This window comes from Hahella ganghwensis DSM 17046, assembly GCF_000376785.1.
Lineage (GTDB): Bacteria > Pseudomonadota > Gammaproteobacteria > Pseudomonadales > Oleiphilaceae > Hahella > Hahella ganghwensis.
This window is the reverse complement of the sequence record NZ_AQXX01000136.1, coordinates 1-115,343: the sequence shown is the minus strand read 5'-3', so window position 1 is coordinate 115,343 and position 115,343 is coordinate 1. Positions and strand designations below refer to the sequence as shown.

At 48.4% G+C, this 115,343-nt stretch carries 102 protein-coding genes and 1 pseudogene (1 of these 103 running past the window's edge); 52 read left to right on the top strand and 51 right to left on the bottom strand.

The features are described 5' to 3' along the window. Together F566_RS0124660 and F566_RS0124655 are read left to right on the top strand one after the other, a co-directional pair. A protein-coding gene (locus tag F566_RS0124660) for an NfeD family protein (protein ID WP_020409710.1) crosses the window boundary here: on the top strand, nt 1-908 show its 3' portion. 589 nt of this gene lie to the left of the window's left edge; the window shows 908 of its 1,497 coding nt (coding positions 590-1,497); the start codon falls outside the window, past its left edge; its stop codon occupies nt 906-908. Continuing rightward, the gene (locus F566_RS0124655) at nt 905-1,645 is read left to right on the top strand and encodes a slipin family protein (protein WP_020409709.1); all 741 of its coding nucleotides are present in this window, start codon (nt 905-907) and stop codon (nt 1,643-1,645) included. Before F566_RS0124660 ends, F566_RS0124655 begins: the two co-directional genes overlap by 4 nt. A 147-nt stretch (nt 1,646-1,792) precedes the next feature. Here the strand turns inward: F566_RS0124655 and F566_RS33945 are convergent, their stop codons facing one another. Beyond that, nucleotides 1,793-2,896 carry a DUF1565 domain-containing protein gene (locus tag F566_RS33945; RefSeq protein WP_020409708.1) on the bottom strand — a complete coding sequence of 368 codons (1,104 nt, stop codon included), beginning with the start codon at nt 2,894-2,896 and terminating at the stop codon, nt 1,793-1,795. A gap of 348 nt (nt 2,897-3,244) precedes the next feature. On the opposite strand from F566_RS33945, the gene F566_RS0124645 reads away from it, so the two are divergent. The 3 genes from F566_RS0124645 to F566_RS0124635 all read left to right on the top strand — a co-directional run bounded on the left by F566_RS0124645 (nt 3,245) and on the right by F566_RS0124635 (nt 6,985). Then, a complete protein-coding gene (locus tag F566_RS0124645) occupies nt 3,245-3,586 on the top strand; it encodes a hypothetical protein (RefSeq protein WP_020409707.1) in 342 nt (113 codons plus the stop codon). A 349-nt stretch (nt 3,587-3,935) separates the two neighbouring features. Continuing rightward, nucleotides 3,936-4,628, top strand: coding sequence for a PAQR family membrane homeostasis protein TrhA (gene trhA / locus F566_RS0124640; RefSeq protein ID WP_020409706.1), 693 nt, complete (start codon nt 3,936-3,938; stop codon nt 4,626-4,628). A 296-nt stretch (nt 4,629-4,924) separates the two neighbouring features. Beyond that, entirely contained in the window at nt 4,925-6,985 is a 2,061-nt protein-coding gene (locus F566_RS0124635; protein WP_020409705.1) for a methyl-accepting chemotaxis protein, read from the top strand. A gap of 28 nt (nt 6,986-7,013) precedes the next feature. Here the strand turns inward: F566_RS0124635 and F566_RS0124630 are convergent, their stop codons facing one another. Continuing rightward, nucleotides 7,014-8,231: an EAL domain-containing protein gene (locus F566_RS0124630; protein ID WP_245555298.1), complete on the bottom strand. Its 1,218-nt coding sequence runs from the start codon at nt 8,229-8,231 to the stop codon at nt 7,014-7,016. Between the two features lie 216 nt (nt 8,232-8,447). Here F566_RS0124630 and F566_RS0124625 point away from each other — a divergent pair, with 216 nt between their 5' ends. The 4 genes from F566_RS0124625 (at nt 8,448) to F566_RS0124610 (ending at nt 11,801) form a co-directional block, all read left to right on the top strand. Beyond that, nucleotides 8,448-8,939 (top strand): GNAT family N-acetyltransferase, encoded by a 492-nt coding sequence (locus F566_RS0124625; RefSeq protein WP_020409703.1) that lies wholly within the window; start codon nt 8,448-8,450, stop codon nt 8,937-8,939. Nucleotides 8,940-9,179: 240 nt separating this feature from the next. Next, the gene (locus F566_RS0124620; RefSeq protein ID WP_020409702.1) at nt 9,180-9,635 is read left to right on the top strand and encodes a chemotaxis protein CheW; all 456 of its coding nucleotides are present in this window, start codon (nt 9,180-9,182) and stop codon (nt 9,633-9,635) included. A gap of 238 nt (nt 9,636-9,873) precedes the next feature. Beyond that, complete coding sequence (locus F566_RS33940) at nt 9,874-10,386, top strand: MarR family transcriptional regulator (protein WP_157497066.1); 513 nt, start codon at nt 9,874-9,876, stop codon at nt 10,384-10,386. Further along, nucleotides 10,383-11,801, top strand: coding sequence for a DHA2 family efflux MFS transporter permease subunit (locus F566_RS0124610; protein ID WP_020409700.1), 1,419 nt, complete (start codon nt 10,383-10,385; stop codon nt 11,799-11,801). Before F566_RS33940 ends, F566_RS0124610 begins: the two co-directional genes overlap by 4 nt. A gap of 15 nt (nt 11,802-11,816) precedes the next feature. Here the strand turns inward: F566_RS0124610 and holA are convergent, their stop codons facing one another. From holA to leuS, 3 genes are all read right to left on the bottom strand, one after another. Next, nucleotides 11,817-12,833 carry a DNA polymerase III subunit delta gene (gene holA, locus F566_RS0124605; RefSeq protein ID WP_020409699.1) on the bottom strand — a complete coding sequence of 339 codons (1,017 nt, stop codon included), beginning with the start codon at nt 12,831-12,833 and terminating at the stop codon, nt 11,817-11,819. A 65-nt stretch (nt 12,834-12,898) separates the two neighbouring features. Then, nucleotides 12,899-13,414, bottom strand: coding sequence for an LPS-assembly lipoprotein LptE (locus F566_RS0124600; protein ID WP_157497061.1), 516 nt, complete (start codon nt 13,412-13,414; stop codon nt 12,899-12,901). 50 nt (nt 13,415-13,464) lie between these two features. Further along, nucleotides 13,465-16,050, bottom strand: coding sequence for a leucine--tRNA ligase (gene leuS, locus F566_RS0124595; protein ID WP_020409697.1), 2,586 nt, complete (start codon nt 16,048-16,050; stop codon nt 13,465-13,467). A gap of 353 nt (nt 16,051-16,403) precedes the next feature. On the opposite strand from leuS, the gene F566_RS0124585 reads away from it, so the two are divergent. Next, nucleotides 16,404-16,973: a zinc ribbon-containing protein gene (locus F566_RS0124585; protein ID WP_020409695.1), complete on the top strand. Its 570-nt coding sequence runs from the start codon at nt 16,404-16,406 to the stop codon at nt 16,971-16,973. Between the two features lie 15 nt (nt 16,974-16,988). Here F566_RS0124585 and lnt read toward each other — a convergent pair whose 3' ends face one another. The 5 genes from lnt to miaB are packed head-to-tail and all read right to left on the bottom strand — an operon-like array spanning nt 16,989 to nt 22,242. After that, nucleotides 16,989-18,533: an apolipoprotein N-acyltransferase gene (lnt, locus tag F566_RS33935; RefSeq protein WP_020409694.1), complete on the bottom strand. Its 1,545-nt coding sequence runs from the start codon at nt 18,531-18,533 to the stop codon at nt 16,989-16,991. Further along, the gene (locus tag F566_RS0124575) at nt 18,530-19,369 is read right to left on the bottom strand and encodes a CorC family transporter (protein ID WP_026180297.1); all 840 of its coding nucleotides are present in this window, start codon (nt 19,367-19,369) and stop codon (nt 18,530-18,532) included. Before F566_RS0124575 ends, lnt begins: the two co-directional genes overlap by 4 nt. 51 nt (nt 19,370-19,420) lie before the next feature. Next, nucleotides 19,421-19,879: an rRNA maturation RNase YbeY gene (gene ybeY, locus F566_RS0124570; RefSeq protein ID WP_020409692.1), complete on the bottom strand. Its 459-nt coding sequence runs from the start codon at nt 19,877-19,879 to the stop codon at nt 19,421-19,423. Nucleotides 19,880-19,891: 12 nt separating this feature from the next. After that, complete coding sequence (locus tag F566_RS0124565; RefSeq protein WP_020409691.1) at nt 19,892-20,857, bottom strand: PhoH family protein; 966 nt, start codon at nt 20,855-20,857, stop codon at nt 19,892-19,894. A gap of 44 nt (nt 20,858-20,901) precedes the next feature. Beyond that, nucleotides 20,902-22,242 carry a tRNA (N6-isopentenyl adenosine(37)-C2)-methylthiotransferase MiaB gene (gene miaB / locus F566_RS0124560; protein WP_020409690.1) on the bottom strand — a complete coding sequence of 447 codons (1,341 nt, stop codon included), beginning with the start codon at nt 22,240-22,242 and terminating at the stop codon, nt 20,902-20,904. A gap of 331 nt (nt 22,243-22,573) precedes the next feature. Between miaB and F566_RS0124555 the strand changes: the two genes are divergently transcribed. Both F566_RS0124555 and trmH read left to right on the top strand, forming a co-directional pair. Then, nucleotides 22,574-22,897, top strand: coding sequence for a DUF1820 family protein (locus F566_RS0124555; RefSeq protein WP_020409689.1), 324 nt, complete (start codon nt 22,574-22,576; stop codon nt 22,895-22,897). A 25-nt stretch (nt 22,898-22,922) separates the two neighbouring features. Continuing rightward, nucleotides 22,923-23,621 (top strand): tRNA (guanosine(18)-2'-O)-methyltransferase TrmH, encoded by a 699-nt coding sequence (gene trmH / locus F566_RS0124550; protein WP_020409688.1) that lies wholly within the window; start codon nt 22,923-22,925, stop codon nt 23,619-23,621. Here trmH and F566_RS0124545 read toward each other — a convergent pair. Together F566_RS0124545 and F566_RS33930 are read right to left on the bottom strand one after the other, a co-directional pair. Then, complete coding sequence (locus tag F566_RS0124545; RefSeq protein WP_020409687.1) at nt 23,613-23,939, bottom strand: hypothetical protein; 327 nt, start codon at nt 23,937-23,939, stop codon at nt 23,613-23,615. The two genes, trmH and F566_RS0124545, sit on opposite strands and share 9 nt — an antisense overlap. Then, a complete protein-coding gene (locus F566_RS33930; RefSeq protein WP_020409686.1) occupies nt 23,930-24,919 on the bottom strand; it encodes a MinD/ParA family protein in 990 nt (329 codons plus the stop codon). Before F566_RS33930 ends, F566_RS0124545 begins: the two co-directional genes overlap by 10 nt. A gap of 388 nt (nt 24,920-25,307) precedes the next feature. On the opposite strand from F566_RS33930, the gene F566_RS0124535 reads away from it, so the two are divergent. The 3 genes from F566_RS0124535 to F566_RS0124525 all read left to right on the top strand — a co-directional run bounded on the left by F566_RS0124535 (nt 25,308) and on the right by F566_RS0124525 (nt 31,146). Next, nucleotides 25,308-27,473, top strand: coding sequence for an HDOD domain-containing protein (locus tag F566_RS0124535; RefSeq protein WP_020409685.1), 2,166 nt, complete (start codon nt 25,308-25,310; stop codon nt 27,471-27,473). Continuing rightward, a complete protein-coding gene (locus tag F566_RS0124530) occupies nt 27,460-29,715 on the top strand; it encodes an EAL domain-containing protein (RefSeq protein WP_020409684.1) in 2,256 nt (751 codons plus the stop codon). Before F566_RS0124535 ends, F566_RS0124530 begins: the two co-directional genes overlap by 14 nt. A gap of 228 nt (nt 29,716-29,943) precedes the next feature. Further along, complete coding sequence (locus tag F566_RS0124525) at nt 29,944-31,146, top strand: EAL domain-containing response regulator (RefSeq protein WP_026180296.1); 1,203 nt, start codon at nt 29,944-29,946, stop codon at nt 31,144-31,146. Here F566_RS0124525 and F566_RS0124520 read toward each other — a convergent pair. From F566_RS0124520 to F566_RS0124505, 4 genes are all read right to left on the bottom strand, one after another. Continuing rightward, nucleotides 31,128-32,177: a nucleoid-associated protein gene (locus F566_RS0124520; protein WP_020409682.1), complete on the bottom strand. Its 1,050-nt coding sequence runs from the start codon at nt 32,175-32,177 to the stop codon at nt 31,128-31,130. The two genes, F566_RS0124525 and F566_RS0124520, sit on opposite strands and share 19 nt — an antisense overlap. A gap of 144 nt (nt 32,178-32,321) precedes the next feature. Beyond that, nucleotides 32,322-33,971: a sulfate adenylyltransferase subunit CysN gene (cysN, locus tag F566_RS0124515; protein ID WP_020409681.1), complete on the bottom strand. Its 1,650-nt coding sequence runs from the start codon at nt 33,969-33,971 to the stop codon at nt 32,322-32,324. 182 nt (nt 33,972-34,153) lie between these two features. Further along, nucleotides 34,154-35,062 carry a sulfate adenylyltransferase subunit CysD gene (gene cysD / locus F566_RS0124510; RefSeq protein ID WP_020409680.1) on the bottom strand — a complete coding sequence of 303 codons (909 nt, stop codon included), beginning with the start codon at nt 35,060-35,062 and terminating at the stop codon, nt 34,154-34,156. A 274-nt stretch (nt 35,063-35,336) separates the two neighbouring features. Then, nucleotides 35,337-35,720: a PilZ domain-containing protein gene (locus F566_RS0124505; RefSeq protein WP_020409679.1), complete on the bottom strand. Its 384-nt coding sequence runs from the start codon at nt 35,718-35,720 to the stop codon at nt 35,337-35,339. Nucleotides 35,721-36,152: 432 nt separating this feature from the next. Here F566_RS0124505 and rimO point away from each other — a divergent pair, with 432 nt between their 5' ends. Further along, nucleotides 36,153-37,472 carry a 30S ribosomal protein S12 methylthiotransferase RimO gene (gene rimO / locus F566_RS0124500; protein ID WP_020409678.1) on the top strand — a complete coding sequence of 440 codons (1,320 nt, stop codon included), beginning with the start codon at nt 36,153-36,155 and terminating at the stop codon, nt 37,470-37,472. Nucleotides 37,473-37,545: 73 nt separating this feature from the next. Here rimO and F566_RS35770 read toward each other — a convergent pair whose 3' ends face one another. The 4 genes from F566_RS35770 to gatC all read right to left on the bottom strand — a co-directional run bounded on the left by F566_RS35770 (nt 37,546) and on the right by gatC (nt 41,673). Next, nucleotides 37,546-38,028: a DUF4124 domain-containing protein gene (locus tag F566_RS35770; RefSeq protein WP_020409677.1), complete on the bottom strand. Its 483-nt coding sequence runs from the start codon at nt 38,026-38,028 to the stop codon at nt 37,546-37,548. Nucleotides 38,029-38,325: 297 nt separating this feature from the next. After that, nucleotides 38,326-39,771 carry an Asp-tRNA(Asn)/Glu-tRNA(Gln) amidotransferase subunit GatB gene (gene gatB, locus F566_RS0124490; protein ID WP_020409676.1) on the bottom strand — a complete coding sequence of 482 codons (1,446 nt, stop codon included), beginning with the start codon at nt 39,769-39,771 and terminating at the stop codon, nt 38,326-38,328. Nucleotides 39,772-39,832: 61 nt separating this feature from the next. Next, on the bottom strand, nt 39,833-41,281 hold the full coding sequence (gene gatA, locus F566_RS0124485) for an Asp-tRNA(Asn)/Glu-tRNA(Gln) amidotransferase subunit GatA (protein WP_020409675.1): 1,449 nt from the start codon (nt 41,279-41,281) through the stop codon (nt 39,833-39,835). A 104-nt stretch (nt 41,282-41,385) separates the two neighbouring features. Continuing rightward, the gene (gatC, locus tag F566_RS0124480; protein ID WP_026180295.1) at nt 41,386-41,673 is read right to left on the bottom strand and encodes an Asp-tRNA(Asn)/Glu-tRNA(Gln) amidotransferase subunit GatC; all 288 of its coding nucleotides are present in this window, start codon (nt 41,671-41,673) and stop codon (nt 41,386-41,388) included. Nucleotides 41,674-42,087: 414 nt separating this feature from the next. Here gatC and F566_RS0124470 point away from each other — a divergent pair, with 414 nt between their 5' ends. From F566_RS0124470 to F566_RS0124440, 7 genes are all read left to right on the top strand, one after another. After that, nucleotides 42,088-43,125 (top strand): rod shape-determining protein, encoded by a 1,038-nt coding sequence (locus tag F566_RS0124470; RefSeq protein WP_020409672.1) that lies wholly within the window; start codon nt 42,088-42,090, stop codon nt 43,123-43,125. 84 nt (nt 43,126-43,209) lie between these two features. Then, nucleotides 43,210-44,154, top strand: coding sequence for a rod shape-determining protein MreC (mreC, locus tag F566_RS0124465; RefSeq protein WP_342662574.1), 945 nt, complete (start codon nt 43,210-43,212; stop codon nt 44,152-44,154). A gap of 12 nt (nt 44,155-44,166) precedes the next feature. Then, nucleotides 44,167-44,637, top strand: a complete 471-nt coding sequence (gene mreD, locus F566_RS0124460; protein WP_020409670.1) for a rod shape-determining protein MreD — start codon at nt 44,167-44,169, stop codon at nt 44,635-44,637. 7 nt (nt 44,638-44,644) lie between these two features. Beyond that, a complete protein-coding gene (locus F566_RS0124455) occupies nt 44,645-45,250 on the top strand; it encodes a Maf family protein (protein WP_020409669.1) in 606 nt (201 codons plus the stop codon). Next, entirely contained in the window at nt 45,243-46,715 is a 1,473-nt protein-coding gene (gene rng, locus F566_RS0124450) for a ribonuclease G (protein WP_020409668.1), read from the top strand. Before F566_RS0124455 ends, rng begins: the two co-directional genes overlap by 8 nt. Nucleotides 46,716-46,936: 221 nt before the next feature. Next, nucleotides 46,937-50,830, top strand: coding sequence for a YhdP family protein (locus F566_RS0124445; RefSeq protein WP_026180294.1), 3,894 nt, complete (start codon nt 46,937-46,939; stop codon nt 50,828-50,830). 1 nt (nt 50,831) lies between these two features. Continuing rightward, nucleotides 50,832-51,698: a carbon-nitrogen hydrolase family protein gene (locus F566_RS0124440; RefSeq protein WP_020409666.1), complete on the top strand. Its 867-nt coding sequence runs from the start codon at nt 50,832-50,834 to the stop codon at nt 51,696-51,698. A 121-nt stretch (nt 51,699-51,819) separates the two neighbouring features. On the opposite strand, the gene yjgA is transcribed toward F566_RS0124440, so the two are convergent. From yjgA to F566_RS0124380, 12 genes are all read right to left on the bottom strand, one after another. Continuing rightward, nucleotides 51,820-52,356 carry a ribosome biogenesis factor YjgA gene (yjgA, locus tag F566_RS0124435; protein WP_020409665.1) on the bottom strand — a complete coding sequence of 179 codons (537 nt, stop codon included), beginning with the start codon at nt 52,354-52,356 and terminating at the stop codon, nt 51,820-51,822. A gap of 158 nt (nt 52,357-52,514) precedes the next feature. Then, on the bottom strand, nt 52,515-53,876 hold the full coding sequence (mgtE, locus tag F566_RS0124430) for a magnesium transporter (RefSeq protein WP_020409664.1): 1,362 nt from the start codon (nt 53,874-53,876) through the stop codon (nt 52,515-52,517). Nucleotides 53,877-54,277: 401 nt separating this feature from the next. Then, entirely contained in the window at nt 54,278-54,547 is a 270-nt protein-coding gene (locus F566_RS0124425; protein ID WP_020409663.1) for an HPr family phosphocarrier protein, read from the bottom strand. A gap of 200 nt (nt 54,548-54,747) precedes the next feature. Then, entirely contained in the window at nt 54,748-55,608 is an 861-nt protein-coding gene (gene rapZ / locus F566_RS0124420; protein ID WP_020409662.1) for an RNase adapter RapZ, read from the bottom strand. A gap of 160 nt (nt 55,609-55,768) precedes the next feature. Further along, nucleotides 55,769-56,233, bottom strand: a complete 465-nt coding sequence (gene ptsN, locus F566_RS0124415) for a PTS IIA-like nitrogen regulatory protein PtsN (protein WP_020409661.1) — start codon at nt 56,231-56,233, stop codon at nt 55,769-55,771. Between the two features lie 10 nt (nt 56,234-56,243). Beyond that, complete coding sequence (gene hpf, locus F566_RS0124410) at nt 56,244-56,552, bottom strand: ribosome hibernation-promoting factor, HPF/YfiA family (protein WP_020409660.1); 309 nt, start codon at nt 56,550-56,552, stop codon at nt 56,244-56,246. Between the two features lie 129 nt (nt 56,553-56,681). Continuing rightward, the gene (locus F566_RS0124405; RefSeq protein ID WP_033416856.1) at nt 56,682-58,175 is read right to left on the bottom strand and encodes an RNA polymerase factor sigma-54; all 1,494 of its coding nucleotides are present in this window, start codon (nt 58,173-58,175) and stop codon (nt 56,682-56,684) included. A gap of 228 nt (nt 58,176-58,403) precedes the next feature. Beyond that, on the bottom strand, nt 58,404-59,129 hold the full coding sequence (gene lptB / locus F566_RS0124400; RefSeq protein WP_020409658.1) for an LPS export ABC transporter ATP-binding protein: 726 nt from the start codon (nt 59,127-59,129) through the stop codon (nt 58,404-58,406). Further along, complete coding sequence (gene lptA, locus F566_RS0124395; RefSeq protein ID WP_020409657.1) at nt 59,126-59,662, bottom strand: lipopolysaccharide transport periplasmic protein LptA; 537 nt, start codon at nt 59,660-59,662, stop codon at nt 59,126-59,128. The genes lptB and lptA overlap by 4 nt, the downstream gene beginning before the upstream one ends. Next, nucleotides 59,646-60,224 (bottom strand): LPS export ABC transporter periplasmic protein LptC, encoded by a 579-nt coding sequence (lptC, locus tag F566_RS33920; RefSeq protein ID WP_020409656.1) that lies wholly within the window; start codon nt 60,222-60,224, stop codon nt 59,646-59,648. The genes lptA and lptC overlap by 17 nt, the downstream gene beginning before the upstream one ends. Before the next feature lie 34 nt (nt 60,225-60,258). Further along, nucleotides 60,259-60,813: a KdsC family phosphatase gene (locus F566_RS0124385; RefSeq protein WP_020409655.1), complete on the bottom strand. Its 555-nt coding sequence runs from the start codon at nt 60,811-60,813 to the stop codon at nt 60,259-60,261. A gap of 47 nt (nt 60,814-60,860) precedes the next feature. Then, complete coding sequence (locus F566_RS0124380; protein WP_020409654.1) at nt 60,861-61,838, bottom strand: KpsF/GutQ family sugar-phosphate isomerase; 978 nt, start codon at nt 61,836-61,838, stop codon at nt 60,861-60,863. 314 nt (nt 61,839-62,152) lie between these two features. Here F566_RS0124380 and F566_RS0124375 point away from each other — a divergent pair, with 314 nt between their 5' ends. The 10 genes from F566_RS0124375 (at nt 62,153) to hisC (ending at nt 70,210) form a co-directional block, all read left to right on the top strand. Continuing rightward, nucleotides 62,153-62,992 carry an ATP-binding cassette domain-containing protein gene (locus tag F566_RS0124375; RefSeq protein ID WP_033416838.1) on the top strand — a complete coding sequence of 280 codons (840 nt, stop codon included), beginning with the start codon at nt 62,153-62,155 and terminating at the stop codon, nt 62,990-62,992. Then, entirely contained in the window at nt 62,964-63,743 is a 780-nt protein-coding gene (gene mlaE / locus F566_RS0124370; protein WP_020409652.1) for a lipid asymmetry maintenance ABC transporter permease subunit MlaE, read from the top strand. Before F566_RS0124375 ends, mlaE begins: the two co-directional genes overlap by 29 nt. Nucleotides 63,744-63,745: 2 nt before the next feature. Beyond that, nucleotides 63,746-64,198: an outer membrane lipid asymmetry maintenance protein MlaD gene (gene mlaD, locus F566_RS0124365; RefSeq protein WP_020409651.1), complete on the top strand. Its 453-nt coding sequence runs from the start codon at nt 63,746-63,748 to the stop codon at nt 64,196-64,198. Nucleotides 64,199-64,276: 78 nt separating this feature from the next. Continuing rightward, a complete protein-coding gene (locus tag F566_RS0124360) occupies nt 64,277-64,939 on the top strand; it encodes an MlaC/ttg2D family ABC transporter substrate-binding protein (protein ID WP_020409650.1) in 663 nt (220 codons plus the stop codon). After that, a complete protein-coding gene (locus F566_RS0124355; RefSeq protein ID WP_020409649.1) occupies nt 64,940-65,296 on the top strand; it encodes an STAS domain-containing protein in 357 nt (118 codons plus the stop codon). A 111-nt stretch (nt 65,297-65,407) separates the two neighbouring features. Beyond that, entirely contained in the window at nt 65,408-65,650 is a 243-nt protein-coding gene (locus F566_RS0124350; protein WP_020409648.1) for a BolA family protein, read from the top strand. A gap of 38 nt (nt 65,651-65,688) precedes the next feature. Continuing rightward, a complete protein-coding gene (murA, locus tag F566_RS0124345) occupies nt 65,689-66,951 on the top strand; it encodes a UDP-N-acetylglucosamine 1-carboxyvinyltransferase (RefSeq protein WP_020409647.1) in 1,263 nt (420 codons plus the stop codon). Nucleotides 66,952-67,039: 88 nt separating this feature from the next. Continuing rightward, complete coding sequence (hisG, locus tag F566_RS0124340) at nt 67,040-67,669, top strand: ATP phosphoribosyltransferase (protein WP_020409646.1); 630 nt, start codon at nt 67,040-67,042, stop codon at nt 67,667-67,669. Nucleotides 67,670-67,770: 101 nt separating this feature from the next. Continuing rightward, nucleotides 67,771-69,066 carry a histidinol dehydrogenase gene (gene hisD / locus F566_RS0124335; protein WP_020409645.1) on the top strand — a complete coding sequence of 432 codons (1,296 nt, stop codon included), beginning with the start codon at nt 67,771-67,773 and terminating at the stop codon, nt 69,064-69,066. Between the two features lie 49 nt (nt 69,067-69,115). Continuing rightward, on the top strand, nt 69,116-70,210 hold the full coding sequence (gene hisC / locus F566_RS0124330; RefSeq protein WP_020409644.1) for a histidinol-phosphate transaminase: 1,095 nt from the start codon (nt 69,116-69,118) through the stop codon (nt 70,208-70,210). 32 nt (nt 70,211-70,242) lie between these two features. Here the strand turns inward: hisC and F566_RS0124325 are convergent, their stop codons facing one another. Then, a complete protein-coding gene (locus F566_RS0124325; protein ID WP_245555297.1) occupies nt 70,243-71,361 on the bottom strand; it encodes a S1C family serine protease in 1,119 nt (372 codons plus the stop codon). A gap of 283 nt (nt 71,362-71,644) precedes the next feature. On the opposite strand from F566_RS0124325, the gene F566_RS0124320 reads away from it, so the two are divergent. Then, on the top strand, nt 71,645-72,403 hold the full coding sequence (locus tag F566_RS0124320; protein WP_020409642.1) for a Nif3-like dinuclear metal center hexameric protein: 759 nt from the start codon (nt 71,645-71,647) through the stop codon (nt 72,401-72,403). Nucleotides 72,404-72,516: 113 nt separating this feature from the next. Here the strand turns inward: F566_RS0124320 and F566_RS0124315 are convergent, their stop codons facing one another. Next, nucleotides 72,517-73,011, bottom strand: coding sequence for a Z-ring associated ZapG family protein (locus F566_RS0124315; RefSeq protein WP_020409641.1), 495 nt, complete (start codon nt 73,009-73,011; stop codon nt 72,517-72,519). Nucleotides 73,012-73,302: 291 nt separating this feature from the next. On the opposite strand from F566_RS0124315, the gene zapE reads away from it, so the two are divergent. Beyond that, a complete protein-coding gene (gene zapE, locus F566_RS0124310) occupies nt 73,303-74,415 on the top strand; it encodes a cell division protein ZapE (RefSeq protein WP_020409640.1) in 1,113 nt (370 codons plus the stop codon). Between the two features lie 184 nt (nt 74,416-74,599). On the opposite strand, the gene F566_RS0124305 is transcribed toward zapE, so the two are convergent. Then, nucleotides 74,600-75,781 carry a thiolase family protein gene (locus F566_RS0124305; protein ID WP_020409639.1) on the bottom strand — a complete coding sequence of 394 codons (1,182 nt, stop codon included), beginning with the start codon at nt 75,779-75,781 and terminating at the stop codon, nt 74,600-74,602. A 377-nt stretch (nt 75,782-76,158) separates the two neighbouring features. Between F566_RS0124305 and F566_RS0124300 the strand changes: the two genes are divergently transcribed. Beyond that, a complete protein-coding gene (locus F566_RS0124300) occupies nt 76,159-77,925 on the top strand; it encodes a DUF1302 domain-containing protein (protein ID WP_020409638.1) in 1,767 nt (588 codons plus the stop codon). A gap of 40 nt (nt 77,926-77,965) precedes the next feature. Beyond that, nucleotides 77,966-79,339 carry a DUF1329 domain-containing protein gene (locus F566_RS0124295; RefSeq protein ID WP_020409637.1) on the top strand — a complete coding sequence of 458 codons (1,374 nt, stop codon included), beginning with the start codon at nt 77,966-77,968 and terminating at the stop codon, nt 79,337-79,339. Nucleotides 79,340-79,424: 85 nt separating this feature from the next. Here F566_RS0124295 and F566_RS0124290 read toward each other — a convergent pair whose 3' ends face one another. The 7 genes from F566_RS0124290 to F566_RS0124260 all read right to left on the bottom strand — a co-directional run bounded on the left by F566_RS0124290 (nt 79,425) and on the right by F566_RS0124260 (nt 88,193). Continuing rightward, a complete protein-coding gene (locus tag F566_RS0124290; protein ID WP_020409636.1) occupies nt 79,425-80,330 on the bottom strand; it encodes an acyltransferase in 906 nt (301 codons plus the stop codon). Between the two features lie 203 nt (nt 80,331-80,533). Next, nucleotides 80,534-80,923: a YkvA family protein gene (locus F566_RS0124285; RefSeq protein ID WP_020409635.1), complete on the bottom strand. Its 390-nt coding sequence runs from the start codon at nt 80,921-80,923 to the stop codon at nt 80,534-80,536. A gap of 39 nt (nt 80,924-80,962) precedes the next feature. Beyond that, nucleotides 80,963-81,757 (bottom strand): glucosaminidase domain-containing protein, encoded by a 795-nt coding sequence (locus tag F566_RS0124280; RefSeq protein WP_020409634.1) that lies wholly within the window; start codon nt 81,755-81,757, stop codon nt 80,963-80,965. 259 nt (nt 81,758-82,016) lie between these two features. After that, nucleotides 82,017-84,386 (bottom strand): hypothetical protein, encoded by a 2,370-nt coding sequence (locus F566_RS0124275; RefSeq protein ID WP_026180291.1) that lies wholly within the window; start codon nt 84,384-84,386, stop codon nt 82,017-82,019. Between the two features lie 192 nt (nt 84,387-84,578). Then, complete coding sequence (locus F566_RS0124270; RefSeq protein ID WP_020409632.1) at nt 84,579-85,142, bottom strand: YfaZ family outer membrane protein; 564 nt, start codon at nt 85,140-85,142, stop codon at nt 84,579-84,581. A gap of 157 nt (nt 85,143-85,299) precedes the next feature. Then, nucleotides 85,300-86,295, bottom strand: coding sequence for a DUF3187 family protein (locus tag F566_RS0124265; protein ID WP_281169126.1), 996 nt, complete (start codon nt 86,293-86,295; stop codon nt 85,300-85,302). A 107-nt stretch (nt 86,296-86,402) separates the two neighbouring features. Then, the gene (locus F566_RS0124260; protein WP_020409630.1) at nt 86,403-88,193 is read right to left on the bottom strand and encodes a cation:proton antiporter; all 1,791 of its coding nucleotides are present in this window, start codon (nt 88,191-88,193) and stop codon (nt 86,403-86,405) included. A gap of 486 nt (nt 88,194-88,679) precedes the next feature. Here F566_RS0124260 and F566_RS0124255 point away from each other — a divergent pair, with 486 nt between their 5' ends. Continuing rightward, nucleotides 88,680-90,896 carry a response regulator gene (locus F566_RS0124255; protein WP_157497057.1) on the top strand — a complete coding sequence of 739 codons (2,217 nt, stop codon included), beginning with the start codon at nt 88,680-88,682 and terminating at the stop codon, nt 90,894-90,896. Between the two features lie 124 nt (nt 90,897-91,020). Then, the gene (locus F566_RS33915; protein ID WP_020409628.1) at nt 91,021-91,479 is read left to right on the top strand and encodes a PilZ domain-containing protein; all 459 of its coding nucleotides are present in this window, start codon (nt 91,021-91,023) and stop codon (nt 91,477-91,479) included. Between the two features lie 32 nt (nt 91,480-91,511). On the opposite strand, the gene tsaA is transcribed toward F566_RS33915, so the two are convergent. From tsaA to pilB, 7 genes are all read right to left on the bottom strand, one after another. Then, complete coding sequence (gene tsaA / locus F566_RS0124245; RefSeq protein ID WP_020409627.1) at nt 91,512-92,213, bottom strand: tRNA (N6-threonylcarbamoyladenosine(37)-N6)-methyltransferase TrmO; 702 nt, start codon at nt 92,211-92,213, stop codon at nt 91,512-91,514. Between the two features lie 11 nt (nt 92,214-92,224). Continuing rightward, nucleotides 92,225-92,701: an HIT family protein gene (locus F566_RS33910; protein WP_020409626.1), complete on the bottom strand. Its 477-nt coding sequence runs from the start codon at nt 92,699-92,701 to the stop codon at nt 92,225-92,227. Between the two features lie 42 nt (nt 92,702-92,743). After that, nucleotides 92,744-92,941 carry a DNA gyrase inhibitor YacG gene (yacG, locus tag F566_RS0124235; RefSeq protein WP_020409625.1) on the bottom strand — a complete coding sequence of 66 codons (198 nt, stop codon included), beginning with the start codon at nt 92,939-92,941 and terminating at the stop codon, nt 92,744-92,746. After that, nucleotides 92,938-93,558 carry a dephospho-CoA kinase gene (gene coaE / locus F566_RS0124230; RefSeq protein ID WP_020409624.1) on the bottom strand — a complete coding sequence of 207 codons (621 nt, stop codon included), beginning with the start codon at nt 93,556-93,558 and terminating at the stop codon, nt 92,938-92,940. The genes yacG and coaE overlap by 4 nt, the downstream gene beginning before the upstream one ends. Nucleotides 93,559-93,607: 49 nt before the next feature. Further along, nucleotides 93,608-94,480: a prepilin peptidase gene (locus F566_RS0124225; protein ID WP_020409623.1), complete on the bottom strand. Its 873-nt coding sequence runs from the start codon at nt 94,478-94,480 to the stop codon at nt 93,608-93,610. Between the two features lie 63 nt (nt 94,481-94,543). Beyond that, nucleotides 94,544-95,764, bottom strand: a complete 1,221-nt coding sequence (locus tag F566_RS0124220) for a type II secretion system F family protein (protein WP_020409622.1) — start codon at nt 95,762-95,764, stop codon at nt 94,544-94,546. A 2-nt stretch (nt 95,765-95,766) separates the two neighbouring features. Further along, complete coding sequence (gene pilB / locus F566_RS0124215) at nt 95,767-97,479, bottom strand: type IV-A pilus assembly ATPase PilB (protein WP_020409621.1); 1,713 nt, start codon at nt 97,477-97,479, stop codon at nt 95,767-95,769. Nucleotides 97,480-97,852: 373 nt separating this feature from the next. Between pilB and F566_RS0124210 the strand changes: the two genes are divergently transcribed. From F566_RS0124210 to F566_RS0124165, 10 genes are all read left to right on the top strand, one after another. Continuing rightward, complete coding sequence (locus F566_RS0124210) at nt 97,853-98,284, top strand: pilin (protein WP_020409620.1); 432 nt, start codon at nt 97,853-97,855, stop codon at nt 98,282-98,284. A gap of 392 nt (nt 98,285-98,676) precedes the next feature. Beyond that, on the top strand, nt 98,677-100,530 hold the full coding sequence (locus tag F566_RS35765; RefSeq protein ID WP_157497055.1) for a tetratricopeptide repeat protein: 1,854 nt from the start codon (nt 98,677-98,679) through the stop codon (nt 100,528-100,530). Further along, entirely contained in the window at nt 100,502-101,356 is an 855-nt protein-coding gene (locus F566_RS0124200; protein WP_020409618.1) for a glycosyltransferase family 2 protein, read from the top strand. Before F566_RS35765 ends, F566_RS0124200 begins: the two co-directional genes overlap by 29 nt. Further along, nucleotides 101,349-102,581, top strand: coding sequence for a glycosyltransferase family 4 protein (locus tag F566_RS0124195; RefSeq protein ID WP_026180290.1), 1,233 nt, complete (start codon nt 101,349-101,351; stop codon nt 102,579-102,581). The genes F566_RS0124200 and F566_RS0124195 overlap by 8 nt, the downstream gene beginning before the upstream one ends. Before the next feature lies 1 nt (nt 102,582). After that, nucleotides 102,583-104,436 (top strand): asparagine synthase (glutamine-hydrolyzing), encoded by a 1,854-nt coding sequence (gene asnB, locus F566_RS33900; protein WP_033416836.1) that lies wholly within the window; start codon nt 102,583-102,585, stop codon nt 104,434-104,436. After that, nucleotides 104,426-105,520 carry a glycosyltransferase gene (locus F566_RS33895; RefSeq protein WP_169334462.1) on the top strand — a complete coding sequence of 365 codons (1,095 nt, stop codon included), beginning with the start codon at nt 104,426-104,428 and terminating at the stop codon, nt 105,518-105,520. The genes asnB (F566_RS33900) and F566_RS33895 overlap by 11 nt, the downstream gene beginning before the upstream one ends. A 1-nt stretch (nt 105,521) precedes the next feature. Further along, a complete protein-coding gene (locus tag F566_RS0124180; RefSeq protein ID WP_020409614.1) occupies nt 105,522-106,796 on the top strand; it encodes an oligosaccharide flippase family protein in 1,275 nt (424 codons plus the stop codon). Further along, the gene (asnB, locus tag F566_RS0124175; RefSeq protein WP_020409613.1) at nt 106,796-108,547 is read left to right on the top strand and encodes an asparagine synthase (glutamine-hydrolyzing); all 1,752 of its coding nucleotides are present in this window, start codon (nt 106,796-106,798) and stop codon (nt 108,545-108,547) included. The genes F566_RS0124180 and asnB (F566_RS0124175) overlap by 1 nt, the downstream gene beginning before the upstream one ends. Next, entirely contained in the window at nt 108,540-109,301 is a 762-nt protein-coding gene (locus F566_RS33890) for a TylF/MycF/NovP-related O-methyltransferase (RefSeq protein ID WP_020409612.1), read from the top strand. The genes asnB (F566_RS0124175) and F566_RS33890 overlap by 8 nt, the downstream gene beginning before the upstream one ends. A gap of 51 nt (nt 109,302-109,352) precedes the next feature. Beyond that, nucleotides 109,353-110,105: a class I SAM-dependent methyltransferase gene (locus F566_RS0124165; RefSeq protein WP_020409611.1), complete on the top strand. Its 753-nt coding sequence runs from the start codon at nt 109,353-109,355 to the stop codon at nt 110,103-110,105. 541 nt (nt 110,106-110,646) lie between these two features. On the opposite strand, the gene F566_RS0124155 is transcribed toward F566_RS0124165, so the two are convergent. Continuing rightward, the gene (locus F566_RS0124155; RefSeq protein WP_020409610.1) at nt 110,647-111,039 is read right to left on the bottom strand and encodes a DCC1-like thiol-disulfide oxidoreductase family protein; all 393 of its coding nucleotides are present in this window, start codon (nt 111,037-111,039) and stop codon (nt 110,647-110,649) included. 1 nt (nt 111,040) lies between these two features. Next, complete coding sequence (locus F566_RS0124150) at nt 111,041-112,606, bottom strand: hypothetical protein (protein WP_026180288.1); 1,566 nt, start codon at nt 112,604-112,606, stop codon at nt 111,041-111,043. A gap of 607 nt (nt 112,607-113,213) precedes the next feature. Between F566_RS0124150 and F566_RS0124145 the strand changes: the two genes are divergently transcribed. The 3 genes and pseudogenes from F566_RS0124145 to F566_RS37760 form a co-directional block, all read left to right on the top strand. Next, the gene (locus F566_RS0124145; protein WP_026180287.1) at nt 113,214-114,236 is read left to right on the top strand and encodes a glycosyltransferase; all 1,023 of its coding nucleotides are present in this window, start codon (nt 113,214-113,216) and stop codon (nt 114,234-114,236) included. A gap of 143 nt (nt 114,237-114,379) precedes the next feature. Next, nucleotides 114,380-114,913 (top strand): annotated as a pseudogene (locus F566_RS37765) (class I SAM-dependent methyltransferase); the annotation flags it as partial. 180 nt (nt 114,914-115,093) lie between these two features. Beyond that, on the top strand, nt 115,094-115,343 hold a 250-nt coding region (locus F566_RS37760), incomplete at its 3' end, for an IS5/IS1182 family transposase (RefSeq protein ID WP_026180286.1).

Genomic DNA, 115,343 nt, shown 5'->3' with positions numbered 1-115,343 from the left:
AGTCATCTGATGTACCTGTCCCCGCTACCACAATGGAGCGCAAGCAGATTAATGATGCTGTTGCCTATATCAGGGGATTGGCAGGATTGCGCGGACGGAATGCTGACTGGGCTGAACGGGCAGTGCGGGAAGCGGTCAGTCTGGATGCAGAAGAGGCATTGAAACAAAACGTGATTGACTACATTGCCCAGAATATTGATGACCTGATTCAGCAAGCTAATGGCCGAGTGGTGGATCTGAATGGGCAACCTTTCAAAATGGCGCTGTTGCCATACTCGCTCAAAGAGGTACAGCCGGACTGGCGATTGAAACTGCTGGCCGTCATTACCGACCCCAGTGTGGCCTATATTCTGATGCTGGTGGGCATGTATGGGCTGATTTTTGAGTTCTACAATCCCGGCTTGGGTGGTCCTGGCATTATTGGCGCCATTTGTCTGTTGATTGCTTTGTATGCGTTGCAGTTGTTGCCGATCAGTTATGCGGGGTTGGCGTTGATTCTGCTTGGTGTCGGTTTAATGATCGCTGAGGCATTTTCCCCAAGTGTCGGGATTTTGGGAATTGGTGGCCTGGTCGCTTTTATCGTTGGATCGGTGATGTTGATGGATACCGAATTACCCGCATTTCAGATTGCCTACCCGATGATCGCAGGAATGGCCGTAGCGTTTGCGGTGATGTTGGGGCTGATGCTGCATATGGCATTGCGGTCCCGGCGTCAGGCAGTTGTTTCCGGCAAAGAGGCACTGATCGGCAGCCCGGCGGAGGTGTTGGATGATTTTGACGGTTCAGGACGAGTATTGACTCATGGTGAAGTCTGGCAGGCTAGATACAGCAAGCCGGTAAGAAAGGGCGATATTCTGATGGTGAAGTCTGTGGATGGATTGATATTGGATCTGGAGGATAGAGCATGAATTATTTTTTTCTCAGCCTGTTTCTGCTGGTGCTGGCATTTCTGTTCAGCATGTTTCGTATCATGCGGGAGTATGAGAGGGCGGTCATCTTTCTGTTGGGACGTTTCTATCGGGTAAAGGGGCCGGGTTTGATTGTGGTTATTCCCTTTATTCAGCAAATGGTCAGGGTGGATCTACGTACTGTGGTCATGGATGTCCCTACTCAGGATGTCATTTCAAGGGACAATGTCTCTGTAAAGGTGAACGCGGTGGTTTACTACCGGGTGGTTGATGCACAACAAGCCATTATTAACGTGGAAAACTTTCGCGATGCCACCAGTCAACTGGCCCAGACCACTCTGAGATCCGTTTTGGGGCAGCATGAACTGGACGAGATGCTATCTGCCAGAGATGCGTTAAACGTGGATATACAACAGATTCTCGATAAACAGACGGACAATTGGGGAATCAAGGTTTCGAATGTGGAAATCAAGCATGTTGACTTGGACGAACAGATGGTGCGGGCCATTGCCAAACAGGCTGAGGCAGAACGAGTCCGGCGTGCGAAGGTCATTCACGCCAACGGTGAGATGGAAGCGTCCGAAAAACTCAGAGAAGCGGCGAAAGTACTGGCAGAGGAACCCAGCGCACTACAACTTCGTTATCTGCAGACACTGACTGAAATTGCCAGTGATAAGACCAATACTGTGGTTTTTCCGCTACCAATTGACCTGGTGAAGCCGTTTACCAAACAATAAAAAAGCAAATCTGACTGGCGTCTGAGAATCTACCTGCATATGCAACGATTTCTTGGACGTTTCTTACCAGGAATCCAATAACCCAAGGGGTTCCATGCAGAAGCCAAACGCCGGTGTCCATACCGGCGGGAGTCAGTTACACAGTACTCAGCAGCTTAACTCTGGATCATAGGACATGGCGCTGCTGCCCATGATATCGCCTTCGGTGTTGTCGCTGGTGGGGTTGCCGCAGACCTTTTCCTGTGGTGCAGCCATCAGTTTTACACCGGCCTGAGCGTTGTTATAGAGAAGGTTTCCGTATACCTGGTTGTTGACGCCGTACTGTCTGCCATCGACGGTATTGCCGCCAAGGCGGACGCCGGCCCCTTTGTTGTCATGGCTGACGTTGTAGCGGAAGATATTATGGTCTCCCCGGGAATCAAAGCCGGCGGAATTCGGGTCCTGCTGTCCTGAGCAGATGTTGTATTCCACCAGGTTGTATTCGGCTCCTTCTTTGATATCCACGCACTCATTGCCGTTAGTCAAAAACTTGTTGTGGTGTATCCAGTTATGATTGCTTGGGTCCGGGCCCCCGGTGGGGTTCTTACCATCGTCCCACTGATTGGAAGAAGTCCCGACGTAGATGGCTTCGCCGTTCTTGCCGCCATTATTGAATTTGAAGTCATAGACACCGCAATTGTAAAAGGTGTTGTCGAATATCTCTGCCTCTGTGACGTAGTAGCGCAGGCGAACGCACTCCCCACCGGCATTTTTTAGGCTCATGGCTCGCATGACGAAACCGGTAGGGCCTTGTTGGGGTTCGTTTCCCTTGACGTAGACAAGGATATCTCTGAAGTCCTCCATGGTATTGCCGCTTCCCACCTGGCCGTCGATGGTAAAGTTCCTGAGATGGATATAGCTGTGATTGATTTCCAGAATTCTGCCTTGAGCCCCATGGAGAACCGCGGATTTGCTCCCATGGATAATGATCGGCATGTCGGCTTGGCCGTGTCGCACGGAGCGTACGTTTTCGTAGTAATGTCCCGGCTGTAGATAAACTCTGTCACCTGCCTGAGCCAGAGACAAGGCCATGTTGATTGACTGCAGAGGTGCCTGTTCAGATCCGGAGTTGTTGTCATCTCCAGTGGGGGAAACATAGAAGGTGGTGAAATTCGGGTAATCGAATTCTTCATAAGAGTTCTGTACAGGCATCGCCCATACAGTCTGAGTAAACACGGATACGAAAAGCAGTACAGTCCAAAGTTTGTTCATTTTCCCTCACCTGCGGGTGATATCGGAGGTTGTCTTCCGAGTCGGACCCACTTGGTTGTGATATGAAATGGTTCGAGAAAAGAGTAAGGAAACTGTCCTGCTTCATGGGTATTGTGTTGTATGAAAAATGAACAGTGATGTGTGTAAGTGTTTCTTCCTGCGGACATTTATGGAGTCTTGAAAAACAATGAACGCGCGCACAGAAAACTGAGGGAAAACCTGCATTGCCTGTTTCTTGAACGGTCGTTTGAGCTGAAATTCCGATAGCGAGGAGGATTAAAAAATTAAGCTGAAACTGACAGTGCGTCGTAAATATAGGCGTTGTTCTTCGAACTGGAGGTAACAACCATGAACACAATGACTCTCGATAGCTGGTTCAAACCCGAGGGCGCGACTAAGTCCAGTCCACTCGGGCTTATACGGTTCCGTATTAGTGATGAAGATCATTTGCGAATGGAAGAAGCAGAGGAGCAGCTAAAACACAGCGAAAAAAATGACACCATTCTGGAAGTGGATATTGCGAATCTGGATCTGGAAACACCACCTCAATGTGGCAGATTGTCCGATTGCCAGTTGCGGGTATATATTCATAAAGACGATCAGCGTGGCCATTTTCATCTGGTGGGACATCGTGCCAGTGATGGTAGCCTGGTTTATACCAATGCCGTGATGGTGGATCTGCTGGGATAAGGTTTAGAGGTAACTCTCCGGGAAAGTGACTTCGCGGCAACAACCCTTCACAATGCGAGCCTTGGCTTGAAGCGAGCTGTGATTCGCCACATTTCGTGAGCAGAAAGCTGATGTGAGTCAGCAGGGTCAAAGGACTCACGGCCCTGCTGGCAACATCGAGGCGCTCTTCCATGCTTGAGAGGCTGTGTTGTAAAACTGAAAAGAGCCCACGTCATAATGCTTACTCCAGTTAATTCTGGTACGGCGGCTCAATCCTGACGCCGGACCAGAATCTGGCTGGTACAAAAGTAGCTGATAAAGAATTAACCGATAATAAGTCAACTCATAAAGAGTTAACTGGTATTGGAAAATGAACCGTGGCAGGCTCGTGGGAATGCGTAAAGACGATCCGAGAGAGAATGCGAAAGCCCTGGTCAGGGAGCAAACCCTGAGTGAAGAGTTGCTGAATACCGTCACTCATGGAATTGGTTTATTGGTGGCTGTATCGGCAGCAACCTTGTTGATTACGCTGGCCAGTCTGGAAGGGGACCCCTGGAAAATTGTCGGGGTATCCATCTATGGTGGATGCCTGTTTTTACTGTACCTGGCGTCCACGCTTTATCACGGAATACAGCACCGTCCAACCAAGACGGTCCTTAATGTTTTCGATCATTGCTCCATTTATCTTCTGATTGCCGGGACATATACGCCGTTTCTGCTGGTAAACCTCCGGGGGCCCTGGGGGTGGAGTCTGTTCTGTGTCATCTGGGGATTGGCGATCATCGGTATTGTCCTCAAAATCACTCACCACCAGCGCTTTGAGCGTGCCCATCTGTTCAATTACCTCTTTATGGGGTGGTTGATTGTCTTTGCCTATGATGAGCTGGCTCTGCGGTCTTCTGCTTTTGCTCTTTCGATGATTCTGGCGGGCGGTCTTTCGTATTCCTTCGGTGTCATATTCTTTGTTCTTGACCGCTTTCCCTATCTGCATGCCGTCTGGCACCTGTTTGTCTTTGGGGGAAGCACTTTTCACTACATTGCCGTTTTTGCCGGTGTTCTATAGCGGTATATAAACGGCTCTCCCGTTCTTATTTTCTATCCTGACCAGCGAGTTGTTTTCTGATTCATCCGATGAAATGGCAGTCAAACTCTGCCTTTCGGTTACATCTTTTTACAGGCTTTCCGGCATTCAACAAAAAAGTATCGACAAATCACCCTTTAAGTACTGGCTGAATTTTGATCACTTGGTTTTAATGGAATTACGACTTTAGTCGGTCGTGAAAATGAGTCTACAAAATAAAGATTGCTTCTTTTTTTGGGGAGCCTTTTTGCCTGAACCAGACATAAAAGAGTGCAGTTATGAAGTCGTTCCATCTGCCTAAGCCAAGCATCATCCTGCGAATTTCTCTGGGGTTCTTTATTGTGATAGTCGTGGTCGCGACATCCACGTTGATCAGTATTGGATATGCCCGGATAACGATCGAAAACGTTAATACACTCACCGAAAGTGCCACACCTATTGTTCTCACCAACAGTGAACTGGATTTATATCTGACCAAATCCACAGAGCTTTTCCAGCAATATCTGGCGGCTTCCAGCGTGGAGGTCACCAACCGCCTGCAGGATGATCTTCAGGCCAATCGCAGGCAGATGCGAGCGCGATTGGATGCCATCGGCCGAAGCCTGGGGGAGATACAGGAAGCATACTCGGAACGGCAAAACCTGGAAGACCTGGAAGCGTTACTGAAACAGATCAATGGATTGATGAACTCGACCATGGACCGACATAAGCGGAGCCTGGAGGTGATCGCGACTTCCAAGGCGAAAGTGGTGCAGGTCAATCAGCTGGAGGCAGAAATCACCCCTTTGTTTGATTCTTTGCTACTGAGCCTGACTGATGATTATGCTTTGGCGATCGCCAACGAGTTTTATGCCTCCTTTCTGCGGGGATTGATGATTATCAAGAATATCAGTCTGTCTGATTCAATCGGTGTGCTGGAGAAAAACCAGCAGGCATTCGATACCTGGAATATGAACCACCAGGATAAGTTTTTCAGCTTCGTTAATCTGGCAACCCATTATCCTGAGTCGCAGGACTTCATGCAGGCTGCCCAGAAAACGACGCAGCTACTGACCTCATTAACGAAGGGGGCCGGAGATCAGGTTGGGTTGATTGATGAACGGCGAATCCTGATTGAGGCTCGTCAGGGGTATGAAGATAACCTCGCCCGACTCAGAGGGCTGCAATTGGGAGTGGATAGTGATCTGGAGGCGCTTAATACCTTTGCCCAGCGCTATTCTGTTAACACCAATAACCGAGTGACATCGAATCTCACGAACAGTCTGAGGTCGGCCGGAGCAGCTCTGGTAATCTCCATTGTGGTGGCAATTGTCGTATTGCTGGTCATCATTAGCAGTATCAGGCCTTCCCTGAAAACGTTAAAACGGGCCTTACACGCGTTGGCTGATGGGGACCTGACATTCGAAATCGATCATCACGGCAAAGACGAAATGGGTGAACTGACGCTTGCTGTAGAGCAGGTGAGGCAGTCTCTAGGCGCGATAATGGAAGAACTCAAGGAAAAGGCTCTTCAGATGCAGGAATCTGCGCGACACAGCCTGACCATGTCAGATGCATTGAAACATCAGTCTATTGATCAAAGTGAGGATACCGAATCCATTTCTGCTTCCATGCATGAGATGACAGCGACGGCACATGAGGTGGCCGGAACGGCGAATGAGGGCATGGAACTTGCCACTGTGGCGGTGGAGGAGATCGAAAACACGGTTACTGAAATACAACTTAATCTGACGTCGCTGGATGCTTTGAAAGGCAGCATCGATGAATCAGTGAAGTCGATGGAAACCCTTACCGGGGAAATGAAAGAAGTGGAGAGTGTGTCGTCGGTGATAGAAGGGATTACCGGGCAGATCAATCTCCTGGCACTGAATGCGGCCATCGAAGCTGCCAGAGCTGGAGAACAGGGGCGGGGATTTGCGGTGGTTGCGGATGAAGTCAGGACACTGGCCAGCCGTACGGCAGACTCTACTGCTGAGATCCGCAGTACTATCGAGCGTTTGATTTCAAGCTATCAGGAACTGTCTGAAACGATGGAGCATAACCAGTCTGCAGTGACGCGCAGCCATGAGGTCTCTGCCCTTTCCGCGACAGCCATATCCCAATTCCGCCATCGGATTAGTGATATCAACCATCTCAGTCAGAAAATTTCCCATGCGGCGGGAGAGCAGGGTGTTGTCGCAGAAGACATCAGTCAGCGGCTCACTCGTATTGCTGACATCGCAAAAGATACCAGAGACACGGCATTCTCAGGATCGGATAACAGCAGCCGGCTGGGGCAGGTGGCTCAGGATTTGGAAATGCTGGTGGGGCGCTTCAAGGTGTCCGCCCAATCCCATTAAGGTATTCTGATGGATGTCGGGAGTGGTGTTACCAGTGTGAACGCCACTCAGGCAGAGGGTAAGGAAATCCAAATGCAAAGCCCTGGATCAGGTCAAATCCGATGCGCTGACAAACCTCCGCTTCCTCAGGGCAGCTTACTCCTTCGGCCAGCGCCTTGATCCCCATTTTCTGGACCATGGCCACCAGCATTTCCAGCATTTCCAGCATCTCCTGCTTTTGAACGGTAGAGCGGTGTATGTTGCGAATCAGGGCAATATCAAATTTAACGACTTCCGGCGGCGCTTCTGTCAGTTCCAGTAATCGGGCTTGTCCGGCACCGAAGTCATCGTAGGCCAGGCCGCATCCCATGGCTTTGATTTCCTGGGCCAGATGCTGCATGACTTTGATATCCGTGACGGCCTGCTCGTGGATTTCTATCACCAGATGCAGATTGGGGTATTTTTCACGACTGTCTGCCAGACATTGCAGGAGTCTTGTCTGATCGTGCATTTCGTGGGGGTGTGTGTTGACGAAAAGCGGTTTGTTCAGCTCCTGGGTATAGGCCTCGTCCAAGCCTGAATTGCGAAACAGTTCACTAAGCTCTACGGCCTTATCTATACTCTCAGCAATATGAAACAATGCCCCCGGATTGGGAAGTAGTTCAGGGTGGGCTCCCCGGCCGAGAAGTTCGTATCCGAAATGACTGCCGTCCGGATTAACAATTGGCTGATACAGGGGCGTGACCTGGGCATTTTCCAGTAGACATTTGAGGTGTCGTGACCCTAGTGGAATATTTGATGACAGGTCCCCATTCATCATCATTGTGATGTTGGAAACATCTCCGGTGAAGTTATCTTCGTCGATCACTCGGGCTTCAACGTGGGCGAAGTGGAGAACGTCATCGTTTTGTATACGGGTGGGCTCGCTGATACGCTCGTGATTGACAAAGGTCCCGTTTGTGGAGTCCAGGTCCCGTACCCACAAGCGATTGTTCTGAAGGCTCAATTCAGCATGTGCCCTGGATACATCGGTCGAGTTAAGCGTGATGTCCGCATCGTCTCCGCGGCCGATGGTCACAGGAAACTGTCGAAGCGGTACGCGTTCAATCTGACCTTTTTCTCTGCTATAGCATTCAAGAAACCAACGGATCATCTTACTAAGCTTCTTCCGGGTACTGCCTGTGCTATCCAGATCCAGGCATTGGGTGGCCGAATGATCTTTCCAGAACTTTGGGTGACTACTTCTAAGTTTGGTCCATATTCCCAAAGAGTAAAGAATTCCATGAGCAGTAATTGTTAACTAATGTGAATCTCTCTTTCTGGTTTGGCAGTTTCGGGAAGGGGACATTTCTAAGGCTCAGAAACACTTGCAGAATTGACGTTATCTTGCGATAAAAAACTCTGCAAAATAATTTGGGTAATTTATTTGATCGTCATTTCAGCCGCAGGCGCTTAGCACTCATGCCTGAAAGAGGAGAGCAATATGGAAGTTAGGGAAGCGACAGCAAGCGACTTTGACAATATCTGGCCAATATTCCGGGAAATTGTGTCTGATGGCACCACCTATGGTTTTTCTACCGATACGTCAAAAGACGCGGCCTTTCAGCTTTGGATGCAGACTCCCCGTGCTACCTATGTGGTGGCTGATCATCAACAGATTCTGGGAACCTACTACATCAAAACCAACCAGAATGGGCCGGGTAGCCATGTGTGCAACTGTGGTTATATGGTCTCCAGTGCTGCCAGGGGGAAGGGCATAGCGACACTGATGTGTGAGCATTCCCAGTTGGAGGCAGTAAGAATGGGTTATCAGGCGATGCAGTTTAACTTCGTTGCATCGACTAATGAAGGTGCCGTCAGGTTATGGGAGAAACTGGGCTTCGATACCGTCGGGCGGTTGCCCAGAGCTTTTCATCACCCGGAGAAGGGCTATGTCGACGCATTGGTTATGTATAAATGGCTGGCTGATTCATGAAGTCTGAAACGCAGTGGATTATGACCATCGGCATGATGATTAGATGAAAAAGTTCTTTGAGTGTTAATTAATTGTTGAAATGTCTGTTTGTTGATGTGCGCTGTAAATTCAATAATATAAGGTGTACTTGTTATTGATCTTCTCTCATTTCTCTGTGTCTGAGGGCTTTATACTTAGATGTCAAAGTATGTTAGGCTTTGACTCCCAACTGCTGAAGTCGAGTATATAAATAGTTCTCTCATGAATGAAGAAGGCATCAATGAGCAATGGATTAGCTTCAAAGTAGGGATGGAGACCTACGTTCACCCGATATTGTCCATTAAAGAAATTATTCAATACTCCGAGCCTGTTCCGGTGCCGGGATCTCCTGATGAGATCGAAGGCATTCTCTATGTCCGGGGCGACGTGGTAACACTTTTATCCGGAAGAACTTTGCTCAGTGAGGCCCATGATGAGGATAGGGATGATTGGCGAATTATCATTCTTGAAACCGGTGTCGGGCAGATTGGTCTGACCGTTGATTCTGTTGGGGATATTGTGCCATTGGGTGAAGCGGAGATTGAATGGAATGCCCAAGGAAGTCACAGTGAAGTCATTAAGGGGACTGCGCGGTATCGTGATGACCTGTTCATCTTGTTGAATCTGTCGGACTACTGTCGCCGGGTGGCCGTTGAAACTGCTGACTATGTCAGCTAAGCCTGCCGTGTTTTCAGGCACTTAATCAGTCCGAATCGATTTTCCTTTTTCAATAGCACCTTTTCGATCTTTCCTTTAGCGTTTTTTGCCTATTTTTTGACTTTTTTTTGCCCTGTCGGCTTCGCCAACATTTTTCAGAGGCTCTCTAGGGAGTCGCACGGATAGATATCTTTGAAAATATAGGTAGCATGCTAATTATAATGTTATGTGATGGTTTTCTTGATGAGTGTTTTTCTTGATGAATAGTTTTCGGGAAGAGTTCGGGTTTCAGATTTCGAGGTTAAGCAGACTCTGGCGCAGGATGTTGGACGACCGGTTGAGTGACCTTGGCCAGACCCAGTCCCGTTGGGTCACGTTGGTTTATCTTCAGAAGCTCGGTGGTGGATTGACTCAGAAAGAGCTGGCAAACGCTTTGGCGATTGAGTCTCCAACTCTGGTGAGGTTTATGGCAGGTCTGGAAAAAGACCGTCTGATTGTCCGAGTACCATGTGAAGAGGATGGGCGTGCCAAACGTATCTATCTGACGAATGAGGGAGAACAGTATCTGGCAACCCTGAATCTGCGTGCAGCGGGACTTAGACATACATTGTTAGAAGGTATCAGCGATGATGACCTGGAGGCGTGCGCGCGGGTTTTCTGTCGGATCAGGTCCAATGCTGCTTCTCTTGATCCAAGATTGGTTGATAAGCCGTTTCCCGGAATGGAAGCTGAACATGGCAGGAGCAATAAACTGGAAGGAGGAAATGAGTGACAGACGCTGTTCTGGCGGCATTATTTGAACGGCATGGCCCGGCCTATCGATGGTTGGCAATGTTAACCGTGCTGATGGGCACAATATCGACCATTCTGACATCCACGATCATCAATGTCGCTTTGCCCGAAATCATGAATTACTTTGCGCTTCCGCAAGGTGTTGCGCATTGGTTGTCGACGGGTTTCCTGGCGGCGATGACCACTGCCATGTTAACCGCATCATGGCTTATGCACCGGGTCGGTCTGAAATCCGCCATTGGATTCGGTATGTTGCTGTTCTGTAGTGCTTCAATGCTGGGAGCTTTGAGTCAGTCGGCGGAGATATTGATACTTTCCCGTGTACTGCAGGGGGCTGCGGCCGGACTGTTGCAGCCATTGGCCATGTTGGTGTTGTTTCGCGTGTTTCCCCGAGAGCAGAGGGGAAGGGCAATGGGAATCTATGGTATCGGAGTGATACTCGCTCCGGCACTGGGCCCTGTATTGGGAGGCATCATTGTAGACCAACTGAACTGGCGCTATGTCTTTGTCGCTCCAATGCCCATCTCATTAATTGGGTTCGTGTTGGCGATGATTTATATGCCCCGCCGGGATCGTTCATTGGAGTCGGTGCGTTTCGACTGGTTGGGGTTTGTCCTGCTGGCGGCCGGTATTGGAACAGGACTAGACGCGTTAACCCGCTTGCAACATGGCGGTAATGAGACTGGAATAGTGATGGTGGAAGCTGCAGTGGCCTTGTCGTCCTTGCTGGGGTTCGTAAAACAACAGCATCGAAGTGAATCGCCTTTGTTGCAGATATCCCTGCTGCGAATTGCCAGCTTTCGAAACGCCTCTATTGTGGCGCTGGCGCTGGCGCTGGGGTTGGCGCTTTACGGATCGACCTACCTGATTCCATTATTTGTACAGACTGCCTATCACTATTCTGCCACCGACGCAGGCATCATGATGTTTCCTGCCGGCATTGTGCTCGGACTATTGTTTCCCATTGCCGGCAATGCGGCCGACAAGTATTCGCCCCGGTGGTTGATTGCTTCCGGGTTGGCGGTGTTTGGCATTGCCACATTAATGTGGCTGGGCACCAGTCAGTCCTCCAGTCTCGCCTACCTGACCGTGTTGGTCGTTCTGGGGCGGGTCGGACTGGCATTGATGATGCCTGCGTTAAGCACCGGTGCATTAGTGGAGGTGGATGATCTTCACTTGAGCCAGGCCTCTGGCATCATTAACTTTAGTCGTCAGTTCGGAGCGGCAATCGGGACGAATCTGATTGCGATCGTTCTTGAATTGGGGGGAGGGGATATGGCCGCGGAGCCTGCGTCTATTGGCAATCTCAGCTACTTTGAGGCCTTTGGAATGATGGGGGTGTTGTCACTTTTGGCTGTTATTCCTGCCCTCAGGATGCGCAAGCAGGTGCCATAAAACCGTCGGGAAGGGCTACACCTTGACTGACGCGACACCAGCCAGCAGCAGGGTGGCTTCCATCAGTAGAGGCCAGGGAGACTGTGATTCCACACCCTTGATGGCTTTGTCTGTCAGTTGGCAATAGTTGTGTAGTTTTGGAAGATGTGCGGGTGAAGCTTTGCCCAGGTATTTCTTATACACCCCCCATTTATTTTTGAAGACCCGCTCCTGTTGCAATACCTGGTCGATATTCCGGCCAGCCTGACGAGCCCTGAAAAGCTTGGCCAGAACCCGGGTTTCTCTGGAAAGAGACCACAACACAATGCTGGGTTCGAAAGATTCTGACTGCAGGGTCTGCAGTATCTTGACGGCATGTTTGGCGTCGCGTTCCAGGCAGGCGTCGACCAGATTAAATACGGTGTATTTATTGCTGTTGGCTATGCCCTTGAGGACATCTTCAACGTCCACTTGTTCCTGAGTGTTCAACAGTCGAAGTTTTTCGATTTCCTGTTGAGCAGCAAGGAGGTTGCCTTCCACATGATCACACAGAGCCTTGACCGCAGCGGCTGTCGGATGAAAGCCTACCCTTTGCATACGCTGGGAAACCCACTGGGGAAGCTGGTCGTTATTGATCGGCCAGATCTGAACGTGAAGGCAGTGACTTTCAATCGCCTTGAACCACTTGGTATTCAGAGTGGAGCTCTCAATTTTACCACTGAGAATCAGCAGGCAGGCATCTTCGGGAGGCTGATTTGCCCAGGCTTGCAGAACTTTTTTTCCGGCTTCATTGGGGAGTGATTCCAAGTGAAGCTCTATCAGTTTCTTCTCTCCGAACAGGGAGAATGACTGGGTATGCTCTTCCAACTGGCTCCAGTCGAAATTTTTGGGGGCATGGAATGCCAGTCGCTCCAGAAACTCCTGTTTTTTGCAGTGCTTTCTAATCTGGTCGGTGGCTTCCTGATGCAGCAGTGGTTCGTCACCACTGACGACGAAGATTGCCGGAGGATTTTTCTTCAGCGATTGTGCTAATTGATCAGGTCGAATTCTCATCGCGGCACTGTTGGCTGGTCAACGGCTGAGTACTGCATCTGAATCATCATGCTCCGGTCAGGTTATCAAAGCTTTGAGGCGCTGGTCGCAACACGATTCAGAATATCCTGAGACAGTAGCTGGTTCAGCTCCTCCTTGATCTGCTCTTCTTCCTTGTCCTTACCCAGAACACTGGTTTCATCGAAGCGATAGGATTGAAACTGAGTTGTTCTGCCATCACTGATGACAGGGTTGCCCTGAGCGTCGGTAAATGTAAACCTGACGCTGCGGCTGAGCTCATATTCAGCAACGCCTGCGTCACTGGCAATACTGACTGCCCGGCGTTGATCCTTCACATCCTGGATACTCAGTCGGGCAACAGAAACTGCGTCATCAGTCTTGATGATCTGAATCCCTGCCTGCTGCAGACTTTCCTCGATGTTCAGGCAGAGATTCCGGCTGTTTTCCCGGGGGCAACTGAGAGCCATCTGTTTGAGATTCTCAGGCAACACCACTTGTCCGCGCAGGTGAAATCCGCAACCGGCAGTAAGGCTGGCAGATACGAGAACACCCGCACAGACGACTCTAACTTGTTTGTTCATGCGCATCCTAACCAGCATACTCCTGTACAAATAAGGCTGTTCGCCGTGGCTTATTTAGCCACCACGTTAACCAGCTTGCCTGGGACAACGATAACCTTGGCAATGTTCTTTCCTTCAGTGAACTTTTGCACATTCGCATCTGCCAACGCCATTTTTTCCCACTCATCCTTGCTGGTATCGGCACTGCCACTGAGGCGCGCGCGCAGCTTACCGTTGACCTGGACGACCATTTCGATGCTGTCTTTGACCAGGGCATCTTTATCGATATCCGGCCAGCCTGCGTCCAGAACCGGTTCATTGTGTCCCAAAGCATTCCACAGAGCGTGAGCTGCGTGCGGGACAATTGGCGCCAGCATCAGTACTGCAGATTCAAGAGCTTCGCGAACCACGGCGCGCCCCTGATCAGAGTCATCATCAAAACGACTGACGTCGTTCAGCAGTTCCATGACGGCCGCAATCGCTGTGTTGAACGTCATGCGTCGACTCACGTCGTCACTGACTTTATTAATGGTCTCATGGGTTTTGCGGCGTAGTGTTTTTTGGGATTCAGATAATGCAGAGACATCCAGTGCCGGGCATTCGCCACCACTGATGTGGGCATGTACCTGTTTCCAAAGGCGGCGCAGGAAGCGGTGTGCACCTTCCACGCCGGAATCTGACCACTCCAGTGATTGTTCAGGAGGCGCAGCAAACATGGTGAACAGACGTACCGTGTCGGCACCATACTGGTCAATCAGGTCCTGGGGATCAACACCATTGTTCTTGGACTTGGACATTTTTTCCTTGCCGCCGATGATCACTGGTTGACCATCGGAAAGCAGGGTTGCACCGATAGCTTTCCCTTTATCGTCAAGCTGGACCCGGACATCTTTCGGGTTAAAGTAGGATTTCTTGCCCCCTTCTTCTTCCCGGTAGAATGTTTCTGCAATGACCATCCCCTGACACAGCAGGTTCTTGAATGGTTCACTGGACTCCACCATGCCTTCGTCACGCAATAGTTTATGGAAAAAGCGAGAGTAGAGCAGGTGCAGAATAGCGTGTTCGATGCCACCGACATACTGGTCTACCGGCAGCCAGTAGTTGGCAGCAGCAGGATCCAGCATCGCCTCATCCAGGTTGGGGCAGCAGAATCGTGCGTAGTACCAGGAAGATTCCATGAAGGTATCAAAGGTGTCTGTTTCCTGAGTGGCGGGCAGGCCGTTAATTGTGCGCTTGGCCCATTCAGGATCCGCTTTGATGGGAGATTTAACGCCATCCATTTCCACTTCTTCAGGCAGTTCAACCGGAAGATTTTCCAGGGCAACCGGCTGTTCACTGCCATCGGCCAGGGTCAGCATCGGAATAGGCGCACCCCAATAGCGCTGGCGGGATACTCCCCAGTCGCGTAAACGATAGTTAATGGTTTTGTGGCCTTTGCCGAGGGAGTTCAGCTTCTCTGCAATCGCATCAAAGGCTTCTTCAGAGGTCATGCCGGTAAACTCCCCAGAGTTAACCAGTAAGCCTTTTACTGTGTAAGCCTCTTCCTGAATATCAATCTCTTCATTGCCCTTGGGAGCAATTACCTGTTTGATGGGGAGGCCAAACTTGAGGGCAAACTCGTGATCCCGCTCATCATGTCCTGGAACAGACATTACGGCTCCGGAGCCATAATCCATAAGAACAAAGTTGGCCACCCAAATAGGAATTTCTTCCTGGGTGATCGGGTGTATCGCTACCAGACCGGTATCCATGCCACGCTTTTCCATGGTGGCAATCTCGGCTTCCGCCACTTTGGTGTTTTTGCAGGTGTCGATGAATTCGGCCAGGGAGGAGGACTCTTTGGCTGCCAAAGCGGCTAAGGGATGCTGAGGCGCCAGAGCAACATAAGTGACGCCCATCAATGTGTCCGGACGGGTGGTGTATACTCCCAATTCACTTTCGGAGTCCTTGACACCGAAGGTCAGCTCCACACCTTCGGAACGTCCGATCCAGTTCCGTTGCATGGTCTTGACTTGTTCAGGCCAGCCTTCGAGATCATCAAGATCGTTGAGCAACTGCTCTGCGTAATCAGTGATTTTGATAAACCACTGAGGAATATCCCGTCTCTCCACTGGCGCACCGGAACGCCAGCCTTTGCCATCGATTACCTGTTCGTTGGCCAGAACGGTTTCATCCACAGGATCCCAGTTCACCGTGGACATTTTCTTGTAGACCAGGCCTTTTTCGTAAAGGCGGGTGAAGAACCACTGTTCCCATTTGTAGTAGTCAGGTTTGCAGGTGGCCACTTCCCGGTCCCAGTCGTAGCCGAAACCAAGCAGCTTCAACTGGTTTTTCATGTAATCAATGTTTTCGTAGGTCCACTTGGCAGGCGGGACGTTATTCTTGATAGCGGCATTTTCAGCCGGTAGACCGAACGCATCCCATCCCATTGGCTGCAGCACATTTTTGCCCTGCATGCGCTGGTAGCGGGAAATCACGTCACCGATGGTGTAATTACGCACGTGACCCATATGCAGCTTACCGCTGGGGTAAGGAAACATGGATAGACAGTAGTATTTCTCTTTGCTTGGGTCTTCAGTCACTTTGAATGACTGATTTTCATCCCAATAACTCTGGGCTTCTGTCTCGACTTTTTTTGGGTGGTACAGTTCTTCCATCGCTTTAAGGATCTTCGGTCAACTATCAATGAATGTTATTTACCCCGAACAGGTGTCTCAGCCACGTGATGGTCTGGTGTTTGACCGCTGCCGGATAAGTGTAATTGCAACTCGGGGCATTGCCCTGGATCAAGGTCGTGACGCAGAAACATGGGCATCATGACCCTGACTGTAAAAACGAAAGCCGGTTATTCTAACCTATGAGAGGGGTGACAGATAGGCCCCGAGGCATATGTAAGGTTGCTATCACCGGAAAATTCGGCAATTGAGAAAATATCCGGACTGCAAGTACCGGTAATAAAGCCTAAAATAAGAATGGTAACGAGCGGTAAAGTGCTCTACAGGAGGAAATCATGAGCGAAAAGACCAAGCTTTCCAAAAATGCTGTCGAAGCGCATGGAAAGGTGCTGGATCGATTGGAAAAGTCGCTGGCAGATGCCGAAGTGAGCACATGGGAAGGTCTCAAGGACGAGATTGAGAATGCAGTGGAGTTCGAGCAGGGAGTTGCCAGGCTGACCCGTGAAGAGTGGGATTTGATCAAGGCTTATATCAAGAGAGACCTTGAAGGATTGTCCAGGTTTGTGGCTGAGACCGGCAGCGGGCTCAAGGAATGGCTGCGTATGGATATGGACCTGCTGGAGCAGAAGCTGCGCAGGACTCTGCTATCGATTGCGGATAAGACCCGGGTTGAACAGGCAAACCTTGATCATCGTTTGAATCATGATCCTGGTACCTATATGGCTGGCGAGATTGCCATTCCTGGCATGCTTCAGTGTATTCAGTGCGACAAAATGGTATGTCTTGTGGAAACCACACATATCGAACCTTGTCACCGCTGCGACGGCATCTATTTCCACAGAGTAACTTCCCGTTGGCCGCCACAGTCTGAAATTGAAAGCAATGATAAGTCGCCGGAAGACTAACTGCCTGCCAGACTTCTAGCTTTCAGAAAGTTCGGCGCCAGGCGCTGCAGCGGAAGCTCGCCGAGCTGACAGGCACGCACCAGCCACAAGTAAGACACACAAGGTCAGTGTCGGCCAGGAACCAGTGATGACGAATGGGGTTTCTCCTTTGCGCAGCGCCGCCTGCCCGGTAAGTATGGTTTTCTCGAACTGTGGCGCTCGGCTGGTGATGTTGCCGAATGGATCAATGATCGCCGTGATGCCGTTATTGGTGCTGCGCAGCATATACTTCCGCGTCTCCAGTGCCCGCATTTGTGCGATCTGAAGGTGTTGGTGGGGACCAATAGATGCGCCAAACCAGCTGTCATTGCTCACGGTTACCAGCAGTTCGGCCTGTCTGGCGTAACTGGCCACGAAATCAGGATAAACGACCTCATAGCAGATAAGTGGCATCAAGCGGTGTTGACCGAATCTCAGGCTGTTCTGGTTCTTTGCTCCCTTGGCCATGTCTGACATGGGGAGATTGAAGAATTGGATCAAGCCTCTCAGTTGGCTTTCCAGGGGAACGTATTCGCCAAAAGGCACCAGTTTCTGCTTATTGTAGAGGCCTTCGCCATCACCAATTATGGCGAAACTATTGTATACGGTTGCTTCTCCGGCGTTATCGAATTCTGCACTGAGAATGCCCATCGCCAGCGTGGTGTCGCTGTTTTTGGCTCTTTGATCTAATTGGTCGATTAGATTGGCTGCCTGATGCTGAAAGAAGGGAAGTGCGGTTTCTGGCCATAGAATGAGATCACTATCCCACAGCCCCTCCGTCATCTGGAGGTATTCCTGAGTTATGCGGTTGCGATTGGCGGGAAGCCATTTCTCTTCCTGTGGTATGTTGGCTTGCACCATGCTGACAGTAAAGGTGTCGTCCAGCGGTTGGGTCCATTGTTCCGTATTTAGGGAAGCGCCGCCGGCCCATAGGGCGACCAGAGATAATATTGCTGCAGTCTGCAAGGCCCTGTTTCGATGCTGCCAACATGCGTAGGTCGCCGCCGCAGTGAGTAGTGCTATCAGCGAGACGCCATAAACGCCGACCACAGGTGCCCAGCCTGCCAGAGGGGTGTCTATGAAGGCTGTTCCCAGGTATAGCCAGGGGAAGCCCGTCAGCAGCCAGCTACGAACCCATTCGAAGAGCACCCAGACAGAGATCAATATGAGAAGTCGACCAATTTGGCTCTGTGCCCCCTTGCTTGAGGAAATCAAACGGGCAGTAAGTGCGAACTGTAGTGCCGGAAACAAGGCAATGGCGGCAACAAAGAGTGCCGTCAGGGCGACTGCCAGCGGAGCTGATGCGCCGCCATGGTCATGAATACTGACATAAACCCAGGAGACGCCTACACCGAAGAAGCCGAGACCAAAACTCCATCCCTGCAGCAGAGACTGCCTGACATTGTCGTAGGCAAATATCTGTAGCAATAGCCAGATAGCGGGAAAGGCCAATGGCCAAAGATCATAGGGCGCAAAACAAAAGGGCAGAATCGCCCCTGACAGTGCGGGAAGTATCCAATTGGTTGTCAGGCTTTTTTTCATGCGGCCCGTTGAATCTGCATCAGGCGGATCTGGCGGTTATCTGCGTTGAGAATAGTGACCTGCAAACCGTTAAACGTGACTGATTCACCACGCTTGGGGAGACGGCCGAACTGTTTCAGAACCAAACCGCCGATAGTGTCGAACTCTTCCTCGTTCAATGCGGTGGAGAAGTATTCGTTGAACTCCTCGATGGTGGTCAGTGCTTTGACGATGTACTGGTTATCTCCAGTACATTTGATCTGGCCTTCTTCGTCAAAATCGTGTTCGTCTTCGATTTCTCCGACGATCTGCTCCAGGACATCCTCAATGGTTACCAGCCCGGCAACGCCACCGTACTCATCAACCACGATGGCCATATGATTGCGGTTTTCCTTGAATTCCTTTAACAGCTGATTCAGCCGTTTACTTTCGGGAATAAACCAGGCGGGCCGCAGAATATCCTGCACTTTGCTTTTGTTCAGCTCGCTGTTGAGAGACAGGACCAACAAGTCCTTGGCGAGCAGGATGCCGATCACTTCGTCCCGTGATTCGCCGATAACCGGGTAGCGGGAGTGAGCGGACTCGATAATCTCGCTAGTGTATTCCTGCGGGCTCTGGTTGGCTTTCACCACGCTCATTTGTGCCCGGGGAATCATGATTTCACGTACCTGCATGTCGGTGACCTGCATGGCCCCCTCTATCAGGCTTAGTGCGTCGGAGTCTATGACCTTGCGGGTTTCCGCTTCCCGCATGATTTGCATTAAGTCTTCCTTGTTTTTTGGGTCACCGGAAAATGCTTGAGATAGCCGATCCAACCAGGATCGTGAAGAGTTGCTACTCGAATGGTCGTCACTCATCGATGTCTTTGTAACCTTGTCTGTTGTTCCCTGCAGGCTATGCCTTTGGATTTATAATTCATCTGCGGCATAAGGGTCGTTAAAGCCCAATTTCTGCATCAGGCTTGTTTCGAGATTTTCCATAACCTCCGCATCCTGATCAAGTATATGATCATATCCCTGCAAATGCAGCATGCCGTGGATGACCATGTGGGCCCAGTGAGCCCGTAGTGCTTTATGCTGTTCCTGAGCCTCTTTTTCAACCACCTGAGCGCAAATAACCAGATCTCCAAGTAATGGTAAGGTCACGCCAGGTGGTGCCTCAAACGGAAATGACAACACATTGGTGGGTTTGTCTTTTCCGCGATATTGATGGTTGAGCTGCCGGCTTTCTTCCTCGTCGACAATTCTGACAGTAACTTCCTGTTCATCTTCAGTCTGCAAGGCAATAGCGGCCCACTGCAGAATGTCATCCTGTTCAGGGAGTTGTTGGTTTTCAGTGGCGATCTGTAGATCGACATCGAGCGTCATATATTTTTGACCTCAGTCCTTGCTGTCGGTGTATACATCGTAGGCATCAACAATGCGTTGGACCAGTGGGTGACGAACCACGTCTTTGCTTTTGAACAGTGTGCTGCTGATTCCGGGGACGTTCTCCAGCACCTTCAATGCCTGAATCAGTCCAGACGGCATTCCTTTGGGAAGGTCCACCTGGGTGACGTCACCTGTAATCACGGCAGTTGAGCCGAATCCTATACGGGTCAGAAACATTTTCATCTGTTCAGGAGTGGTGTTCTGGCTCTCATCCAGGATGATGAAGGCGTTATTCAGCGTTCTTCCGCGCATAAAAGCCAGAGGGGCGATCTCAATCAGGCCTTTTTCCAAAAGGCGGTTGACCTGTTCGAATCCGAACATTTCATATAGCGCGTCGTATAGCGGTCTCAGATATGGGTCGACTTTCTGCGCCAGATCTCCAGGCAGAAAACCGAGCTTTTCTCCGGCTTCTACTGCAGGTCTCACCAGAAGAATTCGCTTGACCTGATCATCAGCCAGTGCCTGGGCTGCGCAGGCAACCGCCAGATAAGTCTTGCCTGTTCCCGCAGGACCGACACCAAAATTGATGTCGTGGCTGAGAATCGCTTTGACGTAATGGGTCTGATTGCCGCCTCTGGGTTTAACGTGCAGCTTAGGGGTTCTGATAACGGCACTGGAGCCCTGTATGGGGCTGTCGTCATCCTCTGCGCCGGATTCCCGGATGAACAGATGAACCGTTTCCGGCTCAATGGAGGAATTGGCTTCGGTTTCACGATACAGATGCTTGATGATCTCAAGCGCAGCATGCGTTTGCTTGGTTTCACCGTGGATGGTGACGCGATGTCCACGGTAGGCGATACGTACATGCAGTCGGCGTTCAATGAGTTTGAGGTTTTCGTCAAACTGTCCGCAGAGAGAAAGGAGCCTGACCGGATCGGCAGGCTCGAGATTGAAAGTAATATGTGGGTCCGTCAATTTGGGCCTATTATGTTAGCCTTGAGTGTATTTTAAAGGATCGCTTAGTAATCCAGGCTGTCTACCCGTTCACCTCGCAGGGAGTTGGGGTACGCTTCGGTGATTTTGATGTCGATAAAGCGACCGATAATATCCTGACTGTCGCTCTTGAAGTTAACCACACGATTGTTCTCCGTGCGACCCTGTAATTCGCCGGGATCTTTCTTGGATACACCGGTTACCAGAATGCGTTCTGTATTTCCGACCATGCGGCGGCTGATGCTTTGGGCCTGTTGCAGTATGCGCTGTTGAAGAATAGATAGACGCTCTTTCTTGGTTTCTTCACTGACGTCATCGGTCAGGTCTGAGGCCGGAGTGCCCGGACGCGCACTGTAAATGAAGCTGAATGAGTGATCAAAGCCAACTCGATTAATCAGGTTCATGGTATCTTCGAAATCCTGATCGGTTTCACCTGGGAAGCCGATAATAAAGTCCGAAGACAGACTGATTTCTGGTCGGATCTCGCGCAGACGTTCCAGTTTCTCTGCATACTCTTCTATTGTGTGCCCACGCTTCATCGCGGCAAGAATGCGGTCTGAGCCACTTTGTACCGGTAGATGCAAGTGGCTTACCAGTTCTGGGACATCGGCATACACGTCGATCAGGGAATCGGAAAACTCTACCGGATGAGACGTGGTGTAACGAATACGATCAATACCGTCGATCGCTGCCACATAGGTAATCAGTTCCGCAAGATCAATAATGTCGCCTTCATGAGTCAGACCCTGGTAGGCATTGACGTTCTGTCCCAGGAGGTTGACTTCCCGGACTCCCTGACCAGCGAGATGAACGATTTCTGCCAGAACATCATCGACCGGGCGGCTGACTTCTTCACCGCGGGTATAGGGTACGACACAGAAAGTACAGTATTTGCTGCAGCCTTCCATGATGGATACGAAGGCGGTGGCGCCTTCAGCCTTGGGCATCGGCAGTCGGTCAAATTTCTCAATTTCAGGGAAAGTGATGTCGACGACCGGGATTTTATTGCCATGTACGGTATTCACCATATCCGGCAGTCGGTGCAGGGTCTGTGGCCCGAAGACCATATCCACATAAGGAGCTCTGTCCCTGATGGCGTCCCCTTCCTGACTGGCAACACATCCACCCACCCCAATCATCAGATTGGGGTTCTTCTTTTTCAGCTCTTTCCAGCGCCCCAACTGGTGGAACACTTTTTCCTGCGCTTTTTCCCGAATGGAGCAGGTGTTCAGCAGCAGGATATCGGCTTCATCCGGATTATCGGTGATGGTGACCTGGTGGCTTTCACCCAGCAAATCCGCCATGCGAGACGAGTCATACTCGTTCATTTGACAGCCGTAGGTTTTGATAAACAGTTTTTGAGCCATTCAAGTTCACCAGAAATCAGACAATTACTACGACATCCCATAGCTTAAGAGGCTTTACCGGAACCGTGATTTCTCCCGAACTTAATGTGGGGAGAGCTCAGAGTCCGTATGGGACGTCCACTAAAAAGGACCGCGTATTATACGGATTTCCCGTTAGGGAGTGTAGGGGATTTTAACGGAAAAGTGGTTAAAAAGTCGCCATCCTGGAAATTCCCGACTAGGTTTATTTCACCAGGATTGTGCTATTATCGCGCACCTTCGTAGCACGCAGTTTTAATCTGCTGGAATTGATTGCTACAGACGTGTCTCACTTGCTAGATGTTGGATATCCATGACACAAAAAACGATTTATCGGGTTATATATATAAACGAAGACGAGATATACGAATTGTATGCCAGCAAGGTATATAACAGTGATCTGTATGGTTTCATCGAAGTGGAAACCTGGTTGTTTGGAGAACGCTCCCAATTGTTGGTTGATCCGGGTGAGGAAAAGCTGAAGAACGAGTTTGCCGGTGTCAAACGTTCCTATATTCCCATGACGTCTGTGATTCGTATCGATGAGGTTGAACAGCAGGGTGCTGCCAAAGTCAGTAACGCCAAGGGCGGCACCGTGGCGAGTTTTCCACGACCACCTGTCAAGACGGATAAGTAACACCAGCCTTTATTGTTAACGTTGAATGATTAATCCATCCCGGTTTCATAAATTCAGGCAGGTGCTGGATCAGCGCCAGCCTGACCTTCGTGTTATTGCTGAAAAAGTCCATAAACCGCACAATATTGCGGCGGTTATGCGTAGTGCCGATGCTGTGGGGGTGGCGCACCTTCATATGGTGTGGCCCTGGGAGCATGACCGATTCCCCAAGGGAACCTCCAAAGGTAGCGAGCGTTATGTCGAACTACATCGCCATGCCGACACGGCCGAGCCGGTTCAGAAGCTAAAATCACAGGGATATAGGGTCTATGCCGCCCATTTTTCCGAGCGGGCGGTGGACTACCGAAAACTGGACTATGTTGAGCCATGTGCCCTGTTGGTGGGGGCTGAAAAGCATGGCGTCAGCCAGGAGGCGGCAGATCTGGCGGATGAGCATGTCATTATTCCGATGCGGGGAATGGTGGCGTCATTCAATGTGTCAGTTGCTGCTGCGATCATTCTGGAGGAGGCTCATCGGCAGAGAGATATTGCGGGTTATTATAACCAGCAGAGACTATCGAGTGAGGAATATCACTGGTTCTTGTTCCGTTGGACGCACCCGGTCTTTGCTGCCAAATGCGATTTGATTGGAGAAGCCTATCCCCCCATGGATGAGGCTGGGGCGGTACTGGCGCCACCTGAGTGGTGGGAGAGGATGCGACAAATCGTTGCCGGTTCAGTCTGAGTTTTTTGCCAGTGAGGCATAACGAATCGACTCCAGAAGATTGTTCAACGTCTGCTGGGATGACGATTGCCTGATTTTTTGAATCAGACGCTCCTGATCACCGAAGCCACTTTCATCATAGCCATGCTTCTCTTCTGACGACAGGGCCGGATCCTCTGGCTTTCCTGCAATCTGCTCGGCCCTCAGTAACAACCGGATTTTCTGTTCATCCTTCAGGTCAGCGGGATTCAGAGTATGTAATAGGGAAAGTGCCAGATCTGCTGAGGAAGCTCCCAGGGAACCCTGAAAGGCCGAAAGACATGAGCGGATCAGCTCCAATACCTGCTCTGGGGTGGTGTCGGAGCGGGAAACAAAGTCTGATACACCCGTTCTGATGTTTTGCCAGCGTGTTTCAGGATCATCTGCCTGAACAGGGGGGGGGATGGCTTTGGTTTCCTGCCGGCACTGTGTTGAATCAGACGTTGCCAGTAAGCGGCAAAAGAATGTTGAGAAATGTTCTCCTGGTCAAAGATTTCGGTCAATCGCTGCGCCAGTCTGTAAAAAGTGCGGCACGAAGGATCTGAAGCAGGGAGGAGTGTCACCGGGTGTTGTCTGGAAACGGCCTCACGCATACTGGGATCTGTCCACACTGAACCCATAAATTCCGTCGTCAGACCCAGATACTTGTCTACGGCAGCTTCAAACCGTCGATAGATTCTACCTGCAGATCGCGCATCCTGCGCCATATTGAGAATGACCTGAACACCTCGTTTATAGCCGCGCCTTTTGAGTGCCTTCAGGAGTGAAAACGCATCTGTCAGTGATGTGGGTTCGGGAGTTATAACGACCGTTGCCAGTTGCGCTGCGCCGATAAAATGCATGACGTTCGGTGCGATCCCGGCTGCGGTATCGATAATAATGTATTCAAACTTTGGTTCCATGGACTGTAACGCGGAGATCAGCAGGCGCTGTTGCTGATGCTCCCAGTCAACACAGTGCACAAAGCCGGAGGCTCCGGGAACAATCTTTATTCCTTTGGGGCCGTCGAGCAGAATCTCGTTCAGTGTTTTCTCGCCGGAGAGAAGGTGTTCCAGTGTGTATTGGGGAGTGAGTCCCAGCATGATGTTGACATTGGCAAGGCTCATGTCGGCATCGAACAGGCAGACCTTTGAGGATGTTCGTGCCAGCGCAATCGCCAGGTTGACGGAAATGCTGGTTTTACCCACTCCGCCTTTTCCGCTGGTAACGGCAATGACTCTTGGGTGACTTTTGGGGGTATCTGACACTTTCGGTGTGGGATACTTGCGCTCTACAGTCAAGAAAGTTGCTCCGAATATTGTCGTTAGGCAGCAGGCTTCCTTGCTTGGTTTTCAATTAACCAGGTGTCCACGGTAAACGGCAGAGGATAGCGTGTATTGACCAAAATTCAGCCGGTTAAATATCAACAATTGTAAAATGCCGTTAAGACAAAACGAAATCACACGTTTATGGCGGCGAGGCCTATGCAGAGATGACCAGACGTAGTAATCTTCTGCTACCCTGAAAATAAAGTAATATCAATCACCAATTTGGGCTATTTTAAGCATGCTGTCTAACAATTCCGATGAATGATGATTCGGCGTTGACAGCAAATAATAAAATCAGGCCTTTGGTCTGGTGAAGTCATTTTCGCCTGAACCTAAACAGGGTTTATTGTGGACTTATTTTATGACAAGTCGTTACGATCTTCTGTTTGAAGAGCTGAAAGTCAATAAGCTACCGACGCTACCACATGTGCTGACTGAAATTCTGGATGGCTGTCTTGATTCATCATTCAACTTCAAGCAGATTTCGGACATTATCAGCCGCGATTCCGTAATGGCGGCTAAAGTGGTTGCAGTTGCCAACTCACCGACCTATCTGTGTCAGAATAGTGCGACATCTGTCGATCGTGCCCTTCTTGTGATTGGAACAGAGCGCATCAAAACGATCGCTATCACGGTTTCCATTCAGCAATTCTTTTCCGAGTTTAATACCAGCCAGACTCAGTATCTTAAATCCTTCTGGAGCAATTCCCTGACCACGGCGCTATATGCCAAAGCGATTGCCACGCTGACGAGTTATCCTCATCCGGAGCATGCTTACCTGATTGGTTTACTGCACAACATCGGTGAGCTGGTGCTCAAAAATAATTTCCCTGACGAGTTATCGGAACTCAGGCTCAGTGGTCAGGAAATCAAACGATGGCTTCAATTCGAAACTGATACATTTGGTATGAATCAGGCTGAGGTGGGGGGCTGGTTGATGACTCGGTGGGGGCAGGGGGATTTTGCTGCCGCAGCAGTCAAATATCACCGGGCGCCGGTGTCTCTGGTGTTGGATGCGCACCATCTTGTCAAGGTGATACATCTGGCAAGCCATCTTTGCACGGACGATGCCGGACCGGGTAGCTCCGCCCTGGATTCTGCTGAGAGGCTGTTTGGACTAACGCCCGCTCTGGTGGAAGAGATCCAGCATCGAATCCGGCGTGAAGTTTTGTCAGTCGCTCAATCTCTGCAAATTGAACTGACCTCCGATGCTGAGCATGATTCCGGAAATGAAAGCGACGAGCATAAACGAATCATGCTGGCCAAGCATATACGGGCTCTGAGTTTAGTCAGATCCGCTCAACAGCATCTGGAAACGGCAATGTCTCGTCAGCAGTTACACCAAGCCATTGAAGAGGTGGCGTATCTGCTGTTTGGCTATCCGGCCGTTCGAATATTACTGTCCGACGGTGAATGTCTCAGGTTCTGGGAGGGAGGCGGAGAGGAGTCACTGATCCAGACGGCCAGTGGTAACTCCCAGAATGATCGCCACATTGATCTGAAAGTTCCCTTGGAAAACGAGCGTAGCCTGATTGCCACGGCGGCGCTGCAAAACAAAGTACTCTCTTCATCTGACTGGCGTGAAACCACAGGTGAGCTCCCAGTGTTTGATCAACACTTTCTATCGATGATGCAGACAACCGACATGGTTTGCGTACCAATGCATAGCGAGGGAACGCTGGTTGGCGTGCTGGTGCTGGGATCAGCCAGGACTCCTGAGCACTCTCTGTCGTTGAATCGGGTTCTCAGGCTGTTTGCCGATGCTGCGGGAAGCCGTAGCCTGGCCGTTATAAAGGTTGCAGAAAAAGTGACCCGCGAAATGGCGGAGGAGGACTTGCAACTGAGACTTCGGGAAATTGCTCACGAAGCCAACAACCCGCTGGCGATCGTTCGGAATTACCTGGAAATCCTGTCAGCAAGATTATCTGACCAGGGGATAGACCAGCAGGAATTGGACATTATTCGTGAGGAGATTGATCGTGCCGGCCAGATTCTAATGCGGCTGCGGGATCTTCGGGAGCCGGAAGAAAATACGACTGATGCCCTGGATATCAATCGTGAAATTCGGGAATTAGTCAAATTATTCTCGTCTTCAATTTTTATTAGCCACGGTATTGATTGTGACGTCGAGCTGGATGAGGAGCTGTCGTTACAGCATGGGCAACGGCAGTACCTTCGACAGGTATTAGTCAACCTGATCAAGAACGCTGTGGAAGCCATGTCTGAGGGGGGAAGTCTGACGATTTACACAGATCATCAGGTTAATGTCAATGGAAGGAATTATATTGAAATAGTAATCAAGGATACTGGTCCCGGTCTGCCGGAAGGGATTCTCTCCAACTTGTTTGAGCCCGGCAAAACCACCAAAGGTGAAGGCCATTCGGGGCTTGGGCTCAGCATATCAAGGAATCTGGTGAATGAGATGAAGGGCAGTATCAGTTGTCGTAGCAGTCGACAGGGCACTGAGTTTGAAATTCTCCTTCCTGCCAGGCCGGTCTCCGGTGGAGAGGGCGATGATGAGCAGTGACGGTCGTCGTGATCAAATTAGAGAATCCAGAAAAATGTTAAAGGACCCTAGCGCCATAGATTCACGCAGGCAAGCCAGAATACTTGTCGTGGATGATGAGCCGCGGATGCTGGACAGCTTACAGATGTTGCTCACACGTATGGGATACGAGGCTGATACTGCCTCCGGCGGCAAACCTGCCTGTCAAATGCTGGCCAAGCGACAATACGATCTGGCGTTGCTGGACCTGCGTATGGATGATCTGAATGGGCATCAGGTGATGCGCTTTATGGCTGACCGCGATATTGCGACCTCTATTGTCGTCGTCAGTGGCGAGACTACATTTACTTCTGTCAGTACCGCTTTGCGAAGAGGTGCTGAGGATTACATAAAGAAACCCTTTGCTCCTGAAGAGTTGAGCACCACGATTGCACGGGTTTTGCTAAAGCGCCAGATGGAGCGGGAACACATCATGTTGCATGAGCGATTGCAAAAATCGAGTGTTCTGCATCGCTATATTGTGAACAGCTCTCCGGATATTGTTTTCATGTTGGATAGGGAAGGGTGCTTTACCTTTGTCAATAATAAGGCGGAAGCACTTCTGGGTTATCACCGGAAGGACCTGGTAGGTAAGCACTTCCGTAATGTGCTGGAACCTGATGAGCTGGCCAGGTTAAAAGAAAGCACCCGGGGGTTTGATAAAGGGAACTGTACTATCCGGAATATTGAAATCGATATCCGGCCACGTGGCGATAAACATGCCACCCGTCACTTCGAATTGACAGTGTTTCCCATTACTCGGGGTACTTTTTCTACCGGAGGGGAGGCACAGAAAAATGCCATGTTGGCCGATAAATCAACTCATCAGGCCCTGGATTCCCAGGATTTCATCGGTATTTATGGAACGGCAAGGGATATTACCGAAAGGAAGGAAGCGGAAGACTTTATCAATTTTCAGGCATATCACGATCTACTGACCCGCTTGCCTAACCGGGCACTGTTTAAAGATCGTCTGAATATGGCTATCGCACAGTGTCGTCGGCGTCAGAACCGACTGGCAGTACTTTTCCTGGATCTGGATCGGTTTAAGGTTGTGAATGATACGCTCGGACATGCCATGGGTGACAGACTTCTGCAGTCTGTGGCGCTTCGTCTGCAGAAGTGCTTAAGGGAGGGCGACACGTTATCTCGTTTTGGTGGTGATGAATTTGTTCTGCTGCTACCTGAAATCAGTGGCCGGGAAGATGCACGCCAGGTGGCCCGCAAGGTGATCAATGTCTTGAAAGAGCCTTTCATGCTTGCGGAGCATGAAGCTTTTGTCGGTGTGAGTGTCGGGATTGCGGTGTTTCCTGAAGCCGGTACCAATATGGAGCAGTTGATTCAAAATGCTGATATTGCCATGTATCACGTGAAGGGGCGTGGCAAAGAGGGTTACCAATTCTTTTCGGACTCTATGGTCGTGAATGCCAGTAATCGTCTTGAAATTGAGCGCGATATGCGTAAAGCACTTGATAATGGGGAGTTCCGGGTTTATTACCAGCCGCAGATCAGCTCTACCACAGGTGAAATTATCGGTGTGGAGGCTCTGGTAAGATGGCATCACCCGACTCGTGGGATATTGTATCCCGGGCAGTTCATTCCGTTGGCGGAAGAGACCAGGCTGATCGTGGACATCAGTGAATGGGTATTGCGAAACGCCTGCATTGAGGTCAAGAGATGGCTTGATGGTGGCTATGGCAATATTCGACTGGCGGTGAACTTTGCTATGGCGCAGATTGAGCATCCGCAGTTCGTTCCTATGCTTACTAGTATGCTGGAGGAATTGCAGTTCCCCCCTGAGAACCTTGAGATCGAGTTGACCGAAAACATGATCATGACAGATCTGGATTCTCTGGTTGGAAAGTTGCGGGAAATTGCCGGTTATGGAGTCACGATTGCCATTGATGATTTTGGGACAGGATACTCGTCATTAAGCTGCCTTAACCGATTGCCAATCAATACCTTGAAAGTAGACAAGACTTTTGTCCAGGATATCCAGGACAACGATGAAGCATGTATCGTCAATGCCATTATCTCGATGGCTCATGGACTTAAGCTAAATATTGTGGCGGAAGGGGTTGAGACCTCGACTCAGTTGGAGTATCTGAAGAAACTGGGATGCCAGGAAATCCAGGGATTCTATTTCTCAGAGGCTAGACCGGCTGATGAAGCCGTTCAAATGATCGCTCAGCGGTTTCACAAGAAAGCAGATGCCACAACGTGAATCGGTCGGAGGCTTCTGCGCTCCCTGTTCAACGCTTATTGGGTCTGTCATGGACACTTGTTACAACCATATTAGTTGATGTTGTTCCGTTTTCCGCACGGTCAGGCATGACATTTCGTGGACAGAGAACTATTCTTTTCACAGAGATAAGCTTTTCATAGAGAAACAAGGCTGGGTTCATCGGACCCCATCTTAAGTTTGAGAATAATGACACGCTAGGGGACGCATGTGCTATCGCACTTAAAGGTTCTCGTGGTCGATGATGACCCAACACTTCTAAAAGTCATGGAGCACCAGTTAGGCCGGATTGGCGTGGCTGGAGTGACGACCACTTCCAGTAGCAAGTCTGCGCTTGATCTGATCAAATCCGGCGAAACAGAGCCTGATATACTCCTTTGTGATCTTCGTATGCCCCAATTGGATGGCCCCTCCTTTCTGAATGAGCTCGCAGCGATCAGGTTCAAGGGCGGGATTATTATTATCAGTGGTGAAGATCAGCGAGTGCTTGATACCGTTCATCACCTAGCTGAATCCCAATCCCTGAAAATGATTGGTCGACTGAAAAAGCCTATTCAGCTAAAAGACCTGAAATCCCTGTTGCTGGGTAAAGAAACCCAACACTATGAAGAATCCTCAACACCTATAGCCTTACGCCCACTTTCACCGGAGCGGGTGGAAGCGGAATTGGAGAGTTCGCTTCGTCCCTTTTATCAGCCCAAATGGGATGTCCGGCGCCAGAGGGTGACCGGTGTGGAAGTGCTGGCCCGCTGGAAAGATAGTACGCGTGGGTATCTGGCGCCTTTCTTCTTTATTCCTGTAGCAGAAGAATACGGGTTGATGGATAAGCTGACTTTTCAACTGTTGATGCTGGTGCTGCAGGATATCAAGCGCCTTGAAGCAAATTGGCCTGATTTTCACTATGCGATCAACTTTTCAGTAGAAACCCTGGAAGATCGGGAGTTGCCAAACCTGCTTGAGCAACTGTTACTGAAATACGGCGTTTCACCTTCGCAAATTACGCTGGAAGTCACGGAATCGCGAATTTCCCGACGTAGGAGTAATATGCTGGAAGTGCTTACCCGTTTGCACTTGCTTGGTTTTTCCCTGTCGATTGATGACTTTGGTACCGGTTATTCTTCTCTGGACCGCTTGAAGGAAATCCCGTTCAGTGAGCTGAAAATCGACCGGGGATTTGTCAGTGAGGTCACCACCAGCCACTCCCATGGTGGGGCCATTGTGCGGTCATCCATTCAATTGGCGCGTGATTTCAATATGAAAGTAGTCGCTGAGGGGGTGGAAACCCGAGATGTCTTTGACTGTGTCGCTGATATCGGGTGCGATACCATTCAGGGTTACTTTATTGCACGACCCATGGGGATTGAGGATTTTATCAAATGGCTGGAGGCCGGGTTTCAGCCCCCTGACTCCTGATTTTCGTATTCATCTCCCTGTTGGTTCAGGTAGCGTTTCAACTGGGCTTTGAGCGCTTTGGGGATGTCCGTAATAATCAGCGCATCTTTACTGTCATCGTAAATAATACTTTCATTGATGACATCTGATGAAAATGACAGGCTTACCCCATGGCCGCGACCGGCAAATCTTACTAATTGCTTTAATTTGCGGCTGTCCGGACGCATTGTGGTTGGGGTTTCTGGCAGGTTTTCACGAATAAACTGGGAAAATCGCTCTGGTTGCTGCTCATCAATGTTGAGTGATAACTCATCAAGCTCTACCGCTTCACCCATCTTTTCCTGATCCTGACAAAACTCTACGGCTTTCTTCTTAAACTGTGCCGCGGTTTTTGCGTCCAGCTGTTCGGTAAATCGCTCAATACCGGTCAGCATGGCCTCAGTCTGTTTGGCTGTGTCGACCAGGCTGGCAAACCCAAAGGCGTGGCAGGCGGCTTCTCCCAGTTTTCGCATGCTTTTTTGCAGGTATACAGTAACTGCATCTTCATTGTTTTCCGTGTTTGCCTGATCGAATAGTGGCCCCAGTTCAATGCGGATGCCAAAGCTCATGCCCTGTGGGTCCAGGTGCTCAATCGGTTCCAGTGTCAGGTCTGAGGTGATCGCCTGGGTCACGCTGCTTTCAATCATAAAGAGAAATAGATTGCGTGCATCGCCCTGTTGGTCGTGTATCCACATTAAGTAGCTTTGAGTAATCTGAGGAACCGGGTCTAGTCGTTCCTTGATGGCCCCTAATGCGTTCTTGGTCAGGCTTGAGAACGGCAGTTTTCCTTCGTACCATTCCTTGATCCAGGGACCAATGACAGTGTGTTCGGCCTGCATATGCAATTTCCCAAACCCCTTGCCGGCTTTGCCTGCGAACAGTCGGCGCAGCGTGTGGTAAACCGAATCAACGTCGGCGTTGGAGGAGGGGAGGCTTTCTGGAGTTTTAATTTGGCAGGGTTCTTCTTCTGCGAATTTTTCCAGTGTTTGAATGCATAGCTCGCGAATAGCCATGAATGCTCCTCAGTAGGGGGTTGGTACGAAAGACGGTGATTGTAAATCTTTCCGCCAGTCAGACAAGGTGTGGATCGCTTTTTCCGCTGAAAATAAAAGAAGCCCGGTGATGCCGGGCTTCTTTGTTGCGAGGCTTGATACCGGTTACTTCAGGAAGTGGCCTTTGCGCAGCTCACCGATAATCTGCCCCAATGCCTTGGAAACACTGGCTTCATTGTCGGCACTGGCGGTCGCTACAGGCGTAATATCCGCAACATCCTGGCTTAGAATCACGAGCAGGCCAGCCTGTGTGAGAGCCCTGATGGTCTCAGGTGTGACAGGTTGCTCAATGGCGACGACGGCACATCCACGTTCAAACAGATTACGTTCCAGTGCGTGGGCAAGCTTGTCTACCGCTTGTCCTGATACACTGATGACGCCAGGTTTGTGACCGTTCCGTGCTTCTCTCTCTGCTTCACTGACAGGATTGAAAGCGGTGATGTCGGCATCGTCTACTGCTTCTTCGATCATGCCGGCGCCAATCGTGACGTTAGTCAGGCGATCAACAATGATAAAGGCCCCTGTAGCACGGTTTCGGCTGTAGGGGTCGAATGCCAGTGGCTGGTTCAGCGTGACTTCACACAGTCCGATTTCGTTCAGGTTCAGCCTGTCACTGGTTGACTCTTCCATGGTGTTGACATCAATAAGATGGTGAATCTTGCTGACTGAGCCTGTTGCCAGTGTGGTCGCCTGTTTGATGTAGTACTGACGGCCGGGAAGCATTGCATCTTCGTTCATCCACACAATGTGAGCCTGAAACCGATTGGAAACGGGCGGGACATTGTCCGGCTTGACCAGGGTATCACCTCGGCTGATGTCGATTTCATCAGCCAGGGTCAGAGTAACGGCTTGATCAATAAAGGCTTCTTCGAGGTCTCCGTCAAAGGTCACAATAGATTCGACGGTGCTGGTTTTTCTGCTGGGCAGTACCATGACCTCGTCACCTTTGCGAATAATGCCGGAAGCGATGGTGCCGCTATAGCCTCGGAAGTCCAGGTTTGGCCGGTTAACATACTGTACCGGCAGGCGGAAATCGCTGACATTTTTGTCTTTGGCTGTTTCTACGGTTTCCAGAATTTCCATCAAAGGCTTGTCTGTGTACCAGGACATCTTGTCAGAGTTAGTCACCACGTTGTCGCCATCCAGTGCAGAGATGGGGACGAATTTCAGGTCATTTAGAGTGATGCCTTTGGAGAATTCCAGGTAATCCTGCTTGATTTCCTCGTACCGCTCCTGACTGTAGTCGACCAGGTCCATTTTGTTGATGGCGACCAGGATGTGTTCAATACCCAGCAAAGAGGCAATAAAACTGTGGCGCTTTGTTTGTGTCAATACGCCGTGACGGGCATCAATCAGAATAATTGCCAGTTGAGCCGTAGAGGCACCGGTGGCCATATTACGCGTGTACTGTTCGTGCCCTGGGGTATCTGCAATGATGAATTTACGCTTGGCAGTTGAGAAGTAGCGGTAGGCCACGTCAATCGTGATGCCCTGTTCGCGCTCAGCCTGCAGTCCGTCCACCAGCAGTGACAGGTCGAGTTTCTCGCCTGCATTGCCACCTTTGGCACTGTCTTTTTTGATAGCTTCCAACTGATCTTCATAGATCATTTTGGAGTCATGAAGAAGTCGCCCGATAAGGGTACTTTTACCGTCATCCACGCTTCCGCAAGTTAACAGGCGAAGCAGCTCCTTGTGTTCATGCTGCTTGAGGTATTCGAGAATATCTTCACTGATCAGATTAGATTGATGTGACATAGCCTTGATTCTGGTTCCTGATTCTTTAGCCCAACATTATGTCCAGGTGCCTGTATTGCCTTGGCGCCTGTGGCCAAACTTACCGACACTCTGATATGGCGTTCCCTGATAATTGCCTGGAACTGACACCAGAGTGTTGGCAAATGAATGTTTTGCTACTTAAGCATAAGCAGCCATTAAGGTTAAAAGTAACCCTCGCGCTTTTTCTGCTCCATGGAGCCGGCCTGGTCATGGTCGATAACGCGACCCTGGCGCTCTGAACTGGTAGTGAGGAGCATTTCCTGAATGATTTCCGGTAGGGTGTCAGCAGTAGATTCAACTGCCCCGGTCAGAGGGTAGCAACCAAGCGTTCTGAAGCGAACGTCTTTCATCATTGGCGTTTCGCCCTCTTTAAGAGGCATGCGATCGTCATCCACCATGATCAATACACCGTCTCGTTCAACCACTGGGCGTTTGGCTGAGTAGTAAAGAGGTACGATCTCAATGTTTTCCAGGTAAATGTATTGCCAGATATCCAGCTCAGTCCAGTTGGACAGCGGGAAGACGCGAATACTTTCGCCTTTATTAATCTTGCCGTTATAAATATTCCATAGTTCCGGGCGCTGATTTTTAGGGTCCCAGCGATGGTTGTTGTCACGGAAGGAGTAAACCCGCTCTTTGGCGCGGGATTTTTCTTCGTCACGACGGGCTCCACCGAAGGCTGCATCAAACTGGTATTTATTTAGTGCCTGCTTCAGTGATTCGGTCTTCATGACGTCTGTATGTTTGGCACTGCCATGAGTGAAAGGGCCAATGCCCTGACGAACGCCATCTTCATTAATGTGGACAATCAAGTCCAGACCGAACTTTTCTGCCTGACGATCACGGAACTCGATCATCTCCCGAAACTTCCAGGTGGTATCGACATGCATCAACGGAAAGGGTGGTTTGCCCGGGTAGAAAGCTTTACGTGCCAGGTGAAGCATTACCGAGGAGTCTTTCCCGATAGAGTAGAGCATCACAGGACGTTCGAACTCGGCAGCCACTTCACGAATTATGTGAATGCTTTCTGCTTCGAGCTGTTTGAGGTGAGTCAGATTAAAATCAGTCATCTTCTATATAGTATCCGTTGAAGTTTCCGCTTATTGTCCAAATGGAGTTCTTCGCTGCTGGAGTCAAAGCGCGCCCATAATTTAAACAGTGCGCTAATATACCAAAAATAGACTTATTATAAGAAGGGGGGTTTTTAGAATGGTTTGGTATAGATATATGATTTTATAGGTCAAAGCGGTCACTGCAGGCGATCAAAGCGCCATGATCCTGCAGGAAGTTGATTGCTGTATAGGTGGATGTGTAGTTATTATGAATTCGATATTTGTAAAAATATCAAACTCTTAGCTTGTTTTCATTGACATAGGTGTTCAACAGTTTTGCCTGCTGGGGTGTCGGAGTCTTGAATTGGAGGCCTATGGTGAACTTATCGCGGGATAGCCTTCTCGTGTAGACCATCAGCATCTCCATCGATAGAGCGACGAGTCCTTCATCGTCCAGTGGCAGTGAAAAGTCAACGGTGACGCACCCAGGTTGAAGTGGTGCGAAGCTCAGCGCATTTGGCATGAGGAGTTCCAGGGTGGCGCGGTCGCAGGAAATCATCAGTCCCGCACGGGAGACATTGACAATGTCTGCTTCAAGTTGGTCTCCATTGCTGGTGCGAAGATGGGCGATGAAATCAGCCGGAACTCTGAAATGGTGTCTGAGATTCTTTTGCATTAGCTTATGGTTACCTGTTAACAACAGTGCTACTCCTTTACCAAAAATATTTCTGCACCTGGAGTGGTGAGAAAGGCGACTGGCCTGTCAGCACTTTAATCAGTTAGCAAAGCATACTGATAATCGACTTTATTATTACTAGTTTATCAGCTTGAAATTGATCTGTTTTTGATCTTGTTGGCACATTTTGCGCCGATTTGGGTGAGATGTGTAGTATTTTTGTTACGTTATTTTGCAATTTGGTGTGTCTGAAATGTTATTCACGTCAAATGATCAACGCACTGTCCTGATTAGCCGTTAAGTGTCAAATCGAGTGTTGCATTCAATGGGATTGCTTACCTGTTTAATTTGGTCGTCATTGGGTAGAATAGCGGCCGATTTTTGATCAGCTATTCGTATGTTGAATGGCAAATAGTAACGAGACAGGTGGTAATGACCTCTAAATCTGGAAAAGTTGGCTTTGTAAGCCTGGGGTGTCCCAAAAATACAGTAGATTCCGAACGTATTCTGACCCAGCTTCGGACGGAAGGTTACGAGATTTCCTCAAGTTACGAAGGAGCAGACGTCGTTCTGGTCAATACCTGCGGGTTTATTGATAGTGCCGTTAAGGAGTCGCTGGATACAATCGGTGAGGCATTGCGTGAAAACGGCAAAGTCATTGTCACCGGCTGTCTTGGGGCCAAAGAGGATGTCATTCGTGAAGTGCACCCCAATGTGTTGGCGGTCAGTGGGCCCCATGCCTATGATGAGGTGATGGGGCAGGTCCACGAAGTGATTCCCAAACCTGACTATAATCCGTTTCTCAGTCTGGTACCGGATACTGGCGTCAAACTGACTCCCAGGCATTATGCCTATCTTAAAATATCAGAAGGCTGTAACCACCGTTGCACGTTCTGCATTATTCCTTCGTTTCGAGGTGATTTGGTCAGTCGCCCCATTGGGGATGTTCTGAGCGAAGCCAAGCGCTTGGCGGATAACGGTGTCAAAGAGTTGTTGGTCATCTCTCAGGATACCAGCGCTTATGGCGTGGACATGAAATATCGGACGGGGTTCTGGGAAGGGCGTCCGGTAAAAACCCGTATGAAAGAGCTATGCGAGGAGCTAAGCAAGCTCGGCATATGGGTTCGTCTACATTATGTCTATCCCTATCCCCATGTGGACGATGTGATTCCGCTCATGGCGGAAGGGAAAATCCTGCCATACCTGGATATCCCATTTCAGCATGCGTCACCTGCAGTATTAAAGAATATGCGTCGTCCGGCGCACGCTGAAAAAGTACTACACCGTATTGCCAAGTGGCGGGAACAGTGTCCCGATATTACCTTGAGGTCCACTTTTATCGTTGGGTTTCCCGGTGAAACTGAGGAAGATTTTCAGATGTTGCTGGATTTTCTGGAAGAAGCCCAGTTGGATCGGGTAGGTTGCTTTAAGTACTCTCCAGTAGAGGGGGCTACAGCGAATGAATTGCCCAACCCTGTTGACGAAACCGTCAAGCAGGAGCGGTGGGAGCGTTTCATGGCTGTTCAGCAACGAATCAGTTCCGCAAGGCTACAGGCGAAAGTCGGACGTCAGATCGATGTCATCGTCGATGAGGTGGTTGAGGAAGGTGCTGTATGTCGCTCTATGGCTGATGCGCCTGAGATTGACGGCCAGGTATTTCTGGACAAGCAAACTCACCTTAAGGTCGGGGATATCCTTAAAGTTCAGGTGGAAGAGGCGGATGAATATGACTTGTGGGCTCATCCGATTTAGGTAGTTGATATATAAGGGTTACAAAGTTTTCGATTCGGAGTTTGTGACCCTTTTTCAATGTTAGTTCAACTAATTAATCGGAAGATGATAGAACCCGCTGCTTTTCAGCTCGAAGATATTCAATCTGAGATCGTGCGTTACTGATCCTGGTTTTATATTTTTCCACAACCGCCTGCATTTCTGTCGAAATACTCTCTTCCCAGGTGGCCCCAGCAAGATTGTTGGCTGCATATTTCTTTTGTTCCCGTAAGTTGTCCAGTTCTAAATCCATTTTTTTCTGATCGTCAGCAATCTGAGTTTCCAGTTCTTTTATTTCCTGGTCAATTTCTCGCGGGCGATTGTGTTTTTCTATGGTTTTCAGAATGTTTGTGGCATTAGTGCTGCCTTCAGTGCCGATCTTGGGAACGGAAACTTCAATTTTCTCAGCCTGGTTGTTGCAGGGTGATTCAGAGAATACAACAGTTCCTTTCTCGCTGGTGCACTTGTATATGCTTGTAGCGTATAAATCAGGGGAGAAGGAGAAAATTATGCCAACTAAAGCGAGATGTCTTTTCATTGAAGGGGCGCTACCGAAGGGTCCTTTAACTTAACATGTCAGGCGTGACAGACGACGCTGGACGCCGAGTATACAGCAAAAGGTGTTTAACTATACTGTTTAGGCTTAAAAAGTGTTGATATAAGCCTAATGAGGCAGGGGCATTAACTGACCTCTTACCCTGTTAAAACCGGGGGCTCAAGTTAGCCTAGCGAGTGTTTAATCGCAAGATAGCGTTGGATGGGCAATACAGGCTCCTTCTGGAGCCTGTATTTATCGCCAATGTTAGAGCTTTTGGAATACAACCCTTTCCTGAAGTTAACCGTCCAGCTTTTGTTTCAGGATCTGGTTAACCTGCTGCGGGTTGGCTTTTCCTTTTGACGCTTTCATTGTCTGCCCGACAAAGAAGCCGATCATTTTTCCGCGTTTGGCTTCTTCGGCTGAGCGGTATTGCTCCACCTGTGCTGCATTGTTGGCCAGAACTTCGTCGACAATGGCCTCAATTGCGCCTGTATCAGTGACCTGCTTCAATCCTTTGGCTTCGATGATGGCATCTGCCTCGCCACCTTCGGTCCACATAACGTCAAACACATCTTTGGCAATTTTGCCGGAAATAGTGTTGTCTTTGATCCGGGCGATCAAACCACCCAGCGCGTCAGTACTAACTGGACACTGACTGATTTCGAGTCCGTTCTGGTTCAGGTATTTCGCCAGTTCGCCCATCACCCAGTTGGCCGCCATTTTGGCGTCTCCGGATTTGGTGGCGACGGCTTCGAAGTAGTCAGCCTGTTCACGGCTGGCGGCAAGGATGCCGGCATCAGTATCGGAGAGGCCATAATCACTGCAGAAACGACTGATTTTAGCTTCCGGCAGTTCCGGCAGAGTTTGACGGACCTCTTCGATATATGCCTGATCAATTTCTATGGGCAGCAGGTCCGGATCAGGGAAGTAGCGGTAGTCGTTGGCGAACTCTTTGCTGCGCATGGAGCGGGTTTCGTCTTTATCTGCGTCATAGAGCCGTGTCTCCTGCTCGATGCTGCCTCCGTCCTCCAGAATGTACATCTGGCGTTCAATTTCGGTATTGATTGCCTTTTCAACAAAGCGGAAAGAGTTGACGTTTTTGATCTCAGTACGTGTGCCGAACTCTTCCTGGCCTTTGGGACGGAGTGAAACATTGCAGTCGCAGCGCATGGAGCCCTGTGACATGTCGCCGTCAGAAATACCCAGGTAAGTCACAATGGAGTGGATCTTTTTCAGATAGGCGACGGCTTCTTTGGCGCTTCTGAGGTCTGGTTCCGAAACTATTTCGAGCAACGGAGTGCCCGCACGGTTGAGGTCAATGCCGGACATCCCGTGGAAATCTTCATGAAGACTCTTACCGGCATCTTCTTCCAGGTGCGCACGCGTGACGCCGATGGTTTTTTTGGTGCCGTCCTCCAGATGAATATCGACCTGTCCTGTTTTAACGATCGGGTATTCTAGCTGACTGATCTGATAGCCTTTTGGCAGGTCCGGATAAAAGTAGTTTTTCCGATCAAAAACGGATCTTTCTGACACTTCTGCATCAATCGCCAGGCCGAACTTGACCGCCATGCGCAAGGCTTCTTCATTCATCACCGGGAGCATGCCTGGCATGGCCAGGTCTACGGCGCTGGCTTGTGTATTGGGCTCGGCGCCAAAAGCAATGCTGGAGCCGGAGAAAATCTTGGATTTGGTGGCGAGCTGTACATGAATTTCAAGCCCGATGACCACTTCCCATTCCATCTTGTAACCTCTTTTTGCAGGTCTGGACCTCTTCAGGTCGTCAAATACGTTTGTCTATCGATCAAATCTGTGGACGGCGTTGGTGCCAGTCAGTCTCGCTCTGAAACCTGTGAGCCAGATTCAGCAACTTGCTTTCGTTGAAGTAGTTGCCAATCAGCTGCATGCCGACAGGAAGGCCATCGAGTTCACCACAGGGCAGGGCAATGGCCGGTAAGCCAGCCAAGCTGGTTGGAACCGTAAAAATGTCCTCCAGGTACATTTGCACCGGGTCATCGGATTTACTGCCGATTTTAAAGGCTGCCCCCGGAGTGGTTGGACATAGGATGGCGTCAATATGGTCAAAAGCTCTGACAAAGTCTTCTTTAATGAGGCGGCGAATCTTCTGGGCCTGACGATAGTAGGCATCAAAGTATCCGGCTGACAGTGCATAGGTGCCCACGAGAATACGCCTTTGAACTTCGGCGCCAAACCCTTCTGCACGAGAGCGCCGATAGAGGTCTTCCAGGTCTTTCGGGCTGTCGCAGCGATGTCCGTAACGCACGCCGTCGAATCTTGACAAGTTGGCAGAAGCTTCGGCAGGAGCGATAACGTAGTAAGCTGGTACTGACAGCTCGGTATGAGGAAGCGATATTTCCTCAACGGTTGCCCCCAGAGATTCATAGACCTTAATGGCGGCTTCAAGGGATTTACCTGTATCAGCATTAAGGTTTCCGGAAAAGTACTCTTTCGGCAGTCCAATACGGGTGCCGCTTAAATCCTGATTAAGGGAAGCGGTGTAGTCTTCCACTGGGTGAGTGGAGCTGGTGGAATCCTTAGGATCGTGACCGGCCATCACATTCAACAGAATCGCAGTGTCCTCAGCGGTTCTCGCCATTGGACCGCCCTGGTCGAGACTGGAAGCAAACGCAATCATCCCGAGTCGGGAGACACGACCGTAAGTCGGCTTGAGGCCAGTAATCCCGCAAAACGCTGCTGGTTGGCGGATTGAACCGCCAGTATCCGTGCCAGTGGCTGCGGCACAAAGACCTGCTGCAACAGCCGAAGCTGAGCCTCCTGAAGAGCCTCCGGGAACATATTCCAGGTTCCAGGGATTTTTCACCGGGCCGTAGTAGCTGTTTTCGTTGGAGGAGCCCATGGCAAACTCGTCCATATTGGTCTTGCCGAGACTGATCGCTCCGGCTTCAGCAAACTTTCGGGTGACGGTGGATTCATACGGAGGAATAAAGTTTTCCAGCATTCTGGAAGCACAAGTGGTTGTCGTGCCTGTCGTACAGAACAGATCCTTGTGGGCCACTGGAATCCCATCAAGGGGGCCGGAGGTCCCGTTGGCTCTTCTTTGATCGGAAGCTTTTGCAGCTTCCAGTGCCTGCTCTTCGGTAACAGTAATAAAGCAGTTCAAAGAATCGTTTTGTTGTTTGATCTTGTCTAGATAGGCTCGGGTGATTTCCTCAGATGAGAACGATTTGCTCTCCAGGCCTTTGAGTAGCTCGCTTACAGATTCTGGTAACATGGTGAACTCTTGTCGAAAATTATTCGGCGCCGAAATTGGATAGTTAGATCGATAGTTAAAGGATCACTGAGCTTCCTTTTTAGGGAAGCAGGCTCAATCTGAGGCTATTCAATGACTTTGGGTACCAGGTAAAGCCCTGCCGCAGTGGCTGGAGCAATTTTCTGGAATGCTTCACGCTGATTGGTTTCAGTGACTTCGTCTTTGCGGAGTCGCTGCGTCATTTCCAAAGGATTGCTGAGCGGTTCGACCTGTGTGGTGTCTACAGATTTCATCTGATCAACGAAATTCAGAATCTGGTCCAGGTCATTGGTCAGCCTGTCCGTGTTGTCGGTATCAATCTCCAACTTGGCCAGGTAAGCGATTTTGACCAGTTCATCTGATTGAATCGTCACGATACTCTCCCCATTGGTATCCCCCATTTTATCAGGGGTAAAGAAATTGTAGGCGTTACGCAATTGAGATACGGTTCTCAAATGGGATGCAGCGGGCGTTGAATTTAGAGCGTCGCCAGCCTTTTGCCCGAAAACCGTCTATTATAATTGTCAGCCCATGGTCAGTGTAAAGGAGCACTTGCGCTTTTCTTCTCCTTTTGGGGCTTGGGACAGATATCGCCGCATCAGAAGGCTTTTTGCGGCAGGTAATTTAAATTTAAGAAGAATTAATGCAGCTGTGGCGACCTGCAAGATAGCTTGCTGGTCGCTCTCAGAGCCCCGAACGGCGGGCAAATGCCGCTTGCTCTGTCTCGTCGCCACTGTTAAAGTTGCCGCAGCATGCCCAACCTGAATAATTACGGATTCTAACACTCGATGTTTAAACGATTACGTGGACTCTTTTCCAGCGATTTGTCTATCGACCTGGGGACCGCCAATACCTTGATATATGTGCGCGGTCGCGGGATTGTTCTCAATGAGCCATCTGTGGTTGCCATTCGCAATCAGGGAGCCCAGAAAAGTGTGGCTGCCGTCGGTGCCGAGGCAAAGCGAATGTTGGGACGGACCCCCGGTAACATCACAGCCATCCGCCCTCTTAAAGATGGTGTTATTGCCGATTTTCACGTCACAGAAAAGATGCTGCAGCACTTTATTCACAAGGTGCACGAAAACAGTTTTATTACCCCCAGCCCGAGAGTGTTGGTCTGTATTCCCAGCCGCTCGACCCAGGTGGAACGCAAGGCTATTCGTGAGTCTGCGTTAGGGGCAGGGGCGCGAGAGGTTTATTTGATCGAAGAGCCGATGGCTGCTGCGATTGGTGCCGGGTTGCCTGTTGAAGAGGCTAGCGGTTCAATGGTGGTGGATATTGGTGGCGGTACCACTGAAATTGCCATTATCTCTCTCAACGGCATTGTTAATGCCGACTCGGTCAGAGTCGGCGGTGACAAGTTTGATGAAGCGATAGCCACTTATGTGCGCCGCAACTACGGTAGCCTTATTGGTGATGCCACAGCTGAACGCATCAAACAGGAAATCGGTTGTGCTTATGAAGGATTGGAGCTGCGTGAAATTGATGTTCGCGGCCGTAATCTGGCTGAAGGTGTTCCGCGCAGTTTTACGCTGAACAGCGAGGAAATCCTGGAAGCCCTGCAGGAAGCGCTGGCAACTATTGTGCAGGCGGTTAAAAGTGCTTTGGAACAATCCCCTCCCGAATTGGCATCGGACATTGCAGAGCGTGGCATCGTTCTGACTGGTGGTGGTGCTCTGCTACGTGGCCTGGATAATCTTCTCACTGAAGAGACCGGCCTCCCTGTAATTGTTGCTGATGATCCTCTGACCTGTGTCGCCCGAGGCGGCGGTCGCGCTCTGGAAGTTATTGATAAGCGCGGATCTGGTCTATTCTTTATGGAGTAATCTTTAAAGAACAGTTTCTTGAGGCTGTTTTTTAAGTCAGTATATAACTGTTAGCCACAGGCATTTATTTGAAAAGTCCGGAGCCTGATCTCCGGATTTTTTCCATATGCCTTCAATTTTTCGCCAGCAACAGAAAACAGGAGAGCGGGCATTAAGAATATCTTCGTTGAAGGTCCTGTCCTTGGCGCACGAATGATATTAGTGGCCGTTGTGTCGGTCGGTCTGATTCTGGCCGATTATCATTTCAATCTGACCGGCCCTCTGCGGCAGGCTCTTTCTACCGTCGTCGCTCCCGTCCAGTGGATAGTCAGTGCTCCAGATGACTTGATAGAGTGGACAGAAGACACGATGAAGTCCCGAACTGAGCTGCAGCACGAGAATGATGCGCTTCGCAACCGGCTGCTGATTTTGGAAGCGAAATCCCAACGACTGGCATCTCTGTCGGCAGAAGTTAACCGATTGCGCGAATTACTGAATGCCTCTTCGGTTGTGGATGATTCTGTTCTGGTCGCTGAAATCATTGGTGTGAGCCCTGATCCCTACACCCACCAGGTGGTGGTGAACAAAGGGAGTGATGATGGTATTTATGTGGGGCAACCAGTGCTGGATTCCCAGGGGCTGTTAGGACAGGTGACTCAGGTTTCCCCCTTGTCCTCAAGAGTTTTGCTGATATCGGACAGTAACCATGCTATCCCGATCCAGGTTAACCGAAACGGGGTGCGTGGGATTCTGGTGGGAATTGGTGTTCTGGATCGACTGGAACTGGCTAACGTGCCGGATACCGCTGATATTCTGGAAGGTGACCTGCTCGTCAGTTCTGGTTTAGGGGGAAGGTTTCCGCCTGGTTATCCTGTTGCGATAGTCAGTTCCATTGTTCATGATCCCGGTGAGCCTTTTGCCCAGGTTGAAGCTCGCCCTCTCGCTGAGCTCAACCGCAGTCGCCATATTCTGATGGTGTTCCGCAAACCTGGGCCCGGTGAAAAGAACCTGCCGGCAGATGACGCCGGGCAGCCAGCCTCAACTGAATAAGGTTGAGGATATATGGCTCGAGATGATCCCAACTATCTGCTGTTTTTTATCAGTATTGTCCTGGCATTTTGTCTGGGAGTGGTGCCGCTTTCAGGAGTCTGGGTATATCTGCGTCCTGAGATGATCTCTTTGGTTATGTTTTATTGGACGCTTAAACATCCTGCACATTTCGGTATTCTCATCGGGTGGGGGGTTGGCGTGTTATGGGATGTACTGGTTGGTACGCCGATTGGTGTCCACGCAATAGCTCTGGGTCTGCAAAGTTATCTGGTGCTGACCATGATTCAGCGTTTACAGATGTATCCTATCCTGCAGCAGTCGTTTGTCGTATTTATTATTGTGGGAATTGTGCTGATGCTGTATCGGTGGATTAACGGTATTGTCAGTCATCCGGCATCGGATATGGCTTATATGCTTGCAGCATTGACATCTGCGCTCCTGTGGCCTCTGGTAAAGGGGCTGCTGAACCGGTTTGATCGATAAGGTTTGTATGGAAAAAGTACTGATACTGGGGTCTGCCTCTCCGAGGCGAAAGTCGTTGCTGCAGTTACTTGATGTCGGCTTTGAAGTTCATCATGCCGATATAGATGAAAGTATTCTGCCGGGAGAAAAACCGGAAAATTATGTTGCCCGCCTGGCGAAAGCAAAAGCTGAAGCAGTTCTCCGGACGGCCAGGGAAGATTATCAAGCACCGCTAGTGGTACTCGGATCGGACACGACCGTAGTGTCTGATGGCCAGATCATGGGGAAGCCCTCCAATCTGGAAGATGCCCGCCGCATGCTGTCTTTATTATCTGATGCCTGGCATCAGGTATTGACAGCCGTTTGTGTTTTGGATGAAAACAAAGTCGAGCAGGTTTTGGTGGAGAGCAGGGTCAAGTTCAGGTCCGTTAGTCATCGGGATATTGACTGGTACTGGAATACGGGGGAGCCTGCAGATAAGGCTGGAGCTTATGGAATACAGGGGCATGGCGGTGTTTTTGTGGAGCGTGTTGATGGTAGTTATTCCGCGATAGTCGGGTTACCGTTGTGTGAAACCTCTGAGCTTCTGGGCAAATTTGGAATCAAGATGGGATCGATGAATCATCATGAGTGAAGAAATCCTGATCAATGTTACCCCCGTTGAAACCCGTGTTGCGGTTGTTGAAAACGGGATGTTACAGGAAGTGTATATCGAGAGGAGTCAGCGAAGGGGGATCGTCGGCAATATCTACAAAGGCAGAGTGGCCAGGGTGTTGCCGGGCATGGAGGCAGCTTTTGTCGATATAGGGCTGGAGCGTGCAGCTTTTATCCATGCCTCGGACATTATCAGTCCCAATCAGGAAGATAAAAATGGCAAGCACCCTGATATCAGCACTTTGCTGCGTGAAGGGCAGTCCCTCGTCGTTCAGGTGACCAAAGATCCTATTGGGACGAAGGGTGCGCGATTAACGACTCAACTATCCGTCCCCTCCAGATACCTTGTTTATATGCCGGGGAACGACCACATTGGGATCTCCCAGCGAATTGAGGATGAGCAGGAGCGTGATCGTCTGCGAGAGCTGATTCATAACTGTGTGGAAAAAGGTGAAGACAACACCGGAGCCAATGGCTTCATTATCCGAACCGCTGCTGAAGGGGTCGGTGCTGAAGAGTTGGAAGTGGATATTGTCTTCCTGCAGAGATTGTGGCTTTCTCTTGAAGATAAGATAAAAAAATCCGAAGCTCCTGTGCCGATATACGAGGATTTGCCTTTATATATTCGGACACTTAGGGATCTGGTAAGGCCCTATACGGAAAAAATCAGAATCGATTCCCGGGAAAGTTATCAAAAAGCATTCAGGTTTGTTGAGGACTTTGTTACCGAAATCAAATCCAAGATCGAATACTACCCGGGTGAACGTCCGATATTCGATCTCTACAGCGTTGAGGACGAGCTCCAGAAAGCGTTGAGCCGCAAGGTTCAGCTCAAGTCCGGTGGTTATCTGATCATTGACCAAACAGAAGCCATGACCACGATTGATGTGAACACCGGCGCATTTGTCGGGCATCGCAATCTTGAAGAGACGATCTTCAAAACCAACCTGGAGGCAGCAAGAGCCATTGCCCGTCAGTTAAGATTGCGCAATCTCGGCGGCATTATCATTCTCGATTTTATCGACATGGAAGATGAAGAGCATAAGCGACAAGTGCTGCGAATGCTTGAGAAAATGCTGGAAAGAGATCACGCCAAGACCAAAATCAGTTGTGTCAGCGAACTTGGCCTGGTGGAAATGACACGGAAGAGAACAACAGAAAGCCTTGGGCAGATGTTGTGTGAGCCTTGTCCCGCATGTGACGGCAGAGGGACAGTCAAAACGTCTCAAACAGTCTGTTACGAGATATTCAGGGAAATTCTGCGAATCAACCGAACCTATGATGCGCAAAGCTATCTGGTTCTGGCGTCGCAATCGGTGGTGGATCTTTTACTGGATGAGCAGTCAGACAGTGTGGCTGATCTTGAGACCTTTATCGGCAAAAGCATCCGGTTTCAGGTCGAGATGCTCTACACCCAGGAACAGTTTGATGTGGTGCTGCAGTAAACAACCTGTAAACATAACTTTACAGAAGTTTATTTACCACCTATCAATGGAAAATGGGAAGATACCCTTCTGACTGATCAACGTACTGTCTGACAGACGGCCGGCCTCTCCGTGAAGATGCCGGTTTTCAGGGATGCGAAGACGAGTGCCTGTCCTGGTCTTCGGTTCAGTTTGCATTAAACCGAGTTTTTTATTCTGACTCCATGATATTAAAACCCCTCGTGATTAAGGCCACCCAGGCCGTATGGTATCTGGCTATTACCTTATTGGTGGTAGTGGCAACCTATGTGGCTTTAGGGCGTAACTTCTTTGGGTCTGTTGCCGTTCTAAAGGATTCTCTTGAAGATAAGTTGAGTGAAGTGGCTGGCGTCCCTGTGACGGTAGGAGAATTGCGCGGCGAATGGGACGGGTTTGACCCGGTGTTGAAACTGACGGATGTCTGGGTGTGGGATCCTGTTGACGAAGAAGCCAGGATCATGGAGCTGGACACGGTAATGGTGCAGCCGGATATGGTGGCAAGCCTGTTTAATCTGGGATTGATCTTTCGCCATATAGAGTTGGGTGATGTTGCCGTGAATGTGGAGCAGGGGCCGAAAGGCGGCTGGTCGTTATCCGGTTTTCCCGCATTATCAGAATCCCGCGATACGGACTGGGAGTGGCAAGGACTTAATGATTTACTGGCTTCACCGACCCTGGAGTTCAGGGATATTCGAATCCACTGGAAATTTCGGAACATTTCACCCACGACCTGGCTGATCCCGATAATGAAGCTTCAAACAGGCGATAAGGGGATCCAGGCATCAGGATTTATCCATCAACTGGAAGATAACGAACCTCTTGGGCTCTTTTCTCTGGCGGAAAAGCAGGATCAAAGTGAAGACGGATTAAATGCGGATCTTTATCTGGCTTGGCGCAATAGTGCCCTTTTAAACCCTTTAATGGAAATGCTGGAGTCCGGAGGAACCCGGGTGACCGGTTTCCAGTCACGTGGCAGTGCCTGGATTCATGTGACTGGTGGCCAGGTCAAAGGGTTGACCACGGAGATAGACGTTTCCGATATTCAATGGCAGCGAGAGTATGAGACCCAGGAGCCGATAAAGCACCTGGCCGGGTTGTTTCGCATCGACAGAAGTCGAGAGGAATGGCGTTTACGTGCTGCTGATATCGAAATGGATTGGCAGGATCAGTCTCTTGAGCTGGAACAGTTGCTCGCAGATGCCCGTTTTGTCACTGATTCTTCCGGGACCCAGTTGGATAATTGGCAACTTCAATTTGACAGGATTAACGTCGGATTCCTGAAAGATCTGGCGACTGCCTCAGGATTATTGCCTGAAAGACTGCAAAAGGCCATTGCCGACTATTCTCCGTCGGGTTGGATAAATCGACTCAAAATTGAAAGTTCATCCCAAACCGGACCTGTGGTGACTGCCGAATTGGAATCTGTGGCAGTAAAAGCACACGGTGGTGCGCCCGGTGGTAAGCGAATATCAGGATACTTATCTGCAGCAGCAGATCGTGGAGCTGTGGTGTTTTCCGGTAAACGGTTGCTGCTGGATTTCCCTGACCTTTTCTATAACGATTGGACATTTCAGTATGCAGAAGGGATTGTTAAGTGGCGTCTATTTGACGACTACACCTTTGTCAGCGGTCAAGATCTTAGTCTGACGGACCCTGATCAGTACGCAGCGGATCTGAAGGGGCAGTTCAGTATACTTTTGCCCAGTGCTGAAGATGAGGCAGAGACCTTTGAGTTGGCGATTGGAATTAATCAAACCGATGCAAGGCTGACCCCGCTTTTTGTCCCTGGACATGTGGTTAGTGCTGACCTCTATAACTGGCTCGAACGAGCAGTTGTGACAGGCACAATTACTCAGGGTGGGTATTTCTATTCCGGGGCCGTTGGGACTCTGGCTCATGAAGGGAATTACCGATCACAAATGTATTTTAATCTTGAAGATGCTGAGTTGAAGTTTTCGGATGACTGGCCCGCACTGAAGGATTTCAAGGGGACATTGACGATTGACAATGACCAGGTATCCGGCGTTGTTAGCTCTGGAAAACTGGCAGTGAGCCAACTGAATGACGTTGAACTGAGTATGTCGAAGGACCCAAATGGGGAACATATTCTGAATATTGATACTCAGTTCAGTCCGACGAAGGAGGATTGGAAGTTCTGGTTGTTGGATTCCCCGGTGGCGGAGCACACCCGCCCGGTAGTCGAGGGTTGGGAGATCGACGGGGAGAGCCAGGTCGAACTATCAGTAGTGACAAACCTGGATCGGGAAGAAAGTCGGGTTCGTATAGGTGCAGACCTTCAGGCATTGAATATATACCTGGAAGAATACGGTCTTGGGATTACAGATGTGGTTGGCGCATTGCAGTTTGATTCAGATCTTGGGGTGTATTCAGAAGGTCTGGATGCTCAAATTCTTGGAAACCAGGCGAGACTACAGCTAAGTACCAAAGACTGGCTATCGGACAGTAAGGGCGTGCTGCTGGAGGCTTCGGGTCGTAGCTCAGTGGCTGAGGTCGAGCGCTGGCTTGATGCTGGCCATCCTCTCAATATAAAGGGGGAGTTCGGGTATGACTTCAAGATGGCTGTAGATAGTGGCGAGCATACCAGATTTGATCTGGGCCTGACTTCTGATCTCAAAGGAGTAGAGCTTTCGATGCCACCACCTCTCAATAAGCGGGCCCAGCAGATATGGCCACTGAATTTGAATTATCAATGGGACACTGGCGTTGGTGAGGGGCTGGTTTCCGTTGATATTAAAGATTTGGTATCCCTTAAGCTCGTTAATAACTCTCAGGGCATTACTCGCGGGGTCGTCAACCTTGATCAACAAGGGACGAAGAGGTTTCCTGCCAGCGGTGTCGATGTCAGGGGCCGTTTGGCCGCACTGGAAGCGGAGGTGTGGCAAGAGTATCTCGGCAGTCTTGCTGAGGAAGCAAACAACGTTGAAAAAGTTTCAATCAATCGTGGTCAGGTGAGCTGGCCGGATTGGTTAAATCAGGTGAATATTGATGTTGGTCATCTGGTGGTCAGTAGTGAAGAGTTTCAGGAGATTCATCTCGATCTGATCCATGAGAACAAGACTTTATTGTTGGCATTGGAAGATGAGAGTCGGATCAAGGGAATATTGAGTTATCCTCTACAGGATGAAGGAGTCTTGTCAGCCAGCTTTGATCGGTTATACCTGAATGATCAGTCCGGACAACTGAATGAGGGTGAGCTGCTTCCATCAGATGTTCCTCTCGGTCAGTTCAGGATTGGAGATCTCAAAATCGGTACTCAGGCCTATGGCAGTTGGTCCTGGACAGCCAGGCAGAGAGAAGGTGGTATCGTATTTAATCAGGTAGTTGGCAAACTCAGTGGGGCTGAACTACATGCTCGCCTGAGTTGGCTTTATGACCCCGTAACCGGTGTTCATAATTCTATTTTAACCGGTGATATTTCCGGTAAGGGATTTGCTGATCTTTACCATAACTGGTCTGAAAATGCGCCTTTGACTGCGGAAACTTACGTAATGAATGCCGGACTGGTATGGAGCCAGTCGCCACTTGATTTTTCATGGGAAAATGTCAGCGGTCAGGTCTCGATGAATATGGAAACAGGTGTGATCAATGAGGCGTCCAGTGGTACAGATTTGTTTCGCATATTCGGTATTCTGAATACTGACTCTATTATCAGACGGCTTAAACTGGATTTCTCAGATCTGTATAAAAAAGGGCTTGCGTATGACAGGATTGAGGGCAATGCCAGGATTCGTGAAGGTGTAGTGACAATGGAAACGCCACTGGCCATTCAGGGGCCTTCCAGTGCCTATAAAATAACCGGTAAGACAAGCCTGGTGGATGATAGTCTGGATTTGCAAATGGTTGTGGTGCTCCCTGTGACACAGAACCTGCCATTGGCAGCGCTGTTGGTGGGAGCTCCTCAGGTAGGGGGGGCTCTTTTCCTGATTGATAAGCTTCTGGGAGAACCGTTGAGCAGCCTGACCAGCGCGACCTATGAAATCAAGGGCACTTTTCAGGAGCCGGAAATGAAGTTGCAGCAAATGTTTGATCAGTCCCGAAAGCCCAGGGCTGAAACCGGAAAGTCCAAGGTAGAGTAACATGACGCAGAATAATTCTCTGAATTCATCCTCCGCTCAGGCTGGTCTGGTTGCCGCGATTCAGCTTGTCAGCGGTAAAGATGTTAGTGCGAACCTGGAGCGTACTGCTTATTGGATCAGGCAGGCAGCGGACAGTGGCGCTCGGGTCGTGGTATTACCGGAAAACTTTGCGATGCTCGACAGCCTCAGTTCCATCGAGTTGGGTAGAAAAGAGTCTACATCAGCGGGAGATGTCAGGCAGTTTCTGTCTGCAATGGCACGGGAGTGCCAGGTATGGATTATTGCAGGTTCACTGCCATGTTCTGTCAGGGCTGACGGCAGTGACGTTGGTGAGCGGGTAAGATCCGCCTGCTGGGTATTCAACTGCGAAGGACAGGAAGTGGCTCGATATGACAAGATTCACCTCTTTGATGTCGATGTGGACGATAAGCATGGACAATATCGTGAATCTCAGTGGTTTGAACCAGGATCTGAACCTGTTGTAGTGGATACCCCTGTTGGCCGCGTGGGCCTCTCAATCTGTTACGATCTGAGGTTTCCAGAGCTATATCGTCAGTTAAGTGATCAGGGGGTCGATTGGGTTGTTGTCCCGGCAGCTTTTACCTATTTGACTGGTGAGGCTCACTGGGAAGTGCTACTCAGGGCGCGGGCGATTGAGAATCAGGTGTTTGTCGTTGCTGCGGGCCAGGGAGGAGTGCATAGTTCCACCCGGACCACCTATGGGCATTCTATGATTGTAGATCCCTGGGGAGAGGTCTTGGAGTGTCGACAGGAGCCCGGAGAGGGCATGGTGATGGCTCAGATTGATGCATCGATGATCAACCGTGTCAGAGGCAAGATGCCCGTGCTTCAGCATAGAAAAGTCTGATTGCTAACAGTCCCCTGATCACGGGCATTCCTTTTTATCGGGGTTTGGTTCCTAAACCGGCCTTTGCGATATGGTCATGTAGTCTGCTCGTTTAACCAGTCGTATGCTTTTTCAAAGAGCATCAGACCTGTTCCTCAAGCATATCTCGAATATACCGGTACAGTTTTTTGGCGGCTCCCCGGTTTTTGTTTTGTTCCAGATCTTTCTGAGCGTTGCGAATCAAATGCCGAAGATGCTGTATATCCCCACCCGGATGTTCGTCGACGAATGCGGTGAGAGCTTCATTTCCTCCTGTAATCAGCTGTTCCCGCCATCTTTCGGCCTGATGGTGTACAGCTGTCTGTGAATCTGATCCCTCTGTGTATTTTTCCAGATAAGGTTGTAGCTCTTCCTCATCAACTTCACGCATCAGTTTGCCAATATATTGAAGTTGACGGCGTTTGGCCTCATGGCTGGGGAACTTTTGGTAGTCGATCAATGCGTCCTTCAGCCGATCTGAAATAGGAAGCTCATCCAACTGGTCCGGTTTCAGCTTTGTCAGTTCTCTGCCGAGATCCTGTAGTGCCTGCATCGCCCGCTTTTTGCTGCTTTTACTGGGGCCGAAATCGAAATCCTCGTCGGAATAATGGTCATCCCCATCGGAGTTGTCTACGTGCATACTCTTTCTTAGCTCTCTCTTTACTCTCTTACTTTTCGAACAGTATTCGATCGATATCTAGCTGTTCAATTCTGAATTGCTTATTACCGAGTCCATACGATGACAATAAAAAAGGACTCTTATTATAGTCTATTTCGGTGCCTTCCAAATAAAGGGAATCAGGCGTAGGCAATCGTCGCCAGGCCCAGAAAAGACATAAAACCTACAACATCGGTGACGGTCGTCAGAATGACGCCACCAGCCAGAGCCGGATCAATTTTCAGTGACTTCAGGATAAGCGGCAGGGCTGTGCCTGCCAGTGCCGCGACGGTCAGGTTGATTAGCATGGCTGAGGCGATCAAAAGCCCAATCGTCATATCGTTGAACCAAACCATGGCGGCTGCTGCTACCACCACAGCCCACAGGGTTCCGTTAAAGGCACCTACCAGGAACTCCCTGTTCATCAACCAGCGGATATTGCTGGATGCCACCTTACCTGTTGCCATGCCACGAATCACCAGAGTTAATGCCTGACTGCCTGCAATGCCTCCCATACTGGCCACAATTGGCATCAGGACAGCCAAAGCAACCACCTTGGCGATAGTGTCCTCAAAAATGCCGATGACTGCAGAGGCCAGGAAGGCCGTAATCAGGTTGATGCCCAACCAGACCGCCCGACTTTTGGCTGTCTTCATAATTGGGGCAAACATGTCCTCTTCTTCGTCCAGGCCGGCCATACTCATGATTTCGTGGTCGGCATCTTCACGTATTACGTCGACTACGTCATCGATCGTGATACGGCCCAGCAGGCGTCCATTGGCATCGATAACGGGGGCCGAAACCAGATCATGACGTTCAAAAAGCAGGGCGACTTCCCGGTCTGACAGCGTAGCCGGAATACCGTCAACGTCTGTCCGCATAATTTCCCGGACTGTGGAGTTGAGACTGGATACCAGTAATGTCGTAATCGGCAGGACTCCAATGAACATGTCTTTCCGGTTAACCACTGCCAGGCTGTCGGTCATATTCGGAAGGCTTTTGTGACTGCGCAAATAACGCAGAACAACATCCACAGTTATGTCAGGACGGACTGTCACCATATCGGTGTTCATCAGGCCGCCGGCGGAGTCCTCCGGGTAAGACAGTACTTCCTCCAGGCGCTGCCGGTCCTGGCTATCCATGGAGTCCAGGACTTCGCTGATGACGGCCTCAGGAAGCTGCTGAAGGAGGTCGGCGAGGTCGTCGACCTCAAAGTCTTCGGCAATGTCGATCACGTCCTGAGCATTCATTTCACTCAGGAAGTCTGAGCGGATTTCATCACTCAGGTATTGCATTACCTCGCCGTCCAGCTCGTCGTCTACAAGCTGCCACAAGATCTTACGTTCTTTCGGAGGAGAGGATTCGAGCAGGTGGGCAATGTCGCTGGGTGACAGGCCGCTATTGAGGATTCGGGCTACCTGCTGGAAAGAACCGCTTTCCAGCGCTTCTGAAAGCGATCGCATTCTGACTTTGGCAGTACTTTTCTCAGCGGTTTGCGACATTACTGAATTACCGGGCTTGAGTTACATCCTTCGGCCGTATACCGGAAAGCTCGTGATCTGCTAACTAGCATAAAGGAGTGCGGGTTAGCGGGTGTATCAGAAAGCTTTATAACAGTTGGGCACTATTCATCGGCTATTACTGTGTGCTATTGGCATTTGCCCTCGGGTCAAATGTCTGGCAGGAGGAGTGGCCAAACATAGTAAAGCTAGGAAATGCGGCCACAGTATAAATGAGCCATATATTAAGTGTAAGTTATGATTTTGGATAAGGTAAGTAAAATCAGTATATTGACTGATTTTATTCATGCTGATTGTCAATCAAAGCGGATGTGAAACCACCACTGTTCCCAACGAGGTGTGTCTTCGGACCATGTTGCAGGAATCAAATAGGGGAGGGGTTGCTACTCGCCTTCTCCAAAATAATCATCAATCAGTGTTTTAATTGCTTCAAAGGCTTCCTGTTCGTCAGAGCCTTCAATCATTAATTCCAGTTCAGTACCTTTGCTTGCTGCCAACATCATCACGGCCATAATGCTCTTTCCGTCTACTTGCTGACTGCCTTTGGCGACCTTAATTGAACTCGAAAAGCGTCCTGAAGTTCCGACAAACTTGGCTGCAGCCCTGGCGTGAAGACCTAACTTATTAATGATGGTAACTTTTTCCTGGATCATTCTGTTCCGCAATAAAAAAAATAATTAACGTTTAAGTGGTCCGTATCCGGCTTTCGGAATAACTAGTCCATGGAATAGTTAACCGGTGCAACCTGTTCTGAATTATCTTTAAGAAATCTGCTGAAATCCTCCGTTTAGCCTTAGCGCCTACATCGGGTACAAGCTTGATTTCGTCATGTGAAATCTACTGTTGTGTCTTATTATTGGGCCAGCTCCTTGTGTCGGACCTGGACGTTATCATATTTCTGTCGGAAGTATTCTGCCAGTTGTTCGCTGATATAAACAGACCGGTGATGTCCTCCGGTGCATCCAACGCTGACCGTCATGTAGGTCCGGTTGCTATTCTGGAAATTAGGGATCCATGTCTCAAGGAATGACACGATATCCGCCACCATTTGCCCGCTTTCTGGATGCTTCTTCAGAAATTCCACAATTTCAGGGTCTGTACCTCGAAATCTTCTGAGGCTGGTGTCCCAATAGGGATTGGGAAGGCATCTGACATCGAATACAAAGTCAGAATCCGATGGTACGCCGTGTTTAAAACCAAAAGACTGGAAAAGAAGTGCCAGTTCCTGTCCTGTGCGTCCCAAAACACGGAGTTTGACTTGATCTCTGAGCTGATAAAGAGAAAGGTCACTGGTGTCAATGTAAAGATTGGATAAAGAGGCTATGGGTTCCAGGAGAGCCTTCTCCTGAAGAATTGCTTCTTTCAGGGAAACGCTTTTACTGCTCAAGGGGTGCTTACGGCGAGTAGCATGAAAGCGTTTGAGTAATGTGTCATCTTTTGCGTCCAGGTAGATAATCTCGATATCCACTTCTTCAGACTGGAGTCGCTTATGTATGATCGGAAAATCGCCAAGCTCTCGATAAAGATTACGGGCATCTATGCTGACGGCAATTTTGTCCGCATGTCCTGCGCCTTCATAAAGTGCTTCTTTGGTGAGAGGGCCGAGCAATCCGATTGGAAGATTGTCAATGCAGTAGTACCCCATGTCTTCCAGTACATGTAGTGCCGTACTTTTTCCAGAACCTGAGCGACCGCTCACTATAATCAGCTTCATTGCCTGTCTCGTTGCTTAAGTCAATTGTGACAACTTGTATTTGGATAATTATCAACCTGAGCCGGATCGTCAAGTTGGTAGCCTATCGATACAACACCTTTGACTGAATCAGTCTGAATACGTTCCCATTTCCCAGACTGAGTTTCATTGCAATGCCTCACTAGTTACCCATGGCAATGCTAAAAAGGTTCTGGTCATCTTCGCAGTTTCTGAGTTCTTCACAGTAACTACGATCATTGAATTTCTGGGCCAGTTGGCTCAGTAGGTCCAGATGTTCGCTTGTTGCTTCTTGAGGGACGATAAGGACAAAAAGCAGATCTACCGGCTCATTATCGATAGCATCAAATGGAATTTTTTCTTTCAGTGTAATGAGTGCACCGATTACTCTGTCGCAGTTCTCCAACCTGCAATGGGGAATAGCAATACCCTGCCCAATACCTGTGCTCCCCAATCGCTCACGGCAGATGAGATTGGTGAACAGGGCATTTTCGTCAAGAAAGGGGTAGTGCTGGGAAACCAGTTGGGCAATAAATTCCAGAACTTTCTTTTTGGAAGAGCCCGCGACCTGACAGCGGGTCAGGGCGGGCGAAATGATCGATTCGATCGTAATTGCGTTATCAGTCATAGATTCAATGTTAGCGTGCAGAGGCACCGTGTGCGCGATCTACATTCTTTTCTTTATATTTCAGTATCTGTCGGTCAAGTTTGTCTACCAGGCCATCGATTGATGCATACATATCTTCGTGTTCAGCGTTGGCATGGATGTCTGCGCCGCTGAGGTGTAGAGTTGCCTCGGCAATTTGACGCTGCTTCTGAATGGAAAGCGTGACTTGGACATTGCTGATGTTGTCGACGTGACGTTCGAGCTTGTCAAACTTGTTTTTGACGTATTCTTTAAGTGGCTCAGTTAATTCGACATGATGTCCGGTAATGTTCATTTGCATATGTAGCTCCTAATGCCAAGATAGGGTGCATTACGATCTTTGCACTTCCATGAAAATACTAACACATCCAGGATGTGACCAATTGATGTGGATCTATTTGAATACCTCCTTCAGACTTCATTTCAGACATTAAATCAGTCGTTTACGTTCGTTGGAAGGTGGAATGGAGAGAGCCTCCCGGTATTTGGCAATGGTTCTTCGTGCCACGTTAATTCCCTGTTCTCCCAGTAAAGCAGCAATTTTGCTGTCGCTCAACGGCTTTTTGGGAGATTCGGCTGCCACCAGCTTCTTGATAATAGCGCGAATCGCTGTCGACGAACACTCGCCGCCGGACTCGGTGCTGACGTGGCTGGAGAAAAAATACTTCAGCTCGAATACACCTCTGGGCGTATGCATATACTTTTGTGTGGTCACACGGGAAATTGTGGACTCGTGCATTTCCACCGCTTCCGCGATGTCATGCAATACAAGCGGCTTCATGGCCTCTTCGCCATAATCCAGAAAACCTTGCTGATGTTCCACGATCTGTGTTGCTACTTTCAACAGAGTTTCATTACGGCTCTGTAGGCTTTTGATAAACCAGCGTGCTTCCTGTAATTGATCCCGAAGGTAAGTGTTGTCTGCACTGCTATCCGCCCTTTTTACCAGAGATGCGTAACCAGGATTGACTCTGATGCGGGGAGAAATTTCCGGATTAAGCTCAACCAGCCAGCGCCCGTTAGCTTTTCGCACAACAACGTCAGGGACAACATATTCCGTTTCACTTTCCTGAATGCTTTGTCCCGGTTTGGGGTGGAGCCCCTGAATCAGTTTCAGCACCTGTCGGAGATCTTCTTCTTTCAAACGGCTGCGACGCATCAGTTGTGCATAGTCGCGATTTCCCAGAAGATTGATGTAATGACTGACCACCAGTTTTGCCTGGCCGAGCCAGGGGGTATCTTTGGGCAATTGGTTTAGCTGATTAAGCAGGCATTCCTGCAGGGAGTTGGTTGCGACACCAGGAGGGTCAAATTGCTGTACCCGTTTGAGTACTGCCTGGACTTCATCAAGCTCAATGCCTTCCTCGCCCTCTGTTTCAAGACCGCTGTGTATTTCCTCATCCGTTTGCGTCAGATACCCGTCCTGGTTAACCGCGTCAATTATGGCAATTGCGATGACCCGGTCAGTGTCGGACATAGGGGTCAGGTTGAGTTGCCAGAGTAAGTGGTCCTGCAGCGTTTCGCCTTTGCTGTTACGGGACTCAAAATCAAACTCATCATCTGTACCACTGTAACTGGTGTTGCTGCCCTGGTAGACGTCATCCCAGGCAGTGTCCACAGGCAGGTCGTTAGGGATGGAGTCATTCCAATTGTCATCTTCCGAATAGGAGGGGTCCTCACTCGCAGAGGTGTCGGTAGCGGCCTCTTTTGCATTGGCGACCAACCGCTCAGTGATTTCATCATTCTGAGGATTGCTATGGGGCTCTTCGTCTTCATTCACCTCGAGCATAGGATTCGATTCAAGCGCCTGCTGAATCTCCTGTTGCAGATCGAGGGTTGAGAGCTGCAGTAATTTGATTGCTTGTTGCAGTTGAGGCGTCATGGTCAATTGTTGACCAAGCTTCAGCTGCAATGATGTTTTCATAACCATCTAATGCTAACCACCAAAATAGGCACAGATTTTGTATCACTTTCTATTATAAAAAAACAAGTTCTGCAATGGCCGATTTGGTTTTAATTTAAAATTCGTTGTTTAAGTGCTTTTTTTAACAACCCAGAGTTGCATTTTCCGTATTACATTGTCGGGTTAAGGCTGACTTTCCGATCTGGCCTTACATCTGGCGGATATCTGATCAAACTGATGAAAGAAGAATCAAAGCTTGAAGCGATCTCCCAGATAGACTTCTTTAACTTTCTGGTTTTCCAGAATTTCTGAAGGTGTCCCGCTGGCGATGATGTATCCTTCACTTACAATATAGGCGCGTTCACAAATATCCAAGGTCTCTCTTACATTGTGATCGGTAATAAGTACTCCGATGCCTCGAGCTTTCAGGTGCTCAATGATCTGTTTGATGTCATTGACCGAGATGGGGTCTACGCCGGCAAAGGGCTCATCGAGAAGTACGAAATCGGGTTCAGTGGCAAGAGCGCGGGCAATTTCCACACGACGGCGCTCTCCGCCTGACAAACTCATACCGAGGCTTTTGCGGATATGGGTAATGTGAAATTCCTGTAACAGCTCTTCCATCTTGTGCTTGCGGTCCTTGCGACTCAGATCCTGCCTTGTTTCCAAAATGGCGTAAATATTTTCTTCAACAGTGAGCTTCCGAAATACCGATGCTTCCTGTGGCAAGTATCCAATGCCTTTGCGTGCCCTGCCGTGCATCGGCAGAGCCGTGATATTCTGTTCATCAATAAATATGGCACCTTTATCACAAGGTATCAAACCCACTACCATATAAAAACAGGTGGTTTTTCCGGCACCATTCGGCCCAAGCAGGCCGACGATTTCGCCGCTGTTTATTTCTACGCTGACGTCTTTGACTACTGGGCGCTGTTTATAGGCTTTTGCCAGATTTCGAGCAGAAAGAGTGGTCATTGCGGATCAGCCTTAGGCGGTTGATAAATGATTTCAACTCTGCCGGTGTCTTCACCACTTTTAGAGGACTCTGCTGTCACCAGTCTCTTGACGGTGTCGTAGATAATCTCCTCTCCCTGAAAAGAACTGTTGGGCTGTTCCAGGCGTGCTTCTTGTCGCAGCGTTACCTGATTCTTGTCTCTCTCATACCGAATCTCCCTGGCGTAGGCGTGAGTGAATACGTCTGTTTCCTTATCATGTTGAATCAGGTGTGCCGGTTTTCCTGTGGCAAAAAAACTTTTAATGCCGCTGTCGTCTGAAATGAGAATAACTTTGGCAGCTTCAAGGCGAGATTGACCCTGAGTAATAATGACATTGCCTGTATAGGTTGATTTGCCTGCAATGTCATCCAGCTGGGCTCTGTCGGCCTGGATTTTTATGGGTTCGTCGCTCCCTGTGCTCAGGTTGATGGCCGTGCTGATAGACGGCAAAAAAGACAGGAGGATCAGCGTAAGGCAAAGCAGCAGTTTGGGGCGCTTACTTGGGTTGTACATAGTGACCTTCAACCTTGGAAAGGAGGGTGATTTTTTTCTTGGCGATATTGGCCTTCATGCCAACCGCGGTGAGTTCGCTTGAGCTGGACGTTATCTTAACTGGTTGATCAGTAGCGATAAAGCCGGACTTGTTGGCGTAGTTCAGCTTTTCTGTAAACATGGAAAATGTCTCTCCCCTGCGGTCCGTCCCCAGTATGCGAACGTTCCCCATCAGGACCAAATAGTCTTTCTGAACGTCAAATTGTCCTTCTAGGGACTGGGCGTTCCAGCTGGGTTTTCCTTCCTGATACAATTGAAGTTTCGGGTTGGTCAGCAGGCCGATATTGGTTTGGGGAAAGTGTTTGGCGCGCTCACTGTGCAGAACACTTTCAAGATTGCCGTGCTGATCAAAGGTTCGGTATTCTGCTCCAGTGACAAAGGCATCGGGTTCGTCCACCAGCATCGGTTCATCCTGGAACAGGCTCACGGGGGTATTGGGGGTGAGCACAGAGTAGAGAATGATGCCTGAAATGGCTATAGCTCCGATCAGCAGCTTGAGATTGTTTTTCAACGTCTGTTTCATAGAGAGTTTGGCGTTGTCCCGGTTTTGGCGGAAATCACAAATAAGCTTCCAGTGCAGTTTGCAGCTTGCCCTGACTACTGAGAATCAGGTCGCAGACTTCACGCACTGCACCTTGGCCACCTGGTGATTGAGTGCAGTAATCTGCATGCTGGCGGACAAACCAGTGGGCATTGGGAACGGTGAATCCAGCAGAACAGGCCCTGATAGCACTAAGGTCTGGTAGGTCGTCCCCTACGTAGGCGCAGTCCTCAAGAGCAAGGTTCAGTTGTCGGCATAGTTCCAATAAGGCGATTTTTTTGTCCTCACGTCCTTGGGCGATATGTTTGATGCCGAGGTTTTCTGCTCGTCTGGAGGTCAGGGGAGAGCTGCGGCCAGTTATGATGGCTACGATGATTCCATTATCCTGTAGCAGTTTAATGCCCAGGCCGTCCAGGATGGAAAAGCCTTTGATTTCATCTCCATTGGCACTGAAGTACAAGGTCCCGTCACTGAGAACTCCGTCCACGTCCAGGGCCAGTAGCTTGATGTCTTTTAGTTTGTCCACCAGAGACTGGGGGGCATTTTGCAAAATCGTAGTAATTTCAGTCATCGTTAGCCATTCTGGTTAAATACAGTTCTGGTTGAATCTTGCTCGGATCAAACGACACCTGCGCGTAGCATGTCCTGCATATTGAATGCGCCTATAACTTCTCCTGACTCTGTTACCACTGGCATGGCTCCAATGGCCTTTTGCTGCATTACAGACAAAGCTTCAGCTGCCAGTGTGTCCTTGGAGACGTATTTGAATTGCTTTGTCATGACGTCATCGATAACGCAGTTATGGATATCAATTGCCTTGTCCAGAGAGCGGCGTAAATCTCCATCAGTGAAGATTCCGCATATCTTGTTGTTGGCATCAACGACGCAAGTCATTCCCAGACCTTTACGAGTCATTTCCAGTAAGGAGCTGCTCAAGCTTTCTCCTGATTTGACAACGGGAACCCGATCATCCGCATGCATAATGTCCGATACTTTCAGCAGTAGGCGCCTTCCAAGTGCACCACCCGGGTGAGAAAAGGCGAAATCCTCAGCAGAAAACCCTCTGGCTTCCAATAAGGCAATCGCCAGTGCGTCACCGAAGACAAGGCTTGCCGTTGTGCTGGAGGTCGGTGCCAGGCCTAGAGGACAGGCCTCCGAAGCGACACTGACATCCAGATTGACATCGGCCATCTGTGACATTGTGGATTTTGGATTTCCGGTCATGCTGATCAGACGGGCGTTCATTCGTTTGATCAGCGGGAGTATGGTAACCACCTCGGCGGTGTTTCCAGAGTTGGAGAGTGCCAGCACCACATCCTTGGATGTGATCATGCCCAGGTCTCCGTGGCTGGCTTCTCCAGGGTGAACAAAGAAAGCTGGGGTGCCCGTGGAGGCCAGCGTTGCGGCAATTTTAGTACCTATGTGACCGGATTTGCCCATCCCAGTGACAACAACCCGGCCTTCGCATGCCAGAATAATGTCGCAGGCCTTTACAAAGTCTTCATCCACTCTGTGTTTCAGGGTGGCTACCGATTCGGCTTCAATCTCTATCGTGCGTATAGCAGCCTTGATGTATTCATGGCTATGGTCTGTCATCCGACGGTTCGTCCTAAATGGTGAGTCATTTGTGCCATGTCAGATCGGATGCTGACAAAATTTTAATCGGCAACCAGTCTGTTAGGCTTTTGTTCAGATTGGTTCGGTATTATAGAGTGCATGTAACCGGCTGCAACTGAAAGCTCGTTAACTCTTTTGTCCGGGCGTCCTGAGGCTGCTGCCTTTTTGGGAACGATCTGGTATATTTCGCGCTTTAAGTTGGCGCTGCTAACTTTGCCTCGCAGCCGGGATCTATGCTGCAGGTTGTCTTAGTATGCATGGGCTCTCCAGGCTCCAGTTATTTTGAGGAATGCATGAATCAGGCATCCGACAATTATGTCGAAATCAGGGGAATGTCATTTTCCCGCGGTGACCGTTTGATCTTTGATAATGTGGACATCGATGTCCCGAAAGGAAAAATCACGACCATCATGGGCCCAAGTGGCACAGGTAAAACGACCCTTCTAAAGTTGATCGGTGGACAGCTCAGACCTGATCAGGGCCGGATCCAGGTGAATGGTCAGGAAGTTACTCGTCTGAAGCGCAAAGAGCTCTATTTGTTACGCGAGCGGATGGGGATGTTGTTTCAATCCGGTGCTTTGTTCTCAGATTTGACGGTATTTGAGAATGTGGCTTTTCCATTGCGGGTTCACACAGACCTTCCCGAAGAGATGATTCATGATCTGGTACTGATGAAGCTCCAGGCCGTGGGATTGCGCGGAGCGAGAGAGTTGATGCCCAGCGAGCTTTCCGGAGGGATGGCGCGGCGAGCTGCGTTGGCAAGGACCATTGCTTTGGATCCTGAAATGGTGATGTATGATGAACCCTTTACCGGGCAGGACCCAATCGCAATGGGAGTGATCGTGCAGTTGATTCGCCTGTTAAATGATGCGTTGGGGCTGACAAGTATTGTTGTCTCCCATGATATTCAGGAATCCCTCAGCATTACTGATCATCTTTGCATTGTCGCTGACGGAAAAGTCATGGGGCAGGGCAGTCCTGAACAATTGAAGCAGGAAGGAAGTGCTTTTGTGAAACAGTTTCTCAATGGGTTGCCGGATGGGCCGGTACCTTTCCATTACCCCGCGCCGGACTATGGTGTCGACCTGTTGCAAGGAGACCAGGATGCTGGATTTTCTGCAACGGACCGGTAAGAAAGGATTACTCTCAATCGCCGCTTTAGGCCGGGCCGGGATGTTTTTGATCGGTTCGCTGACAGGGATTCCCAGTTGGAAAGGGGTCCCTTTATTTATCAAGCAGCTCTACTCTATTGGTGTGTTGTCGCTGGTGATTATCATCGTCAGCGGTTTGTTTATTGGGATGGTGTTAGGGTTGCAGGGATATAATATCCTTGTCGATTACGGATCTGAGCAGGCCATAGGTCAAATGATCGCGCTGACCCTGGTGAGGGAGCTTGGCCCTGTGGTGACAGCGCTGCTCTTTGCCGGCCGGGCCGGTTCAGCCTTGACTGCCGAAATCGGGCTGATGAAAACAACGGAACAGCTTTCCAGTCTTGAGATGATGGGCGTGGATCCGTTAAAGCAGATCGTCGCTCCGCGCTTGACGGCAGGCTTTGTTGCAATGCCTTTGCTCGCCATGATTTTTAGTGTGGTGGGCATATGGGGTGGGATGATGGTTGGTGTTGACTGGCTGGGGGTCTACGAAGGTTCTTTTTGGGGCAACATGCAGTCAGCCGTTGATTTTCGTGAAGATATTCTGAACGGCGTCGTCAAAAGTATTGTGTTTGGGGTTGTGTGTACCTGGATCGCTGTTTTTCAAGGATATGATTCTGTACCAACATCTGAAGGCATCAGTGCCGCCACTACGAAAACGGTAGTGTACTCTTCCCTGGCTGTTCTGGGATTGGATTTTATTTTGACCGCTGTCATGTTTGGAGATTTTTAGATATGCGACTGCGCACAATGGAAATATCAGTAGGGCTTTTTATCATGGCGGGCGTCGCCGCTCTATTCCTGCTGGCACTGGAAGTCAGTGGGCTCTCCCTGCGTCCCACAGAAAAAACTTATAAGGTCTATGCTGAATTCAATGATGTTGGTGGATTGCGAGTCAGAGGGAAGGTGTCTCTGGCTGGTGTCACGATTGGCCGTGTCAGTAATATTTATCTCGACAATCGAACCGTGAAAGCTGTGGTAGAAATGGATATTGATTCTGAAGTGGATTATCTGAGCCGGGACAGCATTGCTGTCGTCAGCACGGCGGGTCTGTTGGGCGAAAAATATATCAATGTCTCTATTGGTGGAGATGAAGAAGTGCTGGAAGAGGGAGATTTCTTTGATAGTACGCAAAGTGCACTGAATCTGGAAAAGTTGATCAGTGACTTCGCAACCAATAAGTTTTAGGGCCGGGTGGCGTGTGTCAGCTCTAATCGGTTAATAAATGAGATTGCTGGACGTTTTGTTAATTTTGGGATCAATCACATGAAATATATTGCAAGCAGATTGTGTCTGGTCGCCATGCTTATGGTGGCTTTTGGTGCCTGGGCTGACATTGCTGGGGATGTAAGGAAAACGGTAGAGGACAGCACCGAGTTTCTCGTAAATAAGCTTGAGCAGGAACGGGAAACCTATAATACCGATCCGAATAAGTTTTATTCCGTCATGGAAGAGGCGTTGTCCGACTCGGTCGATTTTCGTCGCATTGCAGCCCGCGTTATGGGGCGCTATCGCCGGGAGGCGACTTCCGATCAAAAGAACGCGTTCGTAGAGGCTTTCAAGAAAAGTCTGTTTAATGCCTACGGCAAAACATTGGTTGAAAGTGGTGAATTCCAGATTGATGTGCTGAATGCTGATGTTAATCCAAGGGATGAGGATAAGGCGACTGTTGAGCTGGAAGTGACAACAGCGACAGGGAGCAAATATCCGGTTGTGTACGCTATGTATAAAAATTCCAATGCTCAGAAGTGGCTGCTTGAAAACGTTGTTGTGAATGGTGTGAATATCGGGCTGGCGTTCAGGGATCGATTTGAGCAGCAGTATTCTCAATATAATGGCGACATTGACCAGGTGGTAACTAATTGGTCCAGTGAGCTGGCAGAAAATGAGATAAAAGAGGCCAGTTCTGATAAGGGTGGTCAAGAATAGATGGGGCTGGTTAATACGGAGCGGAAGCCTGTGTCTGAAGCCCAGGTGGATTGGAAATCGGGTGTGGGTAATGATGGTGCGACCTTGGCTTTAACTGGGCATATTGATTTTGACAATTGTGTCAAAGTGATGCAAGAGGGAGAGCGATACCTGTCGGGTAGTGCTGGTACAGGTAAGAACGTCTGTATTGATGTATCTGGAGTGGAAAATGCTCACAGTGTTCTGCTGTCTGTCTTGCTTCGGTGGCTGGCTCTCTCTGAAAAAGTTCAACTTGAAGCCAGTGTTTCAGGCTTGTCCGGCAAAATGTTTGAGGTGGCCCGTGTCAGTGGTATAGACACGGTGTTACCTATTCAGTAACCGCAGTTTGGGGGCAATTAATTGCCCCCAAACTGCGGATTAATTTGGGTGCCATGCCTGCAATAGGGTAGAATTACGCGCCTGTAAAAAATTCCTTTGAGGTTGTATCGAATGTCACCCGAAGAACTGCAAACAATTCTGCAAGAAAAACTCTCCGACTGTGACGTGCAGGTGTCCGGTGATGGTTACCACTACGAAGTGGTGGCTGTGGGTGAGAGGTTTGCTGGTCTCTCTCCTGTCAAGAAGCAGCAGACAGTTTACGGTTGTATAAATGATTTGATTGTTGATGGTACTGTTCATGCGGTGTCGATCAAAACCTATACTCCGGCTGAATGGTCAGAACTCAATAGTTAATTCCGGAAAACCGGTATCAAGACAACCAGGTAAAACGCATGGACAAATTACTGATCAATGGCGGCAAGCCATTGAGCGGAGAAATTCGCATATCCGGCGCCAAGAACGCCGCTCTTCCAATTCTGGCCGCCACTTTGCTGGCTGACGAACCTGTCACCGTAGGCAATTTACCGCACTTGAACGATATCACCACCATGATTGAGCTGTTGGGCCGCATGGGGGTGGAATTGTTGATTGACGAGAAGATGAGTATTGAGGTACATGCCAATACTATCAAGCATTTGACAGCCCCCTATGAGCTTGTCAAAACCATGCGTGCTTCCATTCTGGTTTTGGGGCCGATGGTGGCGCATTTCGGTCAGGCAGAAGTGTCTCTCCCCGGTGGCTGTGCTATCGGAAGTCGCCCTGTAGATTTGCACATTCGTGGACTGGAAGCGATGGGCGCCCAAGTCGAAGTCGAGGGTGGCTATATCAAGGCCAAAGTCGATGGGAGGCTAAAAGGTGCGCATATCTACATGGATACTGTGACGGTTACCGGTACGGAAAACATTCTGATGGCAGCGACGCTGGCGGACGGTAAAACCATTATCGAAAATGCTGCGCGCGAGCCGGAAGTAATTGATTTGGCTGAATGCCTGATAAAAATGGGCGCAGACATTAAAGGCCACGGTTCTTCCACGATCGAGATCAATGGTGTCAAACGTCTGAAAGGTTGCCATTATGATGTGTTGCCTGACAGAGTCGAGACTGGTACCTACCTTGTCGCCGCTGCCGCGACCCGTGGCCACGTCAAGTTAAAGGATACCCGCGAGGATTTGCTGGAAGCTGTGCTGCTGAAGCTCGAAGAAGCTGGAGCCCATATCAACACCGGTTCAAACTGGATTGAGCTGGACATGAAGGGAAATGCGCCTAAAGCGGTGAGTGTCAGAACCGCTCCCTATCCAGCATTTCCCACAGACATGCAGGCGCAGTTCGTGACGCTGAATGCTGTTGCTGAAGGAACAGGGGCTGTCATAGAAACCGTATTTGAAAATCGGTTCATGCATGTGCATGAGTTGATTCGAATGGGGGCGAAGATAAAGCTGGAGGGGAATACCGCGATCACCGAAGGTGTTCCGATTCTGGCCGGTGCTCCGGTAATGGCGACAGACTTGCGTGCTTCTGCCAGTCTCGTCATTGCAGGTCTGGTTGCTACCGGAGATACGGTGGTGGATCGGATCTATCATATTGATCGTGGATACGAGTGTATTGAAGAAAAAGTACAGTTACTGGGTGGCAAGATTAGACGTCTACCCGGCTAATGTACGATAGGCTGAGAAGGAGAGGGTGCACCCTCTCCTGCAAACTTCCCCTTGGGCTGCAATGCCCTGCGACAACTGAAAACGGGTCATGAATTCAAATATAACGATTGCTTTATCCAAAGGCCGGATTCTGGACGACACATTGCCGCTATTGGCAGCAGCCGGAATCGTACCAGAAGAAGATTTAAGGAAGAGCAGAAAGCTCATCTTCGGCACAAACCGGGATAACGTCAAATTGGTTGTGCTAAGGGCAACAGATGTACCAACTTACGTTCAGCATGGTGTGGCGGATCTTGGAGTCGCGGGAAAAGACGTTCTGATGGAACATGGGTCGGAAGGTTTGTATGAGCCGTTGGATCTCAGGATTGCCACCTGTCGGTTAATGACGGCAGCAATCAAGGGCGTTGAGCCTAAATCAGGCCGTATTAAGGTGGCTACGAAGTTTGTGAATATTGCCAAGCGTTACTACGCAAGTCGTGGTATCCAGGCTGATATCATCAAGCTTTATGGCGGTATGGAGTTAGCGCCGTTGATGGGGTTGGCGGATGAGATTGTCGACATTGTCGATACCGGGAATACGCTGAAAGCCAATGGACTGGAAGCCCGGGATCTGATCTGTCATATCAGCTCAAGGTTGATTGCCAATAGTGCCTCCATGAAGATGAAGCATACGATGATTCAGCCTATTGTTGATTTGATTGCGAAAGCGGTTGATTAGAGGCTGTCGAATTTAAGGTGATTGAAGAAGATCATAGGTTGTTTTTCTTTCATTGTGCATCGTGAGAATATTTGAGCAGTTGATACAGGCAGGAATCTGAAATGCGTGAACTTGATAGTTGTCAGAATGACTTTCAATCGGCACTGGATGCTTTGTTGGCTTTTGAGGAAGAAGCTAACGCCAATGTTAATCATGTCGTGGAAGAGATTCTGTCACATGTAAAGCTGCGCGGAGATGATGCCGTTGTCGAATACACCTGTCGATTTGACCGCATGTCGGCGGAGTCTATGAAAGACTTGAAGGTGCCCAGGGAAAAGCTTCAGGAAGCGTTTGATTCCCTTTCCTCTGGAGAGCAGGAAGCGCTGCATGTCGCTGCTCAGCGTATCAGAGATTATCACAGCAAACAGGTTCAGGATTCTTGGCAATATCAAGAGGCGGATGGAACCATACTGGGTCAGAAGGTCACGCCACTGGATCGTGTCGGCATTTATGTACCCGGAGGCAAAGCTGCCTATCCTTCTTCGGTGCTGATGAATGCCATTCCTGCGAAAGTGGCGGGGGTCGGTGAAATTATCATGACTGTGCCGACACCTGGCGGTGATTTGAATCCACTGGTTCTTGCTGCTGCAGCGGTTGCCGGAGTGGATCAGGTGTTCACTATTGGTGGTGCCCAGGCTGTCGGTGCGCTGGCTTATGGCACAGGTTCGGTGCCTCGTGTTGACAAGATTGTAGGTCCGGGAAATATATATGTAGCCACAGCGAAGCGTATTGTTTTTGGAGCGGTTGGGATTGACATGATTGCCGGCCCCTCTGAAATCTGTGTGGTTTGCGACGGTAAAACCAATCCTGACTGGATAGCTATGGATCTGTTCTCTCAGGCAGAGCATGATCAGGATGCTCAGTCTATTCTGATTTCCCCGGACGCTGAATTTTTGGAGGCGGTGAAAGCCTCTGTGAAGAAGCTGCTTCCGGGTATGGAACGCAAAGACATCATCGATGCCAGCCTGTCATCTCGTGGCGCACTGATTAAAGTGCAGGACATGGATGAAGCCGTTGAGGTCGTCAATAAAATTGCGCCCGAACACTTGGAGCTTTCTGTCGCAAATCCGGATTCATTATTACCTTCGATACGTCATGCCGGTGCGATTTTTATGGGAAGGTACACCGCTGAAGCGCTTGGTGACTATTGTGCGGGTCCCAATCACGTATTGCCAACTTCCGGCACGGCTCGTTTTTCAAGTCCATTGGGGGTTTATGACTTTCAGAAGCGCTCATCAATTATTCATTTTTCGGCGCAGGGAGCTTCGCAGGTCGGGCGCACCGCTTCTGTTCTGGCCAGAGGGGAAGGCCTGACAGCTCACGCGATGTCTGCCGAATATCGAATTAAAGACGATTGAATTTTGAGCGAATCTGGCGTTAAGCCAGTGTATTGATAGAGGCTGAACAATGAGTGATAAAAACAGAGTGGCGCAATGGGTGCGGCCGGAAATTCGGGCGATATCTGCGTATCATGTAGCTTCCTCTGCCGGTATGCTGAAATTGGATGCCATGGAAAATCCTTACAGCTTTCCTGAGTCTCTGCGCCAGGATGTTGCAGATGCCCTGCATTCCACTGCGGTAAATCGTTATCCGGATCCTGAGGCTTCTGACATCAAAGCTGCCTTGAAGTCTCTTTATCGGCTGGACGACTCTGTTGATATCCTGTTTGGCAATGGCTCGGATGAAATTATCCAGATTCTTGCCATGGTCATGGGGGGGCCGGGAAGAACGATCCTGTCGCTGGAACCAAGCTTTGTTATGTACAAAATGATAGCAACCTTCACTGGCAGCGATTATGTTGGTGTGCCGCTATCCAGCGATTATGACATTGATATTGAATCCACAATCGAGGCTATCCAGCAGCATCAGCCATCTCTGGTGTTCATCGCCCAGCCTAATAATCCAACAGGAAATCTGTTTTCTGACGCAGCGTTAAGGGCCATTGTTGAGGCTGCACCGGGAGTTGTCGTCATTGATGAGGCGTATACGGCTTTCACTGATGCCGATTATATGTCCTGGCTGCAGGATAACGAGCATGTGTTGATCATGCGAACCTTTTCCAAGGTCGGCTTGGCTGGATTGCGGTTCGGGATGTTGTACGGTTCGCCGCTGTGGATTGAACAATTCAATAAAGTAAGGCTTCCATACAACATCAATTCGTTGACTCAGTCTGTTGCTCTGAAAGCTCTAGAGAACTTTGACATGCTGCTGGAACAGACGGAGCAGTTGCGTAAGGATCGAAGTGTTCTTTTTGATGCCCTTTCAGAGTTCTCTTCGTTTAAAGTATTTCCTAGCGAAGCCAATTTTATTTTGGTCAGGCTGCCTCACTCCGCGCGCCGAATATTTGAATTGCTGAAAGAGCAGGGGGTACTGATTAAGTGTCTGGACGGTGCCCATCCGATGCTGTCGGAATGTTTACGGTTTACTGTGGGGACTCCTCAGGAAAACGAGCAGTTATTGAAAGCCCTTAAGTCAGTCGTGGAGGCTGTCGGGCTATCATGATTTCCGGCGTATGGCTTTAATTTCTAGCTTCTCTATTCAACTGGCCGGTCGGTAATAACCGGCCTGATTTCAAGTAATTCTCCCCGTCGGAAGACGGTAAGGGTTGCTTGACTGCCTGGCCGCATGCCTGAAACCAGTATTTTCCCTTGCTGAGCCGAGGTGATGGCGGTACCGTTGATTCTCAATATGACGTCTCCCGCCAGAAGCCCTTCCCTGGCGGCGGGGCTGTTCTCATGTACCCCTGTCACCAGCATTCCGTTTGTATGTCCAAGTCCGAAAAAATCTGCTTCATAGGGGGTAAGGGCATGCATTTCCACTCCCAAATAACCCCTGACAACTTTTCCATTCTTAATCAGTTCTCTGGCGATTCGCATGGCGATTTCCGCCGGAATCGCGAAGCTGATTCCCTGATATGTCCCGTCTGTCGAAAACAGGGCAGTCACTATTCCTATCAGTTCTCCCGCAGGGTTTACTAAAGCGCCTCCTGAACTACCAGGGTTAATCGCGACATCTGTCTGAATATAATTCTCGATATTGGCCAATCCCAGATTGCTTCGACCGAGGCCGCTGACAATGCCTTGCGTGACCGCCTGGCCAACACCGTAAGCATTTCCTATTGCCAGAACGATATCGCCAGGGCGGGGAGTGGTGGTATCGAAGTTGATGGGTTGCCCCATGCCGTTGTGATCTTTTTGTGAAGGTGTTGAGATAAATTTCGGCGGTATTTTTATGACAGCCAGATCACTGTCAGGGTCCTCGGCAACCAGGGTGGCTGCTACAGTTTCCCCGTTTGACAGGCTGATGCGAATATTCTCTGTCATGCGTACAACGTGGTAGTTGGTAAGGATGTGACCCTGGCTATCAATAATGACTCCTGATCCCAAGCGAGGTGACTTAGGCTCAGGCTTGCTTAACCGGTCGCCGTAGCTGGAAAACAGAGGGTTGTTCCAAAGTCCCGTGTTTTCATCATCCGCACTTTCACTGTAAATGCTGACGACAGACGAGGCGGCGCGCTTAACAGCTGCTGCATAGCTTAATGGTGACGGGGATGCGGGCTTGGGGTGTTGGTAAAGATACCAGGTCAAGTAGATCAGGGCCGATAGAAGACCGATGATAATGGACATTAAGACCTGAGTGCTGCTTCTGTGCATATATACCAACAGTGATTCGGTTTGATGGAGAGAGGCGTTTTTCTTAGATAAAACAGTATATTGCCATAGAAATAATAGAGTATATATCCGTGTTAGGCACTAATCCTACTCCGGTCTGTAGTAGATGTGGTTAATGTCGGGGGAGATAATGCTGGTGCTGGCGAAATCAGTCCGTAGATGAGCGTGATAGATGGAAGTGGATTTGTCAGAGCGGTTTGTCGCTGAAGGGAACTTTGCCATAATGGCCGGATATTGAGTCAAAAGTGGTTTATAGGAGGGCATCTTGGTTCAGCAGCAAGTGCTATTAAGCAGATTGAATGAATGGTTACAGCCGAATATGGTGCGAGACTTCTGTCCGAATGGTCTCCAGGTGGAAGGGTGTCATGAAATCAAGAAAATCCTCTGCGGGGTGACGGCGACACAGGCTCTGATAGATCGTGCTCTGGAAACAGGAGCTGATACCTTATTGGTGCATCATGGTTATTTCTGGAAATCAGAAAACCCATCTATAGTTGGTATGAAGCGTCGCCGGCTGGCCAGTTTGTTAGTGAACAATATCAATCTGTTTGCTTATCATCTGCCTTTGGATATTCATCCAGAATTTGGAAATAATGCGGGCTTGGCGCGGCAGTTGGAATTGGTTGTTGAGGGGCAGATAGATGCGGGAGGCACTCCTGGGTTGCTTTGGTATGGCAGATTACCCAGACCCATGACTCACACAGACCTGAATGAATACGTCAGTCACCGCTTGAGTCGGGCGCCGTTGGTTGTGTCGGGCGGGAAGGAAAAGGTTGAGACTGTGGCTTGGTGTACCGGTGGAGCTCAGGGGTTTATCGATGATGCCCATGCATTGGGGGTTGATGCCTACATTAGTGGTGAAATATCCGAACAGACAACGCACAGTGCGCGTGAGCAGGGGATTACCTATATTGCTGCAGGGCATCACGCATCTGAACGTTATGGCGTACAGTTGCTGGGGGAGCGGGTTAGGAAGGAGTTTGATGTAATCGTCGAGTACTGCGAGCTTGCTAATCCGGCTTGATGGATTGTCTGAGTGTATTCCAGGACAATCACTAAGATAAGTTACTAACTATATAAGGATAAGGCGCGCAGCATAGGATGCGCGCCTATTTTCTGTACAGACGGTGCTCTGTGTCACTCGGTACTGGCTTTGTCTTTCTTGGCCGTAGAGTCTTCTTCGTTGGGATTAGGCTGGAAGCCAAAATCCTCGGCGAGAGTTCCCTTTTCCTTTGGACTGCTCTTAGGAGCGTAATCTCTGGGAGGATCAAACAGCTCTGCCTGATACCTTTCATTCTTGGAAAGCTTTTCAGTGCGAAGAGGCTTTGTGGGGGCAGAAGATGCCACTAACGATTTAAACTCTGTATCACTGCACAGACGCTCTGCACCTACTGCCAGATGATTGAAGATTTCCCGATAGTTGGCATTGAGTCGTCCAAGCATCTCAGCCGTCCGGGTAAAGTGCTCCGTGACCTCGGCTTGATAGCGCATATGCTGGTCTTGCAGCTGATCCATCTGGCTTTCCAGCCGTCTGTTCTTAGCGCTTTCTGAATGCAGAAACTTGTGCAGAAGAATGCCTATCCCGGTGCCGATCAGGAATGCGATAACCGCAATTACTATAGTAGAACCCATATATTGTTTCGCTCAATCAAGCTGTTCAATCAAATTTCAGGTCAAGTATACCGATTTTACTCGGACTATTTCCATGCCGGACTGGTAGCTTTTGGTCGCAAGGGGGGGGCATCCCAATGCCGGAAAAGCTGCAAGTTACGTATAATTCGTCGATGCAGTGGCTAATATGCGTTGAAATAGGCAAAATATGGGCGTTTTTGGGCAGTACTTGATGATCTTAAAAAAAGTCTGAAGATTGAAAAAATTGTTAAAACCTTTCAGTAAAACCAAAAGTGGTGAGGTGAGGAAGTAGTGACAACTCCACTGGAGAAATACCGTCGGGATCTGGAAAGATCTGATTTCAGTTATGACGTAGCCCAGGAAATGGCCGTCAATAAGCTGCAGGATCTTTATGAGCGATTGGTGAAAGCCGAGGAGAAACGCCAGTCCCAGAGTCCATTTGCCAGGCTGGCAAGCAAAGTCTCGCGCAAGAAGAGTAAAGTCTCTCCGGAAAAAGGTCTCTATTTTTGGGGCGGTGTTGGTCGTGGTAAGACTTATCTGATGGATACGTTTTACGAAAGTTTGCCTTTCGAGCGAAAAATGCGGGTACATTTTCATCGATTTATGCAAAAGGTTCATCAGGAATTAAAAGCCCTCAAAGGCGAGAAAAATCCATTGGAGCAAGTGGCTGACAGATTCAGTAAAGAGGCCAGCATTATCTGCTTTGATGAGTTTTTTGTGACGGATATTGGTGATGCGATGATTCTGGGAACGCTGATGGAAGGCCTATTTTCCCGTGGGGTGGCTTTGGTCTGTACCTCAAATATCGTACCGGACGGACTCTATAAGGACGGTTTGCAGAGACAAAGATTTCTTCCTGCTATTGCTCTTTTGAACGAGCATACGGAGGTGGTAAATGTCGATGGCGGCACTGACTATCGTTTACGTTCGTTGGAGCAGGCGGAGCTTTACCATTTTCCTCTGGATGACGAGGCAGATGCCAGTTTGGAGCAAAGTTATCAGAATTTGGCTTTGGAAGATGGCTGCCATGGTGTTGAGCTTGAGGTTAATGGACGTCTCCTGAAAGCAATCAAGCGAGCAGAGGATGTTGTATGGTTCGATTTTAAAGAGCTGTGCGACGGTCCTAGAAGTCAGAATGATTATATTGAGCTGGCGAAAGAGTTTCACGCTGTTCTGGTGAGTGACGTTCCGGTATTAAAGGCGGATGTTGAAGATCAGGCTCGCCGCTTTATCAACCTGGTGGATGAGTTTTATGACCGTCGTGTGAAGATGATCATTTCTGCCGAAGCGGCGATTCATGAGATTTATCAGGGAGAGCGTTTGAAGTTTGAATTCGAACGTACTGAAAGCCGACTTCTGGAGATGCAATCCCGGGAATATCTGGCTTCCCCTCACAGGGCTTAAGTTTTTTCAGACTGTCGGATTTAAACAGGTTCTGGGATTACAAAGTAAGGAGCAGGTTTTCTCTCTGTTGAACAGTTCGTCAAAACTCAGAGATAGAAGCTCTGACGTTAAAACTCTGACCTACCTCGATACCTTGTTATCAGGCCTGTATCAACAGGCCTGAGTTTTATGCATTAAGGTTCACTTATAGAATTTCTATCGCGACAGCAGTAGCCTCACCGCCCCCAATACACAGCGCGGCAACGCCTTTCTTCTTACCTTGCTTTTTCAGTGCGTGCATGAGTGTCACGATAATTCGTGAGCCAGTCGATCCCACTGGATGACCCTGAGCACAGGCACCTCCGTATACATTGACCTTATCCATATCCAAGCCCAGCTCCTGAACTGCCAGCATGGTGACCATGGCGAAAGCTTCATTGATTTCATACAGGTCTACGTCATTTATGGTCCAGCCTGCTTTATCAAGAACCTTCTGGATTGCCCCGATGGGGGCAATGGTGAATTCTTCAGGCGCTTGGGAGCTTGTACTGTGAGCAACGATGCGAGCTTCCGCTTTGATATTTCGGCGTTCAGCCTCCTCCGCACTCATCAGAATCAGTGCGGAAGCGCCGTCAGAGATGGAGCTGGAATTGGCTGCTGTGATGGTGCCGTCTTTCTGGAAAGCCGGGCGCAGAGTGGGAATTTTATCGAGCTTGGCATTCCCGGGTTGCTCGTCATGTTCAACCAGGACATCCCCTTTGCGAGTTCTGACTGTAACCGGAACGATTTCATCATCCAGTAAACCCGCATCTATTGCTTTCTGTGCCCGGGTGAGGGAACGGATAGCAAATTCGTCCATTTGCTCACGATTAATGTTAAACCTGTCTGCAACTTCCTGGGCAAAAGACCCCATGAGTCTGCCGCTTTTGGCATCCTCCAGGCCGTCAAGAAACATGTGATCCTTGATTTCGCCGTGGCCCATGCGATAGCCGAAACGGGCTTTCTCAAGAATATAAGGGGCATTGGACATGCTTTCCATGCCGCCGGCGACCATGATGTTATTGGTTCCGGCCTTGATCAGGTCATGGGCCAGCATGGTGGCTTTCATGCCGGAGCCGCATAGCTTATTGACGGTCGTCGCGCCGCTAGTGTTGGGAATGCCCGCATCCAACATTGCCTGACGGGCGGGGCCTTGTTTCAATCCCGCGGGGAGTACGCAGCCCATAATTACTTCTTCTACATCCGAAGGGCTGAGATTGGCTTTCTCAATGGCTGATGAAATGGCAATCGCGCCCAGTTCAACGGCCGTCATGGCGCTCAGGCTACCCTGAAATCCACCCATTGGAGTACGTGCTCCGGAAACAATGACAACGTCTGTTGCTTTCATGACCTTCCTCTTATTGCTCTCTATTATTCAGATTGTTATTTCAGCTTCGATTGTTAATTCAGCATGTACAAAACGCTTGCTCCATAGTTTACCAAGCTTTCTGTTCAGTCGGAATTAACCTTCAAAAGTTGTCCGGAAATATGGACGATCAGTTCCACAAACTTTCTTATTTATTCGTAACTTGCGATTTTTTCATTAGGCATTGGTGTATATTTAAATTAGCGACTATAGTGTGTAGGAGACTTTAGCGTCGAAGTACCGCCCGTGGTCTTTTTAAACCGGGCGGGAACTAACAAAAACAATATTCTTATCGGGTTTACATCAAGCAACTTCTTGCTTCAGCAGGAAGAAATAGAAAAATAATGGAGTAGCGTTCGATGACGAAAAATAATCAGCGTTGGCATCAGTGGACAATGCTGCCGGTTGCGGCTGCCGTGGCAGCGTCCATATCTGCTCCCGCAAGCGCGTTTCAATTTTATCTGGGCGATATAGAAGGGTCGCTGGATACCACTCTTTCAGCAGGGGCGAGTTGGCGTGTAGAAGACCGGGATCATGCTCAACTGGGCCAGGGTAATTTGGGAGTTCCTGCTGGTAGCACTACAGGGGCTTCAACTTCCAACACCGATAATGGCAACTGGAACTTTAAGAAAGGGGAAACCTATTCCAAATTGTTAAAGGGTACTACCGACCTGTTGCTTCGTTACGAGGATTACGGTGCTTTTACCAGGCTTCGTTACTATTATGATGTCGAATTGAAGGACGAAAGCCGGGCTTACGATAATGTCGGCCAGACTCGACCTTTGGGTGAGGGGACCCTCGATCAGGCCGGTGCAGATGTACGTTTTCTGGATGCCTATGTATGGGCTGATCTCTATGCAGGGGATACACCAATTAACCTGAGGCTTGGCAGGCAGGTTGTCAGTTGGGGGGAAAGTACCTTTATCTTCGGGGGGATCAACTCAGTAAACCCTGTGGACTTCTCGGCGGCAAGGGCGCCAGGAGCTGAAGTAAAAGACGTACTGATGCCGGTAAACATGCTATATGGATCTGTTGGCCTAACTCAAGACGTGACCGTCGAAGCCTTTTATCAGTTTGAGTGGGAAAAAACGGAACCGGATCCCTGTGGGACCTTTTATTCCAATAATGATGTCGCCACCGATGGTTGTGGACCAATATATCTGGCTGGGCAGATTCCAGAATCCTTAGCTGATGCTCAAGGTCTTTATGTCGCACGTGCAGGTGATGATGAGCCGGATAATGACGGTATTTTCGGTGTGGCTTTGCGCTGGTATGCAGCGGATCTGGGGGATACAGAGTTTGGTTTTTACTATACTCGAACTCATAGTACCATCCCTTATGCCAGCTTTATCAGCAGTGAAACTGCTGGAAATCCCTCCACCGCGAACTACTTTATTACTTATCCGGAAGACATTGACCAGTTTGCGATCAGTTTTAACACCAGTACTGATAGTGGCTGGTCGATTGGCGGGGAAATTTCACACCGCCCGGACATGCCTGTAGCGCGTAACGGTTTTGAAATGACGGCCTCTGCACTGGGGCAGCCATACGCGGCTTTTGTGGATGACTGGTCACCTGGTGAGGTTATTCGGGGATATGATGAGTTCCCCATGACCCAGCTGCAATTCACATTTGTGAAATTCTTCGATCAGGTTCTTGGTGCGAGCCGCCTGACTTTTGTGTCAGAAATCGGTGGTGTATACCTGGACGGAATTCCTGATAACTCCCGCTATGGTCGCGACAGTACGTTCGGTATTGGGCCTATTACGACAGGCAGTGGCGATGAATGTACTGACCCGACAATCAATATTAATCCAAGCAACTGTAAAGATGATGGATATGTGACCGACTTCTCAGCCGGTTATCGTATGCGTTTCTCGCTTGATTATCCTGATGTGGCCGCAGGGATCAACCTGACACCAGTTCTGTCACTTAGTCACGATGTTTATGGTTATGGTCCGATCATTTTCAGAGAAGGCAGCAAATCTGTTGGTCTGACGCTGAATGCGCTTTACCTGAACAAATATTCGGCGTCCGTTGGTTACGTATCCTATTTTGGCGGCGAACCTTATAACTACCTCAACGACAGAGACACCGTATCCGCCAGTGTTGGTGTGTCTTTCTAGGAAATTACAATACGAACCAAGGGTTTATGAGGTAACCTCGATGAAATTGAATTCTATGATTAAATACAGTGCCATTGCCGTGGCACTGTCATCTTCGCTTGCTTGGGGTCAGGTTTCTCCTGAAGAGGCAGCGAAACTGGGCGATACTTTAACGCCTATAGGTGCTGAGAAAGCCGGAAATGCAGACGGTACCATTCCTGCCTGGGATGGTGGATTGAGCAGTGTTCCAGCAGGCTTTGATGGTGTTAACTACATTGATCCGTTTGCCGGTGAGTCTCCCAAGTTTGAGATTACTGAATCCAATGCGGATCAGTACAAGGACAAGTTGTCAGTCGGCCAGATGGCGATGCTGAAGAAATATTCCGATTATAAAATCAGGGTATTCCCCACACATCGTACAGCGGCCTATGAACAGATCATTTATGACGCCGCCAAGAGGAATGCGACCTCTGCCAAGCTAGTAGCAGATGGCAACGGAATGAATGACTATGAGCTTTCGGTGCCGTTTCCCATACCCCACGGTACTGATCGCGAAAAAGCGCATCAGATTATGTGGAACCATATTACCCGCTGGCGGGATGGTAGTCTGAAACGTAATGTTGTGCAGATGACGCCTCTGGCAAATGGAGATTATACGCCGGTTAAATTCTCTGAGCAGCTAAGCTATCGTACATCCCTGACGGATTATGATCCGGCGGCTGATCCCAACGTTATCTATTATTTCAAGCAGGAGATCACTTCTCCGGCTCGTTTGGCAGGTAATGTTCTCCTGGTACATGAGACTTTGAACCAGGTAAAAGAGCCACGTCGTGCCTGGATATACAACAGTGGTCAACGTCGGGTGAGAAGGGCTCCTCAGGTTGCTTATGACGGCCCGGGAACCGCTTCTGATGGCCAGCGTACCACGGACAACTTTGATATGTTTAACGGTGCTCCTGACCGTTATGACTGGAAGTTGATGGGTAAAAGGGAAATGTATATTCCATACAATTCCTATGAGCTGAATTCCAAGAAAAATTCATATGACTCAATTATCAAGGCCGGCCATATTAACCAGAATCTGGCACGATATGAGCTGCACAGAGTCTGGGTGGTGGAGGCGACTCTGAAGCCTGGCGAACGTCATATCTACGCCAAGCGAGTCTTCTACGTGGATGAGGATACCTGGCAGATTGTATTGGTCGATCATTATGATGGTCGCGGCGATCTTTGGCGCGTAGCCGAAGGCCACCACATCTATTTCTACGACCAGAAAATTTCCTGGTTTTCAGCAGAAACTCTGTATGATCTGTTGTCTGGGCGCTATCTGGTCCTTGGCCTGACCAATGAAGAGCCAAAAGGATATGAGTTTGATGTTGAAAGCGGTTCCGATGAGTTTACGCCGGCAGCTTTGAGAAGGGCTGGTCGTCGTTGATACTCCATCAGTGATATTTAAAAAGGCGGGGTATCCCGCCTTTTTTATGTGCTTTACAGCACTGCTGAATCAGATACCTGGCAACTCAGGCTTTTGGATATTGTTTATGGAGTTGGGCCAACAGCGCGTCTTTCTCTTTCCAGAGCTCTGATACCCATTCTTGAAACTCTGAACGAAACTGTTCATCGTCCATGTAGTCCTTACCGAGAAACTGAGACGGTAATTCGATTTTCTGAATCCGCACCACCACTCTTCTTACACGACCGGACATAAAACTCCAGAACCCACGGTCATCTCCAGGGTAATGGATGGTGATATTCAGCATTGTGTGGAGCTGCTCTCCCATTGCCCCAAGGACAAAAGCCGCGCCGCCAGCTTTGGGCTTCAACAGGTATTGGTAGGGTGACTTTTGTCGACGGTGTTTTTCCTCGGTATAGCGGGTGCCTTCCAGGAAGTTAAATACTGTTACCGGGGTGTATTTGAATTTTTCACAAGCTTTGCGGGTCGTTTCGAGATCTTTTCCTTTCAGCTCAGGATTTCTCTCAATTTCCTCTTTGCTATAACGTTTCATAAAGGGAAAATCCAGAGCCCACCAGGCAATACCTATAAAGGGGACCCATATTAGTTCCTGTTTCAAGAAGAATTTGATCATCGGAATTTTTCGCATGAGGACTTTCTGGACGACAGGAATATCTGCCCAGGACTGATGGTTACAAGTCACGAAATACCAGTCTTTGGGGGACAATCCTTCCAATCCCTCAATATCCCAGTGTATGTCGTGCATTACACTCAAAAGCAAGTTATTGAATCCAATCCAGAGATTCGCGATTTCGATCAAAATAATGGTGCATATTTTGCGAAAGAACTGGATAGGAATTATCAGTTTCAGAAAGGCAAACAGCAGCACGAGAGGAAATAAAGTTACTGTCGAAAGGCCGATTGATGTAAGCGTTAAAGCCCCTCTGAGCCAGTGTGGAAGAAAGCTAAGCATAGATGTCGTATTTTTCTAATTAATGGACGCATTTTTATGAGAAATGCATGAATTCAAGACAAATAGCGAATAACGCCGTATTTTCAGGGATGATTCTCCCATCATTTGGCGTTCAGGTTAAGACTAAATGTCAGAGGAGAAGACAAATTTGGGAAGCACTGACCTAAGCACTTATTGAGGTCAGTGGCCGGAGTCTGGTTGCTTCAATTATCAGGTGTTGAAGGGATGTTGTTTGTTTCTGTATTTGCAGAACGCTCACCCAGTAGAGCTTCAGTCTGCCTTTTTGCCTTGGATTTTATTTCGGGCGTGACGTATTGGCTGAGCGTTCCCAAGGCTGCGGCCATTACTGCAATGTCGTCGGTATAGCCGAGAATTGGGGTCAGGTCAGGGATGCCGTCAATGAGCGAGATAAAATAAGCCAGGGCTCCATATATTACAGACTTGCACCAGGCAGGCGTTTCCTTGGCTGTGGAGGTATAAAACAGTGTCAGAGCTGACTCTACTGCAGTATAGCCTGCAGTGCGGCCAGCCATCTTCAGCTTTTTCCAGAGTTTTCCGGTGGTGAAACCTCGGTTGGTTTTTGATGTTTCCACAGGATAGTCCTCATCTCGAAAATCAATTATGAACAGTCCTCAGTTAGTATACCTCTCTTCTAACTTGTTTACTCTGATCATGCTCTGCAGTTCCGCGATATAGTCATCGCCACGGGAAGAGTATCTCTGTAGTCCTTCTGTCAGAGCAATGGCAGAGATAGGGCTTTCTGAAGTCCTCAGGCCTTCCCTGACTTGTCTTAGGTCCGAATAGTAGTCATGGCGGTTAAGGTTCAGCATGTAGCTCTGAACGGAATCATAGACTCGTTTGAATTTCGCGACTTCATGAGAGGCGTCAGCCGCTCTTTGACTGGGCTTGATACCGCAACCTTTACGAAAACACCACTCCCCATAGAGGTTGTTTCCCTGGCGGGCAAAACGTGATGTCCCCCAGGCTGATTCATTTGCGGCCTGTGCCAGAGCAAGTGCAGGAGGAATGGTGTCGACTCTTTTAAGCATTAGAGCATAAAAGTTTTTGTCGAATCCGTTACTTGTCGGTACCCGGTACCGGTCTGCTATCCTGGATAATTTGTTTTTATCTTTAGCCGAGAGTTTGGGTTTGGCCTGCATGGCCATGACGAACTCGCGATCTTTAAGTATCTGCTGATTGGAATATGAGATCAGGGGACTGAGAAACTCGAAGAACGCCTCTTTCTTTTCTTTAACATCCCTGATTTTCTTAAAATCAGGCAGTGGTTGATTCAAGTTAACCACCGGCTCTGATGGCTTTTCCTCATCAGGTTCAGGAACAGCTATATCGATGTTCATTGGTGTTAGAAATGCAACCGCAATAGCGAAGAACAACAGAAATACGAGGTGCTTTGCATTTAAAATCATATAGATATTGAGTCCCTGTTTAATGAGGTAAAGCTGACAAACTGATTTTCTAATGATGGTTCTGAAAAATAGGCGTTTTTATAAAAAAATCAATGGCTGGTTACGTAAAGTTCTATGCTGGGGATTAAGTGGGGATTAAGGTCAGAAACTTTCGTGAAAAGTTCTGGTAGTTGAGTCCCTTTATAAAAAGCCGAAATGAGCCCCAGAGAAAAGTTCCCGAGGCAAAATGAGCGCGATTAGATAGAGCCTGGAGGCAAGATCAGTCCGAAGAGGCCGTCAACTCCTGCTCCAGGAAACCATATAGTATACCCAGGTTTTCACCGTATCTCAGGCGCAATATCAGGACCTTTCCTTCGCTGGCAATAAAACCTTCCAGAATGAAATTATCCGTGCCGCCAGTGGGGTCTGCAAAATCCAGCTTCAGTAGATTTCTGTAATCTGGATTGGTATTGGAAGCGGGGCTGGCCGTTGGTTGAACCGTATAGTCGGATGTATTGTTGGAAATATCGCTAAGCTCGGGATCATTGATTGTTTGTGTAACCCTGAGTTCTTTAACGGACAGCGTGGCAGTGTCGCCATCGTTGTCGAACTCTAGAGTGGACAGATTGTAGTTGCTCAACACGGTTTCTGTATCCGTTGCGCGGAAACTGTTGCCGTAAAGGTAGTAACGGTTGTTTGCCAGGCTGATATTGGCATCGCTGATCCTAACGGCATGCGCAATACCCTGGCCCGAGGTTTCAGAGTCAGTTCGCAATACCAGAACATTGCCGAGGGGGTCGCTTGCTCCGACCCAGTCTCCACGGTCATCTCCGCTACTGGCCCAGTTATCCAGCTGAATTCGACCCTTGAAATTGTCAGCACTGGCATTGATGTTTGAGGGACTCGCCAGAGCGCTCAGGCTGTAACTGCCATCGTTGGCTGCAACCAGTGATACCGTATTTGCTGTCAGGTCTGTATTGCGCCCCGTACCATAAGTGTTAAAAATCTCCGGATCACTGCCTCCCAGGGTTGGCTGTGTCACGACTACCTCATTACCGTTCACTTCCCATTGCTCGATGCCGGCATTCAAGTCAACAGGTTGAGTTGTCTGCAGGCTTTGAGTCAGATGGATGACGCCATAAGATGCGTCATCCAGTGTATCCAGCGAAAAGTCATCGGAGTCTGTCATCTTCAAGGAGTAGAACCAGCCGAACGTGTGGCTCTTCTCAAGTGTTTCCTCCCGCTGGTAGTCGCCACCGGTATCTTCTGATAGGCGAAACACGAGACCATCAGAGATATAGGCGGATGCGATCCCCTCGGAGGTTTCATCATCGTCATTGGCTGCTTTGGTGGTGTAGTAGCGTGTGAAGAAAGGGTTGTTCAGCCATCCGGTGGGGCTGGCTGAGGACTCTTGGGTCACTACCTGGGTTTGAAGTCTTGCCATATCAAAATGTCCCCTTGGGGACAGGTAAGTGAATACCGAACCTTCCTGCCGGTTGGTTTCAGTGTCAATAATGGTGCTGCTGATATCAAAAGTATTATCGCTCAATTGTGTCAGTGAGTTTCTTGACCAGGGGATCTGCTCAATCATGACCGGATTGAAATTCAGGATGCTGGTGCTGACGACAATCTTGGGGTAAATATATGAAGTGACGTCAGATTCGGTATTGGTTAATACATCAGACGTCTGGTTGGAAAAAACGATGGTTTTGTTGTCTGCATCGGACTCATCGGGTAATCCCTGATTCAGGCCCATGGCAAATAATATGGAATGATAGTTGCCGGAGCGGTTACTCAGCGCCGGGGCAATTGTCGTGTCCTCAATACTTTCAACTTTGTCTTCTTTGATGGTTTCAATAAACTGATCGACATAATCTTTGACCAGTGTGTTGCTGTCCAGAAGAGCAACCGCTTCGTCGAGGTCATAGCTGTCTGGAATCGTAATTTCGAAATCCATCACGGCATTATTCAGTGCGAGCCAGTTCAGCATGTGAATATCTGACTGGTCTTCGCAGCCTGAGGTTGTACAGGGTAGAAGTGCGTCCAGTTCCGATTGGTTATCGAAGCTGGAAAAAAACTGCTGCACTGCATATTCGGTCGCTGCGTTGATGACAATACCTTCGGCGGAATTGGGAAGGCCTCTTCTTAAGACAGTCCCGTTAGATAGAGTGGCAATGATCGCCAGATCGATTCTGTCCGGGATTGAGTTGTCAAAAACAATGGTGTAGGTGCCGTTTTCATTATCAACAACAAAGTAGTCCCCTTCGGTAATCACATTATCAAAGAGTACTTCACCGTCGCGACTCAAATGCCTGACTTTGATATCTGCATTAACGCTGTCTCCGGCGTCAATAGCGTAAGCTTTATTCGGTGTCAGCAGGTTGAACAGCCTTTGTGCGGTCGTGGCTGAGCTCATGCCGGAGGTTGCTTCTACCTTGAGGTTGATTTCATTCGACGCAACAGGGTCCTCCACTCCGTCGTCATCGCCAGACGGGGGCTGATGTGTCCCCAAGCCGTCAAGGGATTCTTCCCCGCCACCACAACCACTCAGAGACAGACTGAACAGAACAGCCAAAAAGATCAGAAAATGACGTGGAGTTAAAGTTGTTTTACCCCCGAACATCCTGCCGGGAAGATTCCGCACGTACATAATATTATTATCCGATGACTCGTTGATGATAAGTGCTATTTGAGGTCTGGTATCAAATCCTCAAGAGGTTCTAGTTTAAAGGGTCTGCTGGGGGACAAAAAGAAAAAGTAACGGATTATGTGATGTGGTAGGGATCAGGGTGTGAACCCTGTCCCGGTCACACCCAAAGATGTTTCTCAGAATTGATGTCGCTTAGAACTGCAGTGTAAAGCCCAGGTGAACATTTTCGTCAAGTGTTTCACTGCCGGCGTTTTCCACTTTGGTTCTGACAATGCGGTACCCTGCATAGATGTCTGCGTTCTGGATGATGCGATAGGTGACTCGGGAATCAAAGCGAACAAAGCGGTCAATATCGCCAAAGGAGGTGATAGATGGAGCATAGTGAGCCGCTGCCTTGAAACCCAGGCCGGGTACTGCTGGGAATTTGATGTGTGCGGTACCCCCCAGGCCTAGCCCAGTTCCGTCCAGCCCATCTTCATCAAATGTAGATGCCTGGATACCAACACCGACAGTCGTTGGCAAATTACCGATCGCCGTCTGTCCTCTGGCATGAAAATCAGCGTTAATAATATGGGTGCTGCTCTCGCGGTAGATGTAACCCAGTCCCGCATCGAATTTGCGTGAGTTTGGAATAATGTTGACCTGAGCGTTGGCTGCCTTGTTGCTGATATTAAGGTCCAGCTCTGCAGCTTGAATAGTGCCCGCTGCAAGTAAAGGTAGTGCGGCGAAGAAGGCGATTTGTAATGATCGTCTCATGATTTGGTAATACTCCTGAATAATTGGCTGTGAGACATCGTCAACAGACCCTGATTAAAGGGCATATTATCGATCCGTAGTGCCTGCCTCAACTGTATTGCGAATGATTAATCAATTGGGACGATGTTCTAGACCATTCGTTTTATTGCTTATGCTACTAGTAATAGCGGATGGCGCCATTGATGACGAAGTCCGGAGACACTACCGTGACCAGGTCTTCACCGATGCTGAGGTCTATTTGCAGCTGGTCTGTAAGGCTGAACCGTCCACCGGTAGTCAGTTGCATGGGAAAACGGCTCAAAGGTTTGAGATCGCTATCAAAAAGAGGGGAGTGGGTGTCCAGTTGTGCGGTCAGTGTCAGCCAGGAAAAAGCGTGCCAGTGAAATCCAGCCCTTGCACTGAGTGACCAGGACTTTTGAATCATGGAGAGTCGGGTATCTGATTCCCCCAGATAACTAAGTCCTGCAGCGGCAAATCGGGAAAATTGGCCCAGTCCTGAGTCTATTTCCTGTTGCCAACCGATACCGATGGATGCATCCCAGGCCCCGCTACCATTGAGGTCATCTGGTTCCCCGGTTGGTGCTTTGATTTCTGCCTGAGCGAGCCAGGATTGGTCCAGCCAGTCCAGTTTCCGCTGCAGCCCCAGTCGAATGTCACCCAGTCCGGGAGAGCTTTGTTCCTTATCTAACAGGGATTGTCCCTGGCGCTCGTAGCGATACTGAAATTGGTTGTTCGTGGTTTCTGTTCGCCCTCCTTGTGGAAGACCGAACCACTCATGCCAGTCATAAATGAGGTTATCCAATTCGCCTTTCCCCTGGTCTACATAGGGAATGTAAATCGAGAGGCTGTATAGATCGTTCAGCTTCCAACGGCCTCTGATCGCTGTTTGCATGATTTCACCGTCTATTTCAAGGTTCTCGCTACTACTGTTCCGGTTGATATAAGTGTTGGCCAGATGGGAGCTCAGTGTCAGTTCAAATGTTGCATCTGCGGGGAGTTCCCGGGTCTGGAGATCCGGGAGGCCGAACAGATTGGTGGTTGGCAATAAAATGGGGGCAATAAAAGGATTCATATACCGCCCTGGTGATTCTCCGTGAGCAGGCTCTGCATGTGTATATACTGTTGTCAAAGAGAGCAGGAGCGGGCATAGCACTCTGCTTCCAAACGAGTTGCCTATTAACGAATCCAGGGGGGGCACTTTTCGTTTCCTTTTTTGTTTTATTGATTATCGTTTTTTCGATTGAGGAATGAGTCCTTCGATTAACTGTCAATCAGGCTGATTATAACCTGACCAGGTTTTGGCTGGATTTTCTTGTTTACAGTCACGAACACCAGGCTCTTGTTTTCAGATACGATGCAGAGCAGGATAGGGTCCTTGCCTTCATTCTGGGCTTTATAATCCTCATAGCTGAAATCCTTGGTCAGAGGCGTCCTCTTGACCTTGGCCCCATGATGCATTCTCTTGATCAGTTCGTTATAGGTAATGTTCGGACCGAAAAGTGCCTGGCCGGAGAGGTCATCGGGTATCCACTGCGCGGGTTTATCTTTGTCCTCGGGTTCACCTAGTTGGTAGACTTCTTTCAGCCCGAAAATATCTGAGAACCGGATGCATGCCAGTGAGTTAAGCTCCAGGTTGGGGGTCAGTGCCAGAAATTTCCCCATACCGGTAAAGCTGACCTTTTCCTGAACTGCCTCTGACAGAACATTGGCATTTACCGTATTCAGGCCTTCCATTCGGGCTTCTTTGATGTTGGCCCATCGGGCATCGATAATGGTTGTGCTCAGTCCTTCTGCCTTGAGGGCTTTCGATAGTGCGATTGACAGAATATTGGAGCCCAGAATAACGCAGCCCTGAGGATTATCGTCAGACAGGTGGAGGGCTTTGGATAGAGGGCGCGCCGCCAGGCCATAAATCAATATAGTGCCAACAATGATCAGGAACATATTGGGCGCCAACACTTCCGAGTGCTCAACTCCCATGGATTCCAGTCTAACTGCAAACAGGGAAATCACAGCTGCCGCTACGATCCCTCGTGGCGCCATGGAGGAGAGAAACAGCTTCTCTTTCCAGGAAAGGTTGGAATTTATGGAGGACAGCCACACTGCCGCGGGTCTGACGACAACGATCAGCATGATCAGCAATACAATACTTCCCATATGAATTTGTTGCAGATCCGAAAACTGCAGTCTGGCTGCCAGGACGATAAATAATGAAGAGAGCAGCAGGACTCTCAGGTCTTCCTTGAAGCCAACAATATTACGAATAGATACCAGGCGCTGATTACCCAGGTATATTCCCATGATCGTGACACTGAATAAGCCGCTTTCGTGCTGTATGACATTGGAAACAGCAAACAATGTGATGACGATGGCGAGAGTGAAAGCGTTACTGAGAAACTCCGGCACCCAGTGATGTTTCAATGATGTGGCAACCAGCATGCCGGCTGCCAGCCCCATGAGCCCGCCTACAAAGATGGTGATCATGAATCCGGACAGGATCAGGGTTGTGGCCTGGCCCAGGCTGGCAGACACCACGGCCTCAAATACAAGCACAGCAAACAGGGCACCTATGGGATCATTCAGAATACCTTCCCATTTGAGAATAGAGCCAATCTGGCCTTTGGGACGGATCAGCATCAGCATCGGGAGGACGACGGTAGGGCCGGTTACAGTCAGTATCGCGCCAAGTAGTAAGGCCAGTGTCCAAGGGATGTCCAGTGCAAACTTTGAAATGACCAGACTGAGAATAAAAGTGGTCACTATGCCGACGCTGATGAGCATGCGGACGACCCCTGAGGTGACTTTAAGCTCCCGGATTTTAAGGCTCAAACCGCCTTCAAACAGGATGATAGCCACAGCAAAGGAGATTGCGGGAAATAGAAACTCTCCAAATTGCTCATCTGGCGAAAGCACACCAGAGATTGGGCCGAGCACGAATCCGGAGATCAGGAGTAGAAGAATTGAAGGAAGTTTAAGCCTCCATGCGACAAACTGGGCCGTTACACCGAAGAAAATAATCGCGGCAAGCCCGATCACCAGATGCTCATTCAAGAATTCGACTCCTTCAAAAAGTACTGCTAATTCAAAGTGTTTGGTGGGTAAGATAGCAGTTGATCGCAAACCATGCCATCGGCAATGCCCGTGAATGGATACTATTTGATGCTTGTGGGGGCTGACCGGAATGGGATTGTCTAGTAAATTAAGTATTCACTAGACGTGCTGCTACACTGTAAAGCGGACTAAGAAACCGGTTTCCACGCAATTATAATGAGCAATTTCTATCGTGGGCTTCCTGGAGAGGAAGCACCGGGTATCAGTGCATGGAGTCATGGGATATTGGAAAACAATCCCGATAAACCTGGCTTGAATCAACAATGGCGATCTTTGGATGGAGAATAAGTTTTGTGGTTGAGTCTGTTTGATAGCGCCAGGTCATACCCACTTAGTGCTAAAACCGCAATCAGGGTATTGGGATTCAGTATCCTTATCGCTTTTGTCAGTACATCCTTTCTGACCTGGTCTGAACAAAAGAGGCAGATGTCTGACCTGCAAATTGGTCTGGACAACACTGTCAGTGCCATTCAACCAGGGCTTGTTCACAGCATCTGGAGTATTGATACCACAGCCATTGAGGGAACACTGGAGGGAATTCTTAAGCATCCGAGCATCTATAACGCCACTCTGGTCACCAGTATTGATAGTACATTTACTCTCGGAACCCCACCCCATGGAGAGCCCTCTATCAGTAGGACATATCCGATGCATCAGGGGACCAAGCCGGAGCTGTGGCTGGGGGATTTGACCATACTGGTTTCTCTGGAAAATTTACACCAATCAGTATTTACCTACTTTTGGCGCACGCTGGCATTGCAGCTGGTCAAGGTTTTGCTCATCTCTGTCTTCCTGCTGCTTATGATCCGTTATCTCATCATGCGGCATCTTGAAAAAATCTGTCGACATTCCACACATAGTCTGCGAAGTACTGATCCGGAAGAGTTGGTGCTGGATCGCCAGGAACCAGCGATGGCTGACGAGTTGAGCAAAATTGTTAAGTTTATCAATAAACTGCAGGACCGTGTCAGGGATCAGGCAAGTGAGCTGCATGAGACAGAGAAACAGTCGCACCTTGAGCGCGTGGAAGCCCTTCAGGCCAGCCATAACAAAAGCTTGTTCATTGCTAATATCAGTCATGAATTACGGACTCCTATGAATAATATTCTGGGCTACTCCGGTCTGTTGCAGGACACGGCCCAGAGCGACGAGCAAAGGGAATACATCTATGCCGTACAGCAGAGTTCCGAATCCCTGCTAGCCATGCTGAACGACATGCTGGATCTGTCCAAACTGGAATCCGGTGCCCTGGAGAGCGATCAGTGTCCGACTGAACTGAAGTCGCTGTTGCAGGAAACCATTGCCAGTCTTTCGAGTAAAGCTGATGCCAAAAGCCTTACCATTGAAAGCTATGTGGATGCTGCTATTCCCAAGAAAGTCGTGTTGGATCGGGTCAACCTGCTGCGGATTCTGGAATGTCTGCTCAGTGTGGCCATCAGCCTGACCATTAAGGGACAGGTCGTGCTCCATGTGGTACCAGTATCCAGTAGTGGTAATACGCTGACACTGCGCATGGCGGTTGAGGATAATGGTGCCGGTCTTTCGGCTGCGGATAAACGCAGGATTCTGGCCAACACCTTTGAAGCTGCCACAGCAGAGAGTCTCCCTGAGGTGGGCATCGGCCTGAAACTGGCGTTGGCTCGTGAAATGATTGTACTTTTGGGCGGACGCTTTGGTATCGAAAGCGAGGTTGGGAAAGGTTCAACTTTCTGGTTTGAAACGGACGCAGGATTGCTATCCGCGGAAGATCTGTCGGTGTCGTCTGATGATTCCGCGCTGCAGATTAGTCATCTGTTACTGGCTGATACTAATGAGCTCAGTTTGCGGGCGATTATTGAGCAACTGGGGGAGGAGGGGCGTCTGCAGATCGATGTCGCCAAGAATATCAAAGACCTTGAACAGCTACTGGACCAGGTTCGGGATACCGGCCAGCCATACGATGCCTTTATTCTTGATGAAACGATTGCGGATAGTGAGGATGTGGCTGTCGAGCAGATTACCGGACTGGTCAGAGGGATACGACAGCAACCCGAGCATCGAAGTGTTCCTATTCTGGTACTCTCTCCACATCCGAAAGTGGAGACGATTACCCATTATCATCAAGCTGGTGCATCTGCTTATTTGAGCAAGGTAGATCGCGAGCTGGTTGTGCGGGATGTCTTGTATGATCAGGTGACTGGTCGGCGTTCCAACGCTGCCATGGTACTTTCGCCTGCCCTTGCCCGATCCTTGGAACAGACGCGTCCTTCGCATGGTGAGCTTTATGTATTGCTGGTTGAAGACAATGAGGTCAACCGTAATCTTGCCAGGAAGATGCTCGAAAAATGTGGATGTCGGGTTGAAATGGCAGAAAATGGCGAGGTTGCATTACAGCAGTTGGGCACTGGGCAGTTTGACATGGTGTTTATGGATTGCTGGATGCCTGTTCTGGATGGATACGATACGACCAGGCGCATCCGGGCCAGCAATGAGCCTTATCGGGACATCCCTATCGTTGCTCTTACGGCCAATGCCTTTGCAGGTGAAAAACAGAAGTGTTTTGAATCCGGCATGAACGAATTTCTGACCAAGCCAATACGATATGAAGAACTGGCGGGGATTGTCAGGCGGTTTAAAGAAGGCGCATTGAGCGAGTACGTATAGTGAGCATGGAAGTCGGCTCAGGCCTTCGTATGGTGATTTTTTAATTTTACGGCATTGAAATATAGTGGCTCATGGCCTAATTACTATAGATAGAGGGTCAATTCCCTATAAATGGGGTCTCTAAATGATGACCAGCCACAGTATGCGTCAGTATATTCGCCATCCCACGGACATTCCGATTGCTATTGAAAAAAGTCAGGATGACGACTCAGTTGCTCCTGAGGAACAAGCTACCCGACTACAAAATATCAGTAGCGGGGGAATGTGTTGCACTACTTCAAGACCCTATCCGGTAGGGGAGAAGGTGAAAGTGGCAATAAGGGCATTTTCACCGCCGTTTGAGATCATTGCTGAAGTGATGTGGTGTCAGTACACCACCTTGGGATACGAAACGGGATTGAGCTTTCTCAGCTCTGAAGATGCCTATGCCGCCCGGATGGTAGAGCAGATCTGCCATATTGAACACTATAAGCGGGAGGTATTTATTAACGAAGGTCGAATGCTTTCAGCGGAAGAGGCTGCCCAGGAGTGGATAGACAAGTTCGCGACAGAGTTTCCTGATAGTGATCCGTTGGCGGGCTAATATCACTGATTTGGTGACCCTTGCCAGGAGAGTCAAGCTGATTTGCTGATCTCAATGACACGAGCCATGTGGTCAACTACCTGCCACTTGATATTCAGATCAAATAAAGCCAAACCGTAAACCTTGCTGTCGTCCGCCCCTTTGTATTGTGGTCTCGGATCTAAGCTGATCGTCTCAATAATCAGTGTTTTCAGATCAGGATACCGCTCGCTATGGCTGCACAAAAACGACTCTGCTTCAGCTTCCATTATTACAGGAAGCCTGGGTTGTGGTGATTCCTTTGCAAAGCCGGAGGTTGCTTCCAGCGAATCGGTGTAGGCGACATAGGGCTTGATATCGATTACTGGTGTTCCGTCGACAAAGTCACCCCCTTCTATTTCCAGACAGGTTTCTCCATCGCGAGTGATCAGGCTGGCCAATCTGACCGCTGATAGACCAAGTCCATTGGGACGAAAGGTGGCTCTGGTCGCAAAGACCCCAAGAGATTTGTTCCCACCCAGTCTTGGCGGTCTGACTCTGGGTTTCCACCCTTGCGTTAGATTCTTATGGAACTGGAATGTCACCCAGATGTGACTGAATCCATCCAGCCCAATGAAGCATTCCGGGTTACTGTAAGGAGGAAAAAACTCAATGACAGCCTTGGCACTCTTGATCAGTCCCGGCTGTCTTGGTACGCCGAACTTTTCAGGGTAACAGGAGCGAACGATTCCAATTGGCTCAAGTGTGATTGTCATGACATTGCCGCTTATCCGGGTGTTTCCGTGGCCGTTTTTTCGGCATGTATTACGCCATTTTTGATAATGTCAGCAATCGGGGTCAGAGAAGCGTGTTTGCGCTTGCCAATAAAGATGCCGGGTGCCTGTAGCAGGAAATGTCCCATTACCTTAAGAACATCTCCCTTGTATCTTGGTATAACATGAATATGCAGGTGTGGGACGTGCTGATTCGCCGCCGTGCCATTGTTTACCTGGATATTGTAGCCCTGGGCACCAAGTTCAGATGTCATGACCACTCTGGACATTAAATGGGTGACCCGGGATAGTCTGTTTCGCAGCTCGTCGCTTACTTCGTCGAATGTGACATGATGAGCTTTGGGAATAATCAGCATATGCCCTCTGCTGACCGGATAGATGTCCAGAAACACTTTGCAGTCATCATCTTCATATACGCATGTGGATGGTTCCTGGTCGGCGGCGATGGCGCAGAAAAGGCAGTCTGACATATTGTCTGTCCTGTGTTGTTATTAGTGTCAGCTGACCCTATCTCAATGCCGGGGGATTTCTATGGAATCAGACGTTTCTGACCACTCATCCTGATTCTTTGATTCGGGTACCCGGTATTCTTCGGAAGCCCAGGCGCCAAGGTCTATCAACTGGCAGCGTTTACTGCAGAAAGGCCGGTAGGGGCTTTCTTCCGACCATTCAACTTCTTTTTGACATGTAGGACATTGCACTTTGGTCATGATGAAGCCTTAAACTCTCTTGCTAACTGCTGGTATTGATGGTGAAGCCGTTTGACCTCACTGAATAAATACCCCAAATCCTGATCGTTGACGATGATATCATCCGCTTTGTCGCGTTTAAATGATCGCGAGGTCTGGGCTGCCATAATTGCCCGAACCTGTTCTTCGCTGTTGTTGTCTCTTCCCATTGTACGGGAGATCTGAAGTTCCTCTGGAACATCGATCAATAGTACACGATTGGATAGTTCGTGTTGCTTGGTTTCAAGCAGGAGCGGGGAACTCAGAATGCAATAATCTGCCTGGCAATTAAGCAACCAGTCACGAATTCGGCGATTGATCAGCGGATGGAGCAGTGCTTCAAGCCATTTCTTTTCTGATATATCAGCAAAAACTTTTTGTCTCAGATAGGCTCTGTCCAGATGGCCGTCAGCCTGTATGGCACTTGACCCAAAGTGGTCAGCGATATCTTTCAGCGCAGGGCTGCCGGGTTCGACAACCTCTCTGGCAACCTGGTCTGCATCTATGCATGGAACTCCCAGAGTCTGGAAGGCGTTCATAGCAGCGGATTTTCCACTGCCAATACCTCCGGTAAGTCCAATTACGTAGGCTTTGGTCATAAATTTGTTGAACTCAGTATTGCAGGGGATATTGTCGATAGAAATATTGTTAATGGGAATAGAGTCCCATGTAGCCCGTAACGATCTCATTTCCCCACATCATGGCAATCCAGCCAGCTGCTGCGAGGTAAGGGCCAAATGGTATGGGAATATTCTTATCCCTGCCCATTGCGGCGATAAGAATCAATCCAACGACAGCGCCTACCAGTGACGAAAGTAGAATGATCAGTGGAAGTATTTTCCATCCTAGCCAGGCTCCAAGGGCTCCCAGTAGTTTGAAATCTCCAAACCCCATGCCTTCCTTACCGGTAAGAAGCTTAAAGAGGTGGTACACAGACCAGAGCGCCAAATAGCCGAAGACTGCACCCCAGACGGCTTCTTCAAGTGAAGTGAAGATTCCCTGGGTATTTACAAGCAGGCCTAACCACAATAGGGGGAGGGTAATAACATCCGGAAGAAGCTGGGTGTCAAAGTCGATCATCGATAGAATTAACAGCATCCAGGTGAAAACGACCGCCGCGAGTCCAGTCCATGAGAGTTCAAACTGGTAGATGGCTATTATTGCCAGAACCGCGGTGACCGTTTCTATGATCGGGTAGCGGGCTGAAATAGTGGTCTTGCAGGAAGAACACTTACCTCGCAGTACGAGATAGCTAACGACAGGGATATTCTCCCATGGCTTGATACGATGTCCGCAGTGGGGGCAGGTGGAGGCTGGGGTGGAAAGTGTGATCTTCCCCTGATCCTCAGGAGGTTCCTGCTCCATCAGTTCGGCGCATTGTACCCGCCATTCCTGCTCCAGTATTTTGGGCAGTCGGAAAATGACGACATTGAAAAAGCTGCCAATGATAAGGCCCAGTACCACCACTGACAGATATAGTGCCGCGGGGTTCTGGTTTAAATGATTAAAGACGGATTCCATAATACTGACTACTTAAATAAAAAGCCCCGCATAAGCGAGGCTATTAAATGAAAATTATAAAAATCAGACGACCTGACCCAACTGGAATATTGGTAGGTACATGGCAACGATCAGACCACCGACAAGTACACCAAGAACGGCCATGATCAGAGGCTCCATTAACGCAGTGAGGTTGTCTACCGCATCGTCGACTTCTGACTCGTAGTGGTCTGCTACTTTCGCAAGCATATCATCGAGTGCACCTGATTCTTCGCCGATGGCCGTCAGTTGCACTGCCATGGCAGGAAAAACGCCGGTAGACTTCATGCTCATCTGAAGTTGGGTACCGGAAGATACTTCATCACGAATTTTGAGCACTGCTTTTCTGAATACCGCATTACCAGTGGCACCGGCCACAGATTCCAAGGCATCTACCAAGGGAACACCGGCAGCAAAGGTTGTGGCGAGGACCCTGGCAAATCTGGCAACGGCAGACTTGTGTAGAATGTCCCCTACAATAGGCATTTTCAACATCGCAGCGTCAACTTTATCTGAAAACTCCGGTGACCGCCGCTTAGCCTCAGTGAAGCTGACACCTACAACAATGATGCCTATTAACACCATGTACCAGTATTCCTGCATCACTTCAGAAATACCAATGACCATCAATGTGAATGCTGGCAGGTCTGCTCCGAATCCCTGGAATATTTCCTGGAATTGGGGAACCACCTTAACCAGCAATATCCCTGTTACGATAAAGGCAACGACCAGTACCGATATTGGGTAGGTCATTGCTTTTTTAACTTTCTTCTTCAGTTGTTCTGTTTTCTCCAAGTAAGTCGCGACCCTTTCCAACATGGTTTCCAGGGCTCCAGATTTTTCTCCGGAGTCAATCAGGTTGCAAAACAGATCATCAAAATGTTTCGGGTGCTTAGCGAGGGCGCCGGCAAAGCTGTTACCCGCTGCAACATCATTTTTGATATCCAGGACAAGTTGTCTCAAAGCTGGGTGTTCCAAGCCTTCCGCGACAATGTCGAACGACTGAACCAAAGGTACACCGGCTTTCATCATGGTCGCCATCTGGCGTGTGAAAACCGCAATATCAAAAGGCGTTATCTTTTTAGCGCGGTTGCTAAAAATACTTTCCTGTTTCTTTTTAACCTTGGTGGGGTTGATTCCCTGCTTCCTGAGTTGGGCCTTCACCAGGGACGCATTGTTTCCAACTGCTTCACCTTTTGATTTAAGCCCCTTCTTATCAGTACCTTCCCACACAAAAGTGGTGGTTTTTTGAGCTGCTTGAGCCATAGTTAATCCTTCGTTACCCGATTCGCTTCTTCAAGGCTGGTTAGCCCGTCTATAACTTTCTTGAGTGCAGACTGACGAAGATTGTTAAACCCTTCTTTCTGGGCTTGCTTGGCTATTTCAAGTGAGCTGGCTTCTTGCATGATTAGCTCTTGCATAGCGGGATTTATCCTTACAACTTCGTAGATACCAACACGTCCCTTATATCCACTCTTGCATTTAGCACACCCTTTATGGGTATACAACTTAAACCCTGTTTCAATTTGTTGGTCTGTGAAACCTTCCTCTTTCAGGACATTTTCAGGAACAGTCAACTCCTCCTTGCAGTCAGCACAAAGCCGACGGGCAAGACGTTGGGCGATGATCAAGCTGACAGAAGTGGCGATGTTGAATGCGGGAACACCCATATTCATAAGCCTTGTCAGTGTTTCAGGAGCGCTGTTGGTGTGAAGTGTGGATAATACTAAGTGGCCGGTTTGTGCTGCTTTTATCGCAATTGATGCTGTATCAAGATCTCGGATCTCCCCAACCATGACGACATCCGGGTCTTGACGGAGAAAGGCCCGCAGGGCAGAGGAGAAGTCCAGGCCCACTTTGGGGTTGACGTTGACCTGGTTGATGCCTTCCAGGTTGATTTCAACTGGGTCCTCAGCAGTAGAAATATTGCGTTCGGTGGTATTGAGGATATTCAGACCCGTGTAAAGTGAAACGGTTTTACCACTCCCCGTCGGCCCTGTTACCAAAATCATACCTTGAGGTTGAGCCAGGGCATCGAGATACATTTTTTTCTGGTGCTCTTCATAGCCGAGGGCATCAATACCTAGTTTGGCGCTGCTGGGGTCCAGAATCCGAAGTACTATTTTTTCTCCCCATAGTGTAGGAAGTGTATTCACCCGAAAATCAATGGCCTTTGTTTTCGAGAGTTTCAGCTTTATTCGTCCATCCTGCGGGAGTCGGCGTTCTGAAATGTCCAGTTGAGACATTACCTTCAAACGGGCCGACAATTTGGCGGCCAGCTTAATTGAGGGTTTTGATATCTCCTGAAGAATGCCATCGGTTCTGAATCGAACCCGATAGGTTTTCTCGTAGGGTTCAAAGTGGATGTCTGATGCTCCAGACTTTATTGCGTCCAAAAGCATTTTGTTAATGTATCGAACGATTGGGGCGTCATCCTGCTCTGAGCTGGTGTCATCATCCTTGTCAGCATCCTCCGCAGAGCTTATATCCAGATCGTCGAAATCGCCGTCCTCAAAGTCCCCCAGAGGTTGCTCCTGGGCGTCCAGGTATTTGTCGATGGCGGAAGAAAGCTTATCGTCTTCGACGATTACGGCATCAGTGCTTAGCCCTGTATTGAACTTGATTTCATCCAGAGCTTGCAGATTGGTCGGGTCCGCTACGGCGATAAAAAGTCTGTTTCCTCTTTTAAATAGAGGGAGGGCGTGATGTTTTCTGATCAGTTTTTCGTCAACAATCTTCTCAGGGATCTGATCGGATGACACTGTTTCCAGGTCAAATACCGGTACGCCAAACTCTGAGGATGCGGCGTACGCAAGTTGGGTGGGATTAGCTAACCCGTTTTGCACCAGGTAAGTGACAAATGGCAGTTTTTCTTTGGCGGCGCTTTTTTGGGAATCCCTGGCAATCTGCTCGTCAACGATACCATCGAGGACAAAGCGTCTGGCCAAGCCCGTAAGCGGGGGAGTGGCTTGTGTATTCATATAATTCTTTGGCTGATAGCTAAGATCTTTAGATTATTCAAATAATCAAAAGTTTAGGCCCAATTTGGGAAGTTGGAAAGCATCGAATTGATAATTATGAGCTCAGTGGGCTCTGTGGGTGACAAGCGGTGGGGAATATGGGTGACAATTCTAGGGGAGCGGAGTGAAAGGGGTGACAAAAAATGTCACTTTGAGTCTGGGAGCGGCACTTGCGAGAGTGGTGATAATAAGGAAGGGGATTGCCGACTTTTGGTATGAATATGATTAATAAGAAAAAATAAAAAGTTGGCCTGATACCAGCAGTGTATTTGGCAAGGTACGGGCGGTCCCGCTTGGCCGACTTCGAGTTTTTTAATTAGGTAGGAGATTTTTCATGAAATCTAACCAGCAAGGTTTTACTCTGATTGAATTGATGATTGTTGTAGCAATCATCGGTATTCTGGCTGCTGTGGCGATTCCCGCTTATCAGGACTACACCGTTCGCGCTAAAATTTCAGAAGTTATGGTAATTGCATCTGCAGCCAAAACCACAACTTCTGAGTACTATCTGTCTACTGGTAGTATGCCTGCATCTACTGGTGAAGCTGGTATCAACACCAATGCACTTCAAAGTGATTACCTGAACTCCATCAACTTCTCCACCAATGCGACTGGTGCGGTGTTGACTTACACTCTGAAAAACCTGGTGGCGGACGCAAACGGTCAAACCATTGTGTTTACCGGTTCTGGCGACGCTAACGGTGTTCAGTGGAGTTGTGACGAAGGTACTTTGGCAGATAAATACCTGCCTGCTAACTGCCGTTAATCGGTTCTTTAAGAAAAAGCTCCCATCCGGGAGCTTTTTTTATCTGCAACGTGGCTTGGTTGATGGAGATAATGCTGGAGCTAAAGTGGCAACTACTAACTATGTAGTAGTCCGGCATGACGCTTTCGCGAGTGTCGGGAAATTAAATTGAGATATCTTGTAGCCAGTTCTGGATGAATCCGGAAAAAATGCTTTAATATCTAAATATTTACCGTTCCAAATATTAGAATTCCGTAACCTCTCCATTGCTGAGTTATGTAATGAATTACTCCTTGTCAGATAGATCACTTCTGAAATCTGCTCTATATACTGTATTTTTTTTGGCACTCTTGCTTGTGGTCTCAGTTCTGTATTGGCCGGGACTGACAGGGCCTTTTTTGCTGGATGATTCCGTGAATCTGGTTGCCTTGGGCAACGGTGTGACTGATTGGGAATCGGCATTTCAGTTTATATTTTCCAATACTTCAGGAAAGTTGGGTCGTCCTGTGTCGATGGCGTCATTTCTGCTGTCGGATCAGTACTGGCCTGCGCCATCTTATAGCTTCAAGTACGTCAACCTGATGATTCATCTTCTTTGTGGCGTATTGATTTTTTACCTGGTATACCGCTTATTGTTGCTTGTGGAAACTAAGCCTCACAGTGCCTGCCTGATAGCAGCGTTGGTAGGAGGAGTGTGGCTGATTCATCCATTAAACGTATCCACGGTACTGTATGTCATTCAGCGCATGACCCAGTTATCTGCGTTATTCTCTTTGTGTGCCTGCATCTTTTATATTGTGGGACGAGACAGAATGCAGGCAAATCGCAAATTCGGTCTGTTGTTTGTCATGTTGGCGATCATGCCTTTTTCAGCATTGGCAGTGTTAAGTAAGGAAAATGGAATACTGGCTCTGCTTTTCCTTTTGATTATTGAATGGGTGTTCTTTCAGAAAAATAAGCGAACGGCTTACTTTAAAGTTATCTACTTCAGCGGGGTGATATTCCCTCTACTCATCCTGGTTGGCTATTTTGTCATTAATATGGATTCGCTGTTACGTCCATACGAAAATCGTGAATTTACGTTGCAGCACAGGCTGCTGACAGAACCCAGAATACTATTTGATTATATTGGCTATATCCTTGCGCCAAGGTCTTATGGTTCCGGCTTAATGCATGACGATTTTGTTGTTTCGGCTTCCTTGTTAGAGCCTTGGACAACGTTGTCTGCTCTAGTGGCTATTTTTGTTCTAGTGGTGGCTGCCTTTCTTACTAGAGTGAAAGCTCCATTATTTAGTTTTGGTGTTTTGTTTTTCTTTGGTGGCCACTTGCTTGAATCTACTTTTTTGCCGCTGGAGTTGTATTTTGAACACCGGAATTACCTGCCGATGGTTGGTGTTTTTCTGGCTCTGGGTCAGATATTTCTTCTTGTTGGAAGGTTAATTGGCGCTCCCATTGGGCGTTTCTTGCTCGTGGGAACATTTTGTCTCTATCTGGTGGCTGGAAGCTTTCTGACACATCAGTCTGCCCGTATATGGGGAGATTTGTTTAATCTGCTGACATTCTGGGCAACTGAGCATCCTGACTCTTTGCGTGCTCAGCGCGTTTACGGCCAGTTTTTGGGGAATATACCGGAGTGGGCGGATACTGGTGTGAGAATTTTAAGCAAAGCGCATGAAAAGTTCCCCGATGATATATCCCTACCCATCGCTGAATTGAATATTGCTTGCAAACACCAGGTCATCACAGATAAAGATATGGATTATGTAATCAGCAGGTTGGATTCTGCCAGCTACAATGGTGGCCTACTGACAGTTACCAAGAACTTTGGGGATTTTTACATTGACGGCAAATGTGCATCGGAAGAATCCAGGGGAAAAGCTCTCCGGATTGTTGAGGCTTTAACCGATGCGTCAGGAATGAAAGGAGCTCAAAAGGCAGAGCTTCTATTCTTCCTGGGAGAAAAATATGCTGGGCAGGGTAACCTGAATGCTGCAATGAAATTGCTGGACGAAGCTGCTCTTCACCAGCGAATTTCTGTAGTGCATGTTCGACAGGCACAGTATCTGGCTTCAGCCGGCTTGTATGATGACGCTTTGGAATATATCGAAAAGGCCTATCTTCTAGATGAATCACGCCGACGCAAACGGATTGTTCCTTCACAGGCAGATACGATAAAGCAGCTCGAAATGAAAATACGGGCTCTGAAACAGATGAACCATTCTGCAGATAACGGAACTCATGAACTTATCGATAATAATACCCAGTAAAAACGAAGCGGCTTCTCTCGTCACGTTGTTGCCGAAACTAAAATCTCTTTATCCATCAGATGAAATCATTCTGGTGAACGATGGTTCTACCGATAATACGTCAGAGATATGTAAAGAAAACAATGTGATAGAGGTAAAGCATCCCTACTCAAAAGGTAACGGCGCGGCAATCAAGTCAGGTGCCAGGGCTGCTACCGGAGATGTTTTGGTGTTCATGGATGCGGATGGCCAGCATGAGCCCGAAGATATCGTCAAACTAACCGCCAAGATCGAGGAAGGTTTTGATCTGGTTGTTGGCTCGCGGGGTCGTGATTCCCAGGCTTCTGCGGGGCGTTACCTCGCGAACAGTTTTTACAACTGGTTCTCATCCTGGATGGTCGGGCAAAAGGTGATGGACCTGACATCAGGATTTCGTGCGGTGATAAGGTCGAAATTCATTCGCTTTCTTTATATGTTACCAAATGGCTTTTCGTATCCAACCACCTCAACGATGGCGTTTTTTCGTGCTGGGTATTCGGTGTGTTATGTGCCGATCAAAGTCAAAGAGCGCATTGGTACCAGTCATATCAAGTTATTTAAGGATGGATTCCGGTTTCTGTTGATTATATTCAAAATCGGAACACTTTATTCACCTCTCAAGCTGTTTTTTCCGGTATGTGCGTCCCTCTTCTTTTTGGGGTTGTCCTACTATGGGTACACATATGTGTCAGCAGGCCGCTTTACCAATATGTCAGCGTTACTCTTCATATCAAGTCTTCTGTTTTTTGCTCTAGGGCTAATATCAGAGCAGGTCAGTAACTTGCAGTATATGAAGCAGGATGACTGACGCTACTTGCAATATGAACTCTCGCCTCAGAGTGCTCGAATGTACCACCTCCTATCCTCTGACCACTTCCAGTGTCAGCGGGGTTTTTGTCGGGAGGCTTGCTGAAGCGCTTGCGAAGAAGTGCCTGGTATCAGTGGTAACACCGGATGATCATTTTTCACCTGATGAATCTGTAGCCTGTTCCGATACACTTCGGCTTCACAGAGTTCGCTATGCACCGAAATCCTGGCAGAAACTGGCACATCAACCCGGGGGTATACCGGTATTCCTCCGAACACATCCCGGGTATTGGATTCTGGTGCCTGTTTTGCTGCTGTCGTTCTTGTGGAAAATTATCAAAGTCTCCAGACATGTTGATGTTATTCATGCCAATTGGGCAATTTGCGGCTTTATTGCAGGGCTTGGCAGGTGGTTTCATAGGAAAGTTGTGGTGACAACGCTAAGGGGGGAGGATATCAATCAGACCAGCCCGATTAGCCGTTATATCCTTACCAAGTCTATTGCTTGGAGTGATGGCGTGGTTTTCGTTGGTGAGGGTTTAGATGGCAAGATATCCGGCATGTATAACCCAGAGAAAGCTGTGGTTATTCACAATGGAGTGGCGGATGAGTTTGTAAGATTGGGGCTCTCTAAAAAAGACAAGGCCGTCTCCTCCGATGTTATAGAGTTGACGACTGTTGGTAGCCTTATTCCGCGTAAAAATGTTCAGCTTATTTTTAAGGCTCTGGCTATGCGAGAGAAAAGCCTGCCAAAGCTGAAACTGAATGTCATTGGAGAAGGGAAGGAAAGGCAGAAGTTAACGCAGCTGGCAAAAGATCTCTCACTGGCTGACCAGATTGTGTTCCATGGCAGTTGTCCTCCAGAGGACGTCGCGGAGCTGCTTTCCCGCACCACAATATTTATTAGCGCCAGTACAGGCGAAGGGCGACCAAATGCGGTAGTCGAAGCTATGGCGTCCGGTTGTTGTGTGATTGCCAGTGATATTGCGCCACATACGCAATTGATTTGTCCCGGACAGGATGGTCTGGTCTTCGAATCGGAAAATGAAAGAGACTTGGCTAAAGCGATTGATGGATGCCTAAACGACATCGAGAATACGTTGCATATGGGACAGGAGGCTTGTCAGAAGGTCAAAAAACTGGGAATGACCTGGGAAGGCTGTGCCGATAAATATATGAAATTCTTCGGCCGATTTGTACCATCTACCGGTTCTAAGGCTGGCTAAGATGTGTGGTATAGCCTACATGTTCCAACCAGGGATGAAGGTCGAGGAAATGACTTCGAGAATGGAAAGCGCCCTGAACATTATGCGACACAGGGGCCCTGACGCCAGTGGCACTTCAGGCGGCGATGATTGGATGATTGGTCACCGAAGGCTGTCTATTATTGATCTTTCTTCCAGTGAACAGCCTATGTTTTCACCTGATGGGCGTTTCGTACTCACCTTTAATGGCGAGATATACAATTACCGTGAACTCAGGGGAGGGCTGTCGAATCGATGGAGCTTTCAAACCTCCGGTGATACAGAAGTCGTCCTGGCGGGCATCTTGTGTGAAGGTCCGGAGTTTATCCGCAAAATGGATGGGATGTGGGCTTTTGCGTTTTGGGATCAGGAAGAAAAAGCTTTATTAATGAGTCGGGACCGATTCGGAAAGAAGCCTCTTTATTATCATTCCGATCATAACAGCTTGTCGCTGGCCTCAGAACTGCCTGCACTGCAAACTTTATTGGGCGGTGAGCTACCTGAAGAAGATCTACATAGCCGGGCAGATTACTTCCGACACGGTTTTTTTGCACCAGGCAAAACCCTCTATGATAGTGTCTGTGAAATACTGCCCGGCCATTATGCCTACTGGAGACCGGGCGCAGAGATAGAAAGCAAGGCATACTGGAAGCTTGAAGTGATGCCATATACTGGTAGTTACTCTAATGCCTGCTCACGTTTTCGAACATTATTGTCTGAGTCTCTGGAAAAGAGACTGGTATCTGATGTTGAAGTTGGGGCGCTGTTGTCCGGTGGTGTCGATTCTTCTTTGATCGTGACGCTCCTGACCCGCGAATTCGGGCTGTCTCCTAAAACCTTTACAATTGGCTTCAAGAGCCGGTCTTTTGATGAGAGTCATTATGCCCGCAGGGTTGCTGAAGGGTTAGAAATTACCAACTATTCTGAAACGGTTGAAAAACTGGTGCCAGAAGACTTTTTTAGTCTTTTGGATAACGCCTTGGGGCAACCGTTTGGAGATGTTTCTATGCTGCCGGCTGCGAAAGTGGCCGAACTTGCCGGAAGACATGTAAAAGTGGCGCTTTGTGGCGACGGCGCAGACGAGGTCCTGTCGGGCTATCAACGTTATCAAGGGCGCATTCTCTCCCGATATTATCTGACGTTACCTCAGAAGCTGCGGTCTGCTGTCACGAAAGCACTAAAGAAAATTCCTGCCTCACACTCTCACCATAGTCGAAGTCTAGTCAAGAAAGCACAGTTATTTGTGTCGCTTGCAGAGCGTTATGAGAAATTTCCCCAGCACTTGACCCCGCGCTTACTGATGGAAGCTGATGAGCAGACCTATTTCCCCGATTTAAGTGGATTTGGATATATTGTCAGCCATCCTTTGGGGGAGTCTTCTCCCTCTGAGGTTATCAGCATGATGTTGGATGACATGGTGAACTATCTCCCGCAGGATATATTGCTTAAAAGTGACAGGTCGAGCATGTATCACTCTCTTGAGGTACGTTCCCCTTTTTTGGATTACCAACTGGCTGAATTTGCCTTCAGTCTCCCTGTCTCATGGCATAGACGCGGATTATCCGGTAAAAGGATACTGAGGAAAGCTTATTCAGATATGCTGCCGAGCTATGTGCTGAAAAGACGTAAACAAGGATTTTCTGTTCCCGTATCTGAGTGGTTACTGGGAGATCTTGGTGACTATCTGAAAGAATCTGTCAGGCAAAACCCTCAACTGGGAGGAACTGGGACGTCCATTCTAGCGTTGCTCGATCAGCACAGAAACAGAACGACCGACTATGGCCTGCTGCTTTGGTCTTTGTTGGTTTATTTGCGGTGGCAGCATCGTGGGTCGTAGTGTGGGGAAAGTGGTATTCCTTTTGCCCTCGATGGAACACGGTGGAGCAGAAAAGGTATTCTGTGAACTCTGCCAGTACCTATATGATGCTGGGCATGACGTCCAGTTGATCTGTCTGGATAAAACTGGTGGGCTGGTTGATGTGTATGGTCAGGTTCCCTGGATTGAATATCTCAGTGAGCCCGGAGCCCATGCGCCAATCGTCTCTCGAGTCATACAGTGGTGGAAGCTTCGTAGGCTGGTTGATCGTCAAAAGGCCAAACGGGTTGTCTCTACCATTACTGGCATGAATCTGTTTACGCTGCTGTGCTTTGGATTCGACAGAAAGGTCGAAGTGTGGATTCGTGAGGCCAGTTCACTGGAAAACACTAAATCCGGATTAAAACGTGTGATGATGCGAATACTCTATCGATTCGCAGATAAAATTATTTGCACATCTGATTATGTAGCCCATCAACTCGCCGATGGATACGTCAATAAGCCAGAGAAGCTTGAGTTAATGCCGAATCCGGTGGATGTCTCCCGTATTGTTTCCCTGGCGCAGCAGCCGTTACCTTCGGATATCAATATTGAATCAACCGTTCCCTTACTGGTTGCGGTAGGTCGGCTGGTGCCCGCGAAGGGATATGACGTATTGATTGATGCGGTCAGGGAGCTGACCAAGAGGCGTCCGGTTCGTCTGCTCATCGTTGGTGACGGCCCCCAAGGAAATGAGCTGGAAGATCTGATTCGGCAATATGAGCTAAGCCAGTCTGTGATATTGATGGGGTATCTGCAGAACCCCTATCCATACATCGCCAATGCACGCGTATTCATACTTTCCTCTCGCTGGGAAGGTTATGTGAACGTTCTGATTGAAGCGATGGTTCTGCAGCGTCCTATCGTTGCTACCGATTGCAATAGTGGTCCGGGTAAATTGCTGAAAGATCGAATGGGGATGGAACTTTGTCCTGTTGGTGATGCAATGGCTTTGGCGAATTTCATTCAGAAGGAACTGGAGTCCGGGGATGTCAAAAAAGACTATAGTTCGTTGGTCAAACTTCATGATATAGAGCATATCGCTCGTTTTTATCTTGAGCGATAGAATGAATATAAGTACCCAGAGAATTCTCAAAAATGCGGCCTACCTGCTCAGTGCCAATACCATCGCTACAGCAATTGGCTTTTTAACGCTGATTTTAACGGCCAGATATTTAGGGCCTGACGATTTTGGGTTTCTAGTATTAATTCAGGCATATGTGACTCTGTATGTGACGGTTTTGAATTTTCAGACGGCACCACCTGCGATTAAATACGGAACTGAATATGTGCATTCGCATGATCTGTCTGGGCTTAATCAGTTACTGACACTATTTATTTCCATTGATCTACTGATTTCAATTCTGGGGGGGATACTGGCATATGCCGTATACTTTATCCTGTTGGATACATCTTTGAGTGATATTAAATCCCAGGTTGTTTGTGTCTATCTGGCAACGATCTTTTTTAATATATCTGGTAGCTTCAATGGGTTGCTAAGAATAGCAAACCGCTTTCTTGATATAGGAAGGGCGCAAGTAGCTCTCTTTTCAATGCGATTCCTGATGGTTTGCCTTGTAATGTGGTTTGATGGAAGTCTGCTGCATATGGCAATAGCTTGGGCAATACCTGAAATATTAACTCATATATTGGTGGTGTTTTGGGGATTAAGAGCCTATCGAAGCCAATTTGGAGAGATGTTTCGGCTTGCTGCTTTCAGGATTAAGCACTTCCGTTCAGAACTAGGGTTCATGGTGGCAAACAACTTCGATGTTTCTATTCGTGCGCTGTCAAAACAGTTGGATGTGATTCTATTGGGATTGTTCGCCGGAAAAGAGGTTGTGGGGCTATATAAAATTGCAGTTCAGCTATGTTCTTTACCTTTAAGGTTCACGGACCCTATATATCAATCATTACTGCCAGAACTGTCGTCTATGCATTCTAAAGGGCAGTATGCACAGTCAAAAAGCATCGTGACAAAATTTGCATTATACGGCCTTCTGGTATTTTTGGGGGTTTATCTGGTTTTTTTGCTTATTGGAGAACCTGTCATCGGTTTGATATTCGGAGAAGAATATCTGGGCGTATTCCCAATAATGAGCTGGTATTTGGTCGCTGTTTCAGGAGGCTTTATCGGGCTGCCTTTTGTTCCCTACTTCCACTCTCTCGGTTTGGCCAGGTCGTGTCTGAATATTCAGATCGTTGCTACCTCAATTTATCTGGTTTTCTTGTATTTTCTGACAAGGGACTACCATGCTATCGGTGCGGCCGCGGCGTATATTGTGTACTTCTTTGTCTGGTTGGTTCTCGCTATTGGATATTTCAGGCGGTGTAAATACTGATGTGTGGAATTTTTGGAGTCGCAAATATTGATGTTGCTGGTCATGCTGGCCATCTGCGGAGTTGTTTGGAAGTTTTGCAGCATCGAGGGCCCGATGGCATCGGCGACTGGAAAAGCGAATCTGTTTACCTGGGCCATAACAGGCTCAGCATTATTGATCTTTCCGAAGCTGGTAGACAGCCTATGTCCAGCGGACAGGTGGTTATATGTGTTAATGGGGAAATATATAACTACCCTGAACTGAAAAAGTTATTAGAGAAAAAGTACCAGTTCAAAAGCGGCTCTGATTCAGAAGTTATCCTCCATGGATTTATGGAATGGGGAGTTGAGGGCCTGCTTTCCAGGCTTGAAGGAATGTATGCCTTTAGTGTTTACGATATAGATAACCAAAAGATTTATCTGGTTCGGGATAGAAGCGGTATAAAGCCTCTATACTACTCAAGTATTGATGGTCAGCTTGGTTGGGCGTCTGAGCTAAAGGCTCTTGAGTCGTTTTATAACCTCGGGGATAACAATGTGGATCCCGAGAGCATACTTGATTTTTATACTTATAAATATATTCCGGCCCCAAAGACATTATATCGACAAGTACAAAAGCTATTACCGGCACACTATCTGGAATACGATCTTCCAACTAAACAGATTGAGATAAAAAAATATTGGGATATCAGCTTTTCCGAATCGTCGGATGACTACCAGACAGCAAAAGATAAGCTGTCTGGTATGATATCTCGTGCAGCTAAAATGCAGCTTTTAAGCGATGCTCCGGTCGGGGCATTTTTGAGTGGAGGTATCGACTCATCTCTGCTTCTATCAATGTTAAGCAGAACTGGTCATCGCATACCCACATTCTCTATCATCTTTAATAATCCGAAATATGATGAAAGCCTGCGGATAAACTCCATTGTTGATCATTTGGGGTTGGAAAATACCCAACTGAAATTGGAGGGGCGTCAAGCTGGCGAAAATTTTAAAAGAATGCGTCGCTGGTTTGATGAACCTTTCGGAGATTTCTCCTCTCTTGCCACCTATGAACTCTGTTCCCTGGCTTCCAGCTCAGTTAAGGTCGCAATAAGTGGAGATGGTGCGGATGAGTTATTCGGTGGCTACAAAAGATATTTGGCGCAAGTCGACCTTGATTCTTCAAAAAAATACGATAGGTTTGATGTATTTAAATACTTTAAAGCTCTATTTGGATGGACAGTACCCGGGAGGTTGGTCCGGTATCTCGAAAGCAAACTTTTAAGCGGTTTAGATCTTTATTGCTTTTTAACTGGAGGCTTGCTGCCGAATGAATCAATGGCAATTGCCAAAAGGTTAGGAGTTTCCAGTGATTATGATCTTTATTGGCACTTCAAGGAGTATCTGATCCCTGAGCTTTCCCCCTTAAAAAGAATGCAGTATATGGATTTTAAAGGCGCCATGCCTGATACAATCCTTACAAAGGTGGACAGGCTGAGTATGTCCACCTCACTGGAAGTAAGAGTGCCATACCTAGATACATCCGTCGTAGAGTACGCATTTAGTATGCCTGATAAATGGTTAGTGTCAGGACATGAAACCAAAATGATATTGAGAGATATGGCAAGTGATTTTTTACCTCGGTCAATATATACAGCTGGGAAAAAAGGTTTCGGAGTTCCGCCGGAACTTAGATTGAACTCTTCAGGAAAGCGTTGTTGGGGGCAAGATAAAATTCTATCGGAACTCTATATTGATTTGGAAACTGTCAGAAGGTTGTACAATGGATAAAATATTCGGTTTTTTAAAGTTCTTGTGGTTGGCAGTATTCGGGTCGAAAGTGACACGTGCTGATGCCAGATATGAAATTTTAAGCTCGTTAACTTCACGCTGGGGTTACCGTTTATACAATCGCAAGCTTTGGTGGCACAAAGATCATGCCTTTATGGATATGTGGAATGGATTTCCCGAAGCCAGTAACAAGATCCATGAACGTCGGTATGTTTTATATAACCTAACCAAATCCTTGACGAATCTTGAGGGTGATACTGCAGAATGTGGCGCATTTCGTGGTGGGGGGAGTTATATCATTTTATCCGCTCTGTCAGATAGTACTGCACAGCACCATATATTTGACTCATTTGAAGGACTTTCTGATCCGGCAGAGGTTGATGCGCCAACAGAAGATGATACATATGAATGGAAGGCCGGAGATCTCTGGACAGATGAATCTGTAGTAATTAAAAACCTTTCTTTGTTTAAGGATAGGATAAAAATATATAAAGGATGGATACCAGAGAGATTCAGCGAGGTTAGCGATAAGAAGTTTCGTCTTATTCATATTGATGTGGACTTATATCAACCTACTTTGGATACGTTGTCATTCTTTTACGAAAGAATGGTTCCAGGTGGCATGATTGTATGTGATGACTATGGATTTGAGACATGTCCGGGAGCCACCAAGGCGCTTGACGACTTTTTCAGAGATAAAACAGAGAGTGTAATTCATTTAACTACAGGAACAGCTTTTGTAATTAAACGCTAGAGTTTCTTGTATTTTGGGCTGTGTCTAATTTTGTTTTAAAAAGGTTTAGCAATGACTGTTCAGCGTGACTACTTTATAAAGGCCGGATATCAGCCCAATGATGAGAACAAAACAATGGATGAAGTCTCAGGTGAAGTATATTGGGATAATGGGCGAGTAAAGGCATCTTATTTATACCAGTTTCCGGTCTATGAGTATCTTTCCAGAATAATCTCTGAGAAAAAGATAACTTCAATGATCGACATTGGCTGCGGCGTAGCGTCAAAACTGGGTTATTTACATGAGAAACATCCGGACTTGAAAATCGTAGGAATTGACCAGCCAAATGCTATTGAATACTGCAAGAAAAATTATGATTTTGGTGAGTGGATTGTCGACGACTTCGAGAAACCAAGTTTACCTAGTAATATAGCATTCGGTCCTGATCTTATTATCTGCTCTGATGTAATAGAGCACTTAATAGATCCAGATGTACTTTTAAAATACATACATAAGATTGCTACCCCTGATACTATTGTCGTTCTCTCTACCCCCGATCGTGATCTATTAAGGGGAGAGAAATGTATGGTATCTCCCAATAAATATCATATCAGGGAGTGGAGCGGGGACGAGTTTAAAAAATATATCGATTCCAGAGGTTTTGATGTATTAGAGCACCTTCACCAACTACCTATAAAGTGCTCTTTAAATAGACTGTTGTTTTCAGAGATTATATTGAGAATGCTGAAGTTGCAGAACTTAAGATATAACCAGGTTGTAGTGCTGAGGGTTAAATCTGGGCACGATGCCAGTTGGTGCTCATGATTAAACAGAGTGTGCAAAGGTAACTGGAGGTTGGTTATTTTTGAGTTTGCTAAATCCGGATCTGGCGGCTGGGTATAGTTATAACTACTTCTTGGATTATGATTCGATTGGGCTGGGTGGCGGGCTCAGTACATATGGCTAGGCATTAGAATGATAGAGACATTATCTGACCAGTTATGAAGAAATACTCGTATATGCCGAAATGGGAAAGAATCCAGAGGAGAGGGAAGCAAGCCTTTGTATGGCGCACTGGTGTGCTATATATGGGGATTTTAAGTGCGTTTTTTTTATCATCATTTATGCACTTTCTAGATTCTAGGAATTCTTTTTGGTTTTTACTGATAATATCCCTAATTATTTTTCCTGTTAGCAGTTATTTTTGGGCGCAATATGTTTGGAAGAGAAAAGAAAAACAAAGATATAATTAAAGCTGGCGAATAGCCTAAGAGCACAGATCGATGCAATATAGGAACTAGCCTCAGATGGGAACATATTAAAAAAGATCAGGACAAGACACCCACAAACTAGTTGGTAAGGTTGCCTACTGATTAATCCTTTTTCGACCGAGCAGAAAAAGTGTTAAATTCCGAAACGCTCTCATGATGGGATAGAGTATCTTCGAGAGCGTTTTAGATTTGAAAACCATTCCATTAAGCTTGTTAAAAAAGTCACTGCCAGTCGTCATCTGACTTAAGATATTCAGGCAATCTGCACCGTGGTACCAATCACCACCAATCTTAGTAGCCATACCTTCATCGAGATCGATATTCAGTTTTTGAGCTTCAACAACGTACTCATTTTCCTGCTCTCTGGCATTGATCAACACCACATTCCCCATCGCTTTCTTGAGCTTTAGGAAATGGGTGTATTTTGTACAATAAGGACACTCTCCATCGTAAATAATAATGATCTGGGACTGTTCGGCAGAGGGCATACTAATTGACCTTTATAGGCATGCTTTCTGATTGGTTTAAGACTGTTTTGACTACTTTACCAGACTTTATATCCGTGCATTCAGACTCTATTTGAATTTTGTAGCTGGCAATCATTCTCTTGTCCAGATTGTTAAATTCATTATGCAACAATGGATTAGACCAGACATGGTGCGGAAACAGGTCGTAGGAAATCTGGCCGTCCTCGGGATCAATATTCTCTAGAATCCAACGGTGATGCTTGACCAGCACTTTTTCCAGATGAGTATAATCCAATGTCGAATTATTCACTTCAAATAACGGCTGGCATTGGTCAGCAGCCTGCTTAATTTTAAAAGTATCTGTGGCACCCAATGCACCTACTCTTGCTAAATGCCCTGGCCAGCTTGGTAGAAGTCTACCTTGTGTAAATGTCAGAGACGCATTGAGAAAATAATTGGTTGGCACGTCATATTCGGTACCATCATCTGTAATGGCGACTACTTTCGCGTGTCGAAGAGTTGGTGTGTCATACCAGGCAAGTTGAGCAGTAAAGAACCCAAGAATTCCGAAGATGACCGTCACAAAGCCCAATACTTTGTGTCCTGTGGAAAACTTCTGACCTCTAATGGTTGAAACACCTGCGATGATCAGCATGTTGAGCACTATCCACTTCCAGAAGAATATGCCGCTGAGAAAGAAGATGGCGATGTGCATCAGGTCATAAAATATCGTGATCGCAATGATGTGTACTGGCCGGAAAATTAAAAACAGACAGCCCAGCTGGGTTAGCAGGACAATCCAGTTAATCGCTGGGTTCAGTACTATTGACGCTTCATAGACGGCATTGGTAATTGCAGGCCAGTGGCCGATGGGTAACAAACCACTCTCTAGGGCATTAGGAAGAAGATTGTAGGTGTTATTTTCCAGAACCCAGGACAATACCCCTCCATCAAGCGTAAGCTTCGCCAATCCCGAGTGAAAATAGTTTCCGAAGTGTATAGCAATAGAAAATACCAGTATGTATTTAACAAGACTGTTCAGATTGATCTCTTCCTGGTATCGGGACTTTGCGATCAGGCCCAATAGCAGACTACCCAGGGCCAATACCCAGCCTACTTCCAGTATTGGCATATAATCAGTAGGGGATAAATAGACCCCAGTTGATGCATAGTCGATGGATTTACGCCAGGCTGTGTACAATATTGGTAATAATGCAAAAGATGGGCGCCAGAGAGAGAGTAGCCCGCAAGATAAAACGAGGAATCTTGTGGCCAGGTTTAAGGTTTCAGTTGATTCGGATGAGAAGAGGTAGCTTTGATAGTTAATGGCAGCGTATATCCCCAGCATGAGAGATATACCCTTGATGATGATCGTCAGGGATTGAGCTTGCTTGAGGTAGCGGATTTGCCACAGTAGTGTGCTGAAAAAAAATGTCGCAAGAGCAAAGGGGAATATATTATCTATGTTCGCTGCATGAAATAGAAAATGTTTTGTTAGATAGGCAAAAAATATGAGCGTGATAACTAATGGCCAGACCTTTCGTTGACTGACTTCACTATCTAATGCTGTGTTACTAAATGTATTCATATTTTTTATAAAGTAAATTTATGCTGACTTTTATATCAATGCGGGACTGATTTAATTTATTGCATTTTCCGGGAAATAGTAACTTAATACAACCGGATAGTTTGCATAACTCAAATAAAGTTATTGTAGATGGTTTGTATTTGGAATAGAGACTTTAGTTGGAGCGAGGATATCTCAGGTGACTGTGTGTTGCGTCTCTGGATTGATTGGTTGGTGGAAAAAGGCTGTGCTACTATGAACTGCTGCCAAGCCTATCTCGGCATCGCTAAGTGCAAACGACTAGGGTTTTCTTGCTCCTTTTTTAATCTCTATAGTTTGAAAGAATTGTTCTCTAGGGAAAATAGGTGTTAAAAAGTGATAATCTTCCAATTCGAAAAAAATAATCGCTATAAAAAAGTATTCTAAGCCTCTGTGGCAGAACTCTGATATTTTTTTGATTTAGAATTCTCTGTTTATTCAACAGAATGGTAAATAAATACCAGAAATTCTGCCTTTAAACACATGTATACATTAAAACCTTATTATAATGAAAATGAACTCCAAGCTTATTTATCTTTCTGCATCAACAATTCCATCCTTGTCCGCAAATAGCATTCATGTAATCAGAATGAGCGATGCCTTCAGTAGGCAGGGATTTGATGTCACTTTGTTGGCTCGAAAAGGGAAAGGAGTGAATGATGTGCGCCATTATTACGGGTGTGTGAATCAGTTTAAGATTAAACTGTTTCCAACGATTAACTTACCTGGTATTAGTTTTTTAACCTCAGTCCTTTACTTGTTGACGATTCTTCGAGCAAGAAAAGCCATTTTCTATGGACGTGACATTCCGTCGTTGTTTATTTGCTCAATTTTGCGAAAGCCATTTTTCTATGAGAGTCATGGTGTTCCCCATAAATGGCTTCTCAAATATATGGAGCAAAAAATCCTTAAAAGTACTTCGCTCCAAGGTATTATATATATATCGCAGGCACTTAAGGGGATGTATGAAAATGATGCGAAGTCGATTGTATTGCACGATTCGGCTGATGAGCCCAAATCTTTTGATGATATGATGATACTTAAGGGGGGGAATACATTTAATGCGGTCTACGTTGGATCCCTTTATCCAGGGAGAGGAACTGATCTGATATATGAAATGGCATCAAGAGTGCCGGAGGTAGGGTTTCATTTATTTGGTGGGACAGAAACTGAAGTGACACGAAATGAAGAAATCGTTGCCCGGCTTGGTTTGGGGAATGTGTACTTCTATGGATATGTCGCACCTTCCGATGTTTATAAGTGCAGAAATAGTGCTGACGTTTTACTGATGCCCTACCAGAAAAAGGTAATGACGATAAATAACGCCAGCGAGACCTCTCAGTATATGTCGCCTTTGAAGATGTTTGAGTATATGTCAAGCAGAAAGCCGATTATGAGCTCAAACCACGAGGTTTTGAAGGAAGTGCTCGAAAGTGGGAGAAATGCTCTTTTATGTGACCCAAATAATGTTGAAGAATGGGTCGATTCACTTAAGAGTTTGTTGGATAACAAAGAGTTATGTGAAACCTTGTCAGAAAATGCCTATCATGACTATAAAAGTGAGTACACGTGGGATCAGCGGGCAAGCCGGTTGGCTGCTTTTTTTGAGTAATAAAAGTAAGCGTCCGAATTAAGTTGCCTACCATTCCTTTTGCCATCAGGTCGCAGCAGTTGACATCTGAGCTCGGTTGAAACAGGTGGTCTTCTGGTAAAAGGAATGCTAGAAAATTTGTCCTGATTAATTTAAGACTCTCTATGAATAAGATCCAAAGGTTTCGAATAAAACAGAATATACTTCATGGTATTGGTTACAGCCTTCCGAATCAGGCGCGGATTTTGGATATTGGATGTGGCGCAGGAGACTTGGTCAAAGTCATGAGGGATGAAGGCTATGATGCCTATGGGTGCGATCTGTCATTTAAATCGGGAGCGTGGGTAGATGAACTAGAGGCCTCCGGTGCCCTTTTAAAAATCTCGACGGATGATTATCGACTTCCTTTTGAGGATAGATCCTTAGATTTTGTTACCAGTGATCAGGTTTTTGAGCACATCCAGGACCACAACGGGGTTCTTGCTGAGATTGCCAGGGTGTTAAAGCCGGGTGGTGTAGCATTACATATCTTCCCTCCGCCTTTGATCATTTTTGAGCCTCATGTTTTTGTCCCATTTGCAGGAGTGGTACAGAGTCGGTTTTGGTTGCAGTTTTGGAGTTTGCTTGGGGTGAAAACCGCCCAGCAGAAAGGAATGAACGCGAAAGATATCGCTGAGGAGAACTATCTCTACCTCAAGTCGAAAACCAACTACCTTTCAAAGAATCAATTGAATGCAATGATTGAAGCAAACGGTTTGCGTTTCCAATACTGTGAGCAGCAATTATTGGAAAGTTACAATGATAAAACTAGGGAGGCTCTGAATAACTCCCCAAATCAGTCATACTACGGCCAACTTCACTCATCAGGAATACTATCCATGGATCAGATGACTTTCTCCGAAGCTGAATACCAGAATAAGAAGCGTAAGACCCGCCGGGAAATCTTTCTGGAGCGAATGGATAAGCTGATCCCATGGAAACGCATGGAAAAGAAGATCGCCCGCTATTACCCCAAGGGCGAGAACGGCCGCCCTCCGTATCCGTTATCCACCATGCTTCGTGTCCACTGCATGCAGCTATTTTATAACCTCAGCGATCCTGCCATGGAAGATGCGCTGTATGAGATTG

Coding starts and splice junctions, on each gene's coding strand:
- F566_RS0124655 (WP_020409709.1), top strand. CDS start 905: ATGAATTATTTTTTTCTCAGCCTGTTTCTGCTGGTGCTGGCATTTCTG.
- F566_RS33945 (WP_020409708.1), bottom strand. CDS start 2,896: ATGAACAAACTTTGGACTGTACTGCTTTTCGTATCCGTGTTTACTCAG.
- F566_RS0124645 (WP_020409707.1), top strand. CDS start 3,245: ATGAACACAATGACTCTCGATAGCTGGTTCAAACCCGAGGGCGCGACT.
- trhA (WP_020409706.1), top strand. CDS start 3,936: ATGAACCGTGGCAGGCTCGTGGGAATGCGTAAAGACGATCCGAGAGAG.
- F566_RS0124635 (WP_020409705.1), top strand. CDS start 4,925: ATGAAGTCGTTCCATCTGCCTAAGCCAAGCATCATCCTGCGAATTTCT.
- F566_RS0124625 (WP_020409703.1), top strand. CDS start 8,448: ATGGAAGTTAGGGAAGCGACAGCAAGCGACTTTGACAATATCTGGCCA.
- F566_RS0124620 (WP_020409702.1), top strand. CDS start 9,180: ATGAATGAAGAAGGCATCAATGAGCAATGGATTAGCTTCAAAGTAGGG.
- F566_RS33940 (WP_157497066.1), top strand. CDS start 9,874: ATGAATAGTTTTCGGGAAGAGTTCGGGTTTCAGATTTCGAGGTTAAGC.
- holA (WP_020409699.1), bottom strand. CDS start 12,833: ATGAGAATTCGACCTGATCAATTAGCACAATCGCTGAAGAAAAATCCT.
- F566_RS0124600 (WP_157497061.1), bottom strand. CDS start 13,414: ATGAACAAACAAGTTAGAGTCGTCTGTGCGGGTGTTCTCGTATCTGCC.
- leuS (WP_020409697.1), bottom strand. CDS start 16,050: ATGGAAGAACTGTACCACCCAAAAAAAGTCGAGACAGAAGCCCAGAGT.
- F566_RS0124585 (WP_020409695.1), top strand. CDS start 16,404: ATGAGCGAAAAGACCAAGCTTTCCAAAAATGCTGTCGAAGCGCATGGA.
- lnt (WP_020409694.1), bottom strand. CDS start 18,533: ATGAAAAAAAGCCTGACAACCAATTGGATACTTCCCGCACTGTCAGGG.
- F566_RS0124575 (WP_026180297.1), bottom strand. CDS start 19,369: ATGAGTGACGACCATTCGAGTAGCAACTCTTCACGATCCTGGTTGGAT.
- ybeY (WP_020409692.1), bottom strand. CDS start 19,879: ATGACGCTCGATGTCGATCTACAGATCGCCACTGAAAACCAACAACTC.
- miaB (WP_020409690.1), bottom strand. CDS start 22,242: ATGGCTCAAAAACTGTTTATCAAAACCTACGGCTGTCAAATGAACGAG.
- F566_RS0124555 (WP_020409689.1), top strand. CDS start 22,574: ATGACACAAAAAACGATTTATCGGGTTATATATATAAACGAAGACGAG.
- trmH (WP_020409688.1), top strand. CDS start 22,923: ATGATTAATCCATCCCGGTTTCATAAATTCAGGCAGGTGCTGGATCAG.
- F566_RS0124535 (WP_020409685.1), top strand. CDS start 25,308: ATGACAAGTCGTTACGATCTTCTGTTTGAAGAGCTGAAAGTCAATAAG.
- F566_RS0124530 (WP_020409684.1), top strand. CDS start 27,460: ATGATGAGCAGTGACGGTCGTCGTGATCAAATTAGAGAATCCAGAAAA.
- F566_RS0124520 (WP_020409682.1), bottom strand. CDS start 32,177: ATGGCTATTCGCGAGCTATGCATTCAAACACTGGAAAAATTCGCAGAA.
- cysN (WP_020409681.1), bottom strand. CDS start 33,971: ATGTCACATCAATCTAATCTGATCAGTGAAGATATTCTCGAATACCTC.
- cysD (WP_020409680.1), bottom strand. CDS start 35,062: ATGACTGATTTTAATCTGACTCACCTCAAACAGCTCGAAGCAGAAAGC.
- F566_RS0124505 (WP_020409679.1), bottom strand. CDS start 35,720: ATGCAAAAGAATCTCAGACACCATTTCAGAGTTCCGGCTGATTTCATC.
- rimO (WP_020409678.1), top strand. CDS start 36,153: ATGACCTCTAAATCTGGAAAAGTTGGCTTTGTAAGCCTGGGGTGTCCC.
- F566_RS35770 (WP_020409677.1), bottom strand. CDS start 38,028: ATGAAAAGACATCTCGCTTTAGTTGGCATAATTTTCTCCTTCTCCCCT.
- gatB (WP_020409676.1), bottom strand. CDS start 39,771: ATGGAATGGGAAGTGGTCATCGGGCTTGAAATTCATGTACAGCTCGCC.
- gatA (WP_020409675.1), bottom strand. CDS start 41,281: ATGTTACCAGAATCTGTAAGCGAGCTACTCAAAGGCCTGGAGAGCAAA.
- F566_RS0124470 (WP_020409672.1), top strand. CDS start 42,088: ATGTTTAAACGATTACGTGGACTCTTTTCCAGCGATTTGTCTATCGAC.
- mreD (WP_020409670.1), top strand. CDS start 44,167: ATGGCTCGAGATGATCCCAACTATCTGCTGTTTTTTATCAGTATTGTC.
- F566_RS0124455 (WP_020409669.1), top strand. CDS start 44,645: ATGGAAAAAGTACTGATACTGGGGTCTGCCTCTCCGAGGCGAAAGTCG.
- rng (WP_020409668.1), top strand. CDS start 45,243: ATGAGTGAAGAAATCCTGATCAATGTTACCCCCGTTGAAACCCGTGTT.
- F566_RS0124440 (WP_020409666.1), top strand. CDS start 50,832: ATGACGCAGAATAATTCTCTGAATTCATCCTCCGCTCAGGCTGGTCTG.
- yjgA (WP_020409665.1), bottom strand. CDS start 52,356: ATGCACGTAGACAACTCCGATGGGGATGACCATTATTCCGACGAGGAT.
- mgtE (WP_020409664.1), bottom strand. CDS start 53,876: ATGTCGCAAACCGCTGAGAAAAGTACTGCCAAAGTCAGAATGCGATCG.
- F566_RS0124425 (WP_020409663.1), bottom strand. CDS start 54,547: ATGATCCAGGAAAAAGTTACCATCATTAATAAGTTAGGTCTTCACGCC.
- rapZ (WP_020409662.1), bottom strand. CDS start 55,608: ATGAAGCTGATTATAGTGAGCGGTCGCTCAGGTTCTGGAAAAAGTACG.
- ptsN (WP_020409661.1), bottom strand. CDS start 56,233: ATGACTGATAACGCAATTACGATCGAATCGATCATTTCGCCCGCCCTG.
- hpf (WP_020409660.1), bottom strand. CDS start 56,552: ATGCAAATGAACATTACCGGACATCATGTCGAATTAACTGAGCCACTT.
- F566_RS0124405 (WP_033416856.1), bottom strand. CDS start 58,175: ATGAAAACATCATTGCAGCTGAAGCTTGGTCAACAATTGACCATGACG.
- lptB (WP_020409658.1), bottom strand. CDS start 59,129: ATGACCACTCTTTCTGCTCGAAATCTGGCAAAAGCCTATAAACAGCGC.
- lptA (WP_020409657.1), bottom strand. CDS start 59,662: ATGTACAACCCAAGTAAGCGCCCCAAACTGCTGCTTTGCCTTACGCTG.
- lptC (WP_020409656.1), bottom strand. CDS start 60,224: ATGAAACAGACGTTGAAAAACAATCTCAAGCTGCTGATCGGAGCTATA.
- F566_RS0124385 (WP_020409655.1), bottom strand. CDS start 60,813: ATGACTGAAATTACTACGATTTTGCAAAATGCCCCCCAGTCTCTGGTG.
- F566_RS0124380 (WP_020409654.1), bottom strand. CDS start 61,838: ATGACAGACCATAGCCATGAATACATCAAGGCTGCTATACGCACGATA.
- F566_RS0124375 (WP_033416838.1), top strand. CDS start 62,153: ATGAATCAGGCATCCGACAATTATGTCGAAATCAGGGGAATGTCATTT.
- mlaE (WP_020409652.1), top strand. CDS start 62,964: ATGCTGGATTTTCTGCAACGGACCGGTAAGAAAGGATTACTCTCAATC.
- mlaD (WP_020409651.1), top strand. CDS start 63,746: ATGCGACTGCGCACAATGGAAATATCAGTAGGGCTTTTTATCATGGCG.
- F566_RS0124360 (WP_020409650.1), top strand. CDS start 64,277: ATGAAATATATTGCAAGCAGATTGTGTCTGGTCGCCATGCTTATGGTG.
- F566_RS0124355 (WP_020409649.1), top strand. CDS start 64,940: ATGGGGCTGGTTAATACGGAGCGGAAGCCTGTGTCTGAAGCCCAGGTG.
- F566_RS0124350 (WP_020409648.1), top strand. CDS start 65,408: ATGTCACCCGAAGAACTGCAAACAATTCTGCAAGAAAAACTCTCCGAC.
- murA (WP_020409647.1), top strand. CDS start 65,689: ATGGACAAATTACTGATCAATGGCGGCAAGCCATTGAGCGGAGAAATT.
- hisG (WP_020409646.1), top strand. CDS start 67,040: ATGAATTCAAATATAACGATTGCTTTATCCAAAGGCCGGATTCTGGAC.
- hisD (WP_020409645.1), top strand. CDS start 67,771: ATGCGTGAACTTGATAGTTGTCAGAATGACTTTCAATCGGCACTGGAT.
- hisC (WP_020409644.1), top strand. CDS start 69,116: ATGAGTGATAAAAACAGAGTGGCGCAATGGGTGCGGCCGGAAATTCGG.
- F566_RS0124325 (WP_245555297.1), bottom strand. CDS start 71,361: ATGCACAGAAGCAGCACTCAGGTCTTAATGTCCATTATCATCGGTCTT.
- F566_RS0124315 (WP_020409641.1), bottom strand. CDS start 73,011: ATGGGTTCTACTATAGTAATTGCGGTTATCGCATTCCTGATCGGCACC.
- F566_RS0124305 (WP_020409639.1), bottom strand. CDS start 75,781: ATGAAAGCAACAGACGTTGTCATTGTTTCCGGAGCACGTACTCCAATG.
- F566_RS0124300 (WP_020409638.1), top strand. CDS start 76,159: ATGACGAAAAATAATCAGCGTTGGCATCAGTGGACAATGCTGCCGGTT.
- F566_RS0124295 (WP_020409637.1), top strand. CDS start 77,966: ATGAAATTGAATTCTATGATTAAATACAGTGCCATTGCCGTGGCACTG.
- F566_RS0124290 (WP_020409636.1), bottom strand. CDS start 80,330: ATGCTTAGCTTTCTTCCACACTGGCTCAGAGGGGCTTTAACGCTTACA.
- F566_RS0124280 (WP_020409634.1), bottom strand. CDS start 81,757: ATGATTTTAAATGCAAAGCACCTCGTATTTCTGTTGTTCTTCGCTATT.
- F566_RS0124275 (WP_026180291.1), bottom strand. CDS start 84,386: ATGTACGTGCGGAATCTTCCCGGCAGGATGTTCGGGGGTAAAACAACT.
- F566_RS0124270 (WP_020409632.1), bottom strand. CDS start 85,142: ATGAGACGATCATTACAAATCGCCTTCTTCGCCGCACTACCTTTACTT.
- F566_RS0124255 (WP_157497057.1), top strand. CDS start 88,680: ATGTCTGACCTGCAAATTGGTCTGGACAACACTGTCAGTGCCATTCAA.
- F566_RS33915 (WP_020409628.1), top strand. CDS start 91,021: ATGATGACCAGCCACAGTATGCGTCAGTATATTCGCCATCCCACGGAC.
- tsaA (WP_020409627.1), bottom strand. CDS start 92,213: ATGACAATCACACTTGAGCCAATTGGAATCGTTCGCTCCTGTTACCCT.
- F566_RS33910 (WP_020409626.1), bottom strand. CDS start 92,701: ATGTCAGACTGCCTTTTCTGCGCCATCGCCGCCGACCAGGAACCATCC.
- yacG (WP_020409625.1), bottom strand. CDS start 92,941: ATGACCAAAGTGCAATGTCCTACATGTCAAAAAGAAGTTGAATGGTCG.
- coaE (WP_020409624.1), bottom strand. CDS start 93,558: ATGACCAAAGCCTACGTAATTGGACTTACCGGAGGTATTGGCAGTGGA.
- F566_RS0124225 (WP_020409623.1), bottom strand. CDS start 94,480: ATGGAATCCGTCTTTAATCATTTAAACCAGAACCCCGCGGCACTATAT.
- F566_RS0124220 (WP_020409622.1), bottom strand. CDS start 95,764: ATGGCTCAAGCAGCTCAAAAAACCACCACTTTTGTGTGGGAAGGTACT.
- pilB (WP_020409621.1), bottom strand. CDS start 97,479: ATGAATACACAAGCCACTCCCCCGCTTACGGGCTTGGCCAGACGCTTT.
- F566_RS0124210 (WP_020409620.1), top strand. CDS start 97,853: ATGAAATCTAACCAGCAAGGTTTTACTCTGATTGAATTGATGATTGTT.
- F566_RS0124200 (WP_020409618.1), top strand. CDS start 100,502: ATGAACTTATCGATAATAATACCCAGTAAAAACGAAGCGGCTTCTCTC.
- F566_RS0124195 (WP_026180290.1), top strand. CDS start 101,349: ATGACTGACGCTACTTGCAATATGAACTCTCGCCTCAGAGTGCTCGAA.
- asnB (WP_033416836.1), top strand. CDS start 102,583: ATGTGTGGTATAGCCTACATGTTCCAACCAGGGATGAAGGTCGAGGAA.
- F566_RS0124180 (WP_020409614.1), top strand. CDS start 105,522: ATGAATATAAGTACCCAGAGAATTCTCAAAAATGCGGCCTACCTGCTC.
- asnB (WP_020409613.1), top strand. CDS start 106,796: ATGTGTGGAATTTTTGGAGTCGCAAATATTGATGTTGCTGGTCATGCT.
- F566_RS33890 (WP_020409612.1), top strand. CDS start 108,540: ATGGATAAAATATTCGGTTTTTTAAAGTTCTTGTGGTTGGCAGTATTC.
- F566_RS0124165 (WP_020409611.1), top strand. CDS start 109,353: ATGACTGTTCAGCGTGACTACTTTATAAAGGCCGGATATCAGCCCAAT.
- F566_RS0124155 (WP_020409610.1), bottom strand. CDS start 111,039: ATGCCCTCTGCCGAACAGTCCCAGATCATTATTATTTACGATGGAGAG.
- F566_RS0124150 (WP_026180288.1), bottom strand. CDS start 112,606: ATGAATACATTTAGTAACACAGCATTAGATAGTGAAGTCAGTCAACGA.
- F566_RS0124145 (WP_026180287.1), top strand. CDS start 113,214: ATGAGCGATGCCTTCAGTAGGCAGGGATTTGATGTCACTTTGTTGGCT.